Genomic DNA, 110,559 nt, shown 5'->3' with positions numbered 1-110,559 from the left:
CCGGATCCTGGCCCTGTTCGACAAGCCGGATCCGCTCGATGGCCCGTATTTCGAGGAAACGATCCTGGTCACGCCGTCGCGGCTCGCGCCGGAAGTGCAACGCCGCATCGCCGAAACGGTGGAGCGGGCCTGCCGGCTGGCGGGGCTCGTCACCGGGCCGGTTCACGCGGAAGCCCGGGTCCGGGGGGACGAAGTGTGGCTGCTGGAGATCGCCGCCCGCTCCATCGGCGGGCTGTGCGGCCGGGCCCTGACCCAGGCCCTGGGCATGACCCTGGAAGAGCTGGTGCTGCGCCATGCGCTGGGCATGGACGTGCCCGAGCCGCGGACCGAGGATGCCGCCGGCGTCATGATGATCCCCATCCCGCGCCGGGGCATCTTCCGGGCGATCCACAACGTGGAGGCGGCGCTTAAAGTGCCCGGGGTGACCGAGGTGCGCATCACCGCCCAGCCGGGCCAGGTGCTGGCGCCGCCCCCCGAGGGCAACACCTACCTGGGATTCATCTTCTCCCGGGGAGAGCGCCCGGAAGAGGCGGAGTGGGCCCTACGGCTCGCCCATCTGCAGCTCGCCGTGGAGCTCGCCCCCGGGCACCCAGTCGAGACCGCCCATGAATGACCGGGCCTACTGAGCATCCTAAAAACTTGACGGGCGCTCGTGAACTATCCGGCTAGCCTTCTGACCTCCCCTTCACGAACTGTTTGGAGAGCACCTTGCCGTTGACGAACTGGATGTGGATCGCCCCGTCCTTGTCCTTCCACACCGACGAGGTGCCGGACAGGTTGCCGAGGCTGAAGCCGGAAGACTCGGTAGGCTCCCCCAGAAAAGCGACCACTTCTTCCTGGGTCATGCCCGCCTTGATCCTGTCGAAGTTCTCCTGGGTGACCTTGGAGCCGCAGGCCGCCAACACGACCAAGGCCGCGGCGAGCAGGAGGCTGCGCCATCCCTTGTAGCTCATCGTGCTTCCTTCCCTCGGGGGAAACTCCTCTGACATCGGTTTTCAACGGCCCTCACTTGAGCAGCCGCACCAGCACCAGGAGCAGCACGGCGCCCAGCACGGCGATCACCAGGCTGCGGAAGTCGAAGCCGGTCACCGTGCCGAAGCCGAGCTGGGTGCCGATAAAGCCGCCGATCAAGGCGCCGGCGATGCCGATGGCGATGGTGACCACGATGCCGCCGATATCCTTGCCCGGTACCAGCAGCTTCGCCACCACCCCCGCCACCAGCCCGAACACGATCCAGGACAGGATACCCATCAGATGCCTCCTTGGCCGGAAACCTCGCCCTTGCCGGCCGGACCACGGGGGCGCCAGCCGCAAAAGGAAGATTAGCACGGAGGAAATTATCACGGCTGCCGCGCCCGGCCCAAGGGCCGGGTCCATGATCTGGGGCTTTAAGGGTTAAAATCCAGGCCTATCCCGTTGCGATGCCCGTCTTTCCCATGTTGAGCCGCGTTTTCGCCGCCGCCGTCAACCACGCCCTCGAGCAGTCGGGCTGGGCCCGGGAGCGGCTGCGCCGCCACGCAGGCAAAGCGGTGCGCTTCGTCGTCGCGCCTTTCGACGCAACCCTTGCGGTGGGAGAGGACGGCTACGTGGTCGCGCCGCAGGAGGCAGAGCCGGCCCTCACCCTGCGCCTGTCCCCGTTCCTGCTGCCCCGGCTGCTGCTGGAGGAGGAGGCCGCCTACCGGGAAGTGGAGACCGAAGGCGACGCGGCCCTCGCCGCCGACGTGGCCCACCTGTTCCGCCACTTGCGCTGGGACGTGGAGGAAGATCTGAGCCGCCTGTTCGGCGACGTGCTGGCCCATCGCCTGGCGGAGGGGGGCGCGGCGCTCGCCCGCTGGCCGGCCCAGGCGGCCGAAGGCCTCGCCGGGATGCTGGTGGAATACGCCCGGGAGGAGGAGCCCCTTCTCCCTAAGCGGGAGGAAGTCGCCCGCTTCCTGGCCGACGTGGACACCCTGCGGGACGACGTGGAGCGCCTGGAGAAGCGGATCGAGCGGCTGGAAGGCGAAGCCGGGAAAGGTTCGAGCGCTTGACGGTTCCGCTGTTCACCCCGAGCCCCCATCCGCCCGGGGCTGCCCGGCGGCCGCGCCCCCTGTCCCCTCCCGCCGACTCCCTTACTCTGCCATGCGGTTCGCGCGGCTGATCAAGATCGCCTGGGTGATCCAGCGCTTCGGCCTGGACGAGTTCATCCTGGGCCACGAGCGCTTCCGCTGGCTGCGGGGGCTGGTGCGCTTCCTCATGTTCTGGAGGAAGCTGGAGGCGCCCCGGGCGGTGCGCCTGCGCCTGGCCATGGAGGCCCTGGGCCCCATCTTCGTCAAGTTCGGGCAGGTGCTTTCCACCCGCCGGGACCTGCTCCCCGCCGACCTCGCCGACGAGCTGGCCAAGCTCCAGGATCAGGTGCCCCCCTTCCCCTCGCCCCAGGTGGAGGAGATCCTGCAGCGCAACTTCCCTCAAGGCTACCGGCAGGTGTTCCGCGAGTTCGATCTCACCCCGGTGGCGAGCGCCTCCGTCGCCCAGGTGCATCTCGCCGTGCTCCACGACGGGACCGAGGCGGCGGTGAAGGTGCTGCGGCCCGGCATCGAGGCAGTGATCGCCAACGATCTGGCCCTCCTCCAGGTGGCCGCCAGCCTGGTGGAGACCCTGTGGGCCGAGGGCCGCCGGCTCAAGCCCCGGCAGGTGGTGGCCGAGTTCGAGCGCCACCTGCACGACGAGCTGGACCTCATGCGGGAGGCGGCCAACTGCAGCCAGTTGCGCCGCAACTTCGAGCACTCGCCCCTGCTGCAGGTGCCCGAGGTGTACTGGGACTACTGCTCCAGCGAAGTGATGGTGATGGAGCGCATGCACGGCATCCCCATCAGCCAGGTGGAGAGGCTTAAGGCGCAAGGCATCGACATCCCGCTCCTCGCCCGCGCCGGGGTGGAAATCTTCTTTACCCAGGTGTTCCGCAACGGCTTCTTCCACGCCGACATGCACCCGGGCAACATCTTCGTGGGCGAGGACGGCCGCTACATCGCCCTGGACTTCGGCATCATGGGTACCCTCACCGAGGTGGACAAGAATTACCTGGCCCAGAACTTCATCGCCTTCTTCCGCCGGGACTACAAGCGGGTCGCCCAGGCCCACGTGGAGGCCGGCTGGGTGCCCCGGGAGACCCGGGTGGAGGAGTTCGAGGCGGCGATCCGCACCGTGTGCGAGCCCATCTTCGCCCGCCCCCTCAAGGAGATCTCCTTCGGCAAGCTCCTGGTGCGGCTGTTCCAGGTGGCGCGCCGCTTCAACGTGGAGGTGCAGCCCCAGCTCGTGCTCCTACAGAAGACCCTGCTCAACATCGAGGGCCTGGGCCGGCAGCTCGACCCGGACCTGGACCTGTGGAAGACGGCCAAGCCCTTCCTCGAGCGCTGGATGAGCGAGCAAGTGGGTCCCCGGGCCCTGGTGCGCCACCTGCGGGAGGAATCCACCCGCTGGCCGGCCCTCCTGCCCCAGTTGCCTCGGCTCGCCCACCGGGCTCTCACCCGGGCGGCCGATCCCCCCGCCCCTTCCCAGCTCGCCCGGCTGCTGGAGGAGCAGAAGCGCCAGAGCCGGCGTCTCGCCTGGCTCGCCCTCCTGCTCGCCGCCCTGCTGGGGCTCCAGCTCGCCGCCTTTTTCTACCTGTAAAAACGGCTTGGCGCGCCGGCACAGGGTGCTAGAATTGCGTCCCGATTTTCCCCGGAACCGGTTCATGGCGCTCCTGGAGATCCGCAACGTCACCCGCCGCTTCGGCGACTTCACGGCGGTGGATCACGTGAGCCTTTCCATCGAGGCGGGGGAGTTCTTCACCCTGCTGGGCCCCTCTGGCTGCGGCAAGACCACGCTGCTCAGGATGATCGCCGGCTTCGACCTGCCCGACGAGGGGCAGATCGTCCTGGACGGCCGAGACTTGGGCGCCACCCCGCCCGAGAAGCGGCCGATCCACACCGTGTTCCAGAGCTACGCCCTCTTCCCCCACATGACGGTGGCGGACAACGTGGCCTTCCCCCTCAAGATGGCGGGCCGGGACCCGGCCACTATCAAGGCCAAGGTGGCCGAGGCGCTGGAGGCGGTGCACCTCTCGGACAAGGCCGAGCGCTTCCCCCACGAGCTCTCCGGTGGCCAGAAGCAGCGGGTGGCCCTCGCCCGGGGCATCGTCAACCGGCCCCGCCTGCTGCTCCTGGACGAGCCGCTGGGGGCCCTGGACGCCAAGCTGCGAGAGGAGATGCAGCTCGAGCTCATCAAGCTGCAGCGAGACGTGGGCATCACCTTCGTCTTCGTCACCCATTCCCAGGCCGAGGCCCTGGCCCTCTCCCACCGCATCGCCGTCATGAACCGGGGCCGCATCGAGCAGGTGGACGAGCCCTCCCGGCTCTACAGTTTCCCCAAGAGCCGCTTCGTAGCCGACTTCATCGGCAACATCAACCTGATGGAGGCGGAGGTGAAGGAGGCCACCCCCACCCACCTGGTGCTCACCGTGCCCGGGCTGGGGGAAATCCACGCGCCCCCCGCCGACGGCGTGCGGCCCGGGACGAAAGGCGCGTTCGCCATCCGCCCCGAGCAGGTGCGCATCACCACCCCCGGGGCGGCGGAGCTCAAGAACCACTTCCCGGGTAGGGTGCACGATTTCCTCTACGTGGGCGATGTCACCACCTACATCGTGGACCTGGAGAACGGGGCCCGGGTGGAGGCCCTGCTCGCCAACTCGGCCCCGGGCCGGGCCCGTTTCTTCGAGGTGGGGGACCCGGTGGACGTGGCCTGGCGGCACGACGCGGGGGTGTTCCTGAGTGAATAGGATCTCCGGGGGACGGCTGACCCGTGCTCTGGTGAGCGGGCCGCCTTTTCTCTTCCTCCTGCTCTTCTTCTTGCTGCCCTCCGTCATCATGGTGGTGGCCTCCTTCCGCCATCCCGGCGAGTTCGGTGGGCTCGCCCCCCTGTTTCCCGCCGCGCCCGGGGAGGAGGCAGGCCTCACCCTGGAGAACTACCGCATCTTCTTCGGCGACTGGATCTACTTCCAGATCTTCCTCAAGTCCTTCGTGATCGCCGCGCTCACCACCCTGGTATGCCTGGCGATTGCCTATCCCCTGGCGGTGCTCATCGCCCGGAGTCCCCGCAGGTACCGGGACCTCATGGTGCTGCTGGTGGTGCTGCCCTTCGCCAGCAACTTCCTGGTGCGGGTCTACGCCTGGATGATCATCCTGGGGCCCTTCGAGCTGCTATTCACCCGCACGGCGGTGATCGTGGGCATGGTCTACGTGCACCTGCCGTTCATGGTGCTGCCCCTGTACACCAACCTGGAGAAGCACGACCCGGCCCTGCTGGACGCGGCCCAGGACCTGGGCGCCAACGCCTGGCACCGCTTCTGGAAGGTGACCTTTCCGCTCTCCCTGCCCGGGGTCTTCGCCGGCTCGGCCCTGGTGTTCATCCCGGTGCTGGGGATGTTCGCCATCCCCGAAATCCTGGGCGGCATCGGGGACTGGATGGTGGGCAACATGATTAAGGAGGCGTTCCTGGGGGTGCGGGACTGGCCGTTCGGCTCGATGCTGTCCCTCATGCTCACCGTGTGCGTGCTGGCGGTGGCGGGCCTGACGGCCTGGTTCGCGGGGCGGAAGCTGCGCCATGCGTAGGCTGGGCCTCGGCGTCGAAGTGCTGGCCATCGCCATGCTCTTCTGGAGTTGCTTCGCCGGCGAGGCGCGCTACGCGCTCTTCGCCGCCGGCTGCCTCCTGCTTGGTGCCGCCGCGGCCTTGGGCTGGTTCGGCGAGCGGCGCCGCATGCCCGATTTCTGGCTCTGGTACGCGAGCCTTCTCGCCTACGCCTTCCTCTACGTCCCACTCATCATCGTCGTCACCTTCTCCTTCAACGACTCCAAGCTCAACGCGGAGTGGGTGGGCTTCACCCTAGACTGGTACCGGCGGCTCATCAACAACGCCGACATGCTGACGGCAGCCCGCAACTCGGTGCTGATCGCCCTGACCGCCGCCGGCATCGCCACGGTGCTCGGCACCATGGCCGGCATCGCCATGCACCGCTACCGCTCGCGGTTCCTGCCCTTCCTGGTGTTCACGCCGGTCGCCATGCCGGAGATCCTGCTGGGGGTGTCGCTCCTCATCTACTTCTTGAACTCCCTGAAGCCGCTCCTGTCGGCGGTGGGAGTGGAGTTCGACCTGGGGCTCGTCACCGTGATCGTCGCCCACATCACCTTTTGCATCGGCTTCGTCGCCATCATCGTGCGCGCGCGCCTAGCGGGCATGGACGAGAGCATCTTCGAGGCGGCCCGGGACCTGGGGGCGAGCCCGTGGCAAACCTTCCGCCTGGTGACCCTGCCCTTGATCCTGCCGGGGATCATCGCCGGGGCGCTCATGGCATTCACCCTCTCCATCGACGATTTCGTGATCACCTTTTTCACCTCCGGCGTAGGTACCAAAACGCTGCCCCTGGAGATCTACACCATGATCAAGGTGGCCGTGACCCCCGAGGTGAACGCAGTGTCGGCCCTGATGATGCTGATCACCCTGGCCATGATCGTCATCGCCGGGCGCGTGGCTCCGGACGTGCTGAGGGCCAAGGCGTGAAGCGGGGCCGCCGGCGGGCGCTGCAGGCGCTCTTTGCCGCGGCGGGGCTTGCCCTTTCGCCCGGGATTCGTCCCGCCCGGGCTCAGCAGCCGGTGCTGCGCCTGTTCAACTGGAACAACTACATCACCGAGGAGTCGGTCCGCGCCTTCGAGTCCCGGTGCGGCTGCCGCCTGGCCCAGGACTATTACGCCGACAACGAGGAGATGCTGGCCAAGCTCGCCGCCGGCGCCACGGGCTACGATCTCCTGGTGCCCACGGGCAACGCGGTGGAGGCGCTCATCAAGTCCGACCAGCTTCGCCCCCTGGACAAGTCGAAGATCCCCAACCTGGTCAACGTCAAGCCCCAGTTCCTAGACCCCTGGTTCGATCCCGGCAACCGATACTCGGTGCCCTACATGTACACGTTGACCATCGTCGGGTACAACAACCAGAGAATGCAGGCGCTGGAGCTGCCCACCGACACCTGGGCCCTCATCTTCGACCCGAAGCACCTGCGCAAGATCAAAGGCAAGGTCACGGTGCTGGACAGCCAGCGGGAGTTGTTCGCCGCCGCCTTGATCTACCTCGGCTACGACGCCAACGAGAGCGACGAGAAGAAGCTCAAGGAAGCCCGTGACCTCATCATCGAGGCCAAGCCCTACTGGGCGGCGTTCAACGCCGGCAGCTATTTCAAGGAGCTCGCCATCGGCAACGTCTGGGTCGCCCACGGCTACTCCAACGATTTCTACACGGCCCAGCAGGACGCCCGGGCGGCCGGGCGGCCTTTCACCATCGGCTATTCCACGCCGAAGGAGGGGGCGGTTTTCGCCCTGGACAACCTGGTGATCCACAAAACCGGCCAGCGTCCCGACCTGGCCCACCTGTTCATCAACTTCTGGTTGGAAGGGGAGGCTTCGGCCGCCATCACCAACGAGATCGGCGCCGGCAACCCCAACATGAGGGCGATGCAGTTCATCAAGCCGGAGATCGCGGCAAACCGCGACCTGTTCCCGGACGCGGAGCAGTTCAAGCGGCTCCGCGACCTGCGGGACTACGACCGCAAGACCCGCCGGTTGCTCAACCGGCTGTGGGTAGAGGTCAAGGTCCGCTGAAGGCTTCCTGGAACTTGCGCGCGAAAGCCTGCACCATCTCCGCCGGCAGCCCGTTGATGCCGCCGGCCGCCGGGCGCCCGCCGCCGGAGGGAAACTGCCGGCACAGGGCTTCGGCTCCCGCGGGGCGGGCGACCGGGGCGCGCACGCTCACTGTGTAGCCGCCGGCGACCGAGGGAACCAGCACCGCGTGGGCCCGCGCCGGGTGGGCGCGGGCCAGGCGATTGGCGAAGGCGCCGGAGACGCGCCGCGCCCACGCCGCGTCGGGCAGCAGGTAGATCGTCCCTGCCGCAGTCTCCTCCAGAGGCTCCAGCGCCTGCGCCCGCGCTATGTCATCGGCATAGCCGCGGCGCAGCCGCTCGAACGCCGGCTCCCGGGCGATGAACTGGAATGGATCGGCATAGCGGCTCAGGCGCCGGTAAAGCTCGGCGGGGTGGAAGTACAGGTCCTCCACCGTCTCCCCGTAGGCGTTGTAGTTGAGGGCCTCCCCCAGCTCCCGCAGCTTCTCGAGCCCTTCCTCCGAAAGCCCCAGGGGAAGCGCGACCCGGCGGGCGGAATCGAACAGGTTGTCGCCGAAGGCCGCCACCACCGCCCAGGCTCGATGGCGGCCGTGGAGGTAACGGTCCACCAGCAGGCTGGTGCACAGGTCCGGCGCCGGGTCGATGTGGGCTTCCAGGTGGGGGTGGCGGGGAATTTCCTCCGCGTAGTGGTGATCGAAATAGAGGCACCTGGCGCCGGCTTCGAGCGCGTGGGCGAGGGCATCGCGGTTTTCCGCGAGAGAGATGTCCAGCACCGTGAGCACGTCGCCGGGCGCAGGCGCAACGCGCTGGAGCAGCCGCACGTCGCGCTTGACACCGGTCACCAGCACGGCCTCGCACGGTTCCACGAGCCGGAGCTGGTGCAGGGCGCAGAGGCCGTCGGCGTCGCCGTTGAAGATGTCGTAGAATGCCACCGTTTTCGCCTTCCGCTCAGCCATGCGCGAGCCTTCCGATGAAGCCCCGACGCCAGCGCTTCGCCCTTTCCGGCTGAGCCTCTACGCCGCCCTAGCATATACACTGCTCATCGCCTATGCCAGCCTGACGCCCTTCGCCGGCTGGCAGGCGCCGGGGCGGCCCCTGCTGGAGTTCGTGCTCGCCTCGTGGCCCCGCTACGTGACCCGGGGCGACGTGCTGATCAACATGGCCGCGTACCTTCCCTTCGGCTTCCTGGTCATCGTGTCGCTTCCCCGGCGATGGCCCAAGTCCGTGGCCATGGCCGTCACCTGCCTGCTGGGGGTGGGCTTGAGCTTCTTCATGGAATTCGGGCAGCAGTTCGTGCCCGGCCGCATCGCCTCCAACCTGGATCTGCTCACCAACGGGGCCGGGTCCTTGCTAGGCGCGGCGCTCGCCGTGCCCCTGCTCCGGCGGCCGGCAACCCTCTCCACCCTGACGGGCGTGCGCGACTACTGGTTCCACACCGGCCGCGCCGCCGACGCGGGGCTGGTGCTCCTGGCGCTGTTCTTTTTCGCCCAGGCGAACCCTTCCCTGCCCTGGATGGCGAGCCGGGTGTTCGAAGCCGCCGTGCCCCTGGAACCCGCCCCCGTGCAAGGGTTTTCCTTCACCCAGCTCGGCCTTTCCATGACCAACGCCCTGGCCCTCTCCATGCTGATCTCCCTGCTCACGCCGAGGCCGCGCCCGCGCTTCTGGCTGTGTACCCTGGCGCTGGTGGCCATCGCCCTGGGCAAGCTCCTCGCGGCCCACCTGCTGCTCAAGCCCGAGGCGGTGCTGCAATGGCTAAGCGTGGAAGCGGGCCTGGGAACCGCCTACGGGCTCGCCTTCGCCGGCCTGGTGCTGCGCCTGGGGCGCGTCCCCCGGGCCTGGGTGGGAATGGCAGGGGCCGCCGCCAGCCTGGTCTTCGCCTACGCCTTCGAGCACGCCGCCACCCCTTCGGCGGTGCTGCGCCTGTTCGACTGGCGCTACGGGCATCTGCTCAACTTCAACGGCATCACCCGCTTCGTGGCGGAGTTGTGGCCAGTGCTGGCGCTGGGCTATTTCGCCCTCACCGGCCCAGGTGCGCGTAGGGCGGAAGGGTCTGCAGCCGCGGGTCCTCCACGGGTCCGCCGGCGGTAAAGTGGTAAAGCGACTGGAACGAGCGATCCTCGATCCCGAGAAGCCGGTGCATCGCGTCGTCGAAGAAGCAGCCGATGCCGGTGCCCCGGATGCCCGCCGCTTCCGCCTCCAGGTACAGGATCTGGCCGAGCAGCCCCGTCTCCCAGTAGAGTTCCCGGTACACCCAGGGTCCCGCGGCGAGGGCCGCCTCGAACTCGGCCAGGAAACCCAGGGTGAAGCAGGAATCGGCCGCGATGTCCTGGTGGCAAGAGACGAGGCGGGCCGCGTCCCGGGCATCCCCTTCGGCGAGCAGGTACAAGGGCAGGTGGGCCGGCACCCCTTCGACCCGCCGCCACGCCCAATCGCCCCGCAGCGCCCCGCGCAGCCGCGGGCCCGCCTCCAGATCCCGCACCAGGGCGTAGAGGCCCGGCGCCACCCCCTCCACCCGGTGGACGAAGAGCATGGGATGGACCCGCGGCCGCCAGGGCCAGGCGTCCAGGGGCGGCACGCAGGGGCGCGGAAGCAGGGCATCCAGCAAGGCGAACCAGCGGGCCGCGGAAAGGGAAGTCACGCCGTCGAAGTCCACCGCGCTGCGCCGCTGGCGGATGAGCCGGGCTGCCGGAAGCCCGCAGCCAGTAGGCGTCAACGGTGGCAGCGGTGCCGGAACCCAGGACGGCGGTTCCAGCCCGGCGGGCCGGCGGGTTGCCCGCTCCACTTCGTCGATCCCCCGCCAGTGGACGTGTTCGGGGCTCAGCCGGTTGGGGCGCCCGGCGAAGCGCAGACCGTCCAACGGCATCTCGATGCCCCCGGCCGGCAGGAGGCCCGGGCCGATCCAGAGCAGCGCATCGGGAAACTCGGGCTCCGCCTCGCCCCAGGGGCCGGCGAGCCCCAGCAGCGCGCGCAGCGCTTCGTCTCCCACCCCGGGCGCGAGCCGCGCGGCCCATCCCAGGGAAGCGGCCGCGTAGGCGAATGCGCCGAGGGCATGGCCGCCATCGTGCTGGCAGTAGCGCCAGGCGCGCACGCCGTATTTCCACGCTTCGCGCCAGTGGATGCTCGTTATGGCCACCAGCACGCCGCCCGCAAGGGCCCGATCCCACCGCTGCGTCTCTCCGGGGATCCCGCGGCGTTCGAGGACGTGGTCCCGGCTTACGTAGTGGTACACGCCCCGGGGAAGCCCGGGCAGCTCGCCGCAGACTAGGTAGCCTTCCGTGGGATGGAGGTTGCCGCTGGAGGGATTGCAGCGCAGGGCCCAGCGGCTCGGGCCGTAGCGCTTCCAGGCGGAGAGCCCCAGGGAGAGCTCGAACAGGAGGGCGATGGATTCCCGATCGAGGGGATGGGGAGCAGGTCGATCGCCCCTTCGCACCGCTTCGAAGGGCGTCGGCAGCCGGTCGGCGGCCAGGGGCAGGGCCAGCCGTTCCGCGCCGGTATAAGTGCGGAAGGGATCCGGCTGGTTGGCCCAGTCGAGACCTCCCGGGCCGGGGGCGTACCGGTCCAGGTGGTGCTTGCTCGCCTCGTGGTAGCGGAGCACCACGGGGAGGGGATTCGCCAGAGCCGATTCCGGCTTCATCGACGCCGTCTCTCCTCCGCCGGCAACGGGTTCAGGCGTTCGCGGGGGCCGCGCAATCCCGCGCGCCGGGAGGGGGATCGCCAACTGGTATAATTTCGCATTCGCATCCTTTCCGTCCTCTCCCGCCATCGTGAGCTATTACAAGTACCACGTCTTCTTCTGCTGCAACCAGCGGCAGGCAGGGGAGGCGTGCTGCAACAACCACGGCGCCCAGACGATGCGAGCCTACGCCAAGGAGCAGGTCAAGGCGCTCAAGCTCGCCGGTCCCGGGAAAGTGCGCATCAACCAGGCGGGCTGCCTGGACCGGTGCAGCGAGGGGCCCGTGCTGGTGGTCTATCCCGAGGGGATCTGGTACACCTACGTGGACCAGGACGACATCGACGAAATCATCCGGGAGCACCTGGTGCATGGGCGCGTCGTGGAGCGGCTGCGCATCTGAGCCCAGGCCTTCTGCGCTCGCGCACCATCGCTAGCCATGCAGCGCCCTTCGCCCGCCATGCTGATCCCCGGCCCCGCGGGCCCCATTGAAGCGGCCCTGGCCGATCCCGGCCCGTCCCGCAGGGGCATCGCCGTCATCGCCCACCCCCATCCCCTCTACGGCGGGACCATGGACAACAAAGTGGTCACCACCCTGGCCCGGGCGTTCGAGGGGGAGGGCTTCGCCGCCGTGCGCTTCAACTTCCGGGGCGTGGGACAGAGCGCCGGCGCCTTCGACGAAGGCGAGGGGGAGACCGACGACGCGGTGGCGGTGGCGAAGTGGGCCCTCGCTGCCTTGGGCCAAAGCCCCCTGTGGCTCGCCGGCTTCTCCTTCGGCGCCGCCATCCAGGCCCGGGCCGCGGAGCGGCTCCAGCCCGCCCGCCTAGTGCTGGTCGCGCCGGCGGTGACCCGCGTAGCGACGCCCAGCGTGCCGGAGGACGCCCTGGTCATCCACGGCGAGCGCGACGACGTGGTGCCCCTGGGCGAGGTCATGGACTGGGCGCGCCCCCAGGGGCTGCCGGTGCTGGTCATTCCCGGGGGCGAGCACTTTTTTCACGGGCGCCTGCCCCTGCTCAGGCGCCTGGTCGCCGCCGCATGCAGGTCCTGACCGCTCGGGGGCTGCGCAAGTTCTACGGGACCCGCGAGGTGGTGCGCGGCGTGGACCTGGCGGTCCAGCGCGGCCAATGCTTCGGTCTCCTGGGCCCCAACGGCGCGGGCAAGACCACCACCCTGCGGCTGTGCCTTGGGCTCACCGACCCCGACGGCGGCGAGATCCACCTGCTGGGAGAGCCGGTGCCCCAGCGGGCCCGGGAAGCCCGCACGCGGGTGGGGGTGGTGCCCCAGTTCGACAACCTGGACCCAGATTTCACCGTGGCCGAGAACCTGCTGGTGTTCGGGCGCTATTTCGGTCTGGATGACGAAACGGTGGCGCGGCGCGTTCCCGAGCTGCTGGCCTTCGCCGGGCTCGAGGGCCGGGCCGACACCCGCATCCAGACCCTTTCGGGGGGCATGCGCCGACGCCTCACCCTGGCCCGGGCCCTGGTGAATGATCCCGACCTCCTGTTCCTAGACGAGCCCACCACCGGGCTCGATCCCCAGGCGCGGCACCTGATTTGGGAGCGCCTCAAGCAGTTACTCGCCCTCGGCAAGACCATCGTGCTCACCACCCACTTCATGGACGAGGCCGAGCGGCTGTGCGACACCCTCTCAGTCATGGACCACGGCCGCATCATCGCCCATGGCTCGCCCCGGGCCCTGATCCGGCACCATATCGAGCGGGAGGTGGTGGAGGTGTACGGCGAGGGCGTGCAGGCCTGGGCGCGGGAGCAGGCGAAGGGGCTGTGCCGGCGAGTGGAGGTCGCCGGGGAGACCGCCTTCTGCTATTGTGACGGTGCCCAGCCCATCATCGCCGACCTGGAGGGCCGGCCGGGACTTCGCTATCTCCACCGGCCCGCCAACCTGGAAGACGTGTTCCTGAAGCTCACCGGGCGGGACATCCGCGATTGACTTTCTACTAAGAGAAACCCCGTGAGCGCCCAGTTTCCCGCCGCCCGCCCGTTCAACGGCTTCAACCCCAAGCACCTGCAGCCGCCCCGGCTGTCGCTACGCTTCGTGCCCGTATGGCGGCGCAATTTCCTGGTGTGGCGCAAGCTCGCCATCCCCTCCATGCTGGGCAACCTGGCCGATCCCATGCTCTACATGCTCGCCCTGGGCTTCGGTCTGGGAAGCCTGCTTCCCACCGTGGAGGGCGTCTCCTACATCACCTTCCTCGCCGCCGGCACCGTATGCTACGGCACCATGAACAGCGCCACTTTCGAAGCGCTCTACTCCGGCTTCTCCCGCATGCACGTGCAGCGCACCTGGGACGCGATCCTGAACGCCCCCATCACCCTGGACGACGTGGTGACGGCGGAGGCGGTGTGGGCTGCCTCCAAGAGCTTCCTCTCCGGGATGGCGATCCTCGCCGTCATCTGGCTCCTGGGGCTTTCCCATTCGCCCCTCACCCTGTGGATCGTTCTCCTCGTCCCTTTGATCGGGCTCACCTTCGCCTGCATGGGGCTCACGATCACGGCCCTGTCCCCGAGCTACGACTTCTTCCTCTACTATTTCACCCTGGTCATCACCCCAATGGTGCTCCTGTGCGGCGTGTTCTTCCCCACCGCCCAGCTTCCCGCGGTCCTGCAGAACGCGGCCCAGGTGCTGCCCCTCACCCACGCCATCGAGCTGGTGCGCCCGCTGGTGGTGGGCCGTGCGCCGGCGGAGCCCCTCCTCCACGTGCTGGTGCTTCTCGCCTACGCGGCTGCCGCTTTCTACCTGGCGCTGGTGCTCACCCGCCGGCGGCTGCTCAAGTGAGCTTTCCTGTGGAAATCATGGGGCGCCCATCCCCATGATCGAGCTCGCCGTCAATGGGGAACGGCGCAGCCTGACCCTTGATTCCCGGACACCGCTCCTTTGGGCGCTGCGGGACGCCCTCGGGCTCAAGGGCACCAAGTACGGCTGCGGCGTGGGCGTCTGCGGCATCTGCGTGGTGTGGCTCGACGGCGCCCCGGCCAAGGCCTGCCAAGTCCCCCTCGCCGAGGCCGCGGGTCGCGCCGTCACCACCCTGGAGGGGCTGGGAAGCGAGCACCCGGTGGTGCGGGCGTGGATCGCCGAACAGGTGCCCCAGTGCGGCTATTGCCAGGGCGGGCAGATCATGACGGCCGCGGCGTTGCTGGCCCGCGACCCCCGGCCGTCGCCCCAGGAAGCGGCGGCGGCCCTGGACGAGGTGTTGTGCCGCTGCGGCACCTACCACCGCATCCGCCGGGCCTTCGCGCGGGCGGCGCAGGGCGACCTGCCCCCCGCCCCCGGGATGACTCCTCCGCCCGCGCCTCCCGGAACGCGGCACTTCGCCCTCAACGATTTCGTGCGCCTGGGCACCGACGGGACGTTCACCGTGGTGGTCAACCATTCGGAGATGGGCCAGGGCGCCCTCACGGGCCTCGCCCTGCTGGTAGCCGAGGAGCTGGGCGTTGCGCCCTCCGCCTTGCGCACCGAGTTCGCTCCGGCGGAGGCCCGGTACAAGAACCCCATGTGGAACGTGCAACTGACGGGCGGCTCCAGCAGTATCCGGGGCGAGTGGGAACGGTTGCGGCGGGCCGGGGCGGAGGCGCGGGAGAAGCTCCTCGCCGCGGCGGCGAAGCGCTGGCGGGTCAATGCCCGGGAATGCCGGCTTTATGACGATGGAATCACCCACGAACCCACGGGCCGAAGCCTCCCCCTCGGCGAGCTGGCGGAAGCCGCGGCGCAAGAACGGCCGCCCGCGCGCATCAGGCTCAAGCCCCCTTCCGCGTTCCGTTTTATCGGCCGCCCGGCGCCCCGGCTGGACATTCCGGACATGGTGGCCGGTCGCACCGTCTACGGCATCGACGTGGAAGTGCCGGGCAGGCTCGTGGCCGTGGTAGCGCGCCCGCCCGAATTCGGCGGGCGGCTGAAGCGGGTGGATCCGTCCCGAGCGCTGGCGGTACCGGGCGTCGTGCGCGTGCTGGAGATCGGCAATGGCGTGGCGGTGGTGGCGGAGACGTTCCTCCAGGCCTTGCAGGGGCGCGAGGCCTTGGACATCGAGTGGGCGCCGGGTCCCCACGGGGCGCTCTCGAACGACGGCATCGAGGCGGCGCTGGAAGAAGCCCTCGCCCGGCCGGGAAAGGTGGTCCTCGCCCGCGGCCGCCCCAAGAGGGTGCTGACCCGGGCCGAGCGGGTGCTGGAGGCCATCTACGCGACCCCGTATCTCGCCCACGGGACGCTGGAGCCGATGAATTGCACCGCTCACGTCCACGGGGACGGCTGCGACGTCTGGGTCGGCACCCAGAGCCAGGAAGACGCCCAGAAGGCCGCGGCGCAGGCGGCGGGACTACCCCGGTCCCGGGTGCGGGTGCACACCGCCTTCCTGGGCGGCGGCTTCGGCCGGCGGCTGGAAACCGACTTCGTCGCAGAAGCCGTAGAGCTTTCGAAGGCGATGGGCACCCCCGTGCAGGTCCTCTGGACCCGGGCCGACGACCTGCGGCACGACGCCTATCGCCCGGCGCACCGGGCCAGGCTGCAAGCGGCCCTGGACCGGAAAGGGTGGCCCGAAGCCCTCTTCGTGCGGGTCGCGGGCCCGGAGCTGGCCCTGGACATGGTGGAGGTGCCCTACGCTATCCCCCACTACCGGGAGGAGCATGCGGAAGTGGCGTCGCCGGTGCCCACCGGCGCGTGGCGGGCCGTGGGGGCGTCGCAAAACGGCTTCGTAGTAGAGGGCTTCATCGACGAGCTGGCCCACGCCGGCGGCCACGACCCGTTCGAATTCCGCCGCACCCTCCTCGCTTCTCACCCGCGCCACCGGGCGGTGCTGGAGCGGGCCGCGGCCCTGGCCGGCTGGGGCACGCCCCTGCCGCCCGGCCGGGGACGGGGCATCGCTACCTACGCTTCCTTCGGCGCCTGGGTCGCCCTGGTGGCGGAAGCGGCGGTAAACGAAGCGGGGAAGATCCAGGTCGAGCGTGTCACGAGCGTGATCGACTGCGGCCTAGCGGTCAACCCGGACAGCGTGCTGGCCCAAGTGGAAGGCGGAATCGCCATGGGCCTTTCGGCGACCCTCAAGGAGGAGGTGCGCATCGAAGGCGGCCGGGTGACCCAGGCCACATTCCGCGACTACCCCATCCTCACGTTTTCGGAAATGCCCGAGCTGGAGGTGGAGATCGCGGAAAGCCGCGAGCCGCCGGGTGGGGTGGGCGAGCCGGCGGTGCCAGTCGTGGCGCCCGCGGTGGCCAACGCGGTGTTCGCGGCCACCGGTCTACGGCTGCGGCGGTTGCCGTTGCGGCTGCCGGGGGGGCGGCCTTTCGCTCCGGGAGGTTTCAACCCCATGAAATGTGCATAACCAAGACCGTTTCCCGGACAGGGGGGAAGCCGAGCGATGCTCTGGATCAAGGCGTTTCACATCGTCTTCATGGTGACCTGGTTCGCCGGGTTGTTTTATCTGCCGCGGCTTTTCGTCTACCACGCCATGGCGGAGGACCCGGTGAGCCAGGAGCGCTTCCAGGTGATGGAGCGCAAGCTCTATTACGGCATCATGACCCCGGGCGCCGTGCTCACCCTCGCCCTGGGCCTGTGGCTGTGGCTCGGTTACGGCTTTTCCGGCGGATGGCTGCACGCGAAGCTCGCGCTGGTGGCGGTCCTGGTGGGCTACCACCTGTGGTGCGGCAAGCTCTTGCGGGATTTCCGGCAACAGCGCAACACCCGAAGCCACGTCTGGTACCGCTGGTTCAACGAGTTCCCGGTGCTGATCCTCGTCGCGGTGGTGATCCTCGTGGTGGTCAAGCCGTTCTGAACCGCCCCTTCCGGCCCCGCCCGCGTCTCCCACTTTGCCGCCCACCCTCGACCGGCGCCCGGAAGGATCCAAAGGCTTCTCCAGACTACTTGGGGCGGCAAATGACGCCCGCCCCGGTGCACCGGTCGGCGCCCCCTGCCCGTTCGGGAAAAATTTTCAAAACGCGGTGGAATACGCGCCCGGCAATGACTGTTTGCTATTGACGTAACACCCCACAACCCATCAAGGAGTCGACACGATGAAACGGCATGCTTTGGCGGCAAGCTTTCTTTTTCTCACCGGCAGCGCCTTCGCGGGACCCGCGCTGGAGGACGCAAACGTTCACTTCCGGGCCATCGCCTCCGGCGACCTCGCCTTGTTGATGAGAGGCTACGCTGACAACGCCCGGCTCAACTGGGTGGGCGGTCCCCTCGATGGCACCTATGACGGCGTCCAGAGCATCCGCGCCGTATGGGAAAAGTTCACCCAAGCCCAGGGGCCGCTCAAGCTGACCGTCGACAGGGTGGAGGAGTCCGCCAATCCCAAGGGCGCTACCGTCACGGCCAACGTCCAGTTTGATGGCAAGCAGCCGATCAAGGTCCGCTACGTGCTGACCTACCGAGAGGGTCGCCTGGTGAGCGAGACCTGGCAGATCGACCCCAAGCTCTCCCTGGCCGGCTACTGAGCCCCTCAATGTGACTTGTCCAGGAAAGCTCAGGCGGCGCCGGAAGATCGCTCACATCCCATCGACCTCGAGAGCTTTTGAGTCTCGAAAGATGAACGCATCGCCAAGGTTCGATCGTTTCATCCGCCGCCTGGGCCTCCCGGGGGCTGCGCTCGTAACGCTCGCCCTCGCCGCGGTGGGGGCTGCCGCGCAGGAGCGGCACGAACATCCGCCGGGCACAAGCCAGGCGCCGTCCCCGTTCATCGCCAGCACCGCTTTACCGTTCTCCACGCTGGCCGCGCAAGCCTTGGCGATCATGCACGAGGGGATGGCAAAGGCGCCGGTGAACGGCGATCCGGATCACGATTTCGTCACCATGATGATCCCCCACCACCAGGGCGCCATCGACATGGCGAAGGCGCTCCTCCTTTATACCAAGGATCCGGAGCTGCGCAATCTGGCGCTTGCCATCATCACCGAGCAGCAGAACGAGATCCGGCTGATGCAAGGCTGGCTCGCGCGGCACGCTGCGCGGAATCCCGGCGCCGCCCAAGAGACGGAATCCACATCCCAAACTCGCTGAGAAGGAACTCGACATGAAACGACGCTTGCTCGCCCTCGCGCTGGCCTTCGGCAGTTCGGTCGCGCTGGCCGCGCCTTCACCTACCGACCGCGTCTACACCGCCGACCAGAACACCAACACGGTGTCGGTGATCGATCCTTCGTCCAACACGTTGCTGGGCCAGATCCGGCTGGGCAACGCCCGCCCCGACGTGCTCTCGCCGCTCTACAAGGGCGAAATCAACGTGCACGGCCTGGGGTTTTCGCCGGATCACAAGACGCTGATCGCGATTTCCAACGGCTCCAATTCGGTCGCCTTCATCGACACCGCCACCAATCGGGTGAAAGGCATCGCCTACATCGGCCGCTCGCCCCACGAAGGGTTCTTCACCCCCGATGGCAAGGAAGTGTGGGCGGTGGTGCGCGGCGAGAGCCACATTTCCGTGATCGATCCCAACACCTTCAAGGAAGTCGCGCGCATCGAAACGGCGCCCGGGCCGGGCATGGTGCTTTTTCATCCCACCCGCAACCTCGCCTTCGTCGTGCACAGCTTCACCCCCGAGGTCCACGTGATCGACGTGGCCGCCCGCCAGGTGATCAAGCGCATCCCCGTGGCGAGCCCCTTCTCTCCCTTCTTGCAGTTCACCCCTGACTACAAGGAGGTGTGGATGACGCACAAGGACGTGGGCAAGGTGACCCGCATCGACACCGAAACCCTCGAAGTGAAGGGCGTATTCGACACCGGCTTCATCGCCAACCACCTGGGTTTCGCCAAGACCGCGCGCGGCACGCTCGCCTATGTCACCATCGGCGGCGAGAACGCGGTGAAGGTCTACACCACCGATGCCGCGCCGAAGTTGCTGGCCACCATCCCGGTGGGCGCGCTGCCGCACGGCATCTGGCCTTCCGACGATGGCACGCGCATGTACGTGGGGCTGGAAAACGGCGATGCGGTGGACGTGATCGACACCGCCACCGACCGGGTGATCGCTCGCATCCCGGTCGGGCAGGCCCCGCAGGCGCTGGTCTACGTGTCGAACGCCGTGCCCAGCGGCACGGGCACGGCCAACCTCGTCCCGCGCGCCAATGGCGAGCCGATCAACATCCCGCTCAAGGCCGCAAAGGGCGAAGCGCGCGGCTTCGTCGTGGCGCGCAACCTGGGGCTGGTGGACGCCTTGGAAGTGTTCCTCTTCAAACTCAAGCCCCAGACGGTCTACCACGTCTATGTGAGCGGGCAACGGGCGCCGATCGCCAGCTTCAAGACCAATCCCGCCGGCGCGGCCAACGGCACGGTGATCGGACCGCTGCGCGAAGCAGTGGCCACCTTGTCGTCGAAGACCGCCTCTGCTGCCCGGATCCTGGTGGTGGAAGGCGAGGGACCCCCTGCCGAGTCCCCAGCGGTTCTGACCAGCACGCCGTAAGGGATGAAGCGAGCCAGCCTCCTGGGCCCGTGAAACGTAAGGCATTGAAAAAATCCACGATAGACGCTGGGCGCCGTTCGGAAAGGGGAATGATCCGCCAGCCGGGCTTGGAATATTCTCGCCAGGCGGCGCCTCTTATACCGGCGGGGCCACGAATACCGCTTCATGGAATCCATTGGGCGTTGGGATGGGTGCGCTGCGTTGACGCAAGCGTTGCGCTGGTTCGCTCCGCGGGGCCGGCGCACCGCCCTGCGCCGCCCTCCGGCGAGGCCGGGGCATGAGCCCGGGCTTCGGCCCCTTCAGGATCCACACCAGACCAGCACCCACCCCCGAGGAGAAGCCAGGATGGACTACCGCCTCGCGGCGTTTCTCGCGCTGCTGACCCTTTCAATGCCCGGCTACAGCGCGACCGAAAAAGGCTCGATCAAATCCGGTCCCGTAGAAGTGCCGATTGAAATCGCGCGTCCCTCGGGCAAGGGACCGTTTCCGCCGGTACTCTACATCCACGCCAAGCGCGGCTTCGACGACGTGGACCGGGCCCACATGGAGGAGCTGGCGGCCCAGGGATTCTTGGTCCTGGGGCTGGACTGGCAGAGCGGACACTTCATTGAACGCTGGCCCGACCGCCATTATCCGGAGACCGAGCCTGACGTGGAAGCGGCCCTGGACGCGCTGCTCAAGCACCCGGACGCCTGCCCGATTCCCGCCGGTGTGGTGGGAGTGTCCCGCGGCGGGTACTATGCCATCCGCTTGGCGGCAAAACGAGGCAAGGACCTGGCCGCCATCGCCACCTATTACGGCCACTTCCAGAACCCCAACGCGCCGGAAGCGCAGCAGCTGTTCTCCATTGCGCCGGAAGTGCTTTCCCTGACGGTACCCCTGCTGCAGATCATCGGCGACATGGACTTCGAGCTGCGCCGCATCAACAACGGCCGCGCCTTCTACGCCCTGGTGGAGAAAGGCGCCACGGTCGAACTGCAGGTCTACCCCATGGCGCGGCGCGCCTTCGATTTCAGAAACGACGCCACGCCGGAGGAGAAGATCGCCGCCAAGCACGCGCGCGCCAAAGTCAAGCGCTGGCTATACCAGCACATGAAGCTCGGGCCTGATGGACGGTGCCCTTGACTGCCTCGCGTCCCGGCCCCTGAAAGTCCAGAGAAAGAGGGATGATGGCGGCAGCCGGGCGTGGAATATTTTGGGCGGGCGGCGCCTCTATAACGGCGTGGCAAGAAGCAACGCTTGAGTGGATTTCTCTTCCGAATGGGTGCGCTGGAACCGCCGACGCAAGCTTTGAGCCGGCCCGCGCTGGAGGCCGGTTCACCGCTCTGCGCCGTCCGCCGGCGAGGCCGAGGCGTGAGCCTGGGCACGAGCCCCTCAAAGGTCCGCGGCGGCCGGGGGTCTGCCCGCTGGAACACGCCACAGGGGGACGAGAGGGCGCTGCAGTCTCGATTCAACCGATTGAGTCTCAAAGCAAAGGCGGAGATATTCGAGCGATGTTCGGTTCCCGGGAGCGCCTTTATAACAGCTGGGTTCGAGACCACTACCGCTTCCTGTTCCGAAGCGCATGGGCCCTTACCGGGAGCCGCGCGATCGCGGAAGAGGTGGTGCAAGACTGCTTCGAGCTGGCCTGGCGCCACATGGACCAGTTGCGCGACCGGCGGCTCGCCAAGGCCTGGTTGTTCCAAATCCTGCGCCGCGAGGCCCTGCGCTGCCGCGCGGAAAACCACGAACTCTATGACGAGGAACAGGATCAGCGCTCGGATCCGGATAGCGCGGCGGCATTGGAGCAGCGGCTGGACATTCTTCGTGCGCTGCAAAAACTGTCCCCGATCCATCGGGAAGTTCTCACGCTCTTTTACTTCGAGGATATGGCCATCGCAGAGATGGCCGTTGCGCTTGAGGTGGCCCCTGGCACGGTCCTGTCGCGGCTCGACCGCGCCCGCAAGGCCTTGCGTCAGGCGTTGGACGCCTCCGGCGCCAGCGCTCGCACGGCATGCGAGAGCGCGTCCGAAACGGCGGAGATCCTGGCGCTGCGCCGCAGCGGCGCCAACGTGGCCGCTCAGGACAAATGAGCTTTTTCGAACCCCGATTCCAGCACCATGACCGCCGAACACCCCGACCCGTCTGCCCGGCAAGTGCCGTGGACCCGTTTCGACTTCCTCATGGCTGCGTCGCTCAAGGACGCCACCGGCGCGCCTGAAGCCCCCTTGAGCCTGTACAAGCCTGTCCCTTGGCGCCGTACGGCGGCGGCCCTGACCGGTGCCGTGCTCTCGCTGGGCCTCGGTGTGTGGTTTTTCTTCGCCTGGGTTTACCCCCCGCAACTGGTGCGCGAGGCCATGGTCCACGAGCACCGGGAGGCGACGCTGCGCGGCGACTTCCAGAAGAACAAGCTTCCGATGCTGCACGCGATGGGCCTGCGCGAAGGTGCATCGCTGCCGGGGCTCGTCCAGCTGCAGCGCCCTTGCGAGATCGCCGGCAGGAAGGCCTATCACCTCACCACTTTCATCGAGAAGGGCGGAGGCATGGTCACCATCCTCGCCTTCGAGCAGCCCGTCCCCGGTGCCCCTTCGGGACACGGCGTCTGGATGGGGCGATACTGGCGATTTGTGGAAGGCGTGCCGGGCAGGACGATCCTGATGCTGGCCGACAACCCGAAGGTGCTCACCGAGACCGAGCGTTTCTTGAAGAAGGGGTAACCGACCGTTTTCACCCCCCACGACCCACCTGACGACATGAGGAGGAAACGATGAACGAAATCATCAATCTACGCCGCCGCCAATTGCTCGCCGGCAGCGCCGGAACCTTGGCTGCCGGCTTGGCCGGCTCCGCCGTTGGAATCGCCGGCTGGAGTCCCCGGGCGTGGTCCGCCGAGCCGGCGAAGCCCAAACCGCTGCCCGACTACGTCGCCTGGAAGGACGCCCAGAGCCTGATCGTCCACAGCGCGACCACCATCGAGACCAAGCGCAGCGCGTTCGGCACCAGCGTCATCACGCCGGCCGAGCAGCTGTTCATCCGCAACAACCTGCCGGCACCGGATGCGTCCTTCGTCGCCGATCGCAACGGCTGGCAGCTCGCCGTGGAAGGCGTCAAGAACCCGCGCAAGCTGACCGTCGCCGAGCTGAAGACCATGGGCCTGGAGACGGTCGCGATGGTATTGCAATGCTCCGGCAACGGCCGCGGCTTTTTCCCCCATAAGCCGAGCGGCACGCCCTGGACCGTGGGGGCCGCGGGCTGCGTGATCTGGAGCGGGGTGCCCGTGCGAGCGGTCGTAGAGGCCTTGGGGGGCGTCGCCGAGGGGATGCGGTTCATGACCGGCACGGGGGGCGAAAAACTGCCCGAGGGGGTCGATCCGAAAGGCCTGGTGGTGGAACGCTCGGTCCCGCTCAAAGCCATGGAAGACGCCCTGCTCGCCTGGGAGATGAACGGCGAGCCCATTCCGCTCGCCCATGGGGGCCCCTTGCGCCTCATCGTGCCGGGCTACACGGGCGTGAACAACGTCAAGTACATCAAGCGGCTCGCCTTCACGCGGGACGAGACCGAGGCCAAGATCCAGAAAACCGGCTACCGCATCTCCCCCATCGGGGTGAAGAGCGACCCGAGCCACCCCTCGGTGTGGGAGATGAACGTCAAGTCCTGGGTCAATTACCCCAACCCCGACAGCGGCCCAGTGCCCGCCGGCGGGTTGCAGATCCATGGGGTGGCCCTCGGCGGAGTTAACGCCGTCAAGCGCGTGGAAGTGTCGCTGGATGGCGGCAAAACCTGGAAGGAAGCGAAGCTTGTCGGCCCAGATCTAGGGCGGTACGCGTGGCGCCAGTTTGTGTTTCCGGTGAAACTCAAGCCCGGCACCTACACGATCGCAAGCCGCGCCATCGACGTCGAAGGCAACGTGCAGCCCGAGAATCGGCTCGAAAACGATCACGGCTACATCAACAACAGCTGGCGCGACCACGCGGTACAGCTCACCGTTGCCTGAAAGGGCCTCTGCGCAGCGCTCGCGCGCGAGCGCTGCGCTTTTTCCACTCTTTTCTCTTTTTGTGATCCACCCAGACCCCATGAAAAGCCCCCTTGCGTTCAGAAAACGCTTTTTTCTCGCGGCCGCGGAATCCGCCTGCGCGCTCGCGCTGCTCACGGCTGCCGCCCCTGCCGGCGCGAACGGCAACGACCCGAAGCTGCAAGCCAAGATGGCCCTCGGCAAGAAAGTCTTTACCCAGCTCGCCCAGCCCCCGTGCGCCGTCTGCCACACGCTCAAGGACGCGGGCTCCAGCGCCGAGATCGGTCCCAAGCTGGACGAGCTCAAGCCCGACGCCCAGCGGGTGGCGACCGCCGTCCGAAACGGGTTGGGCATCATGCCAGCGTATGGGGGTGTGCTGACGGAGGAGCAGATCGAGGCGCTGGCCGACTACGTCGCGCGCGCGAGCGGCGCTTCGAAGTAAGCCAGCTTTGCCCGGGAGCGCGAGCGTTCGATGGAGGCTTAGGCGGCTTTTTGCGCGTCGTTAAGGCCAAAGGAAAGGCCGCGCAGCCGCGAGGCACTGGAAGCCGGGCTCCCTGGCCAGGCGCCGGAGGGAAAGCCATGCCCCGCCTTGAACCATCGCCCGATTCGCTCGTCCCGCAGCCGGCGGGCGGCCTCTTCATTTTGGTTCGCGGCGTGGGCGAGATCGCTTCCGCGGTGGCCCACGCCCTCTTCCGCGCCGGTTTCGCCGTGGCCATGCACGAGGCGTCGGCCCCCACCTCGTGCAGGCGCCGCATGTCGTTCGTCGACGCGTTCTTCGACGGGACTGCCCGGCTGGAGGAGGTGCTTGCGTGGCGGGTCGGCACCCTCGCGCAGTTGAACCGCTTGCTGGACGGTCGGGCAGCGGTTCCCTTATTGACGCTGGACTTCGATACCGTCTTGGCAGCACGGCGGCCGGGCGTTTTGGTGGATGCCCGCACGCGCAAGCGCGCGCCCTCCGAGCCGCAGCGGGGAATCGCCCCCCTGTCCATCGGCATCGGCCCCGGCTTTGTGGCGGGCGCGACGGTGGATGTGGTCATCGAAAGCGCCTGGGGGAACCGCCTCGGGGACATCCTCTGGCAGGGTTCGGCCCAGCCTTACGTAGGGGAACCCCAACGCGTGGGCGGCTACGGCCGTGAACGCTTCGTGTATACCCCGCACGGCGGCCTGTTCCGCTCTCCTTGCCAAATGGGCGACCTCGTGCAGGCCGGCGACGTCATCGGCCACGTCGACGGCACCGTCCTTCGAGCGCCCCTGACCGGACACTTGCGGGGACTCACCCGCAGCGGTGTTCCCGTGCAGGCCGGCGCCAAGGTGATCGAAGTGATTCCGGCGGGGGTCGAAGTGCAGATGTCGGGGCTGGGATGGCGGCCCAAACGCATCGCAGAAGGCGTGCTCCAAGCGATCGAATGGGTTCATCTCCCCCGTGCAGCCTGCACCGGCCCGGACATGGACAGAGCGGTCACCGCGACCGCTGCGCCCACCAGCACCGGACCAAAGGGTTGGTCCAGCGCCAGGGCCAACGAGAAACCGACCACGTAGAGGGCAGCGCCCGACAGGACCGCGCCGAAGAGCCCGGTCCTCCAATTCGGTGCGAATCGATACGCCATCACCGATGGCGTGTAAAGGAGCGCGAACGTGGCCATGACGCCGATGCTGGCGGTCGCGAGCGCGATGACGACCGCCGCCAGCAGATCGAAAGCCAGTCGCAACCGTCGCACCGGCGCGCCGCTCGCCTCCAGGAATCCCGGCAGGAGCCACTCCAGGAGCAGCGGTCGCGAAAGCTTGGCGAGTGCGCCAAAGGCAACCGCGGCCGCCGCCACGCCCACCCCCAAGTGGACCGCGCCGGTGAAGTAGAGCTGACCGTCCAAGAGGGCCCGCCCGAGCGGCTCGGCGAGGGGCAGGTTGGCGGCGAGCAGCAGAGCGCCGCTCCAGCCGAAGAGGAGCAGCAAGATCCAGCCCGTGGCGCCTCTTCGCGCGAGGCGTCCCTTGGCCGCGGCGGCCGCGAGGGTGGCCGCGGCGGCACCCATCATGACAGGGGCATTGAGCGCCGCAGCCGCTAGCGCCCCGAAGGCCGAGACCTGGGCCAGCGCCAGGGCCGCGATCCACTCCTCGCGCAGCAGCAGGTACATCCCGACGGCAGGAAGGCACAGGGCGTACGCAAAGCCGGTGGCGAAGGGAAGCTGGAACAGGGGATCGAAAAGGGCATCCACTCAGCCGATCTCCACGATGCGATGGCACACCCGATCCAGGAAATCACGCTCGTGGCTCACCAGCAGCACGGCGCGATCAGGGCCGAGAGACCGAAGCGCCTCCGCCAGCGCCGTCTCGGCCGGAGGATCCAGGTTGTTGGTGGGCTCGTCCAGCAGCACCAGATCCGCCGGCGCCGCCAGGCAGGCCCATACCTGGAAGAACTGGCGCTGGCCGCCGCTCAGGATATCCAGGCGGGCTCGCAGCAGGGGCTGCAGGAAAGCGGGGAGGCTCTCCTGGTCGGCGCCGGTCAGTTCGAGCAGGTCCCGGGCCGAGACGGGAAGCCCCGCCACCGGTGCGCCGTGCTGGCGATGGTAGGCGATGCGGGCGCCCGCGGCCTTGACGATGCGGCCGGCGAAAATCCGCGCGAGGCCCGCCACGGCGTTGAGCAGGGTGCTCTTGCCCGAACCGTTCCTGCCCCAAAGCCCCACCACCTCGCCCCGGGCTACCCGCAGGGAGACGGGGCCGACCACGGGCGCGCCGTAGCCGGCCTCCAGGTCCAGGAGCTCGAGGAGCACCTCGCCCTTTACGCCCGCCTTTGCGGGCGTGGGGGGCGCGGAGCCGAACGGCGCGTCAATGATGGGCCCTCATGCCGCAATGGGTGTTAATGGACAATCCTCGGCAGTCCTGGCGCAGCCGCTTTTCGCACGCTTCCATCTCCCGGCCGGAGGTCAGGCACTGGGCCGCCGCCTCGTGGGCGGCCGCCATCTTGAGATGCCTGTCCCGGAGGGCGGCCGTGTCCTCCGCCTCTCCCTTTGCCACTTTCATGCCGCAGCGGCGGCCCGCCGCAACGCCCTTGCACGCCTCTTCCAGCGTCCGGACGCATTCGGCGAGGGGCGCGCCCGCCCGCAGGCATTCGGCCGCGTCCCGGTGGGCCGCGGCCATCCTCTGGTGGCCGGCGATTTCCTCCTGCACCAGGTGCTGCCCGGCCCTGTCCTGGGCCGCCAGGGCGAAAGCCGCCGGGCAAGTGAGCAACCAAAAAGCAAACAGCAGGGGGGATCGCTTCACGATAACCTCCTTTCATCCGTTGTGGAATGCTTCGGGCTTCGCGCCTGGCGTCGTCCGGCCCACGTTCAAGGACGAAGGGGCGTCGGGCTCACCCGTCCGCGACGAGGCGGAAGCGGCCGCGAGCAGCCGCTCCAGGGTGTCGTCGAACAAGCCGAAGAGGTCCTTCGCCTTCTCCGAGCCGCCCACGGTATAGGGCAGCACCACCTGGGGAATCCCCGCCTGCCGGGCGAACCACTCTGCGGCCCTCGGGCTGTTGTAAGGCGCCCGGATCACCATCCTGGCCGGTTCGCGCTTGTGCGCCTCCAGCAGTTGGGCCAGGTGGCTCGCCGTGGGCTCGATGCCCGGCTTGGGTTCCAGCGCCCCCACCTGCTTGAGACCCAACCACGCGTTCAGATAGGGAAAGCCCTCGTGGTGCACGATGACGGGGGTGCCCCTGAGGGGCGCCCCTTGCGCCTCCCAGCGGCTCATCGCCTGCTGCCAACGGCCGGCGAAGTCCCGGTACCGGGATCGGTACCGGGCCCCGTGCTCCGGGTCCAGCTCGGCCAAGCGCTGGGCGAGGGCCTCCCCGACCTTGAGGATGTTGCGCGGGTCCAGGTGGATGTGGGGATTGCCCGCCGGGTGCTGATCCCCCAGGGAGCGGTCCAAGGTGGCCGGCACTTCCAACAGGGTCACGTAGCGGGACGCCTCGAAATAGCCGGGCTTCCCCGGCTGCACCTTGGAATTGCCCGCCTCGGCGAAGAGGATGGGCAGCCAACCGATCTCCAGGTCGGCGCCGGTGCATACCGCGAGATCGGCCCGGCGAAACGCCGCCAGGAGGCTGGGCTTGGCCTGGATGCGGTGCACGTCCTGGAACGCGGTGGTGGCGTTGTACACCACGGCCTTGTCGCCGGCGAGCGCTTGCACGAGTGCGCCCCATTCCGGCTCGCAGGCGAAGACCTGGAGCGCCGCCTGGGCCGGGGCGAGGGGAAAGGCCATGCCGGCGCCCATCAGCAGCAGCCCCACAATCCATCGAAGCCATGCATGCATCATAGGTCGGCTCCTAGAACTTGTGGGCGCCGTGGGCGCCCAGGACCAGGATGTACTGGAGGAAGAACTGGTCGTCCAGCTCCCCCTGCCGAGACTTGTCCCGGGCATACTGAAGCCGTACCCGGCTGAACTCGGTGGGGGACCAGTCGATCATGGCGGTGTAAAGCTCGGGGTTGTAGGGACCTAGGATCGGGAAGTCGGCGGCGGTAAGCGTTCCGTTCAGCACTTGGCCGATGTTCACCCGGTCGTGCTCCAACCGGTCGTAGCGGACGCCCACCCGCCAGCGGGGCATGAACTGGTACACTGCCTGGGCATACCAGCCGTACTGGCGGGAGTCGTAGCGGTCTTCCAGATTGGCCCCGTCTACGTCGAAGGCCAGGGTGCCTTTCTCCTTGGACCGAAAGACTTCGGCCTGGAGCTTGAAATTGCGCTCCGTGGGGTTGCCCAGGGGCGCCCACTTCCACACGAAGTCGGCGATCCACAATTTGCTGCGGCCGGAAAAGGCGTTGGCGACTAGGCGGCCCGCCGAGTCCTCGTCCTCGTACACCCGCTCCTTGGGGGAGGTCTGGAGATAGGCGAGGCCCAAGCGCCAGTTATGGCTTGGCCCCAGGTCGCCCCCGATGCGGGCGAACGCGGTGCCCAGGGAGGCGCCGTTCTTGTTGCGCTCCGAACCGGGGAATTCCTCGCTGCGGGCCGCCTCGCCCCCCAGCTCCAGGAAAAAGGGCGTCGGCGCCAGCCACTTGAGCTGTACCCCGTCGTGGCCCAACTGTTTGCCCAGGAAAGCGCGATAGGGGAGCGGCGCGTCGATGAAGTCCCAGGCGTGCTGATGGATTTCGTTCTGGTAGCCGATGCCGGAGAAGAACCGGCCGCCCTTCAGGGTGAAACCCCGAGGCAGGGACAGGGTTTGAAAATACGCCTCCTCGATCTCCACCTCGTTCTCGGGGGTGTAGGCGGCGGTGAAAAAGCCGCGGAAGTACGGGTCCACGTTGGCGAAGAGGTTGAGTTCGGATTCCACCAGGCTGAAGCCCCGCTCGCCGGGCCCCACCTCGCCGCCGCTGGGGATGAAGCCGTTGATGCGATAGGTTTCGGGATCCTGCTTGAGGCTGGCGTAGCGGCCCTGGAGGATCAAGGAGGCGCCCGGATTGAAGGCGTTCTCGGCCCGGCGCTGGGTCACGGCGGCGGCCTGGCTCCGGGCCTGGGCCGCCTGTTCCTCGGCCTTTCCGGCCTTGGCCTCGGCCTCCTTGAGCCGCTCCTCCAGCGCCCGCAGGCGCGTTTCGTAGTCTTGCTTCATCCGCTCGATCTGGCGGCGGATCTCCTGGATGTCGGCGCTCGATTGGGCCAGGGCGGCAGGCGCGACGCCAAGCGCCAGCGCCACCGCCGCCGCGGCAGGTTTGAATCGGTACACGGCGAATCTCCCTGAAAAAAAGTTGACCGAGCCGGCGGAGCCGGCCGTTGCGTCAAGCGAGCCTCAGGGAGTCGGACGGGGGGGCGCGCTGGAGAAAAGGAACGTAAGGCGCGTGAACGAAAGCGTAGGAGAGAAGGGCCGGCGCCACGGCGGCCGGCGCGCAAGCCCCGGGCGGAGGCGCGTACCCCGGCGCCGCCGCTCCCAGGGGCGCATGGGCGCCGAACAGGTCGCAGTCGGCACGCTGGGGCTCGCCCGGGGCGCCCCCTTCCCCGTGGCCGTGGGCGTGCCCGTCGCCATGACGGGCATCCTCTTCGTGCCCGTGGAGCGGCATGTCCCCGAACAGGTGGCGGAGCCCGTGGGCGTAGCTGCCCACGGGCCCGACGGCCAGCAGCAGGGCGAGGAGGGGAAGGAGAAGGCGGAAAGCCATGGTCCGATCGGTTATGGGATCAGTCCTTCACCGGCTCGGCGTCGGTGAGCCGGTAAAAAATGCCCATGGGATCGTTCTTGAGCACGGCGAAGCGGCCGGAGAGCACCACCGGCTCGTAGGTGAACTTGACCGGCACTTTGGATTTCACTTCCACCACCGAGTCCGGCCCGGCCGGCAAGCAGAAGGGGCAGGTGGGCGGCAGCGAGCTCAGGATGAAATGGGTCTGCTTCTCGCCGGCGGAAAGGGGCAGCATGAAGCCCTGCAGCTTCACCTCCTTCTTATCCAGGACGAGGATATTGTCGGAGAACTGGGGCACCATCTTGCCCTTGTCCTTCACCATCTCCACTTGCTTGAGGGTGCGCCAGGACACCACGCCCTGAAGCTCGGGAAGCGGTTTTGGATTCAGCGCCTCCGGCGGCACCGGGGGCGAAAACGGGTCTTCCTTAGGCGTCTGCGCCAGGACGGCGACCGAGGCCAGGGAGAGCGCAGCCGCCAGCGTCATGCCGAATCGTCTTGCCATGGATTAACCCTCCGCCAGTACGCGGGCGATATCGGTGCGATAGGCGCGCCACGCCGGAAGCAGCGCGGCGGCGAGCCCCACCCCCAGGGCCAGGGCGATCAGCCAGAGTTCCCCGGGCACCAGGGTGAATCCGGTGATGTCCGCCTGGCGCGCCGCCCGCAGCCAGGCGCCGAGCCCCTCCGCCCCCAGGTGGCCGAGGGCGAGCCCCAGCAGCCCGCCCAGGCCCGTGAGCAGCATCCCCTCCAAGAGGAGCAGCCCGAACAGGCGCCCGGGCCCCGCCCCCAGGGTGCGCATGATGGCGAGATCGTAGCGCCGCTCCTCCAGGGCGTTGTACAGGGCGATGAACACGCCGAGCCCGGCGCCGGCGATCAGCACCAAGGCGAAGGCCCGCAACACGTCGGCGCCCACCCCCAGGAGCTGGAACAGGCGCGCCGTCTCGAAGGCGGGGGAGGCCGCCTGCAGGGCGCTCTGGCTGTTCACCCAGCGGGGAAAGGTGACCGCCGCCAGGGGCGAAGCGTACTGGATGAGGAGCGCCGTCAGCTCCTTGCCCGCGTCCCAGTCGGGCGTGCCATCGGGCAGCAGGGGAACCTCCGCGCCTTCATGGGCGTGCACGTCCCACACGCTCTCCACGGCCGTCAAGATCAGCCGGTCCAGCACGGTGCCGGTGGGCGCCAGGATCCCCACCACGTCGTAGGGATGCTCGTGGTGCTCTTCCCCCGCTTCGGCGATGCCATGGACCCCGGAGAACGTGTCCCCCGCCTGGAGCCCGGTGGCGCGGACCACTTCCGCCCCCAGCACCGCCTCCAGGGGATCGAGCCACAGCTCGCCCTGGACGATGCGTCCTCCATAATGCTCCACCAGGTCATGGGTCGTGCCCACGATGCGGAAGCCCCGGTAGTTGTCTCCCAGGGCGAGGGGGATCGCCTTCCTGACCGCCGGGTTGGCTTCGACGGCGCGGGCATCTTTCAAGGGGATGTTGCCGGTGGGCACGTCCAGGTGATAGACGGTGGAGAGCACGAGCTGCAGGGGGCTGCCCTTCGCCCCCACCACCAGGTCGATGCCCTCCGCGTCCTGCAGCATGCGCCGCTCCAACTGCTCGGTCACCAACATGAGCACGGTGATGGAGGCGACGCCCAGGGCGAGCAGCAGCAGGTTGAGGGCCGTGGCCAGCTTGCGGCTGGCCAGATAAGCGAAGCTGATCTTGAGCACGCTCACGCTTGTTCCTCCAACCGGTATTCCTTGCCGATGCGGCTGCGCACCCGCTGGTCGTGGGTGGCGACCACCAGGGTGGCGCCGCAAGCGGCCGCCTGGGACTCGAGCAGGTCGATCACCTGGGCGCAATGGGCGTCGTCCAGGTGGGCGGTGGGCTCATCGGCGAGCAGCAACCGGGGCCGGTTCACCACCGCCCGGGCGATGGCGGCCCGCTGGGCCTGGCCCTGGGACAGCTCCGGCGGTTTGGCGTCCGCCCATGCTTCGATGGACAGGGTGCGCAGGATCTCCCGCACCCGCGCCTCGTCCCGGGGCAGCCCCGCCAGGTACTGGGCCAGCCGCAGGTTGTCCAGGACCGAGAGGCTTGCCACCAGGTGCAGCCGCTGGGGCACGAGCCCCACGTGCCGGCCACGGAAGCGATCCAGCGCCGTCCCGGACAGCTCGTCGAGGGCGCAGCCGTTCACCTTCACCCGGCCTTGCGTGGGCCGCAGAATGCCCGCCAGGATGTGGAGCAAGGTGGTCTTGCCGCTGCCGGAGGCCCCGGTGAGCAGCCAGTGTTCCCCGGGGGCGGCCTTCCATTCGGGGATCGAGAGCACCAGGGCGTCGCCGTAGCGGTGCTTCAGATTCTCGATCTCGAACATCCGTCTTCGTGGGCGGGTTCCTTTAAGCGACCCGGCTCGCCCGGGCGGCGGGCGTCCAGCGGTCCAAGGAGCGGCCGAGGGCCCGGGCGATGGCGTCCAGGCTGTCCACCAGATCCTTCAACTCCTGGGGAGTCAAGGCCTGGTCGGCGTCGCACCACGCCTCGCAGGGATTGGGATGCGACTCGATCAGTAGCCCGTCGGCGCCCGCCGCCACCGCCGCCCGGGCGAGCGCCGGCACCATCCAGGCCTTGCCGCCGGCGTGGGACGGGTCCACGATCACCGGCAGATGGGTCTCCTTCTTGAGCACCGGGATAGCGGTCACGTCCAGCACGTTGCGGTAGGCGGTCTCGAAGGTGCGGATGCCCCGCTCGCAGAAGATGATGTCGTGGTTGCCACCGGCGGCGATGTACTCCGCCGCCATGAGCCACTCGGTGATGGTGGCGGACAGCCCCCGCTTCAGGATGACCGGTTTCTTCACCCGCCCGACCTCCTTGAGCAGGTCAAAGTTCTGCATGTTGCGGGTGCCGATCTGGATCACGTCCACGTCGAAGGCGAGGAAGGTGTCCAGCATGCGCACGTCCATGAGCTCCGTGACGATGGGCAGCCCGTAGGCGTCCCCCGCCTCCCGCAGCATTCTGAGGCCGTCGATCCCCAGCCCCTGGAAGGCGTAGGGGCTGGTGCGGGGCTTGAAGGCGCCGCCCCGCATCAGCCGGCAACCCGCTTCCGCCACCCCCTTGGCGGCAAGGCACATCTGCTCCGGCGTCTCCACTGAGCAGGGGCCGCCGATCACCTGGACCGCGCCGCCGCCGATGGGCACGCCCCTCGCCTGGACGACGGTGTCCTCCCGGTGCCACTCCCGGGCCACGATCTTGTAGGGCTTGAGCACGTGGATCGCCTGCTCCACGCCGGGCATGCTCTCGAACATCTCTTCGGTGAGCTTGCGCTCGTCGCCGATGGCGCCGATCACCGTGCGCTCGGTGCCGCGGGAAATGTTCACGCCCAGCCCCGCCTCCCGGATCTTGCGCACCACCGCCTCGACCTGGGCGTCCGAGGCGTCGTTGCCCATGATGATGATCATCGGTCTGGTCCTTTCATCGCCGTAATTGCCGGAAGCGCCGGCAAGCCGCGCCCGCAGGTTCAGTCGCCGTAGGTCCGCTCCCGCCGCTCGCGCCGCTCCTGAGCCTCGATGGACAGGGTCGCCGTAGGGCGGGCGAGCAGCCGGGCGATGCCGATAGGCTCGCCTGTGTCTTCGCAATAGCCGTAGGAGCCGTCCTCGATGCGCTTCAGCGCCGCGTCGATCTTGTGCAGGAGCTTGCGCTCCCGGTCCCGGGTGCGCAGCTCCAGGGTGTATTCCTCTTCCAGCGTGGCCCGGTCCGAGACGTCGGCCACCGCCTCCACCTTCTTCAACTGGGCGCTGGTGGCGTCCGCGTTGGCGAGGAGCTCCTCCCGCATGGAGAGCAGCCGCTGGCGGAAAAAGGCGAGCTGCGCCGGGCTCATGTACTCTTCGGGGGGCGCGTTGAGCAGTTCCTGCTCGCTCAGCAACGCCGCCTGGGCGTTCCTGTTCGTCGATTTGCGGGTCATGACGCACCTCCTTTCGAGCCGCGGCGGCGCGCGGCCCTCGTGCATTCGTGGCGATTACGTGTCTGCGCCATGCGAGTCTCCTGTCGTCCGTGGCCATGGGCAGGGCTGGGCGAAATCCCCGGTTTCCCCTTGAGCACCCCATTATCCCCTAGCCGACGACCCCACGTCCTCCGCGATGCACAATCCCGTGAGTACGGTGACCGGTATCAGGGTTCGCTCCACGTCCGTTCTCCGAGGCTTAATGATGCAGGCCGTGCAGCAGGTGGATGACACCAGCGCCACCGCCAACGCCTCCCCCACGGCGAGGCCCGCCTCGATCGCCTCGGGCAGCAGATTGAGCAGCGCCGCGCCCAGCAGGATACCCACCGAAAAGCTCACCAGCCTGGGCACCCAGCGTTCCAGCACCGCGAACGTGAGGGACGCCACAACAACGCTCAACACCCCGCCCGCCGCGCCGTGGCGAGGACATAGCGATCAGGACCGTCCACGGCCTATGCCCCGGAACCGACCGGTCTCATTCCTGGCCTCGGGCGGCCTGGCAAACGGCGCACGATCGGCAGAAGGTGCGGTTTGCCAGATGGGCCGCCATCAACACCCCCGATCCCGCGACGGTCAAGAGGATTTCTCCCGTTTCCCCGAGGCTCGCTTCCCCGGCAAAGGTGGCGATGAGCACCGCCGCCAGGCCGCCCGCTCCCAGCGCTGGCACCGATCGACGCCGGTGGCGCAGGAACCCGGGAACAAAAGCGCCCATCGCCAGCAGCACCAGCACCCCGCCGAGGGCCTGATGCACCCATTCGCCGGCCCAGAGCTCAACGCCCGCCACCGGTGCGAGGGCCACCGCCAGGGGCGTGGCCAGGCAGTGGAGCAGGCACAGGGCGGAAGTCCAGAGGCCGGCCCGATCCCAGGCCGGATGATAGGCGCGGGCGATCATCCGCCCTCCCTCACCCGCTCCAGGGACTGGGCGACGCTGGGCGCCTCCCCGGCCGCCACGTCCTGTCGCCGGCGCCGGTGGAAGGCCGTGAGGGTCACATTGGCCCGAGCGAGGACCGCGATGCGCGCCACGTACTCGCCGAGCCTGACCCCCGGCAGCGCCCACAGGGCCACCTCTCCGGTCAGGGCGTCCAGGTACGCCCGCGCCCCGCAACAGCCCAGGGACAAGGCCGCCCGCCCCGTGTTGAGCGCCTGGGGCACCACGGAGCAGGCGGGCCGTCCCAGGGCGGGCGGCGCGCCCCCTTCCACTTGCTCCACCGCCTCGGCGATCACCAGCCCTTGCCCGGCCTGGGCGAAAATCAGCACCACGTCGGGGTCCAGGGGCGTTTCGGCAAGGGGTGCGTAGAGAACGCGCCGAGAAGGGCGCTGCGCCACCGGGACCCGGGCGACATCCTCCTCCCGCAGGTAATCCAGCTCGGCCATGATCTTGAGGGCCGCTTCCAGCTCGGTCCTCTGGGTCGGGGGCGCGTCTGCCAGGTTGTGGGTATAAACCCCCACTGCACAGAGGGCGTGATCCGCAGCCGAGGTCACAAAGGCGCCTTTCGCCCCCTCCTGCCAGAAAACGCAGCCGGCGGGCACAGAAGGCCCGGAGTAAACGCCCACACCCGCGGGCGGCTCCTGGACCAGGCACACGGCGACGGGGGAAAAGGCGAGCTTCAGCGATTGCTCCAGCGTGCGCGCCGCATCGCGGTAATCCATAAGCCTTCTCCTTGGCAGGACGATCCCTCTTCCGGTCGCGTTATGCAACCGGATTGCATAAACTTTTCTCAGAGCGCCGACAGGGCCGGCCCCCTCGCCGCCCGCCGGCGCAGTCGCCTTCACTGACCGCCGGCGCAGCCGGCGCAGAGCCCTCGGATCGTGAGCTCCACCGCCTGGGAGCGGTAGCCGGGGGGCAGCGCCAGGGCGTAAGCCGTGCTGGTGTTTTCCAGGCAGAACACCGCGCCGCAGCGGTTGCATTTGAAGTGGGCGTGCCCGTCGCGATCCGCCTGGGCCTTGTAGCGCCACACCCGGTCGTCGCCGACGATCCGGTGGGCGAGTTCCTGGCCCACCAGCCATTCCAGGACCCGGTACACCGTCACCCGGTCCACCCGCACGCGGCCTTTGAGCGCCTCCTGCACCTGGTGATGGGTCAAAGGCCGACCCGCGGCAAGCAGCACGCCCAGCACCCGCACGCGCGCCGACGTGGCCCGCTGCGCGCGTTTCAGGATCAACGCCTCGGCGGCGGACTCCCAGCGACCGGGCGGCGATGCGCCCGCCGCGGCGCGACGCAAACGGGTCTGAACCATGGCTTTACTATACTGCACGCAGCCATTTTTCGCAACGCAGTTGCATGCAATCCGAGGGCGCTAGTCCCGAAGCCGCGACTGCTCCGTTCGACCGGCCGATGGCCTAGGCTTTAAAATACCGCTTCGTCCCGCTCGGCATCGAAGCACCCCTGGATCCGCATGCATCCTCTTGATCTCACTCAGTGGCGGCACGAACACGTGTTCGACCACGGCAACCGGGCCGGCGAGCGCAATACTTGGCGGGTGGTGGCGTTGACCAGCGCCATGATGGCGATCGAGATCGCGGCCGGGTGGCTCTTCAACTCTATGGCTTTGCTGGCCGATGGCTGGCACATGAGCACCCACGCCGTCGCCCTCGGCGTCTCGGGGATGGCGTACGTCCTCGCCCGCCGGCTCGCGCACGATGCGCGTTTCGCCTTCGGCACGTGGAAAATCGAGGTGCTGGCCGCCTTCGCCAGCGCAGTCTTCTTAGCCGTGGTCGCCCTTTACGTGGCGGCGGAGTCGGCGACCCGACTCTTTCGACCGCTACCCATCGACTACGAGCAGGCCCTCCTCGTCGCCACCCTGGGGCTTGCGGTCAATCTCCTGTGCGCCTGGCTGCTGAGGGATCACCACCATCACCCGCATTCCGGCGACGATGCCTCCTATGACCCTCTCCACGCCCACGGGGACCGTCACCACGCCGATCTCAACCTGCGCTCGGCCTACCTCCACGTGGTCGCAGACGCGCTCACCTCGATACTCGCCATCGCCGCCCTGCTGGGCGGGCGGCTGGCGGGCTGGAACTGGCTCGATCCGGTCATGGGCATCGTCGGTGCGACGGTGATTGCGGCCTGGGCCTACGCACTGATCCGAGATTCGTCCAAGGTGCTCCTCGACCGGGAGATGGATCACCCCGTGGTCGAGCGGGTGCGCCGGCTCATCGAAGGCGACGGCGAGGCGACGATCTCAGACCTCCACGTGTGGCGCGTCGGCCGTACCCAGTACGCCTGCATCGTCTCGCTGGTGACCCACACGCCCAAGACACCGGACGAGTACCGCGAGCGGCTCAGGCATTGTCCCGAGCTGGGGCACGTATCGATCGAGGTCAATCCCTGTCCGCGCTGCCGCAAGCAGTCGTAGGCGGACGCGGTCGGCGTTGGCCTCAGTGGCGAAAGAACGCTGGCGCACAAGGTGGACTTCGCGGCAACGGGCATTTAGAATGCGCAGAGGAGATGGCATTCCTCCTTTAACCGCCCGCGTGGCTGATGATGCCTGCCTTGCAGATTGCCCGGATCCGGGGAAGGTGGGCGCGCAGGTGGTCAATTCCCGCTTTTCTCTCGCCTCCTTCTCCGTTCCAAGAAAAATGCTCCAGAAAGGAACGGAATGGCAATGTATTCGCTTCTTAGCGTGTTTCTCGGCGCAGGCTTGGGCGCATGCCTGCGCTGGTGGCTTGGCGTCGTCCTGAATCCGCTCTTCCCGGCCATTCCGCTCGGAACGCTCGCGGCAAACCTGCTGGGCGGCTACTTCGTGGGCATGGCGATCGCCTACTTTTCCTTCAAATCGGGCTTGCCTCCGGAGGCGCGCCTCTTCGTCATCACGGGCTTCCTGGGGGGGCTCACCACGTTTTCGACTTTTTCCGCCGAGGTCGTCACTCTGCTCGGACGAGGACAGCTTGCCTGGGCGCTCGCTGCGGCGGGCGGACATCTGCTGGGCTCGCTCGCCCTCACCGCCCTGGGGATCGGCACAGTGAAATGGCTCATACGAGGCTAGCAGGGCTTTGAGCGGGCCTCATCGACAGGAGACCGAAGCCATGGAAGGCGCTTTCCTCCGCTTCTACGTGCACGAGAACGCACGCCACCGCCACGCTCTTCTCTGGGAGTGGCTGCTGGAGCAAGCCAACCGGATGGGTATCCGCGGCGGCTCGGCGTTCCGGGCCATGGCAGGCTTCGGACGGCACCACGTGCTCTACGAAAACCACTTCTTCGAGCTGGCCGGAACCCTCACCGTGGAGGTGGAGTTCATCGTCACGCCCGAGGAAGCCAGGCGGCTGCTGGAGCTCGTCGAGCGGGAGAAGATCCGGGTCTTCTACGCCCATATCCCGGCGCGCTTCGGCGTGCTCAACCCGGACGCGGACGATCCGCCCGGCACGGCCGTGGATCCGGAGAACCCGTGAACACGTCGCACGCGCGCCCGCGGCGACCACGACCAACCCGTTGTCATGCCAAGCCCACCGCCCCAGGCTCGGGCTTTCTCTCGCGCATCGTGACGAACTCCTCGGCCAGCGTGGGGTGAATGCCGACGGTGGCGTCGAACTGGGCCTTGGTGGCGCCGACCTGGAGGGCCACCGCGAACCCCTGCACCACCTCCCCCGCCTCGGGCCCCACCATGTGCACCCCCAGCACCCGGTCGGTGGCGCCGTCCACCACCAGCTTCATGAAGGTGCGCTCCTCGCGCGGCGTGAGGCTGAGCTTGAGGGGCCGGAAGGCGGTCGTATAGACATCCACCCGGGAATAACGCTCCCGCGCTCGCGCTTCCGTAAGGCCCACCGCGCCCACGTTGGGATGGCTGAACACCGCGGTCGGCACGTTCTCGTAGTCCATGGGCTTGGGGCTTGCGCCGAAGCGGGTCTGGGCGAAGGCCATGGCCTCGTGGATCGCTACCGGCGTGAGTTTCAGCCGGTCGATGACGTCGCCCAGGGCATAGATGGAGGGCACCGAGCTGCGGAACGCCTCGTCCACCACGATGGCACCGTTTTCCGCGAGTTTCACCCCGGTCTCTTCCAGGCCGAAGCCGCGGCTCGAAGGCGCCCGCCCCGTGGCGAACATCACCAGATCGAAAGCTTCCTCCCTGCCGTCGCCAAAGCAGACCTCGCGACGGCCACCGGCGCCGGCCCTGAGGGCCAGCACCCGGGTGTTGAACAGGATGCGGACTCCCTTTTTCTCCATCTCGCCGGCGAGAAACTGACGCACCTCATCGTCGAAACCCCGCAGCAGGTGGGGGCCCCGGTAGGCGAGGGTGGTCTCGACCCCCAGGCCGTTAAAGATGGAGGCGAACTCCACCGCGATGTAGCCGCCTCCCACCACCAGCGCCCGCTTCGGCAGAGCCTCCAGGAAGAACGCCGCATCGGAGGTGATGCCGAGCTCCGCCCCCGGGATCGGCGGCACCACGGCGCGGGCGCCGGTGGCCACCAGGAGGTGGCCGGCGGTATAGTTCCTCTCCCCCACCCGGACCCGATGGGGACCCAGCACCCGGGCGCGGCCGCGCAGCAGCGTCACCCCGGACGCTTCCAGCAGCCGCTCGTAGACGCCGTTCAGCCGGGCGATCTCCCGATCTTTGTTTTGTCTGAGCTGCGTCCAGTCGAAGCGAAGGCGACCCGCCTTCCAGCCGAAGCCCTCCGCGTCCTCGAAGTCCTCGCGGAAGTGGGCGGCGTAGGAGAAGAGCTTCTTCGGTATGCATCCGACATTCACGCAGGTGCCGCCGAGGAAGCGTTCCTCGGCGATGGCCACCCGGGCGCCGTAGCCCGCCGCCACGCGGGCCGCCCGCACGCCGCCCGAGCCGGCACCGATGACGAACAAATCGTAGTCGAAGCGCGTCAATTCCGGTCTCCTCTTCGCCTTGGGGTCAACCGATTCTGCACAGCAGGCCCTTCAAATAAGCGCCTTCGGGAAAGTTGAGGGCCACCGGGTGGTCGGGGGCCGCTGCGTAGCGCTCCACGATGCACGCTTCCACCCCCGCGTCCAGGGCCGCGCCGGCCACGATCTTCTGGAACAGGGCCTCGTCCACCCCGCCCGAGCAGGAAAAGGTGGCGAGCAGTCCCCCCGGGGCGAGCAAGCGAAAGGCGAGCCAGTTGAGGTCCTTGTAGCCCCGGGCCGCCTGGGGCGCCTGGGCGGCCGTGGGGGCGAACTTGGGCGGATCCAGGACGATCAGGTCGAAACGGCGGCTCTCGTCCCGCAGCCGCCGCAGCGCCTGGAACATGTCCGCGTCCCACCACTCGCACCGTATTGCGTCCAAGCCGTTCAGCGCCACGTGCGCCTGCGCCTGCGCCAGCGCCTCCGCCGAGGAATCGATGGACAGCACCGTCTCGGCGCCGGCCGCGAGGGCCGCCACGGTGAAGGCGCCGGTATAGCAGAAGCCGTTCAGCACCCGGCGCCCGCTCGCATGGCGCGCGACCCGCACCCGATTGACCCGCTGGTCCAGGTAGAAGCCCGTCTTGTGGCCGCGGCGCACGTCCACCCGGTAGGCGAGCCCGTGCTCCCGGATGAGGACGGGCACCGGCGGCTCGCCGCCCCGCAGGGGGCCCACCCGGGGCGCGAGCCCCTCCAGGGCGCGGACCTCCCCGTCGGAGCGCTCGAACACCCGCGCCGCCCCCGTCAAGGCGACGAGCTGTTCGGCCAGGCACTCGCGCCACGCCTCCGCCCCGCAACTTCCGAGTTGCAGGACCAGGGTGTCCCCGTAGCGGTCCACCACCACCCCCGGCAGGCCGTCGGACTCGCCGTGCACGAGCCGCAAAGCGTTGGTTTCCTCCGCCGGCACGAGATCCCGGCGCAGGGCGAGGGCCGCAGAGAGCCGGCGGCGGAAAAAACCGGCGTCAATGGGCTCCTCCCGGTCGAAGGACCAGATCCGCAGCCGGATCTGGGACAAGGGGCTGAACGCTCCCCAGCCGAGAAAAGCGCCGTCGGCCGAGCGTATTTCCACCGTCTCCCCGGCGCCGGGGTTAGCTTCCACCCGCGCGATGGCCCCCGAGAACACCCAGGGATGGCGGCGCAGGAGAGATTTTTCCCGGCCGGGTTTCACGATCACCCGGCCCGCGGGGGTGCGTTCCACGGGGCTACACCTTGAGATAGTGATGGCGCAGGCCCATCCAGCGTTCCAGATGCCGGCGGGCGTGGTCGGGAAAGCGCTCCAGCATCTCCCTGGCCGCCTCCCGCGCCGCCTCCAGCAGATCCTGGTCCCGCTCCAGGTCGGCGAAGCGCAGCAGCGGCACGCCGCTCTGGCGCGCCCCCAGGAATTCCCCCGGCCCCCGTAGCCGCAGGTCGTGGCGGGCGATCTCGAAACCGTCGCTCACCTGATACATGACCCGCAGCCGCTCCCGAGCCGCCCCGGAGAGGGGCGTGCCGTACAGGAGGATGCACGCGCTCTTCTCCGCCCCCCGGCCTACCCGCCCCCGTAACTGGTGGAGCTGGGACAACCCCAGGCGCTCGGCATGGTCGATCACCATGAGGGAGGCGTTGGGCACGTCCACTCCCACCTCGATCACGGTAGTGGCCACGAGGAGCTGGATCTCACCCCGCTGAAAGGCCTCCATCACCCGCGCCTTGTCCTCGGGCTTGAGCCGCCCGTGGACCAGGCCCACCTTGAGCTCCGGGAAAGTGCTCTTCAGGCGCTCGAAGGTCTCCAGGGCGGTCTTCAACTGCAGCGCCTCCGACTCTTCGATCAGGGGGCATACCCAGTAGGCCTGTCGCCCCGCGAGGCAGTCGGCCCGCACCCGGGCGATCACTTCGTCGCGCCGGGTGTCCGCCACCAAGCGTGTGGCCACCGGGGCGCGCCCCGGCGGCAGCTCGGCGATCACCGACACGTCCAGGTCGGCGTAGTAGCTCATGGCCAGGGTCCGGGGGATGGGGGTGGCGCTCATCATGAGCTGGTGGGGGTGGTCGCCTTTCAAGCGCAGGGCCAGGCGCTGGTGCACCCCGAAGCGGTGCTGCTCGTCGATCACCGCGAGCCCCAGGCGCTGGAACCGCACTTCCTCCTGGAACAGGGCGTGGGTGCCCACCGCCACCAGGGCTTTCCCCTCGGCCACCTGCGCGAGGGTTTCGTCCCGCGCCCGCTTCTTCTGGCCGCCCGCGAGCCACACCACCTTCACTCCCAGCGGTTCCAGCCATTGGGCGAACTTGCGGTAGTGCTGTTCCGCCAGGATCTCGGTGGGGGCCATGACGGCGGTCTGGTGGCCGCTCTCCGCCGCTTGGAGCGCCGCCAGCGCGGCGACGATGGTCTTGCCGCTGCCCACGTCCCCCTGGAGGAGCCGCTGCATGGGGTGCGCCTCCCCCATGTCCCGGCTGATCTCGGCGAACGCAGTCTCCTGGGCCCGGGTGAGGCGAAAGGGCAGGGACTCGATCAGCCGCCGGGTCAGGGTGCCCCGGGCCGGAAGCCGGGGCGCGACCCGGGCGCGCCGCTCGCGGTAATGCAAGCGCATGGACAACTGCTGGGCCAGCAGCTCGTCGAACTTGATCCGCCGCCACGCCGGGTGGGTGCGCTCGGCGAGGGCCCCCTCGTCGGCGCCGGGGGGCGGGGCGTGGAGGAAACGCACGCTCGCTTCGAAGTCCGGGAGCCGGTGGGCCGCCTTGAGGGAAGGCGGCAGGGTGTCGGAGAAGGCCAACTCCGCCAGGCAGCGCCCGATCAGCCGCCGCAACACCGGTTGAGTCAGTCCCGCCGTGGTGGGGTAGACCGGGGTGAGGGTAGTGGGCAGGGGCTCGCCGGGAGCCACCACCCGCGCCCGCGGATGCACCATTTCCGGCGCGAGAAACCCGGACCGCAGCTCCCCATGCAGCCGCAGCCGCTTTCCCACCGCCAGGGCACGGACCTGGTTGGGATAGAAGTGGAGATAACGCACGGTGAGCTCGCCGCTGCCGTCGGAGACGCGCACCACCAATTGGCGCCGGGGCCGGTAGACGATCTCGTTACTCACCACCACCCCCTCCACCTGGACCGGCGCGCCGTCCCGGGCTTCGGCGATGGGGACAATGCGAGTCTCGTCCTCGTAGCGCAGGGGCAGGTGCAGCGCCAGGTCGAAGGGCGTCTGGATTCCCAGGCGGGCGAGCCGCCCGGCGATGGCTGGGCTGAGTTCCGCGAAGACGGGGTGAGAAGCGCCGGGCGCCGGCGTGGGCGCCGCGCCTTCACCGCCGTCCGGCGTCCCCGGTGGACCGGTGTCCATTCGAAGTCTGCCGGCTTCTGCCACCCCGCGCCTCACGGCGATAAACGCCGAGGACTTACGCCCCGAGCACCAGGATCGCCTCCATCTCCACCAGGGCGCCCCGGGGGAGCGCTGCTACGCCCACCGCGGCCCGGGCCGGATACGGCTCGCGGAAGTAGGTAGCCATGATCTCGTTCACCCGCCCGAAGTGGGCGAGGTCGGTGAGATAGACAGTGAGCTTCACCACCTGATCTAGGGTGCCGCCCGCCGCCTGGGCCACCGCCTGCAGGTTTCTGAACACCTGGTGGATCTGTCCGTCCGGCTCCGGGACCAGGGCCATGGTCTTGGGATCGAGCCCGATCTGGCCGGAAAGGTACACGGTCTCTCCGGCGCGGATCGCCTGGGAATAGGTGCCGATCGCCTTGGGGGCGTCTTCGGTAGAGACGGGAATGCGGCTCATGGCGGCTCCTAGCGAAGGGATGAGAGGCAACGGCCGTAATGGTAGGCCACCGCAGGGCTTTGGGGAACCTTAGCCACGGTACTGCTCGCCCCGATAGGGCCCTCTGCCCGCCACAATGGCGACGCGGGCGTATTGCCGCTATATTGCACCTTCATGTCCGGTACCCGCGAAGCCCAAAGCCATCCTGTGGCCTCCGCGGCGGCGGCTTATCATCGTCGGGTCGCAGCGCTGGCGGTGGCCGCCGTGGGCGTCGTCTACGGCGACATCGGCACCAGCCCCCTGTACACCATGCGGGAGGTCTTCAACGGCCTGCACCCGCTGCCCGTCAACCCTGCCAATGTGCTGGGCATCCTCTCGCTCATCTTCTGGTCGCTCATCATCGTCGTGACGCTCAAGTACGTGGTGCTCATGATGCGCATGGACAACCAGGGCGAGGGGGGCATCATGGCGCTGACCGCCCTCGTGGTGAAGGCCCTGGGGGACGAGCCTAGGCGCCGGCGGATCTTGGTGGCCCTGGGTCTGTTCGGCGCAGCCCTGTTTTACGGCGACGCCATGATCACCCCTGCCATCTCGGTGCTCTCGGCAGTGGAAGGGCTGGCGGTGGCCACTCCCCATCTGGACCCCGTGGTGGAGCCCGTGGCCGTGGCGGTGCTGGTAGTGCTCTTCATGCTTCAGCGCCGCGGCACAGCCGGCGTCGGTGTCCTGTTCGGCCCAGTGATGATGGTCTGGTTCGCCACGCTCGCCCTGCTGGGTCTGGCAAAAATCGTCCAGGTGCCGCAAGTGCTCAACGCCTTGAATCCCTGGTACGCGGTGGCGTTCTTCGCCGAGAACCGCTGGCAGGCCTACCTCGCGCTCGGCGCCGTGGTGTTGGCGATCACGGGGGCCGAAGCCCTCTACGCCGATATGGGCCATTTCGGCAAGCGCCCGATCCGCCTGGCGTGGGTCGGTTTCGTGCTCCCTGCGCTGCTGCTCAACTACTACGGCCAGGGCGCGCTGCTGCTCACCCAGGCCGAAGCGGCGCGCAACCCCTTTTACCTCCTCGCGCCCGGATGGGCGCTTTATCCCCTCGTGGCCCTCGCCACCGCCGCCACCGTGATCGCCTCCCAAGCCGTGATCTCCGGCGCCTTTTCCCTCACCCACCAGGCCATTCAGCTGGGGTATTGCCCCCGCCTGGAGGTAACCCATACTTCCGAGCGGGAAATGGGCCAGATCTACATGCCCTGGGTGAACTGGGCGCTGCTTGCCGCCGTGGTGGCGCTGGTGCTCGGGTTTCATTCCTCCAGCCACCTGGCGGCAGCCTACGGCATCGCCGTCACCGCCACCATGGCCATCGACTCCCTCCTGCTCTACGTGGTGCTGCGCCGCCTGTGGCGCTGGAGCCGCTGGGTCGCCGGTGTCTTGGCAGGACTGCTCCTGGCTGTGGACCTGGCTTTCTTCAGCGCCAACGCCCTCAAGCTGTTCCAGGGGGGCTGGTTCCCAGTGATCGTGGGGGTAGTACTCTTCACCCTCTTTTCCACCTGGTACCGTGGACGCCAGCTCGTGTTCGAACGGCTGCGCAGCCGGGACATTCGACTGCAGCCGATGCTCGAAAGCCTCAAGCTCAATCCGCCCCAGCGGGTACCGGGAACGGCGGTGTTCCTCACCAGCAAACCGGACACGGTGCCCCATGCCCTGCTGCACAACCTGGCCCACAACAAGGTGTTGCACGAGCGCGTGGTCTTCCTCACGGTGGTGACCGAACCCGTGCCGCGGGTCCCCGAGGAGCGGCGCGTGGAGCTGCAGGCCCTCGGTGAGGAGTTCTACCGGGTCATGGTCCGCTATGGCTTCGTGGACCAGCCCGACATTCCGGCGGCGCTCGATCGGCTGCGGCCTCATGGCCTGGAGTTCCCGCTGCTGGAGACCTCGTACTTCTTGAGCCGCGAGACGCTGATCCCGTCCCTGGCCTTGGAAGGCATGGCCTTGTGGCGCGAGCGCCTATTCGCCACCATGGCGCGCAACGCCGGCAGCGTCACCGCTTACTTCCGCCTTCCCAGCAACCGGGTGGTGGAGCTGGGCACCCAGATCGAGCTGTAAGGCATCTCCATGGCGAGCGCTGTCCTCGCGAACCTGGAAAAGCTCTTGGCCTCCGGCAAGGAGTCGGCGCTCCTGCGCTTCAGCCTCGGAAACGAGTACCTGAAGCAGGGGGATGCGGCCACCGCCATCGCCCATCTGCGGCGGGCCTTGGAGCTGGACAGGAACTACTCGGCGGCGTGGAAGCTCCTCGGCAAGGCCCTCGCCGAGGCGGGGCGGCCTGAGGAAGCCCTGGACGCCTACCGCCAGGGAATCCAGGTGGCGGAGAAAAAGGGCGACAAGCAGGCAGCCAAGGAGATGGCCGTGTTCGCCCGCCGCATCGAGAAACAGCTCCACACGCCGGGGCAGTGATGTTGAAGAGAAAGACCCAACCCTGCAGCCACGAATGGGCGCGAATGTTCACGAAGAATAAAAAACGAAGTCATCTGTGCAAATTCGTGTTCATCCGTGGCTCACTAGAGGATTTTTTTCAGACCATGGGCACCGGCAGCCCTCAGGCGCGGACCTCCTTGCGCTGGAACAGCGCGTAGGCCACGGCGAAGAGGAGCAGGGTGCCCGCCACCAGGGTGGTCAAGGCCGGCCACACCAGGGCCAGGCTTTCCGCGAGGGGCAGCGGCCGGCCGATGATCATGCCGTCCAGTTGGGCCAGGAACACGGGTCCCAGGGTGCGCACCTCCGGCTGCAGCAGCGCCTGCACCGCGTCGCTGTACAGGGCGTTGGGCGAGACGCGGGCCAGCGCCAGGGCCAAGCTCATCTGGGCCAGGGGATCCCGGGCCACGCCGGTGGCCACCGCTTGGGCCCCCTGGACCAGGAACTGGGTGAGCATGGGCCAGAGCACCGCGAAGAAGATCCACACCCCGAGGGCCGTCAGCACCGCTCCCTGGGGCTGGCGGAACACGACCGACAAGCACATTGCGAGCGCCAGCCATACGCCCCCGTAGAACAGAGTGGCCAGGAGAAAGAGCAATCCCCGCGCCACTTCCTCCGGCCCCGGCGGCAGCCCCAGGAACAGGATCCCCAGCCCCGTGGTGACCAGCCACAGGGCGGCGAGCAGCACCGCCAGAGTAGAGAGTGCGGCGAGGAACTTGCCCAGGAGGAGCGCGTCCCGGTAGATAGGCTGGGAGAGGATGCGGCTCAGGGTGCGCCGGTTGTACTCCCCGTTCACCGCGTCGAAGCCCAGGGCGATGGCCACCAGGGGCACAAAGAACCCGAGAAAGGCGACGAAGGAGGGAAGCGGCGAGCGGGCAGCGGTGAACAGCCGCAGGAAGGCGAACGGATCCTGCATGACCGTGGCGCGCAGTTGCTGCCCCGCCACGTACACCGCCCCCACCGCGGCGATCAGCACCAGCATCTCCAGCACCCGCATGCGGGTGGAGGAAAGATGGTCGGCCAGCTCCTTCGCCCACACCGCCGTCACTCCCGTCCAGGGGGAACCCTCACGCTTCATAGGCCGCCTCCTGGAAATAGCGCGTGTATACCTCGTCCAGCCCGGGGCGCTCCTGGGCGAGGCCGGTGAGCCGGGCGCCGGCCTCAACCGCCGCCCGGGCGAGCTCCGCCCGGAGATCCCGTTCTGCGTCCACCCGCCAGCGCCCCGGTCCCTCCGGCTGTACCGAGCGCACCCCAGGCACTTCTTCCAGCGCCCGGCGAAGCTGCGCCCCCTCCGGGTCCGAGGGCGCTGGCCCGGCTTCCAGCCGCACCCGCCAGGCGGTCCCGAGCACCTGGCGCGCCAACTCTTCCACGCTGCCGGTCAAGCGCATGCGGCCCCGGGAAAACAGCCCCACCCGATCGCACACCTCCTGCACCTGGTGCAGCAGGTGGGAGGAGAGGAGCACGGTGATGCCCTCCTCCTTGAGCTTCAAGATCAGAGCGAGAAAGTCCCGGGCCGCTTCCGGGTCCAGCCCCAGGGTGGGCTCGTCCAGGATCGCAACCCGGGGCATCTTGCATAGGAGCTCGGCGAGCCCCAGCCGCTGGCGCATGCCCCGGGAGAAGGTAGCGACCCGGTCGTGGGTCACCCCTTCGAGTCCCATGCGGGCGAGGGCGGCGCCAATCCGCCGCTCGGCCTCGGCGGCGGGTAAACCATTCAACTTGGTGATATAGCGCAGATTCTCCCACGCGGTCAGCTCCTCGTAGAAACCCACCGCGTCGGGGAGATAGCCCACCTGGCGCTTGACCGTGAGGGGCCGGCGCCGGGGATCGAGCCCCAGCACCGAGATTTCCCCAGCGCTCGGCTCGGTAAGCCCGAGCAGCATGAGGATGGTGGTCGTTTTGCCGGAGCCGTTGGGCCCCAGTAGGCCGAACACTTCCCCCCCCTGGATGTCCAGGTCAAGGTCCTCTACCGCCACCGCGGCGCCGTAGCGCTTGGTGAGGCCGCGGGTCTGGATGACGGGAGCGTTCATCGCCGTCCGTAGCGCGCCACGACGAAGCCCACCACTCCCAGGGCGGCCAGCACCACGGCGATGCCCACCAGGCCCCACAGGGTGGAGGTGCGCACGGTCATCCGGTAATCCATGGACGCCGATTCCCCTTCGGTCTCGGCGCGGAAGCTCACGTTGAAGTCCCCCGCCAGGGAGCGGGGGGAAGGCGTGACGGTGGCGGTCACCTGGGCCCGTTCCCCGGGAGGTACCGCCTGAAGCTCCTTGGGCTCGAACTCCACCTTCCATTCCCTGGGGGGAAAAGCCGAGAAGGTCACGCCCCGGGCCGCAGCGGTGCCGGTGTTTTCCACCACCAGGGTCACGGGGGTGGGCTCCCCGGCGTAGGCGTCCCCCGAGAGCACTTCGGTGGGAGTGCGCAGGGCGAGTTGCGGGCGCCCCGTCACCACCACGGCGAGATCCGTGCTGGCCCGGGCCCGACCGGTATCCGCGGTCACCACGATGCGGTAGGGGCCGGCGGTCGCCCGGCGCGGGGGCTGCACCCGCACGTTGAACTCCCGGGATTCCCCCGCCTTGACGGGCAGGCTGGTCACCTGCTGGGAAGAAAACGCCGGGGTGAAACTCACCTCGAACCCCGGGGGTGCCTCAGCGGAAAGATTCACCAGGGCATCCTGGCCACTGCGGTTCTCCAGGGTGAGTTCGTAGCTGAAGCTGGCCGAGGCGCTGCCTTGCAAGGTGGGCAGGCTGGCTCTAAGCCCCAGGTCCGCCGGCAGCACGTCCCCGAACTGGAGCCTGAGGGGAAGCTCGGCCCGCTGCCCCGCCCCTTGGGCCACCACCCGCAGGGCGTAGCTGCCCTTGTCCAGCGCCTTCGGCGGGTCGAGCCGTAGGGTGACGCTGCGCTCGGCGTCCGGATTCACGTACACGGCGCCGATGGCGCGCCCGTCCCCCACAAAACTCGCCTTCCACCCCGCGGGCACTTGCTCCGCCTTGAGCTCCACCACTTGGGGCGGGAGCCCGAAGTTATGCACTGTGAGAGGAATAGAGAGGGTCTCCGCGGGACGCAGGGTCTGGATCGGATAGGCCGTGGAAAGGGCAAGACCCCGATAGGCCCGCTCTTGAGCGGCAAACGCCGCCGTGGCGGCGAGCAGCAACCCCAGAGCGAGCGCAGCCTCCCGTCGTTCCATGCGTTTTCCTCCTTGTCAGGGCTTGGACATAAAGAGGCGCCGTTGCGGGAGAAAATGAGCTCCACCGCGACAGCACCTCCCGGATGGGTCTTACAGGTCGCCTTAATGGCTGGCTTGTTTGCCAGGAGGGAACCGACCCGTTTGCCCGCTTTGATGGGGCCGAGCCGCCTGGGGTTCAACCCCCTTTTCGATCGACTACCCGCCGGTAAAGGGCTCCATCGCCTCTATTCGGCCCTCTTCACCCCCCTCCCAGCGAAGGCCCCGGTAGTCGAAACCCAGTTCGAGGGCAGGCTTCACCACCTGAAAGTAGGGGGAGATGTCGAAGTCCCGGGGCGTGTACAGGCTCGCGTGCCGGCTGGAATAGATCTCCTCCTCGGCCTTGCCCGCACCGTTGCGGCGCCGGGTGACCTGGGGCAGGATGGGATAGCCCACCGCCTGGAAGGCCTGGGCGATCAGGGTGGAGCAGATGGCCTTGGTGGGCTCGCCGCTGCCCAGGGAGAGCATCTGGCGCCGGAACCGGCTCGGCACGGGCAGGATGGGCAACAGGTACCGGGCCAGGTCCAGCATGTTCTTGAGATCGTAAGCCTGCCCCAACCGGGCGATGGCGTAGTCCACCACCCGGCGCCGGTCTTGTTCCGACAACCCCACCGGGCGGCAGATACGGGTGTGGAAGGCGGCGTATTTGGACAGGGGCACCGCTTGGCAACCGTGCACCATGTCCACTTCCACCAGCACGGGCGGGTTTTCCCAGTTGTGGTGATCCACCAGGGCGTCGCCCACGTACAAGGCCGCGTGGGACCAGGTGGATTGGGTGAGGTACTTGATCGCCGTGGAGACCCGGGTATTGCCTTCCACCAGCAGGACGTCGGCGGGCCGCAGGGTCGCCAGCAGCGCCGCCGGGCTCGTCGTGGCGGCGGGGGCGTAGTGGGGCAAAGGCTGGCTGAGATAGCGTGCCAAGGCCCGCCCCAGGGGTTGGAGCCAGCGTCTGGTCATGGATTTCGCATCCCCTATCTGCTCTCCCGGCGGCATGAATCCGTCATCTTCCCCGAGGGCCTACTCCACTTTAGACCACGGGAACGGCATCTCGGCACCCTCGATCCGCAGGGCGGGCGAGTCGCTCCGACGCCTTCCTCCGGCCGGGGCGGCTTCATCTGCGCGCCGGGGGCGAACGGTTCATCTACCCTTGACCGGAGGCTCCATGGCGGGCTCCGCGCCGGCCAGGTCCCGGACCGCAGGAGCGGCGGTAGGCCAACCCGCGCCGCCCGCGAGCTTCGCGCATTCCGTCCCCATGGCACGGGTGGCCTCCGAGAGCTCGGAAAGGAAGGCCAGGTACTGTTTCTGCCATTCCCCCAGGATTTCCCGGCGCCGGTTTTCATCCCCCTCCGCCTGGGCGAGGGAGAGCTCGCAGCGCAGGAGCCCGATCATCACCCGGCTGTACACCGAGTAAAGGATGGCGGCGGCGCCGTCCAGCTCGGGAAAGTACAGGCGGGCGAGGGCCATCACCTTCTTCACCGGCGCCTCTTCCGTGCGCACCGGGGCGTTGAACAAGCGCGCCGATTTTTCCCGGTCCAGCCAGAACAGGAGCTCGTAGACCGCAGTCATCAACTCCTCCAGCTTGTCCCGCTTGAGCGCCAAATCGTTGCCCTTGGGCGAAGGCGCATCGGCGAGCCTGGCGGCCATCCGGGCGAGCTCCTCGTTCACCTGCCGTTGCTCGTCCACCAGCCGGTAGAAATCCTCCCGCGGAGCGAGGGTCTCCACCTCCCGGCGGATATGGCGGCGCAGTTGCACGTGGGAACCGATCACCAGCACGATCACGGCGGCCAGCGCCAGGAAAAGAGGCCAATCGGACGGGATCCGGGCGGCGAGCTGCTGGCCCAGCTCGATCAAGCGGGCAAAGTCCATGGGAAGGTTCGGGTTGGAGGCCAGCCCCTATGGTACTCCAAGCGCCTCCGGCCCGAGGGTGTCGAGACCTAACCGGATTATTTTTTGCGGAATAGCCGGGCCGTGCGGGCCACGTCTTCGGGCTCCACCCAGAAGATGGCGCCCCAGCGGCCTTGGCCCGCGGACACCGCGTCCACCGCCGTGACGTTCACCCCCGCCTGGGCTAGCTTTTTCAAGTTCTCGGCCAGCGCCCCGGCCCGATCCTCCCCCTGGATCAGGAAGCCGCTTTTCTTGGGCATGAAAGGAAGGCCGGCCTTCCTGACCGCCGCCATGAACTTGCGGGAATCCTCCGGCACCACGTCGATCTGGGCCCGGCGCCCCTGGGGGTAGCCGGTGCAGGCCAGCAGGTTGATCCCCGCGCTCACCAGGGTCGAGAGCACCTTGAACGCCTCTCCCGGCCGGTTGGGCACCTGGATGGAGAAATAATCGACTCTGCGCACGCTATCGGGCACGGCGGGTGTTCTCAACCGACGGGAAGAGCGGCTGGCCGAGGCACCCTGGTCCCGGCCGCCACCGCCCGCAACGCCGGGCGGCTCACAGGGCGTTCAGGAATTCCTTCCAAGGCGTTCCCGCCAGGGTCTCGGTGGTGGAATGGCCGTAGGCGCGAATGATCATGGCGGCTCTTTCCACCTCCTTCACGTCGGCCGCCTCCACCACGTCCACCGCGTCGAAGCGCCCGAGGGTAGCGTAGCTCTCCTTCCAGGAGACCCCGGGACACTCGGTCCTGATTTTCTCCGAGACGGTGGCTGCGAGGGCCTTGAAATCCTTCGGGTCCTTGAAGGCTTCCGGGGAAAAGCGGCTCAAGATGATGTACGTTGCCATAAGCCACCTCCATGGGATATGGAATCACTCCCCGGGGCAGGGCCCGCCACCGGGGATTCATTTCTCACACCGGCGGGATGAAGACTGACCCTCCCCCGGATCGATCCTGGCCGGGCGGGCAGAAGGCTGCGAGTCGGCTCAATCCTCGCAGCGGGGATAGTCCCCCAACAACCGCGGGGGTGTCCCCTCCTCCCCGTTGTCGTGATCGTAATAGCGGGTGGGACCATAGCAGTACCGGGACGGTCCCCCATAGGAGTGGGCCCGCGGCGGATCGTACGGAACATGATAGCGCCGCTCGATGACCACCCGGGGCGGCGCTTCATGGGCGTAATACCGGGGAGCGGCGAGGGCGGAGCCGATCAAGCCTCCCAAGAGCCCTCCCAGCACCGCCGCGCCGAAGACGTCTCCCCGGTGGCCGTGGTGAGAGGGGTGATGGCCAAACCCATGCCCCAGGACATCGGCCGGGCCCGCCGCGAAGACCCCTACGGTCGCGAAAGCGATCAAACCGTTCCTCATCCTCGCCTCGCTGCTATTTTGTTATAGCCTAACCGCGGCAAGCCGCCAGGCGCCGCGCCTCCTTACTTTAGACCGAGCCGGCGGGCGAGCTTGTGCAAATTGCTGGGGTCAACCCCCAGGCTCGCCGCCGTGCGGGACCAGTTGCCCCCGTGGCGGGCCAGGGCCCCTTCGATGTGGCGGCGCAGGAAGCGCTGCTGGGCCTCGTGCAGGGTAAGCCCCGGCACCATGGTCGCGGGGCCTGCCTCCTCCTCGTCTTCCCCAGCCCGAGGCGGGGCCTCGGAGGCTTCCGGGTCCAGATCCAGGAACCGCCGCTCGATGGTCACGATGGCGTTGGCGCTGGCGGCCCGGGCCCGGGCCTTGAGGGCGGCGCGGCTCACCACGTGTTCCAGCTCCCGCACGTTCCCCGGCCAGGCGTAGGCGAGCAAGGCCTTCTCCGCGTCCCGAGAGAGCCGCAGGCTGCGCACCCCCAGGCGGGAGCGGTTCAACTCCAGGAAGTGACCCGCCAGGAGCAACACGTCGTTGCCCCGCTCCCGCAGGGGCGGCACGAAGACGGGATAGACACTCAGGCGGTGGTACAGGTCGGCCCGGAACCTCCCCTGGCGCACCGCCTCCTTCAGGTCCCGGTTGGTGGCGGCGACGATGCGCACGTCGATTCTGACCGGGACATCCGACCCCACCCGCTGCGCCTCGCCGTGCTGAATCGCCCGCAGGAGCTTGGCCTGCACCGGCAGTGGCAGCTCCCCCACCTCGTCCAGGAACAGGGTGCCTCCCTCGGCGGCCTCGAACTTGCCCGCCCGGTGGCTGACGGCGCCGGAGAAGGCCCCTTTGACGTGCCCGAAGAGCTCGCTCTCGGCCAGGCTTTCGGGCAGGGCGGCGCAGTTCACGTGCACCATGGGGCGCTCCCGCCGCCGGGATAGGGTGTGGATCTCCCGCGCCACTAGCTCCTTGCCCACACCGGTCTCTCCCAGGATCAGCACCGAGAGGTCCGAGTCGGCGATCAGCATCAGCTCCTGTTTGAGCTCCTGGAGGGCCGGGCATTGGCCGATCAGTTCCTGCCGTCCGGCGGTCACCACCGACGCCAGGGCCGCTCCCGCGTCCGCGCGGAAAGTCTTGAGCGCCTCGAGCTGGGCGGAAAGCTCCGCCAAGCGCACGCTCGCCTCGGCGAGGAGCACGAAATGCTTGAGCCGCTCCAGATCGAGCCGGGTGAAGCGCCCCGGGGCGAGGGCATCGAAGGTGAGCACGCCCCAGGCGCGGCCGTCCACGTAGAGGGTCACCCCCATGCAGTCGTGCACGTGCAGGCCGCCCGTGCGGGACTCCACCAGGCCGTCGTAGGGATCGGGAAGATCCGTGTCCGGCTCGAAGATGACCGGCTCGTGGGCGTAGAGAATCGTCTGCAGCCGGGGGTGATCCGCCAAGCGGAAACGCCGCCCCAGGGTCTCTTCCGCGAGCCCCTCCACCGCCACCGGGCGTAGCACCTCCCCCTCCAGCTTGAGGAGCCCGATGGCGTCGCATTCGAAGGCGGATTTGAGGATTTGCACCACCCGCCGGTAGCGCAGCCGGGGCGCCAGGTCCCGCCCCAGGTCGGACATCAGTTGCAACAAAGGTTCCACGGTTCATCCCGCCGTTATCGGTCAATGGTAAATTTTACCATGAGGGTGGAAATAACCATTAATCGCTTTGGTCATATCAACCCTCATTCGGGATTGACATCATGAAAATCAATCGCTTGCTCCTGGCACGGGTCTTGTTTAAAGGAAATCGAATCCCTTAACCCCCTCAGGACTGGAGAAGGTCATGGATTACTTGGAAACCCCGGTGGGCGAGCTGGCAGCCGCCATCCCCGGCGCGACCCGCTTGTTCCGCCAGCATCGCATCGATTTCTGCTGCGGTGGCGAGGAGCCGCTCAAGCAGGCCCTCGAAGCCCGGCGCGTGGACCCGGCCGCCTTCGCCGAGGCGTTGTCCCGGCTCGCCGCCCACCCGGCGCAAGGGGCCGACTGGCGCACCGCGCCCCTCGGGCGGTTGATCGAGCACATCGTGGAAAGCTTCCATGAGCGCCACCGCCGGCAGCTTCCGGAGCTGATCGCCCTGGCCCGCAAAGTGGAGCAAGTGCACGAGCGTCACCCCGCGTGCCCTCGGGGGCTCGCCGAGCGCCTCGCGGCGCTGCGAGGAGAGCTGGAGTCCCACCTGCAGAAGGAGGAGCGGGTGCTCTTTCCCCTAATCCTCCAAGGGGACGGCAACCGAGTGACGACCCCCGTGAGCGTCATGCGCTACGAGCACGACCAGCACGGCCTCGCCCTGGCGGAGCTCCGGACAGCCGCCCATGACTTGGCGCTTCCCGAGGACGCCTGCACCACCTGGCGCGCCTGCTACCGGGGTCTCGAGCAGTTGATCGGCGACCTGATGGAGCACATCCATCTCGAGAACAACGTGCTGTTCCCCCGGGCCATCGAGCAGGCCTGAAGCGGTCGATCCTTCTAAGGAGAATTCTTCCCTATGAACCCGGAAAAAAGACTCTGGCTGACGCTGATCGCGGTACTCGGCGTCACTTTCGCGCTCCTCGGCTTTTTCGGGCGCGAGGTCTACCGCCAGGCGCCGCCCGTGCCCGAGCGCTTCGTCGTCCAGGACGGGGCGGTGCTCTTCACCCATGAGGACGTGATGCAGGGGCAGCTCGCGTGGCAGTCCACCGGCGGCCAGCAGCTCGGATCGGTGTGGGGCCACGGGGCCTACCAGGCCCCCGACTGGACCGCCGACTGGCTGCACCGGGAGCTCACGGCCTGGCTGGAGCTCGCCGCCCGGGATCTGCACGGCCAGCCCTACGCGGCGCTTACCGAGGAGCAGCAGGTGGCCCTCAAGCTCGAGCTCAAGCGCGAGTACCGCGCCAACACCTACGACGCCGCCTCCGGTACGGTCACCCTCACGCCGCGGCGGGCGGCCGCCATCCGCCAGGTCCAGGGCTACTACGATGCCCTCTTCGGAGCCGCGCCCGAGCTCAGGAAGACGCGGGAGAGCTACGCCATGAAGGAGGACACCCTGCCGCGGCCGCAGGACAGACAGAACCTCGCCGCCTTCTTCTTCTGGTCCGCCTGGGCGGCCGCCACCACGCGTCCCGGCTCGCAGGCCACCTACACCAACAACTGGCCCCACGAGCCCCTGATCGACAACGTGCCGACGGCGGAGAACGTGCTGTGGTCGGTGCTGTCGGTGGTGCTGCTCGTCGCCGGCATCGGCGCTTTCATCTGGAGCTGGTCCTTCGGCCGCAAGTACGGGGAGGAGGATTTCAAGCCCCTCGCCCGGGACCCGCTGGCGGCCCTCGCCCTTACGCCCTCCCAGCGGGCGTTATGGAAATACCTGGTGGTGGTGGTCGCCCTGTTTGGCCTACAGGTGCTGCTCGGGGGCTTCACCGCCCACTACACCGTGGAGGGCCAGGCGTTCTACGGCCTGGAGACCTCCCGCTGGCTGCCCTACGCCCTCACCCGCACCTGGCACATCCAGAGCGCCATGTTCTGGATCGCCACCGCGTTCCTGGCGGCGGGCCTGTTCCTCGCCCCCGTGATCAACGGCGGCCGGGACCCGAAATACCAGAAGCTAGGCGTGGACCTGCTGTTCGGGGCGCTGGTGGTGGTGGTCGCCGGCTCCTTCATCGGCCAGTTCCTCGCCGTCAACCAGCAGCTCAAGCTGGAAGTGAGCTTCTGGCTCGGCCACCAGGGCTACGAGTACGTGGACCTGGGACGCGTATGGCAGATCGCCCTGTACGCGGGGCTGATCCTGTGGCTCGCGCTGATGCTGCGGGGGATCGTGCCGGCGCTCAAGCGCGAGAAGCAGAAAAGCCTGCTGATGCTCTTCGCCGCGTCGGTCCTCGCGGTGGGCCTGTTCTACGGCGCCGGCCTGTTCTACGGAGCCCGCACCCACCTCTCGGTGATGGAATACTGGCGCTGGTGGGTGGTGCACCTGTGGGTGGAAGGCTTTTTCGAGGTGTTCGCCACGGTGGCCCTCGCCTACATCTTCTCGACCATGGGCCTGGTGTCGAAGACCAGCGCCGCCCGGGCGTCCCTCGCCTCCGCCACCCTGTTCATGCTGGGCGGCGTGCCCGGCACCTTCCATCACCTCTACTTCTCGGGCACCACCACCTCCATCATGGCCATCGGCGCGGTGTTCAGCGCCCTGGAAGTGGTGCCCCTGGTGGTGGTGGGCATCGAGGCCTACGAGAACTGGCGCCACAAGGACCGCACCCCTTGGATGCGGCGCTACGAGTGGCCCCTCAAGTTCTTCGTGGCGGTGGCTTTCTGGAACTTCGTGGGCGCCGGGGTCTTCGGCTTCCTCATCAATCCGCCCATCGCCCTCTACTACCTGCAGGGGTTGAACACCACCGCGGTGCACGGCCACGCGGCGCTGTTCGGGGTCTACGGCTTCCTGGCGCTGGGCCTGGTGCTGCTCACGCTGCGCAGCCTGCGGCCCGAGGCCCAGTGGAACGAGGCCACCCTCAAGACCGCCTTCTGGTGGATGAACGGGGGGCTCGCCGCCATGATCGTGACGAGCCTCCTGCCCATCGGCCTCTACCAGTTCTGGGCGAGCCTCAAAGTGGGCCTGTGGTACGCCAGGAGCGAAGAATTCCTGCAGCTTCCCCTCCTGGAGACGCTGCGTTGGGTGCGCACCGTGGGCGACCTGGTGTTCATCGTCGGCGCTTTCGCCTTCGCCGCCTTTGTGGTGGGGACCCTCGCCCGGCGACGGCCGGCGATCCCCGCCACGGGGCCGGCGGCCGAGCGGGCCTGAAGCCATGACCGAGACCATGAAAGCGTGGCAGTGCATCGGCTGCGGAAGGATCGAGGCGCCCGAGACGTGCATCGGCGTCTGCCAGGACCGGAAAGTGGAGCTGGTATACGCTCAGGAATACGAGGACGCGCTGGCGCTGGCGCGACGCGCGCGACGGCATGCCCAAGCCCTCGAGGGGCTGGTGCGGCGCGTGGCGTGGACGACGCCGCGGGACGGCAAATGGGAAGACTCCTACCGCAGTCTGCAGGACCAGGCGCGCCGGCTCCTCGCCGCCATGGAGGGCGAGGACCCGAAACCCATACCGCTGGCGGCAGGCAACGAGGACACGGAAAGAGCCTGCAGGCCATAGGCGCGCAGGGCTGCGTCGTTCACCGCCGGCACCGCGAGGATGCGGAAGTCATAGACCCACGTTACGCCCCCGGTCAGGCGAGCCGCGCGCCGTTCGGCACCGGCCGCTCCGGCTGGGACAGGACGATGTTGCCTTCGGCGTCGGGAAAGCCGGTGACCAGCACCTCGGACATGAACGGGCCGATCTGCTTCTTCGGGAAGTTGACCACGGCGACCACCTGCCGGCCCACCAGCTCCTCCGGCCGGTACAGTTCGGTGATCTGGGCCGAGGATCGGCGCACGCCCAGCTCGGGTCCGAAATCGATCCACAGCTTGTAGGCGGGGCGCCGGGCTTCCGGGAACGGCTCCGCCTTGATGACGGTGCCGGCCCGGAGATCGACCCGCAGGAAGTCGTCCCAGGTGATCTCGCCCGAGGGCTCTGCCATGGCGGTTTTCCTCCTTTCTCGAATATCCGAACGGCTTGACGGCGCAAGGGGTATTGCTTAAGTTTAACGAAAAAAGCATCGATAGGAGAATCGTATGACGATCGTCACCGTGTCGCCGAAATACCAGGTCGTGATCCCTCGGGAGGCACGCAAGGCGCTCGGCATTCAGCCCGGGCAGCAGGTTCAAGTCTTGGTGTACGAGGGGCGGGTGGAGTTCGTGCCGGTCAAAAAGCTCAAGAAGATGCGCGGGTTTCTGCGCGGGATCGACACCTCCATGCCGCGCGACAAGGACCGCGTGTGAACCTGGTGGACTCGTCCGGCTGGCTGGAGTATTTCGCCGACGGAGCGAACGCCGACTTTTTCGCGCCAGCCATCGAAGAGGTAGCGCGCTTGATCGTCCCGACGATCAGCTTGCTGGAAGTCTTCAAAAGGGTGCTGCAACAGCGGGGCGAGAACGACGCGCTGCAGGCCGTCGCCCTGATGCAGCAGGGCAAGCTTGTGGAGCTCGATGCCGGCTTGGCGCTGAGCGCCGCAAAGCTGGGCCACGAGCTGAAATTGCCGTTGGCCGATAGCGTCATTCTCGCCACCGCGCGGAAGTACAACGCCATCGTGTGGTCCCAAGATAGCGACTTCGAGGGATTGGAAGGCGTGCGTTATATCGCGAAGTCCTGAACCTCGGTGAGCGGCATCTCGTCGCGCATCCGCCGCCCGCCTCCCCAGGATCGACATCAGGCCAGGCCGTCTTTGCCGAAGGCAGTCTCACCGCGCAGACGCGGCTCAAATGAAAACGCCCAACCGGAAAGAGTTGGACGCTGAATGGTGGCGTTGCTTATTGCCGGCATCGGCGCTTTTCTTTGGATCTGCTCCTTCGGCCGCAAACACGGGAAGAAGATTTCAAGCCCCTTGCCCGGCACCCACTGGCAGCCCTCGCCCTCACCCGTACCTGGCATCTCCAGAGCGCCCTGCTATGGATCGCCACCGCGTTCCTGGCGGCGGGCCTGTTTCTCGCCTCGGTGATCAACGGCGGCCGGGACCAGAAATATCAAAAGCTGGGCGTGGACCTGCCGTTCGGGGCGCTGGTGGTGGCGGTCGTTAGCTCTCGGCCGCGCCGGGAGGCAAAGATGGATTGCTCCTGGCGCTAGCGGTGAGTCGGGTGAGCACCGGAGGGCATTAAAGGCTATGAGGACATGGGTGCGCCGTTGCCAATTCGGTCGAGCCGGGTATTTCCCGCGGCCCTCATCGCCGCGCACCGGGCGCGCCGGCACGGGCGAGCCAGCGAGCGGCGAAGGCCTCCGCCGGCTGCGGGTAGCCAAAATGAAAGCCCTGCGCAAAATCGCAGCCCAGCGCCCGCAGCCGCTCCGCCTGAGCCTCGGTCTCGACGCCTTCCGCCAGGGTGGCAAGCCCCAGGCTGCGAGCCATAGCGATGATGGTCCTGACGATGGCCTCATCGTTCCCATCGGAGAGCATGTCGCGCACGAAAGAGATGTCGATCTTGAGGGTGTCCACCGCGAAGCGTTTGAGATAAGCGAGGGACGAGTAGCCGGTACCGAAGTCGTCGATGGCGATGGCAAAACCCGCCTCCTGCAGGGCCTCGGTTACCGCCACCGCCCGTTCTGGATCCGCCATCACGCCGCTTTCCGTGATCTCGAGCTCGAAAACCTCGGGATCGATGCCCGCCTCCTCCACGATGGCGCGCACTTTGGCGACGAATTCGAGATCCTCGAACTGCCGGGCATCCACGTTGACTGCCAGGCGTCCGGGCAGCTCGAAGCCCGCCGCCTTCCACATCTGCATCTGGCGGCAGGCCGAGCGCAAGACCCATTCCCCGAGCTGCCCCATGAGACCGCGCTCCTCGGCCACCGGGACGAAATCCGCGGGACTCAGCGCTCCCCATTGGGGATCCGTCCAGCGCAGCAGGACCTCCGCGCCGGTGAGGGCTCGGGTATACAGGTCGAACTGGGGTTGATAGTGGAGTTCCAGCGCATCGCTGCTGAGCGCCTGTTCCAAGCGCATCCCCATCTCCAACCGCCGGGCGAGCCCCCTGCCCATCTCAGGCCGGTAGAAACACCAGCTCATTTTGTCCGCTTTGGCGCGATACATGGCGATGTCGGTATTCTTGAGCAGCTCATCGGGACAACGGCCGTCATCCGGATAGAAGGCAATGCCGATGCTCGCCCCCACGGAGAAAGCCTGACCCCGCACTATCAGGGGTTGAACTAAGGCTTGTTGTATGCGCTCGGCGATGCGCATCGCCCCCGCCTGGTCTGCCCCAGGGGCGACCACCAAGAATTCGTCGCCGCCGATGCGTGCCACCGTCTCCTCCTGGCGCAGCGTGGCCTTTAGGCGACGGGCCACCTCCAGCAGCACATCATCTCCCGTGGCGTGGCCTTGGGTGTCGTTGATCTCCTTGAAACGGTTGAGGTCCAGAAACAGCAACGCCACCCGGTCGCCGCGGCGCTCTGCAGCGGCGAGCGCCTGCTTGAGCCGGTCCAAGAGCAAGGCCCGGTTGGGGAGCCCGGTCAGGGAATCGTAGAAGGCGAGCTGCTCGATCCTCGCTTCAGCAACTTTGTGCTGGGTCAAATCGGTCATGCCCCCGATCATGCGTAACGGCTTCCCTGCTGCATCGCGGATCACGTAGCCCCGGTCCAAGACATGGGCATAACAGCCATCCTTACGTAGAAAGCGATATTCGTCCGACCAGGTAAGGCCGTCACCGTCGATGACCGCATATATCCCTTCCAGGACCCGCGACGTGTCGTCGGGGTGGATACGGGTGATCCAGGAATCGATAGTGGATTCGATCTCGTCGCGGCGGAAGCCAAACAAGGCCTCGAATCCTTCGCTCCACCATAGCGTATTATTCTTTAGATCCCAATCCCACAAAGCATCGTTGGTGACCCGCGCCAATAAACGAAAGCGCTCTTCGCTCTCCTGTAGAGCTTCCCGAGCGCGTACCTGCTCGGTCACGTCGTTCACCAACACCGCCCGCGCCGACCTCCCCTCGAACTCGAGATAGTGAGAGCTCACCTCCACCAACATGACGCTGCCGTCCTTGCGCAGGTGCCGCCAGACCCCCGACCGGTATAGGCCCCCTAGACCCGCCTCGGCAACCGCGCTGAGCAGCCGCGGCGTCTCCTCGGGCGGACGGATATCGCGGATGGTCATGGCCAGGAATTCCTCCCGCCTCCAACCATAGCGATCGACAGCGGCATCGTTCACCGCAAGAAAGCGCAACGTCTCCAGATCGTAGATCCACATGGGATGAGGATTCGCCTCGAACAAGGCGCGGTAGCGCCGCTCGCTTTCCTGCAAGACTTCCTGCGCTCTGCGCTGCTCCGTAACGTTGCGTAAGTAGGCGGTGAAGCGGGGCCGCCCTTCCACGTCGGTGCGCACGATGGCAAGCTCTACGAGCATTTCGCCTTTGTCCTTGCGCTGCGCCGGCATCTCGAGGCGGCGGCCGAGGACAGTGCTCTCGCCCGTGGCGAGATGGCGCTCCAGGCCACGCCGGTGGCGCTCCCGTAGCGCCGGTGGGATGATGAGCTCTGCCATGTCCCGGCCGATCGCCTCCGCCCGGGAGTAGCCAAACAGCCGCTCCGCCGCCGGGTTGAATTCGACGACCCGGCCCGTGTGGTCGATGCCGATCACCGCGTCCAGGGCGGACTCGACCATTGCCCGAGCATAGGCCTCGCTCTCCTGCAGCGCCCGCGCAGCGCGGCGCTCTTCCGTCTGATCCCGAAATACCAGCACCACGCCCGTCGTGCGCCCGCTCGCATCCCGAATAGGTGCCGCCGCGTCGGCGATGGGCAGCTCGCGTCCGTCCCGAGCCACCAATACGGTGTGATTGGCGAGCCCCACCACGACTCCTTCCTTAAGGACTCGCTCGACCGGATTCCTTACTGCCGCTCGGGTGTGTTCGTTGAAGATGGGAAAAATCTCTTTAAGCGATCTTCCTTGGGCTTCTGCCTCGCGCCAGCCGGTGAGCTGCTCGGCCACCGGGTTCATGCGGGTGATGCGTCCGGCGGTGTCGGTGGAAATCACCGCGTCGCCGATGGAATAAAGGGTGGCCCGAAGCTCCGCCTCTCGCGCAGCAAGCAAGGCAAAGGTCCGATGAAGCTGTCCCGCTTCCTGGGCGATCTCCAGGACCACCCGACGTCCGCCCAGGGCAAAAGTCCGAGAAACCGTATGAACTTGAAAGGCGCGGCCGTTTTTTCCGCGATGGCGCTCAAGGCCACTCTTGGGGCGCGAGCTACCCACCCGCCACGCTCCCGCTTTCATGGCGAGGAACTCGCGCCGGCTGTAGCCGTAGGCCCGTAGGGCGGCGTCGTTCACCGCCAGCACCGCCCGGGTACCTGGGTCCCAGAGCCACATGGGCAGGGGATGGGCTTGAAACACGCGTCGGAAAAAAGCTTGGTTTCTCAACGATGCAATTTTCATGAAGGGCCTCGGGTCGTGCCGCCCCAATTGATACTATAACCCAGTGTTTTGGCCGGGGAGAGCTCGACTCGCGCAACGAACCGCCGCCGCCAGGAGCGATCCTAGCGTTGCCTCTGGACGAGCCGCGCTCCGCTCCGTACCGTCCGCTCCGACAGGACGAGGGTGATGTTGCCTTCGGCATCGGGGAAGCCGGTAACCAGCACTTCGGACATGAACGGGCCAACCTACTTCTTCGGAAAATTGACCACGGCGACCGCCCATCGGTCCACCAACGTCCCTAGCCGATACGGTCAGGTGAATTGGTCCGAGGCCTTACGCACGCCCAGCTCAGGCCCGAAGTCAATCCTGGAGGTACAGGCTCGGTCATCGACCCGCAGGAATCTTCCCAGGCGATCTACCCCCCGTTTTCCACTGACGGCTTCTTACTGCTTATCCGAGCCCATCGGCGGTCATCGCCCGAAGCGAAGCAGCCTAGTCGCACCGCGAGTCTCCGCCATGCTCTTTAGACCCCCTCCCTCGCCCAAAAAAGTCTCGTTTTCTTGCGCCGGAAGAGAAAATTTTGCGCTTCCTCATCTTTTACCCCAGGCGCGTTCGCTGAAAAAAAGGCGACCCCACGATCGAATTCTATCCCCCGGCGGCCGGCATTATCGTTGAAAAGCCGCCCATTTTGCCTGCTTTCCCGGTCACGGTCCGCGCGGACGCTTCGGTATCTTAGGGGGACCTACCAGGCGGCTCAAGAAAACGCCGCGGGTGACGTTAATCAGGCACGGCGGAAGCGGCGGTCGGGACTGCTTCTGGAGACGCCACCCGAGGATTTTCGGGCGGTTTAGACGAGTAGGGAAAAGCCTCATGCGCGCTCTTACCATTGCACAAAAGCTGTATCTCGGATTCGGAATCGTTCTTCTGATCTTGCTCATCCTGGTGGTCACCGTGGGACGGAACTTCTCCCGGGTACAATCCACCGTGGCCATGACCGATCACACTTACCAAGTGATGCTCGAGTCGGAGCACCTGCTCGCCAGCCTGATCAATATGGAAACCGGCATGCGCGGCTTCTTGATCGCCGGCAAGGAGGAATTCTTGGAACCCATGAATCTGGGTGAGACCCAGTTCGCCCAGGCGCTGGGTCGCATCGCCAAACTCACCGAGGACAACCCCCAGCAGCAGGACAGGATACAGAAGCTCTCGGCCATGAAAAAGCGCTGGATCAGCGAGAGCGTCAAACCCTCGATCGAGCTGCGGCGCCAGGTGTCGAACGACGCGCAGCGAATGGCGGACCTCGTCGCGCTCGTCGCCCAAGCGAAGGACAAAGCCCAGATGGACGGAATGCGCGCCGTGCTGAAGGACATCAGCGACGAGGAAAGAAAGCTCCTGAAGCAGCGGGCGCAAGAGGCAGAAGCCACGCGGTCGCAAACGGTACTGGTCCTGGCCGTCGGCGGAATCCTGGCGGTTGCGGTAGGCACCGTCGTGGCCGTGGGAATTTCCCGTAGCCTGGCCAAGCGCCTGGGGCAAGCCGTTGCGCTGACCAGCGCTGTGGCCCAGGGCGACTTCAGCCGGCGCCTCGAGGACTCCTCGCGAGACGAGATCGGCCACCTGATCCAAGCTCTGGGGCAGATGCAGGAACGGTTGAGCGCGATGCTCCAGCAGATCAAGCAAGGCGCCGAGCACGTGCTCCAGAGCGCCGAGCGGGTAAGCAGCGCCTCTCAGCAGTTGGCCACCGCCGCTCAGGAGCAAAGCAGCGCAGCTTCCAGCATGGCTGCCGCCGTCGAGCAGTTAACGGTCAGCATCAACCATATCTCCGATTCGGCCAAGGATGCCCACCATTTGTCGGCCGAATCCGGTCGAACGTCCGAGGAAGGAGTCGAGGTCATTCAGCAAACGGTGGAGGGAATTCGCAGCATCTATGAAACGGTACGCAGCGCCTCCGAAAACGTGTCCAAACTCGGACAGCATGCCAACAAGATTTCCACCATCGTCGGCGTGATTAAGGAAATCGCGGACCAAATCAACTTGCTCGCGCTCAATGCGGCGATCGAAGCGGCCCGCGCCGGCGAGCAAGGGCGGGGTTTCACCGTGGTGGCCGATGAAGTGCGCAAGCTGGCCGAGCGCACCGGGGGGTCCACCCACGAGATCGGAGAAATGGTCAAAGAGATTCAGGCGGGCGTGGCCGAAGTGGTCGACGGCATGGCCCAATGGGCGAATCAGGTGGAAAAGGAGGTGGAACTGGCGAACCGCACCGGTGAAGCCATCGAAAAAATTCGCAACTTTTCCGCACGGGTAGTGCAAGTGGTCAACGATATCTCCAACACGCTCAAAGAGCAGAGCACGGCGGCGAACGACGTCGCGCAAAACGTGGAGAAGATCGCCCAAATGTCGGAGGAAAATAACCGCGCCATGGAGGAATCCACCCACGTGGCTCAAATCCTGCGACAACTCGCGACGGAAATGGACCATGCGGTCGCCAAGTTCAAGCTCGCGTGAGCCTCTGCCGACGCTCGCAGGATGCGGGCACGCGACGGGCGCAGACGGCTCGCGTTTTTCATCGGCCGCGGCCGCATAACGCTTGCGAAGCGAAAGATCCGCTCGTTTGTCCCTATGTAATGCTTGTCCTCGGCAGGAGGGCCCTTATCCGATGGAGCCTTTCCAAAGCCGCCGCGGCCATGGGAAGCGCTCCCAGCGCCTCGCGGTCTCGTTTGAGGCTCCAGGAGCCCATCGCCTCGCTCGAACCCTTCGAGCGGTTGTGGCGCCGGGTGCTACAGGACGTTGCGCAGCCCGAGAGCTTCGGGATAGGGATTCAGGTAATGCTGCCGCTCCAGGTAGGGCACGCGATGTCGGCGCAAGTGGTGCTCGAGCAGGGTGAGGGGCGCGATAAGAGGTACGATGCCTAGGCGATATCGTTCGATGAGCCCGACGAGCTCCTGCCGGTCTTGGGCATCCAGCCGCTCGCTCACATAACCCAGCAGGTGCTGCAGGACGTTGGCGTGGGCGCGCCGAGTCGCCCGGCGCTTGAGCGCCCCCATGAGCTCGGCCGCGTACTCGCGGGCGAGCGCCTCTATCGGCCGGCGGCCCGCTTCGGCGACCAGCCGCCCCAGGCGCCGGTAGGCGGCCTGGCTGTGGGCGAGCACCTGAAACTTGTGCTCGGTGTGAAAGGCCACCAGCCGCGCCGGGGTGAGCCCTCCGCGCAGCAGGTCCTGCCAGCGGCGGTAGACGTAGACCCGCTCGATGAAGTTCTCCCGCAGCGCCGCCTCCGCAAGCCGCCCCTCCTCCTCGCACGGCAGTAGGGGATTGGCCGCCATGAACGCGCGGGCATAGATCCCGGCGGACTGCCCCGCGGGGGTCCCAAAGGGGCTGTAGACCCGCACCCGCTCCATGCCGCAGGAGGGCGATGCGCGCTTGAAAACGTAGCCGCAAAGCCCCTTAAGCTCGGCCGCCATGCGCCGGCCGTAGGTCTCGAGCCGGTCGGTGAAGTCCTGGGAAGGATCGCGGGCGCCCACCGCGCGGATGCCCTGCGGACATCGCACCAGGCGGATGGTCTCGCGCGGCACCCCCAGGCCGATGGCCACCTCGGGGCACACCGGCACGAATTCGAAGTAGCGGGCGAGCGTCTCCGTCAGGTAGGCATCGCGTTTGTGCCCCCCGTCGAAACGCACCTCCGCCCCCAGCAGGCAACTGGAGATGCCGATGCGGATTCTCTCGGGTGTATCCTTTTGCGCGCTCATGGGAGCTTAGACAAGTAAGGGCAAGCTTCAGGCAGGTCTTCCTTCTGAGTAGCCTTAAGGCCCCAGCGTGAACCACGACCTATTAGACCCTTTCTTCGATCAGAAAGACAAGAAAAGCGGTGCGGCATCCTTCTCCTCCGCTCAAGGCCCGCGCCCGCTTCGCTCCTCCTGGATCGACCTCGTGTGGGCTATCCCCCGTTCATACACCAGCCCATGAAGCCGTATCAAATCGATCGCACAGGGAGATGCGCTCGGATCGCTTTTCGGTAGCAGGATCAATGGGTTCGGGCGCCTTTAGCAGCAAAGCGGTTCAGAACCGCTAGCGCACGACGTGGCGTATAACCGTAAACAGTTCTTCGGCCAGTTCAACCGCGACAAGCGCCGCGACGACTGCTACGGCGATCGCAAGCAGGAGGCAAAGTAGGCTGGATCGGAGATCCCCGCTAGCAGCAGCCGCTGGGGGAAGCTCGCCGCATGCGGCGGCCGACGAGGTCCGATCCGCGTAACGCGCTGCCCAGCAGCTCGGGCCCGAGCTTGCGCGGACAGCGAGCCCGCCGCCGGACCCGACGGGACGGCGGCGGCTCCGAGCCTCTCGAGGTGCACGGAAAGCCGGGCAATTTCCTCACGCAGGGTCTCGAGTTCGGCTTACACCCCCCGGAGGAGATGTCGTAAACCTCTGTCATTGCTCCTCTTCCTCAGCGCGTCCAGAGCCGTTCGCGTTCGACCCGACCCCGGTCGTCGAGCCGCACCTCGACCGTCTCGCCATAGGGGTTCACCGCCACCGCCTCGACATGGCGCGGGCCACGCTCGATAAAGCCGATGTTCGTGTAGCCGAGCGCGGAGAGGCGCTCACGCGCAGCGGTTTCGGACAGGCCCCCCCGGTCGTTAAGCTTGCGCTCATACTCGCGCAGGCGCCCGTCGCGGTCGAATTTTGCCTCGATCCGCATCCCGTCGCGGGTGTAGCCCTCGACCTCGATCTCGCCGCGGGGTCCATGCTCTAGGTCAATCTCGGTGATGCGAGCGAAGTCCGCCAACCGCGGCTCGCGGCGCAGCTGGGGCGGCAAGAGCGCCGCGACTATACTTTCGGGCAGGCCGACTCCGTCGCTCTTCACTTGTCTGACCTGCTCGCCCTGGGCTTCGGCCCGGATCCAGCCACCTCCAGGCAGGCGGGCGTGGAACTTGGTTTCACCGCGTTCGCCGCGTCGGCTCACGACCTCACTCAGGCCAAGACCGCGCAGCGGGGCCGGAAGCCCAGCCTCGCTCGAAGCCGTTGCCTGCGCCGTAGCGATGCTTAGATCGGTCGCCGCAAAGGTCATCCCCTCGCGCGTGCCGGTCAGATCGACCCGTGTCCCTGGCGCGGGCGCCAACACGCCTTCGGGCAGCGTCGCTAAGATTCGCCCTTCGGGCGTGGCGATAATCACTTGTCGGCCAAAGGACTCGGCTACGGTACCGGTGAGCCGCGCCTCCTGCGCGGCAAGCGGCCCGGCCAGGGCGGCCGATAGCATAATCGTGGTCATGAAGTTGCGCATAACGCTCTCCTTTAAGTGTTGACGATTCGTTTATGGCAGATTCGCGTTGAATACAACTGAAACGGCGTGGTTCGGGATTCGTTGAGAGTATTCTCCGGTCGCAGGGTGCGACTCAGTGCCGGACGCGGCTGAGAAATGCGTAACGACCTTGTCTAGCTTAGAGAGCGAGCCGTCGAACAGAGCCAGATTGGCTATCGTGGCGGTAAACTCTCTTGGTGCCCTGTTGTCGCAGCTCAGTTCGCTGTCGGGCACCAAAAGCAGCACGATAGTCACTCCAATGGCAACGCTTGACCAAGATAAGCCAGACAAGACACTTGACAGAGCAAGGTTCGACACGGGGGCGAGCCAGTCAGTCGGTGGCCATAATGATCATAAAACTCGTTCTCTCGCTTTTTTTTCCGAATTTTTTTCTCGCTTAACACGGTCGAATGCAGGGGAAACGATTCTGTTTGGTTTTTGTTGAGGGCTCGACGTGTAAAAGAAGAAGGCATGCGCTCTGTTCTGCTGAACTTCCTGCTAGCCCTGTGGCTGATGCAGGCCACGACCCTTCCGGCGAGCGCCGGCACACCCGCTGACGCCGCGCTCCTTGGCCCCGAGGCTGCACTCGCCTGTGCCGCTGCGCGCTACCGGGGCGAGGCACTGCGGATCGCGCCAAAAGAGGGCGGCCGCGTGCAAGAGTTAAGCTGGCGTACACCCGCAGGCAACATGTTGCGCATCCGCTTGGTCGCTCCCGGCTGCCGCTTTGTCGAGGTGCGGGGTGTGGGCCAGGCCGAAGCACGCATCCTGCCAGGAGACAGCCCATGAAGGTACTGGTGGTCGAGGACGACCCTGACCTCGCAGCCCAGATCGGCGCAGCACTGGCCGAGGCGGGCTATACGGTCGAAACCGCCCATGACGGGGCGGAGGGAGAATATCTTGGTGCAACCGAAACGGTGGGCGCAGCGGTGCTCGACCTCGGCCTGCCGGCGATGGACGGGATCGAGGTGCTGCGGCGCTGGCGTGCCGGGGGCCTGACTTTTCCAGTGCTGATCCTGACTGCGCGCGAGTCCTGGGCCGACAAGGTGGCTGGCTTTCGCGCCGGGGCGGACGATTATGTGCTCAAACCTTTCCGAATGGAGGAGGTAGTGCTGCGGCTTTCGACCCTGATCAGGCGTGCGGCCGGCCATGCGAGGGCTGAAATCGCGGCGGGAGGGCTCGTACTCGACACCGCCACGGGGCTTGTGACGCTGGACGGGTTGCCGCTGAAGCTTACCGCCTTTGAGGCGCGACTTTTGCGCTATCTGATGCTCAATCGCGGCCGAGTGGTCAGCCGTACGGAGTTGTTCGAACACATGTACGACCGAGACGCTGACCGCGACTTCCGCTCGCTCGAAGTGGTGATCGGGCGCATCCGGCGCAAGATTGGCGAGGGTCGGATCGAGACGCACCGGGGCGAAGGCTACCGGCTTCTGCCCGGTGACCCCACATGAGGGCACGTCCCCCCGCCCTGCACTCGATTCGGGCGCGGCTTCTGCTGTGGTCGGGAGTGCTGACGGCGGTAGCGCTTATCGTAGCCTGGGTAGCGCTTTCGACAGTGCTGTCGGATCTCGTGACCCGTCGCCTTCAGGCCGAGCTTGCCGCCGCGGCGCGGGGGGTGATGGCGGCCGCGGTTTGGGACGAGGGGACAAGCACATTGCGCCTCGATCCCCCGCCCGCGGATCCGCGCTTCGAACGCCCGCTTTCGGGCTGGTACTGGCAGGTGGCGGACGGCGTGCAAGTGCTTGCCCGCGCCCCAGCGCTCGTGGGCGGGGATTTCGGCCCCGAAGGCCGCAACACCGAAGGGCCGGACGGGGCAGCGCTGATCGCCCACCGTGAAGACTTCACCGCGCCAGGGGACGGACGGGCCCTGACTGTCACCGTCACGCTGCCTGCGGCCGCGGCTGAAGCCGAGCTCGCCGCAATCCGCCGTCTCGTAGCGCTGACGCTTCTTGTACTGGGTGCGGCGTTACTCGCTGCGCAAGGACTTGCGGTTCGGGCAGGGCTTCTCGACCTCGAGCGTTTTGCCCGCGCCGTGGCCGCGGTGCGCGATGGTAAAGCACGAACGCTGCCGCCGCCTGCCGCGGCCGAGCTGGCGCCCTTGGCCGCCGAGCTCGATAGACTGATTGCCGCCCAGGCCGTGCAGGTTGAACGCGCCCGCGCTCATGCCGCTGACCTAGCCCACGCGCTGAAGACGCCCCTCGCAGTGCTCGCAAACCGCGCCCGGACCGAGGATGCGCCGCTTCTCGACCGCATGGACCGCATCATCCGTTGGCACCTTAAGCGCGCCCGGGCGGCGGCCGGCTTCGACCCCACGGCGCGGGCAGCCGTCGCGCCGGTGCTGGAGGAGGTGGCTCTGGTCATGGGCCCCGCGGCGCGCCGGCGTGGACTAACCCTGACCATAGACTCCGCGAGTGTGCCCGACTTCCGCGGCGACGCCGAGGATCTAGCCGAGATTCTGGGCGCACTCGTCGAAAACGCGGTGAAATGGGCGCGCAGCACCGTGCGGGTCGCGGCGAGCGGCGCGGGCGGACGACTTCTCCTCGAGATCGTCGACGACGGCCCCGGCATCCCGGCCGAGGCGCGCACCCACCTTCTGACTCGCGGCGCGCGCTTCGATGAGAGCGCTCCCGGCCACGGCCTCGGCCTCGCCATCGCCGCAGACCGCATCCGTGCCTATGGCGGTTGTCTCGCACTGGAAGACGCGCCCGGAGGCGGTCTTCTCGCCCGCGTTACCCTGCCCGCCTGACCAACGCCGGGTGCGATCGTGTCCCTTTACCCTTATCCGTCTTCTGCGACGGCGGTAAAATCTTCCACCCCTTGCGGGTAGCGAAAGCGGTAGTGTGGTCGAAAAGGTTGTCGAGTATGCGGCGCGAGCGAGAGCGCCGATGGCGCCCATCGCGTCTTTCGCGAGATGCCGAACGGCAGGGCGGTCTGCCGAGCGAGTGCGGCGGTCTGCTAGCCGAGACGCACGCTGGAATGGGCGGTTCAAGAGCCCGCTTCGGGGCCTAAGGGGCCCTGTCTTGACGCTCGGTAAAGCGACCGATGGTCCAAACAAAACACCATAATGGGATGGGTGGCCGCAACCGATACCGCACCCGATAAGACGCGCAACTTGCGCTGGGCAGCAGAGAAATTGAAAGCGTAGCGCCGCAACGCAGAAAACGGGGATACCGCTCAGCCGGCTGCCGGCTCAAGCACCACGCGCGTCACTGCTCACGGCGCTTGACTCGACGTTAGGATGCAAAAGTGCACGCAGAAGCGGATTGGGAAAGCGTCGCTCCATCGTCACTGCGTAAAAGGTCTCCGCGATACCCGGCAACTGGTGGGCCTCCACCAATACACCCGTCGCGATCTCGTCCCTAATGACGATCAGCGGCAACACGGCAAGTCCGACGTCGTCGCGGGCGAGCAGGCGCATCATGGCCATATCCTCGACTTCTGCTGCGATTCGCGGGCGAATGCCCAGCCGGCCTACCAGCGCGTCGAAACCGATCCTCACGCCGCTGTCGGTGGTCGGCACGATGACCGGATGGGTGCGCAAGCGATCGGCGAGACTGCTCTTCTTCTTGCCCAAGCGTTTCGGCGTTCCGACGAGGCTGACGGGCTGTTCGGCGAGGCGATGCGCGACGAATGGCGTGAGCGTGTCGCGTGCTGGCACCTGATTGATGAGCACGACGTCCAAGCTAAGCGCTTCGAGCGATCGCAGCAGCTCGGCTGCGCTTCCCGAGCGCAGGATGAGCTCTATGTCGGTACGGCCGAGGATCGGGCGAAGAAACGCGAGCAGAAAGTTCCGCGAGAGCGTGGCAAGCGCGCCGACGCGCAATGCCTGCCGCGCCGAGCCTGTCTGGCGTAGCGTAGCGATAAGCTCGTCGCCCGTTGCGAAGATTGCGTCGGCATGGTCGAGTACGATGCGGCCAGCTTCTGTCAGATGCAATTGACGGCCGCGACGCTCGAACAGTGCATGGCCTAAACGTTCTTCGAGTTTGCGTATCTGCAGCGAGAGTGCGGACTGGGTAAGGTTCAGCCGCCGGGCGGTGCGCGTAAGTTTGCCGTCATGGGCGACCGCCCAAAAGTAGCGAAGATGATGGTAATTGAGCGCAGCCATATAGTTCTATTATATAGAACGAAATCGTAAAAACAATGCATTTTATTTAGAAAAGCTTGGAGGTTATCCTTGCCGCGAAGGTACATCCCAGACCTGGAGACGTCCGTGTCCCTCGATCACTTGCCTCTTGCCGCCCCCCTGCCATTGCTCCTCGCCGCGAGCATGGCGTTTTTTTGGCCCGGTCGACGCCCGCGCCTGATACCTGCACTGGCAGAGGGCGCAGCGCTCACCGCCATCGTGGTCGCGCTGGGCGCGCTTGGCTTACTTCTCGTTAACGGTCCTAGCACCAGTCCGCTGATCGGCGCTGGTGGGATCGGGCTCTCAGCGCGGCTCGACGCGGTCAGCATTACCATGCTCCTGCTCGTTTCGTTCGTCGGCTGGACTGTGATCCGCTACGCGCGCACCTATCTCGACGGCGAGGCTCGTCAGGGCGCTTTCACCGGCTGGATCTGCGCTGGGGTTGCCGCCGTACTCCTGTTGGTCCAAGCTGGCAATCTCGCGCAGCTCGCTGGCGCCTGGATCGCGACCAGCCTCTGTCTGCATCGGCTCCTGCTCTTTTATCCCGAGCGCGCAGCGGCACAGCGCGTCGCGCGCAAGAAAGCCCTGTTCTCCGGCATGGGTGCAACCGCACTCTTGATCGCGACGGTACTCCTCGGCACCGGCTACAGCACCGCGGACATCGCCGCGATTAACGCCGCCGCCCGCGCGGGCGAGGCGCCGGTCGCGGCGCTAGTCGCCGCCGCGCTGTTAGCGCTTGCCGCGCTATTGAAGTCGGCTCAGTTTCCGACCCATAGCTGGCTAACCGAGGTAATGGAGGCACCCACACCGGTGTCTGCGCTGCTGCATGCCGGCGTAGTCAACGCCGGCGGCTTTCTCTTGATCCGCTTCGCCGACGTGATGCTTCAGGCGCCAGGGATACTAGCCGCGCTGGCGATGATAGGCGGCTTCAGCGCGCTATTCGGTGCGCTGGTAATGCTGACGCAGCCGGCGGTGAAGACCTCGCTCGCGTGGTCGACGCTGGCGCAGATGGGTTTCATGATCCTGCAATGCGGGCTGGCGCTGTTTCCGCTCGCGCTGCTGCACATCGTCGCCCACTCGCTGTACAAGGCACATGCGTTCCTCGCCTCGGGCGGAGCGGTCGAGCGAGTGGCATCCATCCGACGGCCTGGGCCGGTGGCGATTCCGAACGCAGCCGCCGTGGCGCGCGCCTTCGCACTTGCGCTGGCGATCTACACGGCGATCGGCGCCGGCTTCGCCGCCGCGTTTGGGCTACAATCCAAGTCCCCGCAGTCGCTAGCGCTCGGGACGATCCTGATTTTCGGCGTAGCTTATCTAATCGCGCAGGGCCTAGCCGACGCCGTCCCGCGTGCGCTGACGCGGCGCACCGCGATGTATTCGGTCGCAACCGCGGTCGGTTACTTTGCGCTGCAGACCGCCGCCGAATGGCTGACCGCCGACACGCTGCCGCCAGCGCCGGAGCCCGGACGGCTAGAGTGGACGCTGATGGCGCTGGCAGTGCTGAGTTTTGGCGCGGTGGCGCTGGCCCAGGCGATGCTACCGCTGTGGGCCGACCATCCAGCGGTACTTGGCTTGCGCGTGCACCTGGCCAACGGCTTTTACATCAATGCAGCCCTCGACCGCTGGCTCGATGGCTGGCGCGTAAGGAAAACGACATGACTATAGGGCAACCCTCACCGATGCCGATTGCTACCGCCGGCGCGGTCATGGTCGGCGCCGATGCGGTGCAAAGCGCCGTGCGCTGCGCCGCGCAGATGATCCCGCCGCTGTGGCCGCTTGAAGCCACGGTGGCCGTCAACCCGTTCCTCGGCATGAGCGGTGAGCCGCTCGCGACCGCGGCGGCACGGCTGCGGCGCGTCGCTGGCATCCGCGTGACGCTGCCGCGGCACGTGTACCGCGAGCGCATACGATCCGGTGAAATCACCGATGTCGATCTCGCTGCCGCGGCGAACGTCGCCCCGGCGTGGGCGGCGCCGGTGCGGGTGGCTGAACTCAAAGCCGCCGCCGAGTCCGACCGCGGATTGCCGGTGCCGCTTGCCACCGTGGCCGATCTCGCCGCGCAAGCCTGCGGCATCGATTGGCCGGCGCTGGTGACCGATCGCATCAGCCACTGGGCCGCCGGCTATTTCGATCGCGGTCAAGCTTTATGGGCGGCGCCGCGCGGCCGCCATGCGTACGAGTCCTGGCGTGCGGCGGCAGAACACGATCTTACGCCAGAAATCGCCGGGCTAGATGGCTTTTGCACCTTCGCCGCCCGATTGCCGGAGTCGGCCGATGCTGCGATCGCCAATGCAGTGGTGCGGCTCGGTCTGCGCGCTACAGCGCTAGAGGTATATTTCCACCGGCTGTTGACGACGCTGGGCGGTTGGGCGCAGTTTGCGCGCTACCTATCGTGGCAGGCAGAACTGAATGGTGCTGTTGACGGTACGCTGCGCGATTTGCTGGCGATTCGGTTGACTTGGGAAGTGGCGCTCCTTTGTCAGTACGGCAATGCGATCGGGGACGGCTGGCGCACGGCCGCCGCGGCGTACGCCGAGCCGATCGCGCCGACGCGCGACGACGTGCTTGACGCGCTGCTGCAAGAGGCGGCCGAGCGCGCCGCGCAGCGCCAGCTGCTGGCTGCGCTGAGGATGCCTACGCCGGCCCCACCGCCAGTGCGGCCCGCGGTGCAGATGGTCTTTTGCATCGACGTGCGCTCTGAGGTCTTCAGACGCGCGCTGGAAAGTCTGGATCCGGCTATCGAGACACTGGGCTTCGCCGGCTTCTTCGGTCTTGGCGTCGCGCATCGGCGTTTTGCCTCGGATGTGGACGAGCTGCGACTGCCGGTGCTGCTTTCGCCCAGCCTGCGCAGTTGCGCCGGCGTTGGCAACGACGCCGAGCGCAACGACACGGCTGCGCGTATCGCCGCGCGCGCGCATCGCGCCTGGGGCCGCTTCAAGCTCGCCGCGGTGTCCTCTTTCGCTTTCGTCGAGGCGATGGGGCCAACGTACATCGGCAAGCTGCTGCGCGACGCTATGGGCTGGTCCGGTACCGCGCCACAGCGCGACCCGCCACCGCGCTTCGCGCCGGCGTTGGACGTATCAGCCGGCGCCGCACTGGCGCTGCAAGTGCTGCGCACGATGTCGCTGACGGAGCGCTTCGCGCGGCTAGTGGTGTTGACCGGTCATGGCGCTAACGTCGTCAACAATCCGCACGCGAGCGCCCTACAATGCGGCGCTTGCGGCGGCTACTCGGGCGAGGTCAATGCCAGGCTGCTGGCATCGCTGCTCAACGACGGCGCGGTGCGCGCCGCTTTAGCGCAGCACGGTGTTGAGGTCCCAGAAGACACGCTGTTCCTGGCGGCACTGCATGACACCACTACGGATGAGGTCGCCTTATACGACGCGGACAGGCCAAGCGCCGAGCATGCTGCAGATATCGCGCGCCTGCGGTGCTGGCTGCAGCGGGCAGCGCTGCTGGCACGCGGCGAGCGCGCGTTGCGGTTGCCGCGCGCCGCACGCGCTGCCGACCTGCCACGTCGCGCGCGCGACTGGGCTGAAGTGCGGCCGGAGTGGGGGCTGGCAGGCTGCCAGGCATTCATCGCTGCGCCGCGCGCGCGCACCGCAGGGCTTAACTTGGCCGGCCGCGCGTTCCTGCACGATTACGATTGGCGTGCCGATGCCGGCTTCGATGTGCTGCGGCTGATCCTCACCGCCCCGGTGGTCGTCGCTAGCTGGATTAGCCTACAGTACTACGGCTCGACGGTGGCGCCTAATCTTTTCGGTGCCGGCAATAAACTGCTGCACAACGTCACTGGCGGCCTGGGCGTGGTCGAAGGAAGCGGCGGTCCGTTGCGCGCCGGACTGCCGTGGCAGTCGGTGCACGACGGCGAACGCCTAGTGCACGAACCGCTGCGGCTGGCGGTGCTGATCGAAGCGCCGCGTGAAGCAATCGCCGGTGTGTTGGTACGCTACCCAGAAGTACGAGCGCTGTTCGACAACCGCTGGCTGCACCTGTTTGCGCTCGACGGCACCGGTCGGCCAGTCTGGCGCTACGCGGGGGCGCTCGGGTGGACCCCCTGGGACGCCGAGCTACACGATGCTTTACCGCAGCACGAGCCTGTTTGGTAGGCGTGGCTACGGCGGCGCGGCTGAACAACCGCCCGCGCAAAACGCTCGGCTGGATGACTCCGAATGAGGCGTGGGCGGCTCAACTACAATCCCCTACCTTGCACTTGGAACTTGAGGGCAAGGAGGTTCTAGAGGCATACCCCATGAGCGCCAGGGTCAACAGTCCCCAAAACGACGAGCCGGCGCTGGTAGCGCCCGCGCTTTCTTTCGTAGCCGCAATACCGCTTTGCCGCTGGCATCCCTTTTGCAGCCCTCCTCCGTGTCGGCGATGGGCTCAAAACCGAGTGGTGATTCCAACGACAGCCGACCAGTCCGCCGTCAGTTGCACTCCGTTCACGTACTGATAGAGGGGTAACTGCACGAAGCCGTAGATTTGCGTCCCCTTGGCGATGGCGTAGCCCACACCTGGGCTCACGAACAGGAACTTGCCCCCGGTATCCTCCGATTCCGCCTGCGAGCCCCGATCGCGTCCTCGGTAAAGGGCGTTGAGCTGGATCATCAAACCAACCCGATCGGTCGCCTCGTAGCGGTAGCCGACGTCGAGCGACAGCCGCGCCCCCGGCCGGTAGTCTTCCTTGTCGTTCAACGGCTTCTGCCACAGCGTTTGGACGAACCAGGCCGAATCGGCGTTCGGCAGCCAGCGGCTGTAAAAGGCGCCAAGGAGCGCGTCCGTCGTGCCGGTTCCCGGTTGCAACGTGCGCTCCGCCCGATCTCCCTCGGCATTACGCACGTCCCGCACGCCTGTCGGCAGCTTCAATCCGAAATTGATCCCATAAAAGGAAAAGGCGGGTTTTTCGCTGTCTTCCGAGTCCAATTGATAGCGCCCGAGAAGGCGCGCGTCGCCGAGACGGTTGAAATTCCATCGCTCCAGGAGCTGCACTCCGTGATGGTTATGGATGTGCGAATGGGAGCGGTCCACGAAGGGAACGATGACCGACACGCCCCAGTTTCGGTTGAACGTGTAATCCAACGTCCCAAGATAGTTCCTGTTTATCGTGCGTATCTCGTCATGGTGACGGTGTATCTGGCCGACTGCGACCTTGTCGCCGCCTGCCATCGGCTGGTCTTGATCGATGTATTCGTAGCGCAAATCCAAGCGCAGTCCGGGCTCCGGCGCGAACCCTTGTAGATTCCAGTGAGTGTTGACCGCGCATACCGCCGAGCCACAAGAGGCATATGCGCCCGATTGGATGAGGACCGCGCACACCACTGCGCCCACTTTCGTAACGTGCGCGTAAATAGCAGGCTTTCTTTGCGCCAGCCTACCGAATAGGGTGCCCGCGACTCCCGGGTTGCAATACGCGGTGGTCTTCATGATGTTTCTTTCTCTCCTCTGTAGAGTACGATCCGGCGCCGGAGCAATGGCCGCGACGGTGGGGCGCCATTGCCAATGCGCGATGGCTTTTTTGCCGTGCAGCGCCAATGTCATGGGCACGCTAAAGCAGCGCACGCCGGCCTGGAGCTCGGCGGTGCGCCTTAGCGTTACGACGGCGGGAGTTTAGGCGGTAACGGTCGGGGGTGCCTGGGCGGGCGGAAGGCGAAGACGTTCGACCGCCAGAGGCGGAACTTCGAAGGGTGCAGAGATCTCTGCGTCGGCCAGAACGACCGGCGCCGTGACCGTTGTCAATGAAGGCGGGAGGAGCTTCCCGCCGAGCTGAAAGGCTGCGCACACCGGGCACGGGATCTTTGTGCCGGGGGCTGGGCCTTGATCGCCAGGGCTGTGCGCAGGGTCCGTGACGCAATAATCCTGCGCAAAGACGAAGGGGAGATCGGAGCCGAACGCACGGTAGGTCAACGAGCCATGGGCGAACGGTGCCGTCACATGGGAGAGGAGCGTCAGGACGGTCAGAAACCATCCTATACACCGTCGCCGCCGGCTCATCGACCCGTCTCTGGTAGGCTTAGAGAATCTTTTTCGATGCTAACCCGGGCGGAGAGAATAGACAAGCGAATGTATGCGTCCACCACCTTTGGCACTGGGGTTGATGCTGGAGGAGGAATGATAGGGGTGGTTTCTGGCCGAGGCGATGGAGGGGGCGCTGGGTGTTGGATAAGAGCGATCTGTGGCAAGTATCTTCCCGAATCCGGATTCCTGTCTCAGGCTGATCTGGCGCTTTGCTTGCCGAGCTGGACGACGAGTGGCTGACCGGCGAGGTCTACCTCACCTTCAACCGATAACCTCGGCGTCATGACACCCGCTACGGAAATTTACAGAAAAGGGGTTGCACAATCCTGTTCATGGACCGCGTAGTCACCGAGGTCGATCTGCCGTGGCTAGACGAGATCGTCCGCCCGAAGAAGCCGCGCAGGGCACCGACCGTGCCGTGCAGGTCCGAGGTCGCGCGTATGCTCGCGGCGATGGAAGGTACGCCTGCGCTGATGGTACGCATGGGGCTTGAGGAGGGTGTGCGGCTGCGCGTAAAGGATGTGGACTTCGAGCGTGGCGAGATTCTGTGCGGGTCGGCAAGGGCGCCAAGGATCGCGTGACGATGCTGCCGCGCCGTCTGGAGCAGCCGCTGCGAGCCCGCGCGACCTGGGAGGGCGATGCGGCGAACCCATGCGGTTTGTACGAGTCGCCCTCGCCCGGGCAATCGAAATTTCAAACGGACGGGCGGTGTGTTGCTTTCGGCCGACTACACCCTCGTGCCCTCGGTCACCTTCGCCGAACCTTCAGGATTTACCTTGAGCACCGGGCTGGGCGGGTTGTTCGGCCGCAGTTCGGACAAGATGGACACCTCCGCCCGAGTCCAGGCCTTGGGGGCGTCGACGACCCTGCTGTTGCTGGACAACGCGAGTGGCGCGCAGATCGTGGCCGCGCAGGGCAGCGCCAAGAACTACAACCTGGGCGCGGGCGTGGGCGTGTTGGGCGGCCTGATTGCCGGCGTTAACGCCTATGCCAATACGCCGCAGGGCAAGATCGTGGCGGCGGCGTTCCTGGATGCCTACAACAAGCTCGTGATCGCCGCCCGGCAATACGCCCCGCAAAAGGCCCAAGGGGCGGTCGGACAAGGCGGCAAACTCAAAGGACCGTAAAGGAGATCGACATGAACAATAGACTCGTGGGAACGCTTTTTTCAGCTTGACCAGCATCCCGAAACGAAAGGCGCGTACAGCCCAGACGGCACCGTTGCAGATTATCTCGCCAGTCAAGGGACCGCCCCCTATCTCGCGGTCGTCGAACGTTACCGACGGTTGCGCGACCGAATGAATGCGGTGCTGCAAGACATCGCGGGCGAAGACGGGGCCGAAGCAGCGATCGCAGCCGATCGCGCAGCCCTTCTCGATGATCTTGCTTCGAGCGATTGGATGGACATCGATACGGTAACCACCCGCTTTTGCGAACGTCACGGCCTGGCCATAGTGCACCCTGCCAGGCGCACTATATGAAGAAGACCGGCCTTACGGCCGGCCCTATTAAAGGCGGCTTGCATCAACGGCGCTCGTTTCGATCCTCGTGGTCGTCATCATCTTCGGCCTCCATGGCGAGGACCTTGGCGTTACCGGCATCGACGGCGACTTCGGTGACGCCTGTGGTGTGCTTGACGTCGATCTGCCAGACCAGGTAACCGTCTTCGTCGTCGAGCTTGGCCTTGACCACCTCGCCCGGCAGGGCGGAGAGCGCGGCCGCTTCGGCTTCCTGTTGCGCGACCTTGGCGTGCTTGGCGAATTCGGCTTGCGATTCGACGCCACGCGGCAGCTTGATGCTGGAGGACTTCACCTCGTCCGGGAAGTCAATCGCGCCAGCGGCAAAAGCCGCGCCAGTGCCCAGGGCGGCGACGAGGCTCAGGGCGGTAAGGGCTTGAGTGCTGCGTTTCATGATGCTTTCCTTTCGTTGAAAGCCGGCGGTATTGCCGTGATGTGAAGATTACGCAGCGGGACTCGCGGCAACCTGACGCCCACATTACCGTTCGGTGAGGTTCAACCCAGTGCGCTGGCGGCTGATTGGGGGCACGGGGCGGTGGTTGTCAGCAGCAGGTCCAGGCTACCCCCGCCACGGCGGCAAAGTCGAGATAACCCCGGTGGGCGGCGTAGCCGGCGAGCAGGAGCAGCGTCTCCCCCTCCAGCAGGCAGCCGAGAAAGACCGCTAGCAGTCCATATCGGCTGATCAGCAGGGCAAGGTCCATGCAGCATGGTCAAAGCATCGAGTGATTGGTATCTTATACATGCCTTGGGCGAAACTGGCCGTTTCTGTCTCATCTTGTCACATGCATCTGCTCATCGTCGAAGACGATCGCGCCGCCGCCGATTATTTGCGTCAGGGCCTGACCGAGGCGGGGCATGTGGTGGACGTGGCCTTCGATGGCGAGAGCGGATTGATGCTGGCGCTGGAGGGCGGGCATGACGTGCTGGTGGTCGATCGCATGCTGCCGCGCCGCGACGGTTTGACCCTCATCCGCATGCTGCGCGCCGGTGGATCGACCACCCCGGTGCTGGTGCTTTCCGCCCTGGGGCAGGTGGATCAGCGCGTCGAGGGCTTGCGCGCCGGTGGCGACGATTATCTGGTCAAGCCCTACGCCTTCAGCGAGCTCCTCGCCCGCGTCGAGGCCCTGGGCCGGCGCGGACATTCGCCCAACGTCGCGGCACCGAGCGTGCTCAGGGTGGCCGATCTGGAGTACGACCTGGAACGGCGGCGCGTCACCCGCGCCGGTCGTCTCATCCGTCTGCAGCCGCGCGAGCTGCGCCTGCTCGAATACCTCATGCGCCGCGCCGGGCGGGTGGTCACTCGCACCATGCTGCTGGAGCAGGTGTGGGACTTGAGCTTCGACCCGCAGACCAACGTGGTGGACAGCCAAATCAGCCGCCTGCGTGCCAAGATCGATCGCGATTTCGACCGCCCCCTGCTGCATACCCTGCGCGGCATCGGCTACCGGCTGGGAGATGAGACCTGATGTGGTCCCGCGCCCGGGCGCTGCTGCGCACCACGGCCTTGCGCATGGCCTTGCGCCATGCCCTGCTGCAAGTGCTGGCGCTGGCGGCCATGCTGGTCGCGCTGTTTGTCGTGCTCGACCGCTATGCCGCGCGCCAGATCGACTCGGCCCTGCTCGGTGAGGCGCGCGCCCTGGCCGCCCTGCCGGCGGAGCACAGAGCCGAGAGCGTGGCTCTCCTGGCACAGTTGCGCGGCGAGGATCACCGGCTACGCCATTACCGCCTTGAGGACGCGACGGGCCACCGCCTGGCGGGCAACCTGCCTCGTTGGCCCGAAGACTTGCCGGCGGATGCCCGGGTGCGTCGGGTGGCACTCGAGTTGCCCCACGAGGCGGGGGAAGATCATGACGCCCGCGCCCGACTGCCCAGTGTCGGACTCGCCCTGCCCGGCGGCGGGCGTCTGCTGGTGGCTCAAGCGCCTGGCGAGATCGAGGATCTGCGCGAGGTGGCCTTCGGCCTGGCGGCGGCCATGCTGGCCCTGGCCGCGCTGCTGGCGTTGACGCTGGGGGTGTTGCTTGGCTGGCGCTGGCTCTCTCGCATCGAGGCGATCAATACCGTGGCTGCCCGCATCGCCGCCGGCGACCTCTCCCAGCGCGTGCAAAGCCGTGGCCAGGGGGACGAATTCGATCTGTTGGCAGGCCATTTGAACGCCATGCTGGCACGCATCGAAGCGGCGGTGGAGGGCATGCGCGAGGTCTCCGACCACGTCGCCCACGACCTGCGCCGGCCGCTGGCGCGCCTCAAGACGCGCATCGAGGTGGCGCTGCGCCAGCCGCGCGACGCCGCCAACTATCGTACCGTCCTGGAAGAGACCTTGCAGGATAGCGAGGAGATCCTGGCCACCTTCGAGTCCCTGCTCACCATCGCTCGTCTGGAAGCAGGCAGTGAACTCGTCGCGGTGCAACCCTTCGATCTGGCCGCCGTGGTGCGGGACGTTGCCGAACTGTATGCCGCCCAGGCCGAAGAGGGCGGCCGCCCGTTCACCCCTCCGGCGGCGCCAGCGACGCCTGTGGCCGGCTCGGCCGCGCTCGTCGCCCAGGCCCTGGCCAATCTGCTCGACAACGCTTTCAAATATACTCCGCCACACAGCCCGATCGAAATCGATCTCGTACGGGCCGATGGCCAGGCCCAGCTCGCCGTCATCGACCACGGCTGCGGCCTGTCCGACGCCGACAAGGCACGGCTCGTCGCGCGCTTCGCGCGAGGCGATGCCGCGCGCAGCCAGCCGGGCAGCGGGCTTGGGTTGCCGCTTGCCGCCGCCGTTGCCCGTGCCCACGGCGGCCGGCTCGTTCTCACCGACACCCCCGGCGGTGGGCTCACCGCCCGGCTCGATCTACCGCTGGTGAAGGAAGAGGCGTCACGTCCGACCTGAGCGATCCGCGCGTGTTGTTCGCCGCCGAGCGCCCCCTGCCCGGGAACCGCGCCGCCGTCGATCTAGCGGGCTTCGGCTTTCTGGTGGAACGCTTTGGCTTGTTGCTGCCCGTTGTGATGGGCACCGGTCCCGAGCCTTGGCACTGGCCATCGGCGCGGTCTTCATCCCGCTCGGCGTGGCAACCGGTGTGCTTTCGCTGGATACTCGATGCGCGGATAGGGCGCAAAATATGTGCTCGCCATCCTTATTCGAAGCTGTATGAACCGCACCGAACGCTTCTACAAAATCGACCAGATGCTGCATGAGCGGCGCGTCGTGCCGACCGAGGTTTTTCTGGAGGAGCTCGCCGTCTCCCGCGCCTCCTTCAAGCGCGACATCGAATACATGCGCGAGCGTTTGCGCGCGCCCATCGTCTGGGATCGCGAAGCGCGCGGTTACCGCTTTGAGACCGGCAAGACGACGGGCCTGCCTATGAGTTGCCGGGGCTGTGGTTTTCCGCCGGCGAACTCCATGCGCTGCTCGCCGCGCAGAAGTTGCTGGCCGACATCGAACCGGGCATTCTCTCTTCCCACGTCGCGCCCTTGCAGGCGCGAGTGGCCGCCCTGCTCGAATCCTCAGGTCATCCGGCCGCCGAGATCGCCCGGCGTGTGCGCCTGCTTTCCGTGGCCAAGCGAAGCGTCGAGCCGCGCTTTTTCGCAGACATTGCAAGCGCGCTCCTGGAGCGCAAGCGCATCGAGATCGACGCCTGGAACCGCAGCCGCGACTAAATCAACACGCGCATCGTCTCGCCGCAGCGGCTTGTGCATTAACGCGACAACTGGTACCTGGATGCCTTTTGCCACTGGCGCCGCGCGCTTCGCAGCTTCGGCCTCGACGCCATCCGGCGGGTGAAAACGCTGCCGCAAAAGGCGAAATAGATCGGCGACGAGACCCTCGACGCCCACTATGCCGCGGCCTACGGCATTTTCGCCGGACGCCCCAAGGCCATGGCCGTGCTGCGCTTTTCGGCAGAGCGCGCCCGCTGGGTGCAGGCGGAGCGATGGCACAAGGAGCAGAAAGCCGAATGGCTGCCCGATGGCAGCTACCGGCTGCGCGTGCCCTACGCCGACGAACGAGAGTTGCTGATGGACACCCTGCGCCACGGGCGGCACGTGGTGATCGAAGCGCCGCCATCCCTGCGGCGGCGGGTGGCGGAGGAAGCCGAAGCACTGGCGCGCCTTTAGCCTCGGACGGTATTGGTTGTTGAGCCACCTGCGCGCAGAATCGAAACGCCACCAGGACGACCGAGTTCTTTTCGGCCTCGATCCATTGCGCGTCGAAGGCGTAATCCCCCTCTTCGCGCCTGGTGGCGCCGAGCCTGCTTTAGTTGGGCATGGCTTGGATGACGAACGCCACCCGCTCCCAAGGCTCGGCCTGCCGATCGATGTTCGCCACGCTTGCGGTCAGCCTTTCACCGGCATCGAGCCGCCGCGCGATCTCTACGTTCTTAGGCCGTGGCACGTAGCCGAGCTTGTGACCTTGCCAGTCGAGGCGCACGGCCGAGCCGACATGGGGATTGTCCGGCTCGCGCACGAGATTGAGCGGCTGGCCCTCGGCCAGGCGGTCTTGCAGCTGCGGCCCCGCGTGATATTGGTAGCCCGCAATCGGGGCGGAAAGCAGCACTTCTGGCGCGGGTGGTGATCTTGGGAAAGAAAGAGCGCCCACTATCCCCAGAAGACGAAGGCGAGAAAGGCGGGCAGATACCAGGTTTGCATGGTCGTGTTCCTGTGCTGGAAGTCGCGAGGGATGGAAGCGCTCGTCAGGCCAATCCCAAGCGGCGCATGCGTCGCCATAGGGTGGTGCGGTCGATCCCCAGCATCTTCGCCGCAGCGGCCTTGTTGCCGTCGCAGCGTTTGAGGGCGAACAAGATCTGGCCGCGCAGGTGGCTGTCGGCATCCTCGCTCTTGGGGACTGCGGCGGGCGCCCCGCCCTGGCCGTGATAGTCGCGAATGTCCTGGGGCAAGCTCTCCGGCTGGATCACCCCACCCACGGCGCAGATCAAGGCGTGCTCTAGGGCATTTTCCAGTTCGCGCACGTTGCCCGGCCAGGGATAGTCGAGAAGCAGGCGCAAGGCCTCGGGCGCGAGCACCGCGCGGGCGTAGCCGCGGGTGTGGAGCCGGTCCAGAAAATGGTCAATAAGCAGGGGAATGTCCGCCTTGCGCGCGCGCAGCGGTGGGATGTGCAGGGTGATCACTGACAGGCGGTAGTAGAGGTCCGCGCGAAATTGCCGCGCCTCCACGGCGTCCTTGAGGTTGCGGTTGGAAGCGGAGACGATGCGCACATCCACCGTCTTGCTACGGTTGGAGCCCACCGGCTCGAAACTTCTTTCCTGCACCGCCTTCAGGAATTTTGCCTGCAAGTGGAGAGGCACCTCACCCACTTCGTCCAGAAACAGCGTGCCATGGTCGGCCGCTGCGAAGCGGCCTGCGCGGTCGCTGGCCGCGCCCGTGAAAGCCCCCTTCACGTGGCCGAAGAACTCGGACTCCAAAAGCTCGGAGGGAATGGCGGCGCAGTTGACTTCCACAAGCGGCTGGGCGGCGCGCGGGCTCAATCGGTGCAATTGGCGCGCAAGCACGTTTTTGCCCGTGCCGGACTCGCCCTGCATCAACACATAGGCCTCTGTGGGCGCGGCCTGGCGCAACTGGCGCAGCACTTCCAGCATGCGCGGATCGCGGGTGATGAAGTTTTGACCCGAGCCGCCCGTTATACCTTCGCGCAGGCGGGCCATTTCCGTCACGTCGCGCAGCAGCACCAGCCGCACTGAACCGCCCCGCTCCCGCTCGATGATGCCGGTACGCAGACAGAAGCAGCGCCGGCCCGAGGGCAGATCTAGCCAGCGTTCCAGTTCCACCACCCCTTTCTGGCGCCGGCTTACCGCGTCGTTGAAACCGTGTTCGATGAGCCCGCGGGTGATGGCGAGCTTGAGATTCAACCCGCCCACGTCGTTGAGGCTGCGGGGCGTCTCACCTACGGGAAGTTCCAACAAATGGCGCAAGGCGTCGTTGACAAAGAGAATCTGCCCCTCCACCGTGGCGAGCAGCACGCCCTGGTCGATGCCTGCCAGCAAGCCCTCCAGAATCTCCTCGTTTTGCAGCAATTCCCGCATGCAGTGATGTTGCGCAACGGCAACGTATTTTTCAACCATTTGATTTACAAGGATATCAATTCTAGATGCAGCAAGTCAGCAACACTTGCTTGCAACATCGGTGCCGCGGTGTGTACATAACCAATTGATTTTATGTGAACTTCATTCCTGGCATGGGCGCTGCTCTTGTCTTGGGCGCAGGGATAATCCCTGTTTCAGTCAAACCCAAGGAGAGTGAACGATGGCAGATCTCATGAAAGCAATGAGCATCCCGGGGGCGTTTGCCGCCGGGGAGTTCTCGCCCACCGGCGAGCTTGTCAACTACGTGGGCAACATCTCGCTGCAGGCGGCGAAGATAGCGGCCCAGATGTGCGCGGCCAACATGCTCATGGCCAAGATGGAAGCCTCGGGCTGGACAGCCTACACGGGTAAGGACGGCTTCGAACCGGCACGCGGCTTCGCCGTCTCCGGACCGGAGAACTCAGCCCTGATCGTGGGCAACGTGGGGGTGTTCGTGAAGAATAAGGACACCGATTTCGACAAAGCCTTCGCCATCCTGGCGTCCCTGTAACGAGAAGGAGATCATCATGGCCGATCTGAACCTGCTTCTCAAAATCAAGGGCGTGTTCGCCGCGGGCACCTTCTCCGACGACGGTAAGCTGACCGGCTACGCCGGCGACATCACCGAGGACGAGGCCGCCATGGCCGCCGCCATGTGCGCCGCCAACATGCACATGGCCCGCATGCAAGCCGATGGCTACACCGCCATGAGCGGAGAATCCGGCTGGACGCCCGCCACGGGTTTTGCCGTAGCCGGTCCCAAGTACGCGGTGTGCGTTATGGGCAACACGGGGGTCTTCGCGCGTGTGGGCGAAGCCTCCTTCAACGAAATCTTTAAGGCGCTTTCCGCGGCCTGATGCCGCATCCGGCCGGCTTTTCCGGCCGGTTTTTTTAGGAGAAACAATGGACGATTTTTTGTCGGCCCACTGGGCCGAACGTTACAAAGAGTTGTGGAACCGCAATGAGGCCTTGGTGGCTGGCCTCAAAGGCTTCAACGCCTTGATCGAATACGGCTGGGAGGATGGATGCCGCCCCAGCGCCTTTATCGAAGTGCTGGATGGCCGCGTTGTTTCCACGGCCTTCAAAGACGCGCCGCGCAAGCCGGATTTCGTGATGAAAGCCAGCGCCGAGAACTGGCAGCGCCTGCGCGATGGATCCCTCTCGGGCCGAGCCGCCCTGCTCACCAAGAAACTCAAGTTCCAGGGTTCCATGATCACCGCCATGAAGTACATGGGCCCCTTCGAACAGAGCATCGCTCTCTTGGGTAAGACCTGAAGCTACGTCGCATGATCGCTTGGTGCCTGGCGTGGCGAAGGCACGAACCGCGGGGCACGGAGTTTTTTGACACGTCTTCGGTTTGAGCCCGGCCCGCTTGGCGCGACCAGGCGCAGCAAGAGATCTATTGATCCGAAACGAATGAACTGGATTCATGCGGCATACCGGACGGGTCTATGCTGGAAATAAGGCATCACCCGTTTGGGCGATTTTTAGCAGCCTGCGCAGATGGCTGATGGTGGCCTTCTTCAGGTCGCCTTTGGCGCGGGCCGGGGCCTTGCTGGACACGACGACCTTGGAGGTCGGCGTTGAGCATCTCATCGGGGCATTACTGTCCAAAATAGCCAAAGCCCGGTGAAGACCCTCTTGAATTGATGCGGGTTTTGGACGGGTGATCGCAGGTTTTCAAGATAATGCCTCGGATGCTGTCCAAGATCAGGCGAAGGTCAAAGTGGCCTGCGGGTTGTCCTGGGGATCGGGCGGGATGGCGAAGGGCTTATCGAGCCAGGCCATCAAATCGCGATGGGTGAACAGATTCATGCGCAGGAGCGCTACGAGGTTGGCCAGGTTCCAACCGAAGCGAGAGGACAGTTGCAAGTAGCGCAGGAGCAGCATCGCGATCAATGCTGTCCAAATTTGGAGATCGATCAGCACGTGAAGCAATACCCGCTGGTCGCGCTGTGCGACACGCTGGAGGTCAGCATCAGCGGCTACCGGGCCTGGAAACGCGGCGGCAGGCCTAATCGGCAGCGGCTGACCGATGACCAGTTACTGGCGCTAATCCGCGCCATCCACGCGCAGTTCAAGGGGGCCTACGGCAGCCCGAGGATAGTCGACGAGGTTCGCGGACGCGGCTTCAAGGCGTCCAAGGAGCGGGTGGGACGACTGATGCGCGAGAACGGCATCCGGGCGCGGCACAAGCGCCGCTACAAGGCCACCACGGACTCGAAACACGACCTGCCGGTGGCAGCGAACCTGTTGGAAAGAAACTTCGCACCGGCAGCGCCGAATCCGGTGTGGACGGCGGACCTGACCTACCTCCGGACGGACGAAGGCTGGCTGTACCTGGCGGTGGTGATCGACCTGTTCAACCGCGAGATCGTCGGCTGGGCGACCAAGCCGCGCATGACGGCGGATATTGTGGTCGATGCGCTGACCATGGCCTGGTTCCGCAGGAAGCCTGCGCCTGGTCTGATCCACCACTCGAACCGGGGCGGCCAGTACGCGAGCCATGCGTTCCAGGCCAGGCTCGCCGAGTACGGCAATTCGGTTCCGTTGTCGGAGAGCAGGGTTTGGGGCTGTTGCGGCATGAGCGACAGTCCGAGTGTCAAGGCGCGCGCGGTGTGACGGGCGTGCTTGGAGGAGGTGGCCCACGCGAAGGCGAAGTGGGAGACGGGGCCGATGAAGGTCGCGAGGTAGCGACGCAAGCCATCGCGGATGCGCTCGATGGTGTCAACGGCCAACACTTCCAGAGGCTTAGCCCAGACCCTCTTGGGCTTTCTGGGTTTGACGGGTCGTCGCAGGGGTGAGCGATGGCCCCGGCTGTCCAGCCTGGTGGGTGCGTGGCGCATCCTGTCCGGGGCGCGCTGGATGATCCTGCCGAGGGTGGACACCGACGGCAGCCTCATGCGCCTTTCCTCGCACCAGGGGGCAAGCAGGACGTGGAGCTTTTCCTTGCCGAGGTTGGGATGAAGGCGGCGCAGCCGTCTGATCTCGGCCACCAGCCGCGCATCGGTCTTGGGGGCTCTGAGCCTTTTGGGCGCGCAGGACTTCGCCGCCAGCGCCGCCGGATCGAACCCGGCCTCGCGCAGGGCCTGCTTCCACCGATAAAGCGTCCTTCGGCAAACCCCGAAGGCATCCCGGGTGGCTTGCAGGCCGTGTTTGTCCCAGAAGCGCAGGATTTGGAGTCTTCGTTGGGCATCTTGGGGGGTCATCTCCCAAAGATGCCCGAGCTTCGCTACCCGGTAAAACCCCCGGATTCCGTATCCAATTCCCTGAACTTGCATGGCCCTCCTCCAAACTCGAAGGAGTGCCAAAGGTTTCTGAACTTATGCATCGCGGGGGGCTACGCTGGCGCAGCGTCTGGGCATTGAGAAAGTTACCCGGTGAACAAGTTCATGGCTGGGCCAGGATGGTTCGCCCGTTGCAAGTGCCTGCGTCAGCGCCTCGCGCGCTCCCCACAGCCTGGGCCTTCGGCAGGGGCAGGAGCAGCGCATCGCCGTCACAGGCCGCGCGCTTTGACCGCAGGGGGATCGAGAGTTGCCCCCAAGGATGCTGGACCTCCTCGAATACGATGGAAGCGAGCAGCAGGGTCGACCGACTGCCGTCGGGTTCGCGGATTCCTTGCGGCCACGCCCGCAAGACGAAGCGTCCGGCCCCGCCCGCCCACTGCCCAGCCCGGATCAAGGTGACGGCGGGTCGATGCCCGTCGTGGAACACGGGGACAACGGGCAGCGCCGTTGCGGCCGTGCTCGCCTCGACGAAACCGTTCAGTGTCTCCAGCGACCAGGGCGGCGGTTGTACCCAGCCGTGGCCCTCAAGCTGGGCGGCCAGGGACGCGCCGCTTCCCCGCCATTGCAATAGAAACGGTTCCTCGGCCTCCCCGGCGATGTCGATGCGCGCGGAGGGAAGCTCTCTCCAGCCGCCCTCCCGCCAGGCTGAAGTCAATGTCACGGGTTGAGGGGGCCGCCGGGCGTAGGCCGCCAGGCCGGCTTCGAAGTTGCGAACGACATGCCAGGCGCCCACGAGGACGAAGGCGGTCCCGCACGCGGCGAGCAACCCGAGGACGGCCCGGGAAGGCAGGCCGGTGTCCCGAAAAACCAGCGCGAACGCGGCGGTGACGCCGGCGCCGAAGACCAAGCCGGCGGCGACGTCGGAAGGCCCGTGCGCTGCCAGGTAGACGCGGGAAAACGCGATCGCCGCGATCAAGCCGGCAAGGGTGGCGAGCACGAGCTTCCTGCCGATGCCCTTCAGGCCGCGCGCGAAAAGCCAGCCGAGGGCACCATACAAGGCCGCTGCCAGGGTCGCGTGCCCGCTCGGAAAAGAAAAAGCGCTCGCCCCCCGGGCGAAGTCGATCGGCCGCACCGCGTCGATGACCCACTTCATGCCCTGGACAAAGACCACTGAACTCAGCACAACGACGAGCAGCCCGGCCGCAAGGCGGCCCCGCCGATGAGCCAGCAAGACGGCGGAGGCGACGACGGCGACCGAAGCGGTGACGGAGCTGTCTCCGAGCAGGGTGACGGCGACCATGACCGCATCGGTCCACACCGTCCGCAGCGCTTGCACGAACTGACTGAAAGCGTGGTCAAAGCGGACGAGGGCTCCCCCGCTGACGACACCCTCGAAGAGGGCCGCCAATCCAACGACTGAGCCGATGAGGACCGCCGTCAGAAGGACGAGCAGACGGAAATCGGCATGATCCGCGGAGACCAGCCAAAAGATCGCGCCTGCGGGCCTGCCCCGGCGCGCATCGGCCCACCGTGCCACGGCCGACTGGGCGCGGGGCAAGTAACGCAGGCTCACCGCCACTAGAAATTTCGCGAGCCACACGAGCAGCAAGGCCAACACCGCCAGACCCACCAGGACGATGACGAGGCGTTTGCTGACGAGGCCCAGCCCGCCCAGCGCTGCGCCGGCGAGCACGCCGGGGAGAATGTGCGCCGGGGCCCAAAGCAAAGCCGATGCGATGTTCGCGACATAGAACCGGAGCGGGCGCATGCCCAGGATCCCGGCGACGACGGGCACGATCGCCCGCATCACCGGCACGAAGCGACCGACCACCACGCTGAGCGCGCCGTAGCGTAGGAAAAAGGCCTCGCCCCGGTCGATCAATTCGGGCCGCCGGGAAAACGGCCACCGCTGGCGGATGCTCTCCTTGTAGGCGTGGCCGATCCAGTAGGAGATCCCGTCGCCCACAACCGCACCGGCAACCGCCCAGGCAAGGATCGGCCAGAGCTCGAGGTGCCCGTATCCGACCAGCGCCCCGATACCGATCAGGATCGTGGTGCCGGGCACCAGCGAGCCGACGATGGCGATCGCTTCCGCTGCCGCCGTCAGAAAGGTGATCAAGCCCGCCAGATGCGGATGCAGGCTGACGAAATCGAGAAAACTTTGGATGTCACCGGTCATGTCACGCTCGACGACTCAGTTTGAACGGTCCGGTCGAGCTTGGACGCTGGCTTCGCGCGAGGGCTCCACGCTCCAGGTCTTCGGTACTCCGGCTTCGTACGAGACGGAATACGGCCATCGGGATTCGGGTCACGTGACGTCCACCGTTTGCCCAAACTTATAGGCTCCCCAGCCGAAAGGCAAATCGCCGCTTTCCGGCCTTGGCAGTCGGTTGCGGCCTTTTCTGCCCCGATTCGCACAATCGTCTCCGTGCCCCGCCCACCCTCTTGGCAGCCGGTAGCGCCGGCCCCATATCATGAGCATTCAGGCACTCAAGGAGCATTCATGAACGATTCGCTACATCTCGTCTGCCCCCACTGCCATGCGGTCAACCGCGTGCCCGCGGCCCGGCTGGCGGAGCGCCCGAACTGCGGTCAATGCCACCAGCCGCTGTTCACCGGTCAGCCGGTGGAGCTGACCGCTGCCCACTTCGCCCAGCACATCACGCGCAGCGATATCCCCGTCCTGGTGGATTTCTGGGCACCTTGGTGCGGCCCGTGCCGGATGATGGCACCCCACTTCGCCCAGGCCGCCAAACTGCTGGAGCCCCACGTGCGCCTGGCCAAGGTGAACACGGAGGAAGAACAAGCGCTGAGTGCTCAATACCACATCCGTAGCATCCCGACGCTGGCCCTGTTCAAGGGCGGGGACGAAGTCGCCCGGCAGGCCGGCGCCATGGGAGCGGCAGATATCGTGCGCTGGGTCCAGGCGCAGCGCTGATCCAGACAAAATCACCGCCGGGCGGCCCCTGCTTCCGGCCCCAGCCCAAGAGGAGTGACCGACATGCGCCCAAGTCGAAACCCGTTTCTCTACGGCTTTCTTCTCCTGACGGTTGCCGCAGCCGCCCTGCTGTTCGTATGGCAGGCGCTGCCCTGGATTGAGCAGGCCTTTTGGGGTGTCCAGGCGAGCCCCCGGGTGGTGACGCCCCGAGGGGACCTCGCGGCCGACGAAAAAGCCACCATCGAGCTGTTCGAGAAGACCAAGGATTCGGTCGTCTACATCACCACCCGCGAGCGGGTGGTGGATCTGTGGACGCGCAATATTTTCACCATCCCCCGGGGCACGGGCTCGGGCTTCATCTGGGACGAGAAGGGTCACGTGGTGACCAACTACCACGTGATCGCCGGAGCGTCGGAAGCCCGCGTGCGCCTGAGCGACGGCCGCGACTACGGCGCTGCGCTCGTGGGCGCAAGCCCTGCCCACGATCTGGCGGTGCTGCGCATCGGCGTCGGCCCTAACCGGCCGCCGCCGGTACCCCTGGGAACCAGCCACGACCTCAAGGTCGGGCAGAAGGTGTTCGCCATCGGCAACCCCTTCGGCCTGGACTGGACGCTCACCACGGGCATCGTTTCCGCCCTGGACCGGTCGCTACCCGCGGAGGACGGCCAGAGCCTCATCGAGCACCTGATCCAGACCGATGCCGCGATCAACCCCGGCAACTCGGGCGGCCCCTTGTTGGATTCCGCCGGTCGGCTCATCGGCGTCAACACCGCCATCTACAGTCCCTCCGGGGCCTTCGCTGGCGTGGGCTTTGCTGTCCCGGTGGACACCGTCAACCGGGTGGTGCCCCAGCTCATCGCCCGCGGCAGGTACGTGCGACCCGCTCTGGGCATCGAGGTGGACGAGGGACTCAACCGCGTCATTACCCAACGCCTCGGCGTGGAAGGCGTGCTGGTGCTCAAGGTGAACCCCGGCTCCGCGGCGGAGGCGGCGGGGCTGAGAGGCGCAAGGATGGAGCCCGATGGCCGCTTCGTGCCGGGCGACATCATCACCGGCATCAACGACCAGCCCGTGGACAGCGTGGCGAGACTCCTCGCCCGGCTGGATGACTTCCAGATCGGCGACACGGTCAAATTGAACCTGCTGCGCGAAGGTCGCAAGATCGATGTGAACGTCACCCTGCAGGCGGGAAGCTGAGCGTCAACAGCAAATCAAACGAGCCCCGGATTCTCACCGCTCGAAAGTGGTCTGTCCGTCCGGTCCCCTGCTCGCCTGGTGCTCTGGCTGGATCGCTTTGCACCCAGCTGGATTTCCTGGATGCCTTCCATCAGCGCGTTGTAGCAGCAAGCGTCTAGCGCCGTGCCGACCATGCGGCCCATGATTTCCGCGGCCTCTGGGACCGGGACCGGACCACGGTAGGGCCGCGGGGCGGTGAGGGCATCAAAGATGTCGCTGATGGTGATGATGCGGGTCTCCAGCGTCAGCTCGCTGGCCACCAGGCCTTTCGGATACCCCTTGCCATCCAAGCGTTCGTGATGGGCGCCAGCGATGATGGCGAGTTCCCGGAAAGGTGAAATGCGCGCCAGGATCTCTTCCGTATAGGTGGGGTGCCGGCGGACCTCTTTGCCATTCCTCTGGGGTCAGTGAGCCTTCTTTGTCGAGAATGGAATTGCTCACGCCGAGTTTACCGAGATCGTGGAGCAGAGCACCACGTTTGAGCCAGCGGCGGCGCGAATCCTCGACGCCCATCTTGGTGGCAATGATGTCCGCGTACAGGGCAACCCGTTTACTGTGGCCAGCAGTCCAAGGACTCTTCGCGTCCACCACCTGGCCGAAAGCCTCGGCGATTTCATCAAGTAGGTCGTCGTCAACCATGAGGAACCGGCCTTCCGGTTCCAGTTCCTGCACCAACCGATCCAAATGGTCGACCTTCAGTGATTCCCAGAATACATCGTCGGAAAACAGGCCGGAGGCTACCTCCACCAGTGCTGGATCGAACCAGGTACCGCTGCGATTGCGCAACTCTCGAAGCGCGGCGTTGCGCCCGCCGATTTGATGAAACACATCGATCACCTGCGCCATGAGCGCGATGCGCGCATGGATGGGAATCTCTTCTCCCTTAAGACCCTGCGGCTTGCCGCGGCCGTTCCAGTGTTCGTCAAGAGCGTAAATGCCAGTGGCCACGGCTTCGCCGAAACCCAAGCGCCGGGCAATGTCGGCACCCCGCTCACAGCGGGTCTGGATCAACTCGGTGGCTAGTTTCTCGCCTTCACGGGCGAGCCGCAGCACCCGCTTGAAGCGGTCGGCCAGAGACCCTTTCACGCCGGCATGGTTGAGCACAAATTGCACCAGTTGCACGAGGCTGTCCGTATCCACCGATTTGAAGTCGCGCTTGGTGATGCGGTCGTCCTGGCCATAGAGCTCGCACAGCCGTGCCGCATTGCTGCTGCAGCCAACATCCTTGAGCAACAGTGTGTAGTAAAGATCCCACAAGGTCGCCGGGTCCATCCCGATCCGCTGGCCAATGTGGAAACCGATCCAGCAGCAACGGATGCAGTGTCCCGCGGGCTGGCCCTCAGTAAGGTCGAGCGCGTAAGTGAGGGCGGAAATTATTTCTGCAAGCGCGAAATCGGTTTGCGCCTTGGATTGGATTTGCTGGGCTGCGTTCATCGGATTTTCGAGTATCGGGACTGGAAGTGGGTCACTGGCACCATCGTGGATACCATCCTCATCAACGTCCCGTTTTCGGCCAGGAACAAAGGTCAGAATCGACGAAGCGCAACACTCGAAGAACAAAACCAAGTCGAAGGCACGGAGTGAGGTAGAGCCTCTGATTCGCGAAATCAAGCACCCGTCAACTTATCGGGTGATGACGTCGCGATGCATCGGTGCTAGCTTGGCGAGCAGCTTGTTTTGGGCGCGGAAAGGCACCTGGTGTTTATCCATGGCGATTTGCAGGTTTTCCACCAAGGCGTTGAAATGCTCCTGGCGGATGGCGAGATGGGCGTGGGCCTGCTTCATGTCCAGGCCGCCGTACTTGCAGGGCCCGCCCAGGAGCTCGCAAAACTGCTCCACCAGCTGCGCCTTGATCCGCTCTTGGTTCGCCTTCTCGAAAAAAGGCCGGGTGCGAGGATCGGCGAGCAGGTTGTTCATGAAATCGTCCATGATGCGCACGAGCCCCGGCCTCTCGCCGAAATCCTTGTAGAGCGCATCGTCGGCCGATGCCAGGCTACTGCAGCCGAAGACCAACAAGATGAGGACGATCCATCGACGCGAACAGCGGCTGAAGGACATTTCGGACTCTCCTTTGAGCGGGATGCGAGGGCTTTAGAAACCGATTTGAAGGGACAGATAAAGGCCCTTCTGGTCGTCTCGGATCACCACGTTGCCCAGATTGACATAAGCAGCGGTGAGCGACACGTTCTTGGTGGGCGCCCAGGCGACGAAGACGTCCCACCAGTCGTCTTCCTTGGCAATGCCAAGATTGTTCGGCTTGGAGCGATACTCGGCGCCGACCGCCAGGTCGCGGCGCAGTAGCAGCGCCGCGGACCCTTCGAACTGGGGCTTGTAGCGGTCCTCCTTGTCGCCGCCGAAACCCAGGATGCCGAGCTGATTCGCCTTGGTGGCGCGCAGCGTGCCGTTGAGCAACAGGCTCTGATCCAGAAAGAGCTTGGTCGCCGCGATGTAGAAGTCGGTGCCGGAATCGCGCTTCGCTCCCACGGCCCGCACGATTTCGCCCTGATCGTTCTTCTTGTACTGCGCGCCGACGGCAATCTGCGGCAGCCAAGTATCCTGCTCGAGCACCGCGTCTCCCGCGACCTTGACCTTCAGGCCGTAGACATCCACATGGAATTTAAAGCCATCGCCCAGCCCCAGGGCACCGCCGACCGCCCGCGTGTCGAAGCTTTGCCGGGCGTAGGAAAGCTCGACACGATCGTAGAGGCCCACCAGGACACCGGCGGCTTGGAAGCGGTAGTCGCCCGTTCGGGCATGGGTAAAAAAAGCGTTGGCCCCGAGCTGGTCGCGGGTACCGTAGCCGCCGATGACTGCCCAGGGCGTCAGCCCGCCCCCGGCCGCACCCTCGATTTGGGTCACACCTCCGGTCAGCAGCAGTTTGCCGCCACTACCTAACGAGAGGCTATCGGCGTGGACCGCGCCCGCCCACACCATGGCACCGCTCACAATGACCGCCCAGGTACGGCGGGGTTTGCTTCCTTGATCGGGCATGGGAACCTCCCCTTCGCGCTTTCGTCGTTGCAGGGCCCAGAGGGCTTCCCTGCCAGCGCAGCACTCAAGGGAGACACTGAACCGTCAGCCCCGGCGCCATCGCTTGGCATTAACCACAGTACGTTTTAGCGCCCCATTTGGATTCAAGGAGGCTGGCCACGGGGGTTCGACTTCACGCCAGAAAGCTGCCGCGGCGCCGAGGTCGAGGAGCGAGCGGTGGTTGCCCGCCCCAGGCAGCGCTTCGGGAGACTTCAGATCACTAACAGCGGCCGCGTCGATCAGTTCCGGCTCACGAGCGGGATCGAATGGGCCGTTTCGGATGCAGTTCCGACCGCGACCCCGGGCCGCCGCCGTGGAACAAGATCGCCGCCAGCGCCAGCGCGCTGAATGCCGCCCCGACGATGAAGGTCTGTGCTGCGCCGAAGCGATCCCACAGGAACCCCGCCAGGGCGCTGGCGGCGAGCATCGCCACACCGCTCACCAGATTGAAAGGCTCTTCCCCTGATCGAGTGGGTAGCTTAGCCTGTTGAGCCATGAGAGACATAGAGCTGTACGCCCAGATTCTTGGATTGCGGTCGCCGTGGAAGGTGGCCGAGGTGCAGTTGCTGAGCGAAGCCGAGGAGGTTCGGGTTCACGTCGTGCCGGAGCCTGGCGCGACGTGGACGTGTCCGTACTGTGGTCGGCCAAGCCCCGGCTATGACAGCCGGCGGCGCCGATGGCGGCATCTGGATACCTGCCAGTACAAGACGGTGCTGGAGGCGGACGTGCCGCGGGTGCGGTGTGCGGAGCACGGCGTGGTGACGGTGTCTGTGCCGTGGGCCGAGCCGGGTTCGGGCTTCACGGCTTTGTTCGAGGCGCTGATCATCGACTGGCTGAAAGAGGCGAGTACCCAGGCGGTGGCGCGGCAATTGAAACTGAGCTGGCATGCCATCGACAGGGTGATGCAACGCGCAGTGAAACGGGGCATGGCCCGGCGCAAGGTGAGTTCGCCTCAGTATCCGAGTGTGGACGAGACGGCTTTTGCCCGGCGCCATGAATACGTGACGGTGGTGACCGACCAGGAGCGTGGTGTGGTGCTGCACGTGGCGGATGAGCGCAAGACGGAGAGCCTGGCGGCGTACTACGCCGAGCTGAGCGATGAGCAGAAGGCCCGTATCCAGGCGGTGGCGATGGACATGTGGCCGGCCTATATCCGCGCCACCGAGGCGCACATTCCGCAGGCCGAAGAGAAGATCGCCTTCGATAAGTTTCATGTCGCAAAGTATCTGAGCGAGGCGGTGGACAAGGTGCGTCGACAGGAGCATCGCGGCCTGCTGGCCGTGGGCGAAGACTGCCTCAAGGGCAGCAAATATGACTGGCTCACCAATCCGGCCAATAGGACGTGCGCGCAGCAGAATCGGTTTCGTGCATTGCGCGACAGTAGCCTGAAGACGGCGCGTGCCTGGGCCATCAAGGAATTTGCCATGGGCCTGTGGCACTACAACAGCCGCACCTGGGCCGCCAAAGGCTGGGCGCGCTGGCTGGCCTGGGCGGTGCGCAGCCGGCTGGAACCGGTAAAAAGAACGGCTGCGACCATCAAGAAACATCTGTGGGGCATCATCAACGCCGTCGTTTTGAAGGTGCACAACGGCCATGCCGAGAGCATCAACAGCCCCATCCAGCGCATAAAGAGCCGGGCGCTGGGCTTTCGCAATCGAGAGCGCTTCCGCAATGCCATCTACTTTCATCTCGGCGGCCTCGACCTATACCCGGCTCGGGTCGGAAATTGGTGATTCAACCCACTCGATTTGCTGAAGACCCAATATGTCGAGCGGGCACGCACCAATAGCATGTCGGGCAGTAATCGGTGCGCCATAACGGAGTAAAATGCATTTGAGAGGCAAATCCACATGCTAGATCCTCGGTCAAAGGAATTCGAGGAGCGGTTTCGGGCGCGATACGAGGCGTTGGTGCCTGTGCCGGCGTTTCCTGGTGAGCGCACCTGGCTCGATAGGGTGTGCACTTGGGAAGAATTCCGTGATCGCGGTCATTATGTCGCTACGATGCTGCGCCATAAGCTGCGCGAAGGGGCAGAAGACTGGGAGAGAGAAGAAATCGCTGCGGCCCCAGAGCTCGCGCGCCTGGTCCTCGAGGCATTCCCGGACTCATAATTTTCTCGCCGGGTAATCGCCCCCGATGACGAGGTACCCTGTTTCCGACGGCATCAAATACCGTTACCGTTCACCTTGCCAGTAAGCCTTGAGTACACGAGAAACGGGCACTCCGAGCTCTATGCGGTAGGGCCTGCTGAACGGCGCATCCAGGGCAAATAAGGCTACCGCATTAGGCGTGAATCTTCGCCTCGCGTGCTGCGCAGCGTATTCCGCCCTATCCATACCATACCGCAAGGCGATATCCTTCCAGCCATGGATGCAGCGCAGGCAGTACTGGTGTAAGGCATCCTCGATGTCCAAAAACCGGTATAGCTTGTCCAGGCTTGGCCGGTAGCCCGGAGGGTGCGCCGCACGTGCTCTGTGACCCGCTCGGCAATCCCAGTCGCCACTCCATGATAGTTGATTGCCGCGCTAAGCGATCAGTAGCTCTTGATTAATGCCGCAGCCGGTGCACTGCTCGACCTAACCCATCCTCGGCTTCTACCACCGATCATGATCCGCGCCGACTACGGCGCCCAGACGTCCAGCTCTTCGTCGAGCAGCCGCTCAATGCTTGGGCAGCAGATTTTGCTTGACGTTCTCCCCGCGCCGCGCACCGCCGACAGCGCAAATTACATCAACCGATTACCAGATCGCGCATTTGCACACCTTGCCGCACGCAACTTCTCTCCCCGGTCGCCCTCGCCCGGGCAATCTCACTTTCATACCCCGGCCCGTGGACCCGCATGAATACGGGCCATCGTGCGAAGGGCGCCCTTCGCAGAAACGGAGAACAGAGAGGAAAATGAGGCCCAAACCCGGCCAGACGGGGGGTTCGCCGCCTCGCGCGCCCTTCGCAGGTTTTGCCAAACCCTCGCGAAAACTCGCGTTTTTCTCGGGCGCAAAAAAGCCCGGAGAACGTCCGGGCTCGGGAATCTTGGTGGAGCGGAGGAGGATCGAACTCCCGACCTTCGCATTGCGAACGCGACGCTCTCCCAGCTGAGCTACCGCCCCACGGAGGGGCAACATGATACCGGCAAACGCCGCAGGCGTAAATCGCGGTATCTACGGGCGTTTAGCAGAAGCCCCGCGTCCCCGGTACGCCCAGACCCACAGGGCCACGCCCGCCAGGATCATGGGCACGGACAGCCACTGGCCCATGGTGAGCCCTAAGGCCAGGAAACCCAGGAAGGCGTCGGGCTCCCGGGCAAATTCCACGAGGAAGCGGAAGACGCCGTAGCCTATCAGGAACACCGCCGACACCGCGCCCATCGGCCGCGGTTTGGCCGAGAACCACCAGAGCAGGGCGAATAGGGCAACCCCCTCTAAGGCAAACTCGTAGAGCTGGGAGGGATGCCGGGGAGTCGCATCCACTTGGGGGAAAACCATGGCCCAGGGCACCTCGGTGGGTCGGCCCCACAGCTCCCCGTTGATGAAGTTGCCGATGCGGCCTGCCCCCAGCCCAATGGGCACCAGGGGAGCGACGAAGTCGGTGACGGCGAGCCAGGCAAGCTCGTGACGCCGGGCAAACAGCCAGAGGGCGAAAATCACCCCCAGAAAGCCGCCGTGGAAGGACATGCCCCCTTCCCACAAATAAAGGATGCGCCAGGGCTCGGCGAAATATTCCGCAGGCTTGTAGAAGAGCACGTAGCCCAACCGGCCGCCGAGGATGACGCCCAGCACCGCATAGAAAAGCAGATCGTCCACCGTGCGGGCAGTGAAGCCCAGCTCCGGCCGGGTGCGCGCACGGACCTTGCCGAGCCAAAGCCCTCCGAGAAACCCCACCAGGTACATGAGCCCGTACCAGCGCACGGCGAGCGGCCCGAGCTGGAAGGCCACGGGATCGAACTGGGGATGGACGAGCACGGGGGGGTCGGCGCGGCGTTTGGGCTAAAATTCAAGTTTACCTTGTCGCCGGGACCTCCATAAAGCTTCTTCGCACCGCGTTTTGCGCCCGGCGGCCGACTAAGAAGGAGACCGCACCGTGCCCAACAATCTGCGCAGCCGAATCATCACCCAAGGTGTCGAGCGCAGCCCCAACCGGGCCATGCTCCGGGCCGTGGGCTTCCGCGACGAAGACTTCGACAAGCCCATCGTGGGCATCGCCAACGGCCATAGCACCATGAACCCGTGCAACGCCGGCCTGCAGCCGCTCGCGCTGCGGGCGGAGGCAGCGCTCAAGGAGGCGGGGGCCATGCCCCAGATGTTCGGCGTGCCCACGGTGACCGACGGTATCTCCATGGGCACCGAGGGCATGAAGTACTCGCTCGTCTCCCGCGAGGTGATCGCCGACGCGATCGAGACCGCGGTGCAGAGCCAGTTCATGGACGGGGTGCTGGTGCTGGGCGCCTGCGACAAGAACATGCCGGGAGGCATGATGGCGATCCTGCGCATGAACGTGCCGGCCGTCTATTGCTACGGCGGCACCATCAAGCCCGGCAAGTGGAAGGGACAGGATCTCACCATCGTCTCCGCCTTCGAAGCGGTGGGCGCCTACACCCACGGCAAGATGTCAGAGGAGGACTTCGTCGGCGTGGAGAAGAACGCCTGTCCCACCTTCGGCGCCTGCGGGGGCATGTACACGGCCAACACCATGTCCAGCGCCTTCGAGGCCCTGGGCATGAGCCTGCCCTACTCCTCCACCATGGCCAACCCCGACCCCGAAAAGGCCGACAGCGTGGCCGAGTCGGCCCGGGTGCTGGTGGAGGCGATCAAGAAGCAGATCCTGCCGCGGCAAATCGTGACCCGCGAATCGATCGAGAACGCGGTCGCCCTCATCATGGCGGTGGGCGGCTCCACCAACGCGGTGCTGCACTTCCTCGCCATCGCCCACGCAGCCGAGGTGGAGTGGACCCTGGACGACTTCGAGCGGGTGCGCCAGAAAGTGCCGGTGCTGTGCGACCTGAAGCCCTCCGGCCGCTACGTCACGACCCAGTTCCACCAGGCAGGCGGCGTGCCCCAGGTGCTGAAGATGCTGCTCAACGCGGGGCTCCTGCACGGCGACTGCCTCACCGTCACCGGCAAGACCCTCGGTGAGCTGCTGGAGGGCGTGCCGGACCGGCCGCCCACGGGGCAGGACGTGATCCGGCCCTTCGACAACCCCCTCTATCCCCAGGGGCATCTTGCGATCCTCAAGGGAAATCTCGCCACCGAGGGGTGCGTGGCCAAAATCACCGGCCTCAAAAAAACCTCCATCACCGGCCCGGCCCGGGTCTTCGATTCCGAGCCCGAGGCCATGGCCGCCATCGTCGGCGGCAGGATCCGGCCGGGGGACGTGATCGTGATCCGCTACGAGGGGCCCAAGGGGGGACCCGGCATGCGGGAGATGCTCTCCCCCACCTCCGCCCTCATCGGGGCGGGCTTGGGCGAGTCGGTGGGACTGATTACCGACGGGCGATTCTCCGGCGGCACCTGGGGCATGGTGGTGGGCCACGTGGCGCCCGAGGCGGCGGTGGGCGGCACCATCGCCCTCGTGAAAGAAGGCGACTCCGTCACCATCGACGCGGAGAAGCGGCTCGTCCAACTCAACGTGCCCGACGACGAGCTCGAGCGGCGCCGCCAAGCCTGGCAGCCCCCCAAGCCCCGCTATACCCGGGGCGTGCTGGCCAAATACGCAAGGCTGGTGTCTTCCGCCAGCCGGGGCGCCGTGACGGATTGATTGACGCCTTCCCGAGAGCTCTTCTATGCTGCCGAGACCGCGCCCTCCAACGGCGCTTTCCAGGGAGAGTCCAAAATGATGCGCAAGTTCAATCGGTTCGTCGCAAGCGTCCTCATCGTCTGCACGGCGGGGCTGGGGCTGCCCTTGCCCGCCCAGGCGGGCCTAGTGGGCACCCAGGAAGTGATGGCGAGCGCGCAGCGGAGCGAGATCCAGCGCTATCTTGACCGGCAGGAGGTCCGGGACCAGCTTCAGGCAATGGGTATCGACGCCGCCCTGGTGGAAGCCCGGGTGGCGGCCTTGAGCGACGAGGAGGCGCGGACCCTGGCCGAGCGCTTGAACGCGCTGCCGGCGGGCGGCGACGGGGTGGGCGCGGTGGTGGGCGCTCTCCTCGTCATCTTCGTCATCCTGCTGATTACTGATCTTCTCGGCTGGACCAAGGTCTTCCCCTTCACTCGCACCATTAAGTAGCACCTTGCATGGCAAATCGCTCCCCCGCCTGCGGGCGGGGGCGATGCTCCTTCTCCTCGCCCTGCTCGCTGGCTGCGCGGGGCCCCAAACCGCTCTTCTGGTCAAAGAGCGTCCGGCGGACCTGCCCCAGCGGGCGGAAATCGAATCTGCGCCCTTCTATCCCCAGGAGCGCTACCAGTGCGGCCCCGCGGCTCTAGCCACGGTGCTGGTTCACGCTGGCGTGGACACTTTCCCCGAGGCGCTCGTGCCCCTGGTGTACCTGCCCGCGCGGCAAGGGTCCTTGCAGGCGGAAATGCTGGCGGCCACCCGCCGCCACGGGCTTATCGCCTACCCCCTGGCACCCCGGCTGGAAGACGCGCTGCGGGAGGTGGCGGCGGGCAACCCGGTGGTGGTGCTCCAGAACCTGGCCCTCGATCTCTGGCCCGTCTGGCACTACGCGGTGGTGGTGGGCTACGACCAGGGGGCGCAGGAAATCGTGCTCCGCTCCGGCGTGACCCGGCGGCTTGTCCAGTCGTGGAGTAGCTTCGAGCGCACCTGGGCTCGAAGCGGCTACTGGGCCATGGTGGCCCTTCCCCCCCAGCGGCTGCCCGCCACCGCCCAGGAGAGGACCTACGTGGCGGCGGCGGTGGCCCTGGAGCGGGTGGATCCGGACGCCGCCCGCCGGGCCTACGCCACCGCCCTCGAGCGCTGGCCCCGGAGCCTCACCGCCCGGATCGGGCTGGGGAACACCGCCTACACCCGGGGCGATCTCGCCGGCGCGGAGGCGGCGTACCGGCAGGCCGTCCTGGATTACCCCCAGTCGGCGGACGCCTGGAACAATCTGGCCCAGGTGCTGGTCGAGTCAGGAAAGAAGGCCGAAGCCCTGACCGCCGCGGAGCGCGCGGTTTCCCTGGGCGGCCCCCGGCTGTCCCAGTATCGCGCCACGCTGGAAGCGATCCAGAACGCCCGGTAATTCGCCCGGGTTCGTCCCTCGGGGCGCTTCCTGAGATAATGAGGGCACATCTCTTCGGGATTTCCCGCCATGCCCAACCGCCTCGCTCAAAGTCCCAGCCCTTATCTTCGCCAGCACGCCGACAATCCGGTGGATTGGTACCCCTGGTGCGAGGAAGCCCTGGCGCGGGCCCGCGCCGAGGACAAGCCCATTCTGCTCTCCATCGGCTATTCCGCCTGCCACTGGTGCCACGTGATGGCCCACGAGTCCTTCGAGGACCCGGAAGTGGCCGAGCTCATGAATCGCGACTATGTGAACATCAAGGTGGACCGGGAGGAGCGCCCCGACCTGGACCAGATCTACCAGACCGCCCACGCCATGCTCACCGGCCGTGCCGGCGGCTGGCCCCTCACCGTGTTCCTCATGCCCGACGACCACACGCCCTTTTTCGCCGGGACCTACTTCCCCAAGACCTCCCGCTACAACCTGCCCGGCTTCAAGGACATCCTGCCCCGAGTGGCGGAGGTCTATCGCACCCAGAAGGAAGAGATCCGTCGGCAGAACGCGGCCCTGCTTGAGGCCCTGGCCGGCACCCTGCCCCCTTCTCCCGCCGGCCGCCCCGCGTTCGACCCCGCCCTCACCCGCCGGGCCATCGGGGAGCTGGCCGCCCTCTTCGACGAGGTCCATGGGGGCTTCGGCACGGCGCCCAAGTTCCCTCACCCGGCCGAGCTGGAGCTGTGCCTTTCCCGCTACGGCACCGAAGGGTCGGGGGTAGGGCTGGAAATGGCGCGCCTCACCCTCACCCGCATGGCCGAGGGAGGCATCTATGACCAGATAGGCGGCGGCTTCTGCCGCTACAGCGTAGACCAGTTCTGGACCATCCCCCACTTCGAGAAGATGCTCTACGACAACGGGCCCCTGCTCGCCCTGTACGCCGACGCCTGGCTGGTCGCCAGGGAGCCCCTCTACGAGCAGGTGGTGGCCGACACCGCCGCCTGGGTGATGCGGGAGATGCAGTCCCCCGAGGGGGGCTACTATTCCACCCTAGACGCCGACTCGGAGCACGAGGAAGGCAAGTTCTATGTGTGGGACCGGAACGAAGTCGCCGCCCTCCTGACCGAAGAAGAGTACGCCGTGGTGGCCCCCTACTACGGCTTCGACCGGCCGCCCAACTTCGAGAACAAGCACTGGCATCCCCGGGTCGCCAAAAGCCTGAAGCTGGTCGCCGAGCAGGCCGGAATGCCCTTGGAGCGCTGCCGGGAGCTCCTCGCCTCGGCCCGCAAGAAGCTCTTCGCCCACCGGGAGCGCCGGGTGCGCCCGGGCCGGGACGAAAAGATCCTCACGAGCTGGAACGGCCTCATGATCCGGGGCATGGCCCGGGCCGGGCGGGTATTCCGCCGTCCCGAGTGGATTGCCTCGGCCCGGCAGGCGGCCGACTTCCTGCGCACGCGCCAGTGGCGCGACGGGCGCCTGCTGGCCGCTCACAAGGACGGCACGTCCTACCTCAACGCCTATCTCGACGACTACGCTTTCCTTCTTGAAGGGCTCCTGGAGCTTCTTCAGGCCGAGTTCCGCCCCGTGGACCTCGCCTTCGCCCGGGATCTCGCGGAGACCCTCCTCGCCCGCTTCGAAGACCCCAAGGACGGGGGCTTCTTCTTCGTGAGCCACGACCACGAGCGGCTGATCCTGCGGCCCAAGCCGGGCCCTGACCAGGCGATCCCCTCCGGCAATGGGGTGGCGGCCCTCGCCCTGCTCCGGCTCGGCCACCTGCTGGGAGAGCACCGCTATCTGGAAGCCGCGGAGCGGACCTTGGCGCTCTTCTATCCCGCCATGAAACGCCAGCCAAGCGCCTTCGCCACTCTGCTGCGTGCCATGGAGGAGCTCATCGCCCCGCCCACCGTGGTGATCCTGCGGGGGGAAGCCGCCGAGCGCATCCGTTGGCAGGCGGTGCTGGACGAGGTCTACGCCCCCCACCGGCTAACCCTATCCATCGGTGATTACCCCGACCTTCCTCCCACCCTGGGGCGCCCGGTCATGGGAGCGGTCAACGCCTGGGTGTGCGAAGGCGTTAAATGCTTGCCTGCCATCACCCGGGTGGAAGAGTTGCGCCGTGTTTGCAACCCGCAGAAAGTCATCTAATATTCGGTTGTTCTGATCGTCAACCCCAGGGAGCACAAAGGAGAAGCGGATGAAAAGCGTGTTGATCGGTATCTTAGGCGCCGCCGGCTTGATGGCCGCGGGTCTCGCCCAAGCCCAGGAGGCCAAGGAGCTCGCTCAGAAAAGCGGTTGCCTCGCCTGTCATGCCGAGGACAAGAAGCTGGTGGGGCCCTCGATGAAGGAAATCGCCAACAAGTATCGGGGCCAGAAGGACGCCGTGGCGAAGCTCTCGGAAAAGGTGAAGAAGGGCGGCGCCGGCGTCTGGGGCCAGGTGCCCATGCCCCCCCATCCTCACCTGAAAGACGAGGACATCAAAAAGATGGTGGAGTGGTATCTCGCCCACAAATAAGCGCCATTCCATCCCCTGACGAAGGCCGGCCTGCGCCGGCTTTCGTTTTTGGGCCGGCCGTCACCGGCCAAATTGACAGCCTACGGGTGAGCCCCGATAATCAGCCATCCTTAAGTCTCGGATTTTGAAGGTCCGGTGTCCCGCCGGGTGACCTCAATCGTAAAACCCGAGGAGCAACCCCATGAGTCGTGCCCATCCCCTGCGCCTGTTGGTCCTTGGTTTCGCTCTCCTCACCCTCGCCGCCTGCGGCAAGAAGGAGGAGGCGCCGCCTCCCCAGGCCCAGGCCCCCGCGCCCCAGGCCGCCCAGGAAGTGGTGGTCAAGATCGGCCTGGCCGCGCCCCTCACCGGGCCCCAGGCCCACATCGGCCAGGACATCAAGAACGGCGCCCAGCTCGCCATTGACGACCTGAACACCCGGGGCGTCGAGATCGGCGGTAAGAAGGTGAGATTCCAGTTGATCGCCGAGGACGACGAGGCGAACCCCACCAAGGCCACCACGGTGGCCCAGAAGCTGGTGGATTCCGGCGTCGTGGCGGTGGTGGGGCACTTCAACTCCGGCGCCTCCATCCCCGCCTCCAAGATCTATTCCGACGCCGGCATTCCCCAGATCTCCCCCTCCTCCACCAACCCCAAGTACACCCTGCAGGGCTTCAAGACCACCTTCCGCGTGGTGGCCCACGACGACCAGCAGGGACCGGTGGATGCCCGGTTCGCGGTGGAGAGGCTCGGCGCCAAGCGCATCGCGGTGATCGACGACTCCACTGCCTACGGCCAGGGGCTGGCGGACGCCTTCGCCGCGACGGCCAAGAGCCTGGGCGCCGAGATCGTGGCCCGGGAGCACACCACCGACAAGGACACCGACTTCAAGGCCATTCTCACCCGGATCAAGGGCAAGAACCCGGACCTCGTGTTCTTCGGCGGCATCGATCCCCAGGCGGGCCCGATGAAGAAGCAGATGGCCGAGCTGGGCATCAACGCCAAATTCATGGGCGGCGACGGCATGCAGACCCCCAATTTCATCAAGCTCGCGGGCGAGGCGGCCGAAGGCGCCATGGCCTCCATCCCGGGCTTGCCCAAGGACAAGATGCCGGGCGGCAAGGAGTTCCTCGAGCGCTTCAAGCAGAAATTCGGCGTGGAGGTGGAACTCTTCGCCCCCATGGCCTATGACGCGGTGATGGTGTTCGCCGATTCCATGAAGCGCGCTGGCTCCACCGATCCGGCCAAGTTCCTGCCCGAAGTGGGCGAGACCCAGTACCAGGGCGTGATCGGCCCCATCGCCTTCGACGAGAAAGGGGACCTGAAGGACGGCCCCATCACCATCTACGTGGTGAAGAACGGCCAATGGGAGCCCCTCGAGACAGTAACGCCCACCGCGGCGGCGCCGGCAAAGCAGGCCGAGGCGCCGGCTCCGCCCCAGGCGGTGCAGAAATAATCGCCCTTAAGATCGCGGCACCCTTCGGGTGCCGCGAGCGCCCTGCCCGGATATTTCACGAGGAACTCGGGGGGATGGCGCGGGGCCGGACGAGAGAGGCTTCGCGTAGCCGACAAAGCCCATGGCGAAGCCCACGGGCGAGGACAGCAAGTGCAAGATGGCCGCCCCGCCCCCGCCATGACCCGAGTAGCCCGACTGGACAAATCGCACCTTCGTTCTCCGTACACCAAGGCGCTGATCCTATGTGGCTTAGGTCCATCCCAGGGGCGTCTTCGTGAAATATCCGGGTTAACCGTGGACGTCTTTCTCCAGCAGCTCGTCAACGGCCTGATCCTCGGCAGCATCTACGCCATCGTGGCGCTGGGCTACACGATGGTGTACGGGATCATCGGCCTCATCAACTTCGCCCACGGCGACATCGTCATGGTGGGCGCGCTGGTGGCCTGGACCGTGTGCACCGCCCTGGCGGGCAGCGCCGTGCCCGCCCCCCTCATCCTCCTCGCGGCGGCGGGGGCGGCGATGGTCGTGTGCATGACCTTGGGCGTGTCCATCGAGCGGGTGGCGTACCGGCCCCTGCGCCGCGCGCCGCGGCTGGCGCCCCTCATCACCGCCATCGGTATGTCGATCCTGCTCCAGTACAGCGCCGCCCTCATCTGGTCGAAGCAGTATCTGGCGCTGCCGGCCATCCTCCAGCCCACCATGTACACCGTCGCCGGGGCGACCGTCACCGACCTGCAGGTCTTCATCTTCCTGCTCGCCTGCGCTCTGATGGCGGCCCTCGCCTGGTTCATCAAGCGCACCAGGATCGGCAAGGCGATGCGGGCCACCGAGCAGAACCGGGACGTGGCCGGGCTCATGGGCATCGACGTCAACCGCATCATCGCCTTCACCTTCCTGGTGGGCTCGGGCTTGGCCGCCATCGCCGGGCTGATGGTGATCCTTTATTACGGCATCGGCCATTACTTCATGGGCTTCATGCTGGGGTTGAAAGCCTTCACCGCCGCTGTGCTGGGAGGCATCGGCAAGGTGAACGGGGCCATGCTGGGCGGCATGCTGCTGGGGGTGGTGGAGGCCCTCGCCTCGGGCTACATCGGGGATCTCACCGGCGGCTGGCTGGGCAGCAACTACCGGGACGTCTTCGCCTTCCTGGTGCTGGTGCTGGTGCTGGTGCTGCGCCCCTCGGGCTTGATCGGCGGGCCCGTCTCCGAGCGGGCGTAAGGACGGGCCATGACGGTGCTCGCGGGAAACCATCCGGGGCTCAAACGGCTCGCCTTCACCGGCGTGGCCGTGGCGCTCGCCGTTCTGCCTTTCCTCGTCGACGCGACCCTGGGGCGCACCTGGGTGCGCATCGTGGACGTGGCGCTCCTCTACGTGATGCTCGCCCTGGGGCTCAACATCGTGGTGGGGTTCGCGGGGCTCCTGGACCTCGGCTACATCGCGTTTTTCGCGGTGGGCGCCTACAGCTACGCCCTCCTCGCCTCGCCCCAGTTCGACATCCACGCCTCCTTCCTGGTGCTGCTGCCCCTGGGAGCGTTTCTCGCGGCGGTGTTCGGAGTGCTGCTGGGAGCCCCCACCCTGCGGCTGCGGGGCGATTACCTCGCCATCGTGACCCTGGGGTTCGGGGAAATCATCCGCATCTTCCTCAACAACCTGAACCGGCCGGTCAACATCACCAACGGCCCCCTGGGCATCACCCTCATCGACCCCATTTCCCTGGGGGGCATCTCCCTGAGCAAGACCTACGCTCTGGGGCCCCTCACCTTCTCTCCCGTGCACAGCTATTACTACGTGTTCCTCTTGTGCGCGCTCGCTTCCATCGTGATCTCGGTGCGGCTGGAAGACTCCCGCATCGGCCGGGCCTGGATCGCCATCCGGGAGGACGAGCAGGCGGCCAAGGCCATGGGTATCAACACCCGCGACGTAAAGCTCCTCGCCTTCGCCATGGGGGCAACCTTCGGCGGCGTGGCCGGGGGCCTGTTCGCCTCCTTCCAGGGGTTCATCAGCCCCGAGAGCTTCACCCTGCTCGACTCCATCATGGTGCTGTGCATGGTGGTGCTGGGCGGCATGGGCAACGTGGGCGGGGTGGTGCTGGGGGCGGCGCTGCTTACGGCGCTGCCCGAGGCCCTGCGCTACGTGGGCCCCCTGCAGCAGGCTTGGTTCGGGCAGGTGTTAGTGGACCCGTCCGACCTGCGCATGCTCATGTTCGGCCTCGCCCTGGTGCTCATGATGCTGTTCCGCCCGGCGGGTCTGTGGCCGTCGAAGATCCGCAAACGCGAGCTCGCCACCGCCGCCGAATGACCGCGCTGCTCGAGGCCCGGGGCATCACCAAACGCTTCGGCGGCCTGGAGGCCCTCTCGGGTGTCTCCCTCACCGTGCAGCGCGGCGAGATCTACGGGCTGATCGGCCCCAACGGCGCCGGCAAGACCACCTTCTTCAACGTGCTCACCGGCTTCTACACGCCAGACGCCGGGGAGATCCACTTCGAGGGCAAGCCCCTGGACGTGGGCACGCCTCACCGGGTGGCCGCCGCCGGCATCGCTCGCACCTTCCAGAACATCCGCCTGTTCGCCAACATGACCGCGCTGGAGAACGTCATGGTGGGCCGGCACGCCCGCTCCCGCGCTGGGGTCCTGGGGGCGGTGCTGCGGGACCGGGCCACCCGGCGGGAAGAAGCCGACATCCACGCGCGGGCCCTCGCGCTCCTTCGCTACGTGGGCATCGAGCACCACGCCAACAACCTGGCCCGCAACCTCCCCTACGGGGACCAGCGCAAGCTGGAAATCGCCCGCGCCTTGGCCCTGGAGCCCCGGCTCCTCGCCCTGGACGAGCCGGCGGCGGGCATGAACGCCACCGAAACGGCGGAGCTGCGCTCCCTGTTGGAACGCATCCGCCGCGACGGCGTCACCCTGCTCTTGATCGAGCACGACATCAAGCTGGTGATGGGCCTGTGCGACCGGGTAGCGGTCCTGGACTACGGCAAGAAGATCGCCGAAGGCACGCCCGCCGAGGTGCGGGCGGACCCAGCGGTGATCGAGGCCTACCTGGGCGGGAGCCTGGCGTGAACGTGCTGGAGGTGCGCGGCCTCAAAGTGGCCTACGGCCAGATCCTGGCGGTGAAAGGCATCGATCTCTCGATCCGGGAGCGGGAGCTGGTGGCGCTGATCGGCGCCAACGGGGCGGGCAAGACCACCACCCTCAAGGCCCTAGCCGGCATGATCCCGCCCGCCGCGGGGGAAATCCGCTACCTGGGCAGGCCGGTGACGGGCAAGCCTTCCTTCGAGCTGGTGCGGGAAGGGCTCGCCCTCGTGCCCGAAGGGCGCCAGGTGTTCGGCAAGCTCACGGTGGAAGAGAACCTGGAGCTGGGCGCCTACGCCCGCAGCGACGGCCCGGGCATTCAGCAGGACCTGGAGCGGGTCTACGGGCTCTTTCCCCGCCTCAAGGAGCGCCGGCGCCAGACCGCCGGCACCCTCTCCGGCGGCGAGCAGCAGATGCTCGCCATCGGCCGGGCCCTCATGAGCCGCCCCAAGCTCCTGCTCCTGGACGAGCCCAGCATGGGCCTCGCCCCCCTCATGGTGCAGCGGATCTTCGAGGTGATCCGGGAAATCTCCCGGGAAGGCGTCACCCTCCTGCTGGTGGAGCAGAACGCCCGCCTCGCCTTGGAGCTCGCCGACCGGGGCTACGTGATGGAAAGCGGTCTCATCACCTTGTCCGGGCCCGGCGCGGAGCTGCTCGGCAATCCCCAGGTGCGCC

Annotated in this window: 111 protein-coding genes, 1 tRNA gene, 4 pseudogenes and 1 riboswitch (2 of these 117 running past the window's edge); of the genes and pseudogenes, 65 read left to right on the top strand and 51 right to left on the bottom strand. The window is 66.6% G+C overall.

Going from position 1 to position 110,559, the window contains the following annotated elements; translation table 11 throughout:
* Positions 1–613: the final stretch of an ATP-grasp domain-containing protein gene (locus ACUVYZ_RS04515; protein ID WP_439933479.1), read on the top strand. Its footprint begins 635 nt before the window's first position; the window shows 613 of its 1,248 coding nt (coding positions 636–1,248); its start codon lies off the left edge, out of view; its stop codon occupies positions 611–613.
* Positions 614–665: 52 nt separating this feature from the next.
* Here the strand turns inward: ACUVYZ_RS04515 and bamE are convergent, their stop codons facing one another.
* Together bamE and ACUVYZ_RS04505 are read right to left on the bottom strand one after the other, a co-directional pair.
* A complete protein-coding gene (gene bamE, locus ACUVYZ_RS04510; protein WP_439933478.1) occupies positions 666–953 on the bottom strand; it encodes an outer membrane protein assembly factor BamE domain-containing protein in 288 nt (95 codons plus the stop codon).
* A 52-nt stretch (positions 954–1,005) separates the two neighbouring features.
* Positions 1,006–1,251 (bottom strand): GlsB/YeaQ/YmgE family stress response membrane protein, encoded by a 246-nt coding sequence (locus ACUVYZ_RS04505; RefSeq protein WP_439933477.1) that lies wholly within the window; start codon positions 1,249–1,251, stop codon positions 1,006–1,008.
* A 185-nt stretch (positions 1,252–1,436) separates the two neighbouring features.
* Here ACUVYZ_RS04505 and ACUVYZ_RS04500 point away from each other — a divergent pair, with 185 nt between their 5' ends.
* The 6 genes from ACUVYZ_RS04500 to ACUVYZ_RS04475 all read left to right on the top strand — a co-directional run bounded on the left by ACUVYZ_RS04500 (position 1,437) and on the right by ACUVYZ_RS04475 (position 7,661).
* Positions 1,437–2,027 (top strand): ubiquinone biosynthesis accessory factor UbiJ, encoded by a 591-nt coding sequence (locus tag ACUVYZ_RS04500; protein WP_439933476.1) that lies wholly within the window; start codon positions 1,437–1,439, stop codon positions 2,025–2,027.
* Positions 2,028–2,118: 91 nt separating this feature from the next.
* Entirely contained in the window at positions 2,119–3,645 is a 1,527-nt protein-coding gene (gene ubiB, locus ACUVYZ_RS04495) for a ubiquinone biosynthesis regulatory protein kinase UbiB (protein WP_439933475.1), read from the top strand.
* 64 nt (positions 3,646–3,709) lie between these two features.
* Positions 3,710–4,792, top strand: a complete 1,083-nt coding sequence (locus ACUVYZ_RS04490; RefSeq protein WP_439933474.1) for an ABC transporter ATP-binding protein — start codon at positions 3,710–3,712, stop codon at positions 4,790–4,792.
* Positions 4,785–5,624 carry an ABC transporter permease gene (locus ACUVYZ_RS04485; RefSeq protein WP_439933473.1) on the top strand — a complete coding sequence of 280 codons (840 nt, stop codon included), beginning with the start codon at positions 4,785–4,787 and terminating at the stop codon, positions 5,622–5,624. Before ACUVYZ_RS04490 ends, ACUVYZ_RS04485 begins: the two co-directional genes overlap by 8 nt.
* Positions 5,625–5,769: 145 nt before the next feature.
* Positions 5,770–6,570, top strand: coding sequence for an ABC transporter permease (locus ACUVYZ_RS04480; RefSeq protein WP_439933620.1), 801 nt, complete (start codon positions 5,770–5,772; stop codon positions 6,568–6,570).
* A complete protein-coding gene (locus ACUVYZ_RS04475) occupies positions 6,567–7,661 on the top strand; it encodes an ABC transporter substrate-binding protein (protein WP_439933472.1) in 1,095 nt (364 codons plus the stop codon). Before ACUVYZ_RS04480 ends, ACUVYZ_RS04475 begins: the two co-directional genes overlap by 4 nt.
* Here the strand turns inward: ACUVYZ_RS04475 and ACUVYZ_RS04470 are convergent.
* A complete protein-coding gene (locus tag ACUVYZ_RS04470) occupies positions 7,648–8,634 on the bottom strand; it encodes an acetyltransferase (RefSeq protein ID WP_446033035.1) in 987 nt (328 codons plus the stop codon). The two genes, ACUVYZ_RS04475 and ACUVYZ_RS04470, sit on opposite strands and share 14 nt — an antisense overlap.
* Here ACUVYZ_RS04470 and ACUVYZ_RS04465 point away from each other — a divergent pair.
* Positions 8,633–9,766 carry a VanZ family protein gene (locus ACUVYZ_RS04465; protein ID WP_439933470.1) on the top strand — a complete coding sequence of 378 codons (1,134 nt, stop codon included), beginning with the start codon at positions 8,633–8,635 and terminating at the stop codon, positions 9,764–9,766. The two genes, ACUVYZ_RS04470 and ACUVYZ_RS04465, sit on opposite strands and share 2 nt — an antisense overlap.
* Here the strand turns inward: ACUVYZ_RS04465 and ACUVYZ_RS04460 are convergent.
* The gene (locus ACUVYZ_RS04460; RefSeq protein ID WP_439933469.1) at positions 9,696–11,312 is read right to left on the bottom strand and encodes a nitroreductase; all 1,617 of its coding nucleotides are present in this window, start codon (positions 11,310–11,312) and stop codon (positions 9,696–9,698) included. The genes ACUVYZ_RS04465 and ACUVYZ_RS04460 overlap by 71 nt on opposite strands.
* Positions 11,313–11,442: 130 nt before the next feature.
* On the opposite strand from ACUVYZ_RS04460, the gene ACUVYZ_RS04455 reads away from it, so the two are divergent.
* The 14 genes from ACUVYZ_RS04455 to sorU all read left to right on the top strand — a co-directional run bounded on the left by ACUVYZ_RS04455 (position 11,443) and on the right by sorU (position 24,185).
* Positions 11,443–11,751 (top strand): (2Fe-2S) ferredoxin domain-containing protein, encoded by a 309-nt coding sequence (locus tag ACUVYZ_RS04455; RefSeq protein WP_439933468.1) that lies wholly within the window; start codon positions 11,443–11,445, stop codon positions 11,749–11,751.
* A gap of 36 nt (positions 11,752–11,787) precedes the next feature.
* Positions 11,788–12,396, top strand: coding sequence for an alpha/beta hydrolase (locus ACUVYZ_RS04450; RefSeq protein WP_439933467.1), 609 nt, complete (start codon positions 11,788–11,790; stop codon positions 12,394–12,396).
* Complete coding sequence (locus tag ACUVYZ_RS04445; protein WP_439933466.1) at positions 12,384–13,295, top strand: ATP-binding cassette domain-containing protein; 912 nt, start codon at positions 12,384–12,386, stop codon at positions 13,293–13,295. The genes ACUVYZ_RS04450 and ACUVYZ_RS04445 overlap by 13 nt, the downstream gene beginning before the upstream one ends.
* Positions 13,296–13,370: 75 nt before the next feature.
* Positions 13,371–14,141: an ABC transporter permease gene (locus ACUVYZ_RS04440; RefSeq protein WP_439933619.1), complete on the top strand. Its 771-nt coding sequence runs from the start codon at positions 13,371–13,373 to the stop codon at positions 14,139–14,141.
* Positions 14,142–14,175: 34 nt separating this feature from the next.
* Positions 14,176–16,677, top strand: coding sequence for a molybdopterin cofactor-binding domain-containing protein (locus tag ACUVYZ_RS04435; protein ID WP_439933465.1), 2,502 nt, complete (start codon positions 14,176–14,178; stop codon positions 16,675–16,677).
* Positions 16,678–16,713: 36 nt separating this feature from the next.
* Positions 16,714–17,127, top strand: a complete 414-nt coding sequence (gene hemJ, locus ACUVYZ_RS04430) for a protoporphyrinogen oxidase HemJ (RefSeq protein WP_439933464.1) — start codon at positions 16,714–16,716, stop codon at positions 17,125–17,127.
* A gap of 238 nt (positions 17,128–17,365) precedes the next feature.
* Positions 17,366–17,791: a nuclear transport factor 2 family protein gene (locus tag ACUVYZ_RS04425; RefSeq protein ID WP_439933463.1), complete on the top strand. Its 426-nt coding sequence runs from the start codon at positions 17,366–17,368 to the stop codon at positions 17,789–17,791.
* Between the two features lie 91 nt (positions 17,792–17,882).
* Positions 17,883–18,353, top strand: coding sequence for a CopM family metallochaperone (copM, locus tag ACUVYZ_RS04420; protein ID WP_439933462.1), 471 nt, complete (start codon positions 17,883–17,885; stop codon positions 18,351–18,353).
* 13 nt (positions 18,354–18,366) lie between these two features.
* On the top strand, positions 18,367–19,752 hold the full coding sequence (locus ACUVYZ_RS04415; protein ID WP_439933461.1) for a hypothetical protein: 1,386 nt from the start codon (positions 18,367–18,369) through the stop codon (positions 19,750–19,752).
* Between the two features lie 345 nt (positions 19,753–20,097).
* Positions 20,098–20,877, top strand: a complete 780-nt coding sequence (locus tag ACUVYZ_RS04410) for a dienelactone hydrolase family protein (protein ID WP_439933460.1) — start codon at positions 20,098–20,100, stop codon at positions 20,875–20,877.
* Between the two features lie 368 nt (positions 20,878–21,245).
* On the top strand, positions 21,246–21,824 hold the full coding sequence (locus ACUVYZ_RS04405) for an RNA polymerase sigma factor (RefSeq protein WP_439933459.1): 579 nt from the start codon (positions 21,246–21,248) through the stop codon (positions 21,822–21,824).
* A 27-nt stretch (positions 21,825–21,851) separates the two neighbouring features.
* The gene (locus ACUVYZ_RS04400) at positions 21,852–22,448 is read left to right on the top strand and encodes a hypothetical protein (protein WP_439933458.1); all 597 of its coding nucleotides are present in this window, start codon (positions 21,852–21,854) and stop codon (positions 22,446–22,448) included.
* Between the two features lie 50 nt (positions 22,449–22,498).
* On the top strand, positions 22,499–23,725 hold the full coding sequence (gene sorT, locus ACUVYZ_RS04395; RefSeq protein WP_439933457.1) for a SorT family sulfite dehydrogenase catalytic subunit: 1,227 nt from the start codon (positions 22,499–22,501) through the stop codon (positions 23,723–23,725).
* A gap of 79 nt (positions 23,726–23,804) precedes the next feature.
* Positions 23,805–24,185, top strand: coding sequence for a SorU family sulfite dehydrogenase c-type cytochrome subunit (sorU, locus tag ACUVYZ_RS04390; protein WP_439933456.1), 381 nt, complete (start codon positions 23,805–23,807; stop codon positions 24,183–24,185).
* 970 nt (positions 24,186–25,155) lie between these two features.
* Here sorU and ACUVYZ_RS04385 read toward each other — a convergent pair.
* The 15 genes from ACUVYZ_RS04385 to ACUVYZ_RS04315 form a co-directional block, all read right to left on the bottom strand.
* A complete protein-coding gene (locus tag ACUVYZ_RS04385) occupies positions 25,156–25,953 on the bottom strand; it encodes a metal ABC transporter permease (protein WP_439933455.1) in 798 nt (265 codons plus the stop codon).
* Entirely contained in the window at positions 25,954–26,508 is a 555-nt protein-coding gene (locus tag ACUVYZ_RS04380) for an ATP-binding cassette domain-containing protein (RefSeq protein ID WP_439933454.1), read from the bottom strand.
* 55 nt (positions 26,509–26,563) lie between these two features.
* Positions 26,564–26,998 carry a hypothetical protein gene (locus tag ACUVYZ_RS04375; RefSeq protein ID WP_439933453.1) on the bottom strand — a complete coding sequence of 145 codons (435 nt, stop codon included), beginning with the start codon at positions 26,996–26,998 and terminating at the stop codon, positions 26,564–26,566.
* Between the two features lie 12 nt (positions 26,999–27,010).
* On the bottom strand, positions 27,011–28,027 hold the full coding sequence (locus ACUVYZ_RS04370) for a metal ABC transporter substrate-binding protein (protein WP_439933452.1): 1,017 nt from the start codon (positions 28,025–28,027) through the stop codon (positions 27,011–27,013).
* Between the two features lie 10 nt (positions 28,028–28,037).
* Positions 28,038–29,429: a hypothetical protein gene (locus ACUVYZ_RS04365; protein WP_439933451.1), complete on the bottom strand. Its 1,392-nt coding sequence runs from the start codon at positions 29,427–29,429 to the stop codon at positions 28,038–28,040.
* A gap of 52 nt (positions 29,430–29,481) precedes the next feature.
* Positions 29,482–29,856 carry a hypothetical protein gene (locus tag ACUVYZ_RS04360; RefSeq protein WP_439933450.1) on the bottom strand — a complete coding sequence of 125 codons (375 nt, stop codon included), beginning with the start codon at positions 29,854–29,856 and terminating at the stop codon, positions 29,482–29,484.
* Between the two features lie 19 nt (positions 29,857–29,875).
* Positions 29,876–30,376 carry a DUF3299 domain-containing protein gene (locus ACUVYZ_RS04355; protein ID WP_439933449.1) on the bottom strand — a complete coding sequence of 167 codons (501 nt, stop codon included), beginning with the start codon at positions 30,374–30,376 and terminating at the stop codon, positions 29,876–29,878.
* 3 nt (positions 30,377–30,379) lie between these two features.
* Positions 30,380–31,591, bottom strand: a complete 1,212-nt coding sequence (locus tag ACUVYZ_RS04350; RefSeq protein WP_439933448.1) for an FtsX-like permease family protein — start codon at positions 31,589–31,591, stop codon at positions 30,380–30,382.
* Positions 31,588–32,226 (bottom strand): ABC transporter ATP-binding protein, encoded by a 639-nt coding sequence (locus tag ACUVYZ_RS04345; protein ID WP_439933447.1) that lies wholly within the window; start codon positions 32,224–32,226, stop codon positions 31,588–31,590. The genes ACUVYZ_RS04350 and ACUVYZ_RS04345 overlap by 4 nt, the downstream gene beginning before the upstream one ends.
* 22 nt (positions 32,227–32,248) lie before the next feature.
* The gene (aroF, locus tag ACUVYZ_RS04340) at positions 32,249–33,304 is read right to left on the bottom strand and encodes a 3-deoxy-7-phosphoheptulonate synthase (RefSeq protein ID WP_439933446.1); all 1,056 of its coding nucleotides are present in this window, start codon (positions 33,302–33,304) and stop codon (positions 32,249–32,251) included.
* A 59-nt stretch (positions 33,305–33,363) separates the two neighbouring features.
* Positions 33,364–33,807, bottom strand: a complete 444-nt coding sequence (gene dksA, locus ACUVYZ_RS04335; protein ID WP_439933445.1) for an RNA polymerase-binding protein DksA — start codon at positions 33,805–33,807, stop codon at positions 33,364–33,366.
* Between the two features lie 141 nt (positions 33,808–33,948).
* Positions 33,949–34,248, bottom strand: a complete 300-nt coding sequence (locus ACUVYZ_RS04330; RefSeq protein WP_439933444.1) for a hypothetical protein — start codon at positions 34,246–34,248, stop codon at positions 33,949–33,951.
* Between the two features lie 73 nt (positions 34,249–34,321).
* Positions 34,322–34,738 (bottom strand): MerC domain-containing protein, encoded by a 417-nt coding sequence (locus tag ACUVYZ_RS04325; protein ID WP_439933443.1) that lies wholly within the window; start codon positions 34,736–34,738, stop codon positions 34,322–34,324.
* On the bottom strand, positions 34,735–35,496 hold the full coding sequence (locus ACUVYZ_RS04320) for a DUF169 domain-containing protein (protein WP_439933442.1): 762 nt from the start codon (positions 35,494–35,496) through the stop codon (positions 34,735–34,737). Before ACUVYZ_RS04320 ends, ACUVYZ_RS04325 begins: the two co-directional genes overlap by 4 nt.
* Before the next feature lie 119 nt (positions 35,497–35,615).
* Entirely contained in the window at positions 35,616–36,083 is a 468-nt protein-coding gene (locus ACUVYZ_RS04315) for a Fur family transcriptional regulator (protein WP_439933441.1), read from the bottom strand.
* 159 nt (positions 36,084–36,242) lie between these two features.
* Here ACUVYZ_RS04315 and dmeF point away from each other — a divergent pair, with 159 nt between their 5' ends.
* From dmeF to ACUVYZ_RS04300, 3 genes are all read left to right on the top strand, one after another.
* Positions 36,243–37,205 (top strand): CDF family Co(II)/Ni(II) efflux transporter DmeF, encoded by a 963-nt coding sequence (dmeF, locus tag ACUVYZ_RS04310; RefSeq protein WP_439933440.1) that lies wholly within the window; start codon positions 36,243–36,245, stop codon positions 37,203–37,205.
* A gap of 79 nt (positions 37,206–37,284) precedes the next feature.
* Positions 37,285–37,347: riboswitch (Fluoride riboswitch) on the top strand.
* Positions 37,348–37,448: 101 nt separating this feature from the next.
* Positions 37,449–37,835: a fluoride efflux transporter CrcB gene (gene crcB, locus ACUVYZ_RS04305; RefSeq protein ID WP_147798393.1), complete on the top strand. Its 387-nt coding sequence runs from the start codon at positions 37,449–37,451 to the stop codon at positions 37,833–37,835.
* A gap of 40 nt (positions 37,836–37,875) precedes the next feature.
* Positions 37,876–38,238, top strand: coding sequence for a DUF190 domain-containing protein (locus tag ACUVYZ_RS04300; RefSeq protein WP_439933439.1), 363 nt, complete (start codon positions 37,876–37,878; stop codon positions 38,236–38,238).
* 43 nt (positions 38,239–38,281) lie between these two features.
* Here the strand turns inward: ACUVYZ_RS04300 and gor are convergent, their stop codons facing one another.
* The 4 genes from gor to ACUVYZ_RS04280 are packed head-to-tail and all read right to left on the bottom strand — an operon-like array spanning position 38,282 to position 43,432.
* Positions 38,282–39,661, bottom strand: coding sequence for a glutathione-disulfide reductase (gene gor / locus ACUVYZ_RS04295; protein ID WP_439933438.1), 1,380 nt, complete (start codon positions 39,659–39,661; stop codon positions 38,282–38,284).
* A 25-nt stretch (positions 39,662–39,686) separates the two neighbouring features.
* Positions 39,687–40,889, bottom strand: a complete 1,203-nt coding sequence (locus ACUVYZ_RS04290; protein WP_439933437.1) for a class I SAM-dependent rRNA methyltransferase — start codon at positions 40,887–40,889, stop codon at positions 39,687–39,689.
* Between the two features lie 4 nt (positions 40,890–40,893).
* The gene (gene recG / locus ACUVYZ_RS04285; RefSeq protein WP_439933436.1) at positions 40,894–42,993 is read right to left on the bottom strand and encodes an ATP-dependent DNA helicase RecG; all 2,100 of its coding nucleotides are present in this window, start codon (positions 42,991–42,993) and stop codon (positions 40,894–40,896) included.
* 55 nt (positions 42,994–43,048) lie between these two features.
* Positions 43,049–43,432 carry a RidA family protein gene (locus tag ACUVYZ_RS04280; RefSeq protein ID WP_439933435.1) on the bottom strand — a complete coding sequence of 128 codons (384 nt, stop codon included), beginning with the start codon at positions 43,430–43,432 and terminating at the stop codon, positions 43,049–43,051.
* Positions 43,433–43,585: 153 nt separating this feature from the next.
* Here ACUVYZ_RS04280 and ACUVYZ_RS04275 point away from each other — a divergent pair, with 153 nt between their 5' ends.
* Together ACUVYZ_RS04275 and ACUVYZ_RS04270 are read left to right on the top strand one after the other, a co-directional pair.
* Positions 43,586–45,505, top strand: a complete 1,920-nt coding sequence (locus ACUVYZ_RS04275) for a potassium transporter Kup (protein ID WP_439933434.1) — start codon at positions 43,586–43,588, stop codon at positions 45,503–45,505.
* Between the two features lie 9 nt (positions 45,506–45,514).
* Positions 45,515–45,853 (top strand): tetratricopeptide repeat protein, encoded by a 339-nt coding sequence (locus ACUVYZ_RS04270; RefSeq protein WP_439933433.1) that lies wholly within the window; start codon positions 45,515–45,517, stop codon positions 45,851–45,853.
* Between the two features lie 142 nt (positions 45,854–45,995).
* Here the strand turns inward: ACUVYZ_RS04270 and ACUVYZ_RS04265 are convergent, their stop codons facing one another.
* From ACUVYZ_RS04265 to norR, 9 genes are all read right to left on the bottom strand, one after another.
* Positions 45,996–46,949 carry an ABC transporter permease gene (locus ACUVYZ_RS04265; protein WP_439933432.1) on the bottom strand — a complete coding sequence of 318 codons (954 nt, stop codon included), beginning with the start codon at positions 46,947–46,949 and terminating at the stop codon, positions 45,996–45,998.
* Positions 46,939–47,898: an ABC transporter ATP-binding protein gene (locus ACUVYZ_RS04260; RefSeq protein ID WP_439933431.1), complete on the bottom strand. Its 960-nt coding sequence runs from the start codon at positions 47,896–47,898 to the stop codon at positions 46,939–46,941. The genes ACUVYZ_RS04265 and ACUVYZ_RS04260 overlap by 11 nt, the downstream gene beginning before the upstream one ends.
* Positions 47,895–49,055, bottom strand: a complete 1,161-nt coding sequence (locus ACUVYZ_RS04255; protein ID WP_439933430.1) for a COG1470 family protein — start codon at positions 49,053–49,055, stop codon at positions 47,895–47,897. Before ACUVYZ_RS04255 ends, ACUVYZ_RS04260 begins: the two co-directional genes overlap by 4 nt.
* Positions 49,056–49,250: 195 nt before the next feature.
* On the bottom strand, positions 49,251–50,048 hold the full coding sequence (locus ACUVYZ_RS04250) for a YiiX/YebB-like N1pC/P60 family cysteine hydrolase (protein ID WP_439933429.1): 798 nt from the start codon (positions 50,046–50,048) through the stop codon (positions 49,251–49,253).
* A gap of 180 nt (positions 50,049–50,228) precedes the next feature.
* Positions 50,229–50,957, bottom strand: a complete 729-nt coding sequence (locus ACUVYZ_RS04245) for a hypothetical protein (protein ID WP_439933428.1) — start codon at positions 50,955–50,957, stop codon at positions 50,229–50,231.
* Positions 50,958–51,034: 77 nt separating this feature from the next.
* Positions 51,035–51,448: a hypothetical protein gene (locus ACUVYZ_RS04240; protein ID WP_446033034.1), complete on the bottom strand. Its 414-nt coding sequence runs from the start codon at positions 51,446–51,448 to the stop codon at positions 51,035–51,037.
* Between the two features lie 82 nt (positions 51,449–51,530).
* Entirely contained in the window at positions 51,531–51,818 is a 288-nt protein-coding gene (locus ACUVYZ_RS04235; protein ID WP_439933426.1) for a GYD domain-containing protein, read from the bottom strand.
* A 138-nt stretch (positions 51,819–51,956) separates the two neighbouring features.
* Positions 51,957–52,322 carry a hypothetical protein gene (locus tag ACUVYZ_RS04230; protein WP_439933425.1) on the bottom strand — a complete coding sequence of 122 codons (366 nt, stop codon included), beginning with the start codon at positions 52,320–52,322 and terminating at the stop codon, positions 51,957–51,959.
* A gap of 74 nt (positions 52,323–52,396) precedes the next feature.
* Positions 52,397–53,944: a nitric oxide reductase transcriptional regulator NorR gene (norR, locus tag ACUVYZ_RS04225; RefSeq protein WP_439933424.1), complete on the bottom strand. Its 1,548-nt coding sequence runs from the start codon at positions 53,942–53,944 to the stop codon at positions 52,397–52,399.
* 184 nt (positions 53,945–54,128) lie between these two features.
* Here norR and ytfE point away from each other — a divergent pair, with 184 nt between their 5' ends.
* Genes ytfE through ACUVYZ_RS04210 form a run of 3 tightly spaced genes read left to right on the top strand, consistent with a single transcriptional unit; the run spans position 54,129 to position 57,453 of the window.
* On the top strand, positions 54,129–54,794 hold the full coding sequence (ytfE, locus tag ACUVYZ_RS04220) for an iron-sulfur cluster repair protein YtfE (RefSeq protein WP_439933423.1): 666 nt from the start codon (positions 54,129–54,131) through the stop codon (positions 54,792–54,794).
* A gap of 33 nt (positions 54,795–54,827) precedes the next feature.
* Entirely contained in the window at positions 54,828–57,104 is a 2,277-nt protein-coding gene (locus tag ACUVYZ_RS04215) for a nitric-oxide reductase large subunit (RefSeq protein WP_439933422.1), read from the top strand.
* Between the two features lie 4 nt (positions 57,105–57,108).
* Entirely contained in the window at positions 57,109–57,453 is a 345-nt protein-coding gene (locus tag ACUVYZ_RS04210; protein WP_439933421.1) for a hypothetical protein, read from the top strand.
* A 73-nt stretch (positions 57,454–57,526) separates the two neighbouring features.
* On the opposite strand, the gene ACUVYZ_RS04205 is transcribed toward ACUVYZ_RS04210, so the two are convergent.
* Positions 57,527–57,877, bottom strand: a complete 351-nt coding sequence (locus ACUVYZ_RS04205) for a tRNA-binding protein (RefSeq protein WP_439933420.1) — start codon at positions 57,875–57,877, stop codon at positions 57,527–57,529.
* Positions 57,878–57,971: 94 nt separating this feature from the next.
* Here ACUVYZ_RS04205 and ACUVYZ_RS04200 point away from each other — a divergent pair, with 94 nt between their 5' ends.
* From ACUVYZ_RS04200 to ACUVYZ_RS04190, 3 genes are all read left to right on the top strand, one after another.
* Positions 57,972–58,178, top strand: coding sequence for an AbrB/MazE/SpoVT family DNA-binding domain-containing protein (locus ACUVYZ_RS04200; protein ID WP_439933419.1), 207 nt, complete (start codon positions 57,972–57,974; stop codon positions 58,176–58,178).
* The gene (locus ACUVYZ_RS04195; RefSeq protein WP_439933418.1) at positions 58,175–58,549 is read left to right on the top strand and encodes a type II toxin-antitoxin system VapC family toxin; all 375 of its coding nucleotides are present in this window, start codon (positions 58,175–58,177) and stop codon (positions 58,547–58,549) included. The genes ACUVYZ_RS04200 and ACUVYZ_RS04195 overlap by 4 nt, the downstream gene beginning before the upstream one ends.
* Before the next feature lie 182 nt (positions 58,550–58,731).
* On the top strand, positions 58,732–59,019 hold the full coding sequence (locus ACUVYZ_RS04190) for a hypothetical protein (protein WP_439933628.1): 288 nt from the start codon (positions 58,732–58,734) through the stop codon (positions 59,017–59,019).
* A 94-nt stretch (positions 59,020–59,113) separates the two neighbouring features.
* Here ACUVYZ_RS04190 and ACUVYZ_RS04185 read toward each other — a convergent pair whose 3' ends face one another.
* Positions 59,114–62,311 carry a PAS domain S-box protein gene (locus tag ACUVYZ_RS04185; protein WP_439933417.1) on the bottom strand — a complete coding sequence of 1,066 codons (3,198 nt, stop codon included), beginning with the start codon at positions 62,309–62,311 and terminating at the stop codon, positions 59,114–59,116.
* Positions 62,312–63,160: 849 nt separating this feature from the next.
* Between ACUVYZ_RS04185 and ACUVYZ_RS04180 the strand changes: the two genes are divergently transcribed.
* A complete protein-coding gene (locus ACUVYZ_RS04180; RefSeq protein ID WP_439933416.1) occupies positions 63,161–64,792 on the top strand; it encodes a methyl-accepting chemotaxis protein in 1,632 nt (543 codons plus the stop codon).
* A 272-nt stretch (positions 64,793–65,064) separates the two neighbouring features.
* On the opposite strand, the gene ACUVYZ_RS04175 is transcribed toward ACUVYZ_RS04180, so the two are convergent.
* Both ACUVYZ_RS04175 and ACUVYZ_RS04170 read right to left on the bottom strand, forming a co-directional pair.
* Positions 65,065–66,030 carry a YbgA family protein gene (locus ACUVYZ_RS04175; RefSeq protein ID WP_446033033.1) on the bottom strand — a complete coding sequence of 322 codons (966 nt, stop codon included), beginning with the start codon at positions 66,028–66,030 and terminating at the stop codon, positions 65,065–65,067.
* Between the two features lie 695 nt (positions 66,031–66,725).
* The gene (locus ACUVYZ_RS04170; RefSeq protein WP_439935251.1) at positions 66,726–67,559 is read right to left on the bottom strand and encodes a prevent-host-death protein; all 834 of its coding nucleotides are present in this window, start codon (positions 67,557–67,559) and stop codon (positions 66,726–66,728) included.
* A gap of 489 nt (positions 67,560–68,048) precedes the next feature.
* On the opposite strand from ACUVYZ_RS04170, the gene ACUVYZ_RS04165 reads away from it, so the two are divergent.
* The 3 genes from ACUVYZ_RS04165 to ACUVYZ_RS04155 all read left to right on the top strand — a co-directional run bounded on the left by ACUVYZ_RS04165 (position 68,049) and on the right by ACUVYZ_RS04155 (position 70,323).
* Positions 68,049–68,363: a Cys/Met metabolism pyridoxal-phosphate-dependent enzyme gene (locus tag ACUVYZ_RS04165; protein ID WP_439935252.1), complete on the top strand. Its 315-nt coding sequence runs from the start codon at positions 68,049–68,051 to the stop codon at positions 68,361–68,363.
* Positions 68,360–69,028: a response regulator transcription factor gene (locus tag ACUVYZ_RS04160; RefSeq protein WP_439935253.1), complete on the top strand. Its 669-nt coding sequence runs from the start codon at positions 68,360–68,362 to the stop codon at positions 69,026–69,028. The genes ACUVYZ_RS04165 and ACUVYZ_RS04160 overlap by 4 nt, the downstream gene beginning before the upstream one ends.
* Before the next feature lie 104 nt (positions 69,029–69,132).
* Entirely contained in the window at positions 69,133–70,323 is a 1,191-nt protein-coding gene (locus tag ACUVYZ_RS04155; RefSeq protein ID WP_439935254.1) for an ATP-binding protein, read from the top strand.
* Positions 70,324–70,767: 444 nt separating this feature from the next.
* Here the strand turns inward: ACUVYZ_RS04155 and ACUVYZ_RS04150 are convergent, their stop codons facing one another.
* Entirely contained in the window at positions 70,768–71,682 is a 915-nt protein-coding gene (locus ACUVYZ_RS04150) for a LysR family transcriptional regulator (RefSeq protein ID WP_439935255.1), read from the bottom strand.
* Between the two features lie 105 nt (positions 71,683–71,787).
* Between ACUVYZ_RS04150 and ACUVYZ_RS04145 the strand changes: the two genes are divergently transcribed.
* Both ACUVYZ_RS04145 and ACUVYZ_RS04140 read left to right on the top strand, forming a co-directional pair.
* The gene (locus tag ACUVYZ_RS04145) at positions 71,788–73,359 is read left to right on the top strand and encodes a proton-conducting transporter transmembrane domain-containing protein (protein ID WP_439935256.1); all 1,572 of its coding nucleotides are present in this window, start codon (positions 71,788–71,790) and stop codon (positions 73,357–73,359) included.
* Positions 73,360–73,406: 47 nt separating this feature from the next.
* Complete coding sequence (locus ACUVYZ_RS04140; protein WP_439935331.1) at positions 73,407–75,809, top strand: YbcC family protein; 2,403 nt, start codon at positions 73,407–73,409, stop codon at positions 75,807–75,809.
* 274 nt (positions 75,810–76,083) lie between these two features.
* Here ACUVYZ_RS04140 and ACUVYZ_RS04135 read toward each other — a convergent pair whose 3' ends face one another.
* The gene (locus ACUVYZ_RS04135; RefSeq protein WP_439935257.1) at positions 76,084–77,238 is read right to left on the bottom strand and encodes a hypothetical protein; all 1,155 of its coding nucleotides are present in this window, start codon (positions 77,236–77,238) and stop codon (positions 76,084–76,086) included.
* 634 nt (positions 77,239–77,872) lie between these two features.
* Here ACUVYZ_RS04135 and ACUVYZ_RS04130 point away from each other — a divergent pair.
* From ACUVYZ_RS04130 to ACUVYZ_RS04115, 4 genes and pseudogenes are all read left to right on the top strand, one after another.
* A pseudogene (locus tag ACUVYZ_RS04130) lies at positions 77,873–77,987 on the top strand (transposase); the annotation flags it as partial.
* 60 nt (positions 77,988–78,047) lie between these two features.
* Positions 78,048–78,296 carry a hypothetical protein gene (locus ACUVYZ_RS04125; RefSeq protein WP_439935258.1) on the top strand — a complete coding sequence of 83 codons (249 nt, stop codon included), beginning with the start codon at positions 78,048–78,050 and terminating at the stop codon, positions 78,294–78,296.
* 129 nt (positions 78,297–78,425) lie between these two features.
* Positions 78,426–78,842, top strand: coding sequence for a curli assembly protein CsgG (locus ACUVYZ_RS04120; protein ID WP_439935259.1), 417 nt, complete (start codon positions 78,426–78,428; stop codon positions 78,840–78,842).
* Positions 78,843–79,013: 171 nt separating this feature from the next.
* On the top strand, positions 79,014–79,196 hold the full coding sequence (locus ACUVYZ_RS04115; RefSeq protein ID WP_439935260.1) for a hypothetical protein: 183 nt from the start codon (positions 79,014–79,016) through the stop codon (positions 79,194–79,196).
* A gap of 43 nt (positions 79,197–79,239) precedes the next feature.
* Here the strand turns inward: ACUVYZ_RS04115 and ACUVYZ_RS04110 are convergent, their stop codons facing one another.
* Complete coding sequence (locus ACUVYZ_RS04110) at positions 79,240–79,626, bottom strand: PepSY domain-containing protein (protein ID WP_439935261.1); 387 nt, start codon at positions 79,624–79,626, stop codon at positions 79,240–79,242.
* 148 nt (positions 79,627–79,774) lie between these two features.
* The gene (locus ACUVYZ_RS04105; RefSeq protein ID WP_205616990.1) at positions 79,775–79,933 is read right to left on the bottom strand and encodes a hypothetical protein; all 159 of its coding nucleotides are present in this window, start codon (positions 79,931–79,933) and stop codon (positions 79,775–79,777) included.
* An 81-nt stretch (positions 79,934–80,014) separates the two neighbouring features.
* Between ACUVYZ_RS04105 and ACUVYZ_RS04100 the strand changes: the two genes are divergently transcribed.
* The 5 genes from ACUVYZ_RS04100 (at position 80,015) to ACUVYZ_RS04080 (ending at position 83,330) form a co-directional block, all read left to right on the top strand.
* Positions 80,015–80,698, top strand: a complete 684-nt coding sequence (locus tag ACUVYZ_RS04100) for a winged helix-turn-helix domain-containing protein (RefSeq protein ID WP_439935262.1) — start codon at positions 80,015–80,017, stop codon at positions 80,696–80,698.
* Entirely contained in the window at positions 80,698–82,107 is a 1,410-nt protein-coding gene (locus ACUVYZ_RS04095; RefSeq protein ID WP_439935263.1) for a HAMP domain-containing sensor histidine kinase, read from the top strand. Before ACUVYZ_RS04100 ends, ACUVYZ_RS04095 begins: the two co-directional genes overlap by 1 nt.
* Positions 82,108–82,583: 476 nt before the next feature.
* The gene (locus ACUVYZ_RS04090) at positions 82,584–82,874 is read left to right on the top strand and encodes a hypothetical protein (RefSeq protein ID WP_439935264.1); all 291 of its coding nucleotides are present in this window, start codon (positions 82,584–82,586) and stop codon (positions 82,872–82,874) included.
* A 57-nt stretch (positions 82,875–82,931) separates the two neighbouring features.
* The gene (locus ACUVYZ_RS04085) at positions 82,932–83,024 is read left to right on the top strand and encodes a hypothetical protein (RefSeq protein ID WP_446033037.1); all 93 of its coding nucleotides are present in this window, start codon (positions 82,932–82,934) and stop codon (positions 83,022–83,024) included.
* A 69-nt stretch (positions 83,025–83,093) separates the two neighbouring features.
* Entirely contained in the window at positions 83,094–83,330 is a 237-nt protein-coding gene (locus ACUVYZ_RS04080) for a WYL domain-containing protein (RefSeq protein ID WP_446033032.1), read from the top strand.
* 139 nt (positions 83,331–83,469) lie between these two features.
* Here the strand turns inward: ACUVYZ_RS04080 and ACUVYZ_RS04075 are convergent, their stop codons facing one another.
* Entirely contained in the window at positions 83,470–83,769 is a 300-nt protein-coding gene (locus ACUVYZ_RS04075) for an HIRAN domain-containing protein (protein ID WP_439935265.1), read from the bottom strand.
* A 136-nt stretch (positions 83,770–83,905) separates the two neighbouring features.
* Entirely contained in the window at positions 83,906–85,252 is a 1,347-nt protein-coding gene (locus ACUVYZ_RS04070) for a sigma-54 interaction domain-containing protein (RefSeq protein ID WP_439935266.1), read from the bottom strand.
* Positions 85,253–85,472: 220 nt separating this feature from the next.
* Between ACUVYZ_RS04070 and ACUVYZ_RS04065 the strand changes: the two genes are divergently transcribed.
* Genes ACUVYZ_RS04065 through ACUVYZ_RS04055 form a run of 3 tightly spaced genes read left to right on the top strand, consistent with a single transcriptional unit; the run spans position 85,473 to position 86,566 of the window.
* Entirely contained in the window at positions 85,473–85,802 is a 330-nt protein-coding gene (locus tag ACUVYZ_RS04065; RefSeq protein WP_439935267.1) for a DUF2173 family protein, read from the top strand.
* A 16-nt stretch (positions 85,803–85,818) separates the two neighbouring features.
* On the top strand, positions 85,819–86,148 hold the full coding sequence (locus ACUVYZ_RS04060) for a DUF2173 family protein (RefSeq protein WP_439935268.1): 330 nt from the start codon (positions 85,819–85,821) through the stop codon (positions 86,146–86,148).
* A gap of 46 nt (positions 86,149–86,194) precedes the next feature.
* Positions 86,195–86,566 carry an SCP2 sterol-binding domain-containing protein gene (locus ACUVYZ_RS04055; protein ID WP_439935269.1) on the top strand — a complete coding sequence of 124 codons (372 nt, stop codon included), beginning with the start codon at positions 86,195–86,197 and terminating at the stop codon, positions 86,564–86,566.
* A gap of 435 nt (positions 86,567–87,001) precedes the next feature.
* Here the strand turns inward: ACUVYZ_RS04055 and ACUVYZ_RS04050 are convergent, their stop codons facing one another.
* Entirely contained in the window at positions 87,002–87,181 is a 180-nt protein-coding gene (locus ACUVYZ_RS04050; RefSeq protein ID WP_439935270.1) for a hypothetical protein, read from the bottom strand.
* 27 nt (positions 87,182–87,208) lie between these two features.
* On the opposite strand from ACUVYZ_RS04050, the pseudogene ACUVYZ_RS04045 reads away from it, so the two are divergent.
* Positions 87,209–87,847 (top strand): annotated as a pseudogene (locus ACUVYZ_RS04045) (IS3 family transposase); the annotation flags it as partial.
* Between the two features lie 500 nt (positions 87,848–88,347).
* On the opposite strand, the pseudogene ACUVYZ_RS04040 reads toward ACUVYZ_RS04045, so the two are convergent.
* Positions 88,348–88,500: pseudogene (locus ACUVYZ_RS04040) on the bottom strand (helix-turn-helix domain-containing protein); the annotation flags it as partial.
* Positions 88,501–88,681: 181 nt separating this feature from the next.
* Positions 88,682–90,697, bottom strand: a complete 2,016-nt coding sequence (locus ACUVYZ_RS04035) for a bifunctional DedA family/phosphatase PAP2 family protein (RefSeq protein WP_439935271.1) — start codon at positions 90,695–90,697, stop codon at positions 88,682–88,684.
* 324 nt (positions 90,698–91,021) lie between these two features.
* Between ACUVYZ_RS04035 and trxC the strand changes: the two genes are divergently transcribed.
* Together trxC and ACUVYZ_RS04025 are read left to right on the top strand one after the other, a co-directional pair.
* The gene (trxC, locus tag ACUVYZ_RS04030) at positions 91,022–91,456 is read left to right on the top strand and encodes a thioredoxin TrxC (RefSeq protein ID WP_439935272.1); all 435 of its coding nucleotides are present in this window, start codon (positions 91,022–91,024) and stop codon (positions 91,454–91,456) included.
* A gap of 63 nt (positions 91,457–91,519) precedes the next feature.
* The gene (locus tag ACUVYZ_RS04025; protein ID WP_439935273.1) at positions 91,520–92,653 is read left to right on the top strand and encodes a S1C family serine protease; all 1,134 of its coding nucleotides are present in this window, start codon (positions 91,520–91,522) and stop codon (positions 92,651–92,653) included.
* Between the two features lie 14 nt (positions 92,654–92,667).
* Here the strand turns inward: ACUVYZ_RS04025 and ACUVYZ_RS04020 are convergent.
* The 4 genes and pseudogenes from ACUVYZ_RS04020 to ACUVYZ_RS04005 form a co-directional block, all read right to left on the bottom strand.
* A pseudogene (locus ACUVYZ_RS04020) lies at positions 92,668–94,126 on the bottom strand (HD-GYP domain-containing protein).
* A gap of 189 nt (positions 94,127–94,315) precedes the next feature.
* Positions 94,316–94,750 (bottom strand): group I truncated hemoglobin, encoded by a 435-nt coding sequence (locus ACUVYZ_RS04015; protein ID WP_147801039.1) that lies wholly within the window; start codon positions 94,748–94,750, stop codon positions 94,316–94,318.
* A 33-nt stretch (positions 94,751–94,783) separates the two neighbouring features.
* A complete protein-coding gene (locus ACUVYZ_RS04010) occupies positions 94,784–95,683 on the bottom strand; it encodes a DUF3034 family protein (RefSeq protein WP_439935274.1) in 900 nt (299 codons plus the stop codon).
* Between the two features lie 289 nt (positions 95,684–95,972).
* Positions 95,973–96,155 carry a hypothetical protein gene (locus ACUVYZ_RS04005; protein ID WP_439935275.1) on the bottom strand — a complete coding sequence of 61 codons (183 nt, stop codon included), beginning with the start codon at positions 96,153–96,155 and terminating at the stop codon, positions 95,973–95,975.
* Positions 96,156–96,216: 61 nt separating this feature from the next.
* Between ACUVYZ_RS04005 and ACUVYZ_RS04000 the strand changes: the two genes are divergently transcribed.
* Entirely contained in the window at positions 96,217–97,455 is a 1,239-nt protein-coding gene (locus ACUVYZ_RS04000; RefSeq protein ID WP_439935276.1) for an ISL3 family transposase, read from the top strand.
* Positions 97,456–98,753: 1,298 nt separating this feature from the next.
* Here the strand turns inward: ACUVYZ_RS04000 and ACUVYZ_RS03995 are convergent.
* Positions 98,754–98,829 (bottom strand) — tRNA-Ala (locus tag ACUVYZ_RS03995).
* Between the two features lie 51 nt (positions 98,830–98,880).
* Complete coding sequence (gene lgt, locus ACUVYZ_RS03990) at positions 98,881–99,681, bottom strand: prolipoprotein diacylglyceryl transferase (RefSeq protein ID WP_439935277.1); 801 nt, start codon at positions 99,679–99,681, stop codon at positions 98,881–98,883.
* A gap of 118 nt (positions 99,682–99,799) precedes the next feature.
* Between lgt and ilvD the strand changes: the two genes are divergently transcribed.
* From ilvD to ACUVYZ_RS03940, 10 genes are all read left to right on the top strand, one after another.
* Positions 99,800–101,473, top strand: coding sequence for a dihydroxy-acid dehydratase (gene ilvD / locus ACUVYZ_RS03985; protein ID WP_439935278.1), 1,674 nt, complete (start codon positions 99,800–99,802; stop codon positions 101,471–101,473).
* Between the two features lie 75 nt (positions 101,474–101,548).
* Entirely contained in the window at positions 101,549–101,941 is a 393-nt protein-coding gene (locus ACUVYZ_RS03980) for a PA2779 family protein (protein WP_446033031.1), read from the top strand.
* Between the two features lie 43 nt (positions 101,942–101,984).
* Positions 101,985–102,893: a PA2778 family cysteine peptidase gene (locus ACUVYZ_RS03975; RefSeq protein ID WP_439935280.1), complete on the top strand. Its 909-nt coding sequence runs from the start codon at positions 101,985–101,987 to the stop codon at positions 102,891–102,893.
* 69 nt (positions 102,894–102,962) lie between these two features.
* Positions 102,963–105,011: a thioredoxin domain-containing protein gene (locus ACUVYZ_RS03970; RefSeq protein ID WP_439935281.1), complete on the top strand. Its 2,049-nt coding sequence runs from the start codon at positions 102,963–102,965 to the stop codon at positions 105,009–105,011.
* A gap of 49 nt (positions 105,012–105,060) precedes the next feature.
* On the top strand, positions 105,061–105,378 hold the full coding sequence (locus ACUVYZ_RS03965) for a c-type cytochrome (RefSeq protein ID WP_439935282.1): 318 nt from the start codon (positions 105,061–105,063) through the stop codon (positions 105,376–105,378).
* 181 nt (positions 105,379–105,559) lie between these two features.
* Entirely contained in the window at positions 105,560–106,810 is a 1,251-nt protein-coding gene (locus ACUVYZ_RS03960; protein WP_439935283.1) for a branched-chain amino acid ABC transporter substrate-binding protein, read from the top strand.
* A 294-nt stretch (positions 106,811–107,104) separates the two neighbouring features.
* Positions 107,105–108,028 carry a branched-chain amino acid ABC transporter permease gene (locus ACUVYZ_RS03955; RefSeq protein WP_439935284.1) on the top strand — a complete coding sequence of 308 codons (924 nt, stop codon included), beginning with the start codon at positions 107,105–107,107 and terminating at the stop codon, positions 108,026–108,028.
* 9 nt (positions 108,029–108,037) lie between these two features.
* Complete coding sequence (locus tag ACUVYZ_RS03950; RefSeq protein WP_439935285.1) at positions 108,038–109,108, top strand: ABC transporter permease subunit; 1,071 nt, start codon at positions 108,038–108,040, stop codon at positions 109,106–109,108.
* On the top strand, positions 109,105–109,872 hold the full coding sequence (locus ACUVYZ_RS03945) for an ABC transporter ATP-binding protein (RefSeq protein ID WP_439935286.1): 768 nt from the start codon (positions 109,105–109,107) through the stop codon (positions 109,870–109,872). Before ACUVYZ_RS03950 ends, ACUVYZ_RS03945 begins: the two co-directional genes overlap by 4 nt.
* Positions 109,869–110,559, top strand: partial view of an ABC transporter ATP-binding protein gene (locus tag ACUVYZ_RS03940; protein WP_439935287.1) — the 5' portion only. It continues 20 nt past the right edge of the window; the window shows 691 of its 711 coding nt (coding positions 1–691); the start codon lies at positions 109,869–109,871; its stop codon lies off the right edge, out of view. Before ACUVYZ_RS03945 ends, ACUVYZ_RS03940 begins: the two co-directional genes overlap by 4 nt.

It is taken from the genome of Pelomicrobium sp. P1, from assembly GCF_052805615.1.
The sequence above is the reverse complement of the archived record's forward strand: the minus strand, read 5'-3'. Positions and strand labels throughout refer to the sequence as shown.

What these genes read in the sequence shown, in the direction of transcription:
- bamE (WP_439933478.1), bottom strand. Translation starts at nt 953, where the DNA reads ATGAGCTACAAGGGATGGCGCAGCCTCCTGCTCGCCGCGGCCTTGGTC.
- ACUVYZ_RS04505 (WP_439933477.1), bottom strand. Translation starts at nt 1,251, where the DNA reads ATGGGTATCCTGTCCTGGATCGTGTTCGGGCTGGTGGCGGGGGTGGTG.
- ACUVYZ_RS04500 (WP_439933476.1), top strand. Translation starts at nt 1,437, where the DNA reads ATGTTGAGCCGCGTTTTCGCCGCCGCCGTCAACCACGCCCTCGAGCAG.
- ubiB (WP_439933475.1), top strand. Translation starts at nt 2,119, where the DNA reads ATGCGGTTCGCGCGGCTGATCAAGATCGCCTGGGTGATCCAGCGCTTC.
- ACUVYZ_RS04490 (WP_439933474.1), top strand. Translation starts at nt 3,710, where the DNA reads ATGGCGCTCCTGGAGATCCGCAACGTCACCCGCCGCTTCGGCGACTTC.
- ACUVYZ_RS04480 (WP_439933620.1), top strand. Translation starts at nt 5,770, where the DNA reads ATGCCCGATTTCTGGCTCTGGTACGCGAGCCTTCTCGCCTACGCCTTC.
- ACUVYZ_RS04465 (WP_439933470.1), top strand. Translation starts at nt 8,633, where the DNA reads ATGCGCGAGCCTTCCGATGAAGCCCCGACGCCAGCGCTTCGCCCTTTC.
- ACUVYZ_RS04470 (WP_446033035.1), bottom strand. Translation starts at nt 8,634, where the DNA reads ATGGCTGAGCGGAAGGCGAAAACGGTGGCATTCTACGACATCTTCAAC.
- ACUVYZ_RS04460 (WP_439933469.1), bottom strand. Translation starts at nt 11,312, where the DNA reads ATGAAGCCGGAATCGGCTCTGGCGAATCCCCTCCCCGTGGTGCTCCGC.
- ACUVYZ_RS04450 (WP_439933467.1), top strand. Translation starts at nt 11,788, where the DNA reads ATGCAGCGCCCTTCGCCCGCCATGCTGATCCCCGGCCCCGCGGGCCCC.
- ACUVYZ_RS04445 (WP_439933466.1), top strand. Translation starts at nt 12,384, where the DNA reads ATGCAGGTCCTGACCGCTCGGGGGCTGCGCAAGTTCTACGGGACCCGC.
- ACUVYZ_RS04435 (WP_439933465.1), top strand. Translation starts at nt 14,176, where the DNA reads ATGATCGAGCTCGCCGTCAATGGGGAACGGCGCAGCCTGACCCTTGAT.
- hemJ (WP_439933464.1), top strand. Translation starts at nt 16,714, where the DNA reads ATGCTCTGGATCAAGGCGTTTCACATCGTCTTCATGGTGACCTGGTTC.
- ACUVYZ_RS04425 (WP_439933463.1), top strand. Translation starts at nt 17,366, where the DNA reads ATGAAACGGCATGCTTTGGCGGCAAGCTTTCTTTTTCTCACCGGCAGC.
- copM (WP_439933462.1), top strand. Translation starts at nt 17,883, where the DNA reads ATGAACGCATCGCCAAGGTTCGATCGTTTCATCCGCCGCCTGGGCCTC.
- ACUVYZ_RS04415 (WP_439933461.1), top strand. Translation starts at nt 18,367, where the DNA reads ATGAAACGACGCTTGCTCGCCCTCGCGCTGGCCTTCGGCAGTTCGGTC.
- ACUVYZ_RS04410 (WP_439933460.1), top strand. Translation starts at nt 20,098, where the DNA reads ATGGACTACCGCCTCGCGGCGTTTCTCGCGCTGCTGACCCTTTCAATG.
- ACUVYZ_RS04405 (WP_439933459.1), top strand. Translation starts at nt 21,246, where the DNA reads ATGTTCGGTTCCCGGGAGCGCCTTTATAACAGCTGGGTTCGAGACCAC.
- ACUVYZ_RS04400 (WP_439933458.1), top strand. Translation starts at nt 21,852, where the DNA reads ATGACCGCCGAACACCCCGACCCGTCTGCCCGGCAAGTGCCGTGGACC.
- sorT (WP_439933457.1), top strand. Translation starts at nt 22,499, where the DNA reads ATGAACGAAATCATCAATCTACGCCGCCGCCAATTGCTCGCCGGCAGC.
- sorU (WP_439933456.1), top strand. Translation starts at nt 23,805, where the DNA reads ATGAAAAGCCCCCTTGCGTTCAGAAAACGCTTTTTTCTCGCGGCCGCG.
- ACUVYZ_RS04370 (WP_439933452.1), bottom strand. Translation starts at nt 28,027, where the DNA reads ATGATGCATGCATGGCTTCGATGGATTGTGGGGCTGCTGCTGATGGGC.
- ACUVYZ_RS04360 (WP_439933450.1), bottom strand. Translation starts at nt 29,856, where the DNA reads ATGGCTTTCCGCCTTCTCCTTCCCCTCCTCGCCCTGCTGCTGGCCGTC.
- ACUVYZ_RS04355 (WP_439933449.1), bottom strand. Translation starts at nt 30,376, where the DNA reads ATGGCAAGACGATTCGGCATGACGCTGGCGGCTGCGCTCTCCCTGGCC.
- ACUVYZ_RS04345 (WP_439933447.1), bottom strand. Translation starts at nt 32,226, where the DNA reads ATGTTCGAGATCGAGAATCTGAAGCACCGCTACGGCGACGCCCTGGTG.
- aroF (WP_439933446.1), bottom strand. Translation starts at nt 33,304, where the DNA reads ATGATCATCATCATGGGCAACGACGCCTCGGACGCCCAGGTCGAGGCG.
- dksA (WP_439933445.1), bottom strand. Translation starts at nt 33,807, where the DNA reads ATGACCCGCAAATCGACGAACAGGAACGCCCAGGCGGCGTTGCTGAGC.
- ACUVYZ_RS04325 (WP_439933443.1), bottom strand. Translation starts at nt 34,738, where the DNA reads ATGATCGCCCGCGCCTATCATCCGGCCTGGGATCGGGCCGGCCTCTGG.
- ACUVYZ_RS04320 (WP_439933442.1), bottom strand. Translation starts at nt 35,496, where the DNA reads ATGGATTACCGCGATGCGGCGCGCACGCTGGAGCAATCGCTGAAGCTC.
- ACUVYZ_RS04315 (WP_439933441.1), bottom strand. Translation starts at nt 36,083, where the DNA reads ATGGTTCAGACCCGTTTGCGTCGCGCCGCGGCGGGCGCATCGCCGCCC.
- dmeF (WP_439933440.1), top strand. Translation starts at nt 36,243, where the DNA reads ATGCATCCTCTTGATCTCACTCAGTGGCGGCACGAACACGTGTTCGAC.
- crcB (WP_147798393.1), top strand. Translation starts at nt 37,449, where the DNA reads ATGGCAATGTATTCGCTTCTTAGCGTGTTTCTCGGCGCAGGCTTGGGC.
- ACUVYZ_RS04300 (WP_439933439.1), top strand. Translation starts at nt 37,876, where the DNA reads ATGGAAGGCGCTTTCCTCCGCTTCTACGTGCACGAGAACGCACGCCAC.
- recG (WP_439933436.1), bottom strand. Translation starts at nt 42,993, where the DNA reads ATGGACACCGGTCCACCGGGGACGCCGGACGGCGGTGAAGGCGCGGCG.
- ACUVYZ_RS04280 (WP_439933435.1), bottom strand. Translation starts at nt 43,432, where the DNA reads ATGAGCCGCATTCCCGTCTCTACCGAAGACGCCCCCAAGGCGATCGGC.
- ACUVYZ_RS04275 (WP_439933434.1), top strand. Translation starts at nt 43,586, where the DNA reads ATGTCCGGTACCCGCGAAGCCCAAAGCCATCCTGTGGCCTCCGCGGCG.
- ACUVYZ_RS04270 (WP_439933433.1), top strand. Translation starts at nt 45,515, where the DNA reads ATGGCGAGCGCTGTCCTCGCGAACCTGGAAAAGCTCTTGGCCTCCGGC.
- ACUVYZ_RS04265 (WP_439933432.1), bottom strand. Translation starts at nt 46,949, where the DNA reads ATGAAGCGTGAGGGTTCCCCCTGGACGGGAGTGACGGCGGTGTGGGCG.
- ACUVYZ_RS04260 (WP_439933431.1), bottom strand. Translation starts at nt 47,898, where the DNA reads ATGAACGCTCCCGTCATCCAGACCCGCGGCCTCACCAAGCGCTACGGC.
- ACUVYZ_RS04255 (WP_439933430.1), bottom strand. Translation starts at nt 49,055, where the DNA reads ATGGAACGACGGGAGGCTGCGCTCGCTCTGGGGTTGCTGCTCGCCGCC.
- ACUVYZ_RS04250 (WP_439933429.1), bottom strand. Translation starts at nt 50,048, where the DNA reads ATGACCAGACGCTGGCTCCAACCCCTGGGGCGGGCCTTGGCACGCTAT.
- ACUVYZ_RS04245 (WP_439933428.1), bottom strand. Translation starts at nt 50,957, where the DNA reads ATGGACTTTGCCCGCTTGATCGAGCTGGGCCAGCAGCTCGCCGCCCGG.
- ACUVYZ_RS04235 (WP_439933426.1), bottom strand. Translation starts at nt 51,818, where the DNA reads ATGGCAACGTACATCATCTTGAGCCGCTTTTCCCCGGAAGCCTTCAAG.
- ytfE (WP_439933423.1), top strand. Translation starts at nt 54,129, where the DNA reads ATGGATTACTTGGAAACCCCGGTGGGCGAGCTGGCAGCCGCCATCCCC.
- ACUVYZ_RS04215 (WP_439933422.1), top strand. Translation starts at nt 54,828, where the DNA reads ATGAACCCGGAAAAAAGACTCTGGCTGACGCTGATCGCGGTACTCGGC.
- ACUVYZ_RS04210 (WP_439933421.1), top strand. Translation starts at nt 57,109, where the DNA reads ATGACCGAGACCATGAAAGCGTGGCAGTGCATCGGCTGCGGAAGGATC.
- ACUVYZ_RS04205 (WP_439933420.1), bottom strand. Translation starts at nt 57,877, where the DNA reads ATGGCAGAGCCCTCGGGCGAGATCACCTGGGACGACTTCCTGCGGGTC.
- ACUVYZ_RS04200 (WP_439933419.1), top strand. Translation starts at nt 57,972, where the DNA reads ATGACGATCGTCACCGTGTCGCCGAAATACCAGGTCGTGATCCCTCGG.
- ACUVYZ_RS04185 (WP_439933417.1), bottom strand. Translation starts at nt 62,311, where the DNA reads ATGAAAATTGCATCGTTGAGAAACCAAGCTTTTTTCCGACGCGTGTTT.
- ACUVYZ_RS04180 (WP_439933416.1), top strand. Translation starts at nt 63,161, where the DNA reads ATGCGCGCTCTTACCATTGCACAAAAGCTGTATCTCGGATTCGGAATC.
- ACUVYZ_RS04175 (WP_446033033.1), bottom strand. Translation starts at nt 66,030, where the DNA reads ATGAGCGCGCAAAAGGATACACCCGAGAGAATCCGCATCGGCATCTCC.
- ACUVYZ_RS04170 (WP_439935251.1), bottom strand. Translation starts at nt 67,559, where the DNA reads ATGCGCAACTTCATGACCACGATTATGCTATCGGCCGCCCTGGCCGGG.
- ACUVYZ_RS04165 (WP_439935252.1), top strand. Translation starts at nt 68,049, where the DNA reads ATGCGCTCTGTTCTGCTGAACTTCCTGCTAGCCCTGTGGCTGATGCAG.
- ACUVYZ_RS04160 (WP_439935253.1), top strand. Translation starts at nt 68,360, where the DNA reads ATGAAGGTACTGGTGGTCGAGGACGACCCTGACCTCGCAGCCCAGATC.
- ACUVYZ_RS04150 (WP_439935255.1), bottom strand. Translation starts at nt 71,682, where the DNA reads ATGGCTGCGCTCAATTACCATCATCTTCGCTACTTTTGGGCGGTCGCC.
- ACUVYZ_RS04140 (WP_439935331.1), top strand. Translation starts at nt 73,407, where the DNA reads ATGGTCGGCGCCGATGCGGTGCAAAGCGCCGTGCGCTGCGCCGCGCAG.
- ACUVYZ_RS04135 (WP_439935257.1), bottom strand. Translation starts at nt 77,238, where the DNA reads ATGACATTGGCGCTGCACGGCAAAAAAGCCATCGCGCATTGGCAATGG.
- ACUVYZ_RS04125 (WP_439935258.1), top strand. Translation starts at nt 78,048, where the DNA reads ATGGACCGCGTAGTCACCGAGGTCGATCTGCCGTGGCTAGACGAGATC.
- ACUVYZ_RS04115 (WP_439935260.1), top strand. Translation starts at nt 79,014, where the DNA reads ATGAATGCGGTGCTGCAAGACATCGCGGGCGAAGACGGGGCCGAAGCA.
- ACUVYZ_RS04110 (WP_439935261.1), bottom strand. Translation starts at nt 79,626, where the DNA reads ATGAAACGCAGCACTCAAGCCCTTACCGCCCTGAGCCTCGTCGCCGCC.
- ACUVYZ_RS04105 (WP_205616990.1), bottom strand. Translation starts at nt 79,933, where the DNA reads ATGGACCTTGCCCTGCTGATCAGCCGATATGGACTGCTAGCGGTCTTT.
- ACUVYZ_RS04100 (WP_439935262.1), top strand. Translation starts at nt 80,015, where the DNA reads ATGCATCTGCTCATCGTCGAAGACGATCGCGCCGCCGCCGATTATTTG.
- ACUVYZ_RS04095 (WP_439935263.1), top strand. Translation starts at nt 80,698, where the DNA reads ATGTGGTCCCGCGCCCGGGCGCTGCTGCGCACCACGGCCTTGCGCATG.
- ACUVYZ_RS04080 (WP_446033032.1), top strand. Translation starts at nt 83,094, where the DNA reads ATGGCCGTGCTGCGCTTTTCGGCAGAGCGCGCCCGCTGGGTGCAGGCG.
- ACUVYZ_RS04070 (WP_439935266.1), bottom strand. Translation starts at nt 85,252, where the DNA reads ATGCGGGAATTGCTGCAAAACGAGGAGATTCTGGAGGGCTTGCTGGCA.
- ACUVYZ_RS04065 (WP_439935267.1), top strand. Translation starts at nt 85,473, where the DNA reads ATGGCAGATCTCATGAAAGCAATGAGCATCCCGGGGGCGTTTGCCGCC.
- ACUVYZ_RS04060 (WP_439935268.1), top strand. Translation starts at nt 85,819, where the DNA reads ATGGCCGATCTGAACCTGCTTCTCAAAATCAAGGGCGTGTTCGCCGCG.
- ACUVYZ_RS04055 (WP_439935269.1), top strand. Translation starts at nt 86,195, where the DNA reads ATGGACGATTTTTTGTCGGCCCACTGGGCCGAACGTTACAAAGAGTTG.
- ACUVYZ_RS04050 (WP_439935270.1), bottom strand. Translation starts at nt 87,181, where the DNA reads ATGCTGCTCCTGCGCTACTTGCAACTGTCCTCTCGCTTCGGTTGGAAC.
- ACUVYZ_RS04035 (WP_439935271.1), bottom strand. Translation starts at nt 90,697, where the DNA reads ATGACCGGTGACATCCAAAGTTTTCTCGATTTCGTCAGCCTGCATCCG.
- trxC (WP_439935272.1), top strand. Translation starts at nt 91,022, where the DNA reads ATGAACGATTCGCTACATCTCGTCTGCCCCCACTGCCATGCGGTCAAC.
- ACUVYZ_RS04025 (WP_439935273.1), top strand. Translation starts at nt 91,520, where the DNA reads ATGCGCCCAAGTCGAAACCCGTTTCTCTACGGCTTTCTTCTCCTGACG.
- ACUVYZ_RS04015 (WP_147801039.1), bottom strand. Translation starts at nt 94,750, where the DNA reads ATGTCCTTCAGCCGCTGTTCGCGTCGATGGATCGTCCTCATCTTGTTG.
- ACUVYZ_RS04010 (WP_439935274.1), bottom strand. Translation starts at nt 95,683, where the DNA reads ATGCCCGATCAAGGAAGCAAACCCCGCCGTACCTGGGCGGTCATTGTG.
- ACUVYZ_RS04000 (WP_439935276.1), top strand. Translation starts at nt 96,217, where the DNA reads ATGAGAGACATAGAGCTGTACGCCCAGATTCTTGGATTGCGGTCGCCG.
- ACUVYZ_RS03980 (WP_446033031.1), top strand. Translation starts at nt 101,549, where the DNA reads ATGATGCGCAAGTTCAATCGGTTCGTCGCAAGCGTCCTCATCGTCTGC.
- ACUVYZ_RS03975 (WP_439935280.1), top strand. Translation starts at nt 101,985, where the DNA reads ATGCTCCTTCTCCTCGCCCTGCTCGCTGGCTGCGCGGGGCCCCAAACC.
- ACUVYZ_RS03970 (WP_439935281.1), top strand. Translation starts at nt 102,963, where the DNA reads ATGCCCAACCGCCTCGCTCAAAGTCCCAGCCCTTATCTTCGCCAGCAC.
- ACUVYZ_RS03965 (WP_439935282.1), top strand. Translation starts at nt 105,061, where the DNA reads ATGAAAAGCGTGTTGATCGGTATCTTAGGCGCCGCCGGCTTGATGGCC.
- ACUVYZ_RS03960 (WP_439935283.1), top strand. Translation starts at nt 105,560, where the DNA reads ATGAGTCGTGCCCATCCCCTGCGCCTGTTGGTCCTTGGTTTCGCTCTC.
- ACUVYZ_RS03950 (WP_439935285.1), top strand. Translation starts at nt 108,038, where the DNA reads ATGACGGTGCTCGCGGGAAACCATCCGGGGCTCAAACGGCTCGCCTTC.
- ACUVYZ_RS03945 (WP_439935286.1), top strand. Translation starts at nt 109,105, where the DNA reads ATGACCGCGCTGCTCGAGGCCCGGGGCATCACCAAACGCTTCGGCGGC.